Here is a 115,343-nt window from a genome sequence, read left to right on the forward strand (position 1 = left end):
GCCCCGCCGGGCGGCTCCCGCTGAGCGCCACCGTCCCGGCGGGCGCCGGCCGCGTGCTGATGAGCCCGGCAGACCGTGGAATCGACGTTCACCTCCCAGGTGATCAACCCCGCCGCATCGGCCCTGGCCTGCAACCCGGTCAGCACCGCCGCCCAGACACCACCGCGCTGCCAGCGCCGGAACAGCCCATAGACCGTCTGCCACGGCCCGTACTCCACCGGGAGATCCCGCCACGGCGCACCGGTCCGCACCCGCCAGCGGATCCCGTCAATCAGCCGCCGAGTCGCTGACGGCCTGCCGACCTGCGCGACAGGCAGCAGCGGTTCCAGCACTGACCACTGCTCATCCGAAAGATCCCCACGCCCCACACCGAGATCATCACGGCACAGAGCGCGGCACGAAGCCTCGTTCTAAAACACGCCCTAACCCCTGGGCCACCGGTCAAACGGACACTCCGGCCACGCCATCACTCGGCCTCTGGCCTCTGGCCTCTGGCCTCTGGCCTCTGGCCTCTGGCCCCCGGGTAGCCGGTCACCCCGTCACTCGGCCCCGGATCAAGCGGGCGCTCCGGCCGCCCCATCACTCGGCCCCCGACCTCTGGCACCTGGCCCCTGGGCCGCCGGTCGAACGGACGTCCCCGGCCAACTCAGCACTCGGCCACCGGCCCCGGCCCCGGCCCCGGCCCCCGGGTAACCGGCCACCCCGTCACTCGTCCCCCAAGCAACCGGTCACCGTCCCCCGCCCCGGTTCTCCCTCCGTCGTACGAACTTCAGGCCCGACCAGTCCTCCCCCAGCGCCGCGACCTTCACGTCGACGACGCCGAGCGGCAGGAACACGTCCCGCAGGCCGTTCTCGGTGATGTCGCTGACGTGGCCGGCGGCCCGGCGCGGCCAGGCGATCCACAGCACGGCGTCGTCCGCGAGGTTCGCGACCAGTCCGGCCGCCTCCGCCGCGAGCCGTGCGTACTCGCGGCGGAAGACGAGGGCGACATCCGCGCCACGCGGGCCGCCGGCGGCGAGGTCACAGTCGTCGGGCAGCCCCGGGATGTCCCAGCCGTCGACGGCACCGTCGAGCCGTACCCGGTGCCCCGGCTTGATCCCGAGTTTCTTGGCGAGGGGCGTACCGGAGTACCCGCCGCCGCCTGTCACCCCGGTTCCTGCCATGGGACACCTCCGCGCACTGGTCCGATCCCCCGCACTCCATCGTGACGGCGCGGACGCGGGATGTCCGCCGGACACGAGGGCGGGAGGCGCCGTTGCCCGGTACCGGCCCGCGGCCCCCTGACCGACCCCCGAACCTACCGAACCAACCGCGCAAGCAGCGTCGCGAGGTCCGCCAGGAACTGGAGCCACGGGCGCGCCTGTTCGGCCCGGCGTCCGAACCGTCTGTGCCAGGCGCCCGGCCGGATGTCTTCCCGGCGCTCCATCGCCCTGTCCCGCACGCGTCGTAAGGACCTGCTGCGGTTCGTTCCGCTGCGCTTGCGTCGCCTCATGTCCGGACGTTAACCGGGCCGGATGGGCGGCGCAGGGCAGCGGACCGCCAAAGCGGGGGGACGGTTATTGGCGGTAACGCGTAAGTCCACGAACCCCTACCGGCGCGTGGACGCCCGCACGTTCATCTCGACCGGAAGGTCGCGGACGGTGCCCCTCGGCGTCTCGCCGCAGAGGATCTCGTGGAGCAGGCGGGTGCAGGCGGCGCCCATGGTCCGCGGTCGCAGGTCGATCGCGGTGATCGGGGGCTCCGCCGTACGCATGGCGGAGCTGTCGACGCAGGAGGCGAGGAGGAGGTCCACACCCACCGTGCGTCCGGCGGCGCGGAGTTCGGGCAGGACGACGGCGGCCGCGCCGTCCGCGGCGCACACGACCGCGTCGATCCGCGGTGTACGCGCCAGGAGTTGCCGCACCGCGGCCCGGAGGACCTCGGGCGGGGCGCCGAACCGCGCCTTGCCGACGAGTCCGGGTAGGCCGCGCTCGGCGCACCAGCGGGCGTAGACGCGCTGCAGGGTCAGTGACCAGTCGCCGGTGGTGTCGGAGGCCACGAACGCCGGGCAGCGGGCGCCGGACGCGTGGAGGTGGTCGAGGAGTGCGGTCATCGAGGCGTCGTGGTCGGACCAGACGACGCCGGCCGGCTGACAGTCACCGGCGTACCGCTCGGCCGTCACCACCGGCAGTCCGCTGTTCATCAGCTGCTCCACCACCGGGTCCTCGGCCACGGGGTCGCACAGCACCAGCCCGTCCACCTGTGGGACCGCCCCGCGGCGGAGCGGGAGGTGCCCGGAGGACAGGAGGGTGACGTCGAGCCCGGCGCGGGCGGCCTGTTCGGCGACGCCGAAGACGAACGCCATGTAGTACTCGGCGCCGGTCAGGAACTCCGGGATGTGCAGCCCGATGGTCTCGGTCACCGACGTGCGCAGACTGCGGGCGCTGCGGTTGGGGGCGTAGCCGAGCCGTTCGGCCGCGTCCAGGACGGCCCGGCGGGTGGGCCCCGAGACCCGGCCGTGGCCGCGCAGGGCATCCGAGGCCGTGGTCTTGGAGACGGCGGCCGCCCGTGCCACGTCGGCGATGGTGGGCGGCACGGCGTGGTCCCCGGACGTCATGGCGGATCACCAGCCGTGGGTGAGGACGTCGTCGAGGGCGGTGACGAAGAAGTCCGCGCTGTCCCGGGTCAGGCACAGCGGCGGCTTGATCTTCAGCACGCACTGCCGGTCGGACGTCGGCTGCATGATCACGCCGAGTTCGCGCAGCCGCTCGCAGATCGCGGCCGTCTCCTCGGTCGCGGGCTCCAGGGTCGTACGGTCCCGTACGAACTCCACGCCCAGGTACAGGCCGGAGCCGTGGACCGCACCGATCAGCGGGTGGCGGTCGGCGAGTTCGACGAGCCGTCGCTTCAAGTGGCCGCCCACTTCGAGGGCGTTGGCCTGCAGACCCTCGTCGCGCAGCGCGTCGAGCACGGTCAGGCCGACCACCGAGCTGACGGGGCTGCCGCCGGCGGACGAGAAGAAGTAGCCCTGGGTGCGGTAGGCGTCGGCGATCTCCCGGCGGGTGATCACCGCGCCGAGGGGATGGCCGTTGCCCATGGCCTTGGCGACGGTCACGACGTCCGGCACGGCACCCTGCTGCTCGAACCCCCAGAAGTGGGTGCCGAGCCGTCCGTAGCCGACCTGCACCTCGTCCGCGATGCACAGCCCGCCGACGGCCCGGGTGGCCTCGTAGACCTGCTTCAGATAGCCGTCGGGGAGCGCCATGCCGCCGGCGTTGCCGTAGTACGGCTCGCACAGGAAGGCGGCGGGGGCGTGTCCGTCGGCGGCGAGCCGGGTGATGCGGGCGGCGGCCTCGGGGCCGTAGCGCCACGCCTCCTCGCCCCGGTACCGACCGCGGTAGGAGTTGGGCGCGGCGACGGTGTGCACCCAGGACGGGCGCGACGCGAGGGCGTTCGGGTTGTCGGCGACCGACGTGGAGACGGCGTCGCTCGCGTACGTCCAGCCGTGGTACGCCTCCTCTACGGCGACCACGTCCTGCCGTCCGGTCGTCGCCCAGGCGAGCCGCAGCGCCAGGTCCACCGCCTCGGACCCGCTGTTCACCAGGAACACGGTGTCCAGTTCGGCGGGCAGCAGCTCCGTGAGACGTTCGCAGAGTTCGACCACCGAGGCGTAGTGGAAGCGGGAGTTGGTGTTCAACCGCCGCCACTGCCGGTGGACGGCGTCGCTCAGGGCGGGGTGGCCGTGACCGAGAATGGTCACGTTGTTGAGCATGTCCAGGTAGCCGCGGGCCCGGGTGTCGACCAGGTACTGCCGCCAGCCGCGCTCGATCCGCGGAGGTTCCTCGTAGTAGTGCTCCTGGACGGTGGCGAAGGCCTGGTTACGGCGGTCCAGCAACTCCCTGTCGGAGGAGTCGGGTTCGGGCAGGTCGGGGAGCAGAAGTGGCGTCGGGTCGGGGGACACCCGCAGCCAGCCGTCGGCGAGGTCGGGGGTGACGAAGCGGGGTGGGTTTACGCCGGAGAGATGGCTGAGCCGGAAGCCCAGTACGCGCACGCCATCGAACTCGACGACAGTGCCCAGCAGTTGACCGGGCGCCACGGGGCCGGGTCCCAGGGGGCCGGTGTCGACGCCGTCGAGGATCAGGTCCGGGCCGCTGTCCTGGCTCAGCGTCAGCAGCCCGTCGGTGTCACGGGAGACCGTGCCCGCCCACGGGGACCGGACCTCCAGTGGCTCGGTGACGTACAGCTCGACGCCCAGCGCGCAGGTCTCGGCGGGGCCCTCGCCGTCGACCGTTGTGCGGGTCGTGCGGAACTCGCCGTGCCGGGTGCGGACGGCGAGGTTGGCACTCAACTTCCGGCGGACCAGGTCGAGTTCGGCGTTCGGCGACCGCCAGAAACCGGTGTGCAGTTCGTCGGCGAAGACCGAGAGGTCGAGGGCGTGGACGTTCTCGGGGAGGGCGGGCACCAGCCGCTCCCCGGTCACCTGGTCCTCCGGCGGGAAGACCCGCTCCACCGCGTGGCGAAGCTGCGCCGTCATCACCTGTGCCGGTACCGACGTCGCCACCTCGAACATCGTCCACTCGCGGTGGAGCGCGTCCGAGGCGTAGTCGTTGTCGGGGTCGAGTCGCACGTCGTACTGGCCGCTGACCACGAGGACGGCCGACCGCAGCACGACCAGTGGCCACAGTACGGCCAACTCGTCGTCGGTGAGCGGACGTTCGGCGTCAAAGGCCCGTACGGCGGGCATGACGGAGGCCGGCCCGCTCCATGGTGGTGGAGTACGGAGGCGCAGGTGACGGCCAGCTCCGCGACGGCCCAGCCGTGGCCCAGATCGCCGAAGTCGATCACGCCCACCGGCATCGGGCGCCCGTCGGGGGCCGTGTCGCAGACGACGTTGTTGTCGGTGAGGTCGCCGTGGATCAACTGGGTCGGAAGACGGCCGGCGTACGGCTCCACCAGGGCGGCGGCGGCGCGTGCCGCGCGCAGGACCCGCTGGGCGCGGATCTGGTCGGGCAGGTGCGGGGCGAGCGTCTCGACCACCGTGAGCGCGTTGCGGAGGTCCCACAGGCGGGGGCGGTCCGCAGCGGGCGCGTCCAGCCGACACAGCCCGGCGGCGATCCGGCCGGCGACCGAGCCCAGCCGGGCGACGACCGCGGGAGCGAGGTAGCGGCTGTCCATGATGGGCTCGCCGGGCACGAAGTCCAGGAGCAGACAGGCGAGCTGCGAACCGTCGACGCTGAGCCACTGCAACAGCTCACCGTCCACGCCCGACCGCGGCCTGGGCAGGCGCAACTCCGGGAGCGTGACCGCCAGTTCCTCGATCGCGGAGCACTGCAGGCGCGAGGCGGCCGGGTCCACCGCCGGGTTGATCACCTTGAGAACGTACTCCCCCGTGTCTGCGCGCACCCGGTAGTTGCGGTCCTGCTGGCTGCCCAGCGACCGGAGTGTGCCGCGCACCCCGAGACGCACCCCGAAGCGCTCGTCGAGCAGGGCGCGTACGTCGGCGTCGTCTACCTGGGCGATCGGTCGGACGAGCCAGTCGGCGGAGGGAAGTCCCATGGGTGGCACCGGTTCTCGTGCGTGTCTCTTGAATGCCGGATCTGTTGAATGCCGGAACGTTCCGGCAAACGTAGGGCCGACATTTCGGGTGCGTCAATGTGCACCGGTGACATTCACAGCTCGTCGGAGGCAGGCCCGCGCGGATCCTTCATGACGACCGGCAGCTCGTTGCCGCCGCCCGCCGAAGTGCGGTGGGCGGACTCCTCCGCGTCACGCAAGGCCGTACGCAAGGGGACGCGGGCGCGCCCACGAGACAGCCCACGCCGGTCAGGCAGACGGCGCCACCCGCGAGATCCTCAGTCCTACCGCCTGTTGATGCCGGGCAGGTACACGCCGTAGCCATCCAGCATCGTGAGGGTCCGTGCCCGCGTCCGCTCCTTCATGTACGGCCAGGCCGCCTCCACGAGGCCGTCGGCGTTCAGGAGCTGTTCGAGCACCTCGAAGTAGGCGGCGCCTCGGACGCTCTCCAGGGAATGCTCCGTCAGCCGCTCCACGAAGTCCCAGCAACGTTCGAGTAGTTCTGTGTCCGGAGTGTCGCTCTCCAGCTGCGGCATCAGGATGGGCGTCATGAAGCACTCGGCCAGCACCGGGTAAAGCTGAAATGGCACGTCTTCGGTCAAAACGGCTGCTTCCGCCGGCATCTCGTATTTCTCGGCGATGAACTCCGCGGTCTCGGGGACGGTGCGCAGCAGAAGGGAGGGAATCTCCTCGAAGGGAACGTCACTCATGTCTTTCCGGTTTCCTGTGCGGTGGTCGCTGGTGCCGGTACGGGGCCTCATGCGCTCCAAAGGGTCCACGATGTCCTTGAACATCTCCCAGGAACCTCGACCGACGCCGTAACGCGCAGGCGGGTGGGCCGACCAACGGGCTTCGGAGCCTTGTACGGTACCGGCTCGAACACCTGCCAGGTGAGATCCTTGACTGCGGGCGTCTTTGTCACGGTGGAGAAGCTCACCTTGATGTTCCCCGCCACCCCTTCTGCATGTGCAGTTCTTTCTTGCCGGGGAGCCGCTTCCCCGCGTGGAACTCGTAGATGATCGCCGTCGCTGTCTTGCCGTCACCCATGACCTTCTGCTCCAGCGCCCTGTCCATGTTGGGAATTCTGCTGAGGACCTTGTCGAGGCCTGACCGGATTTGCCGCCGTTCCCGGTTCGCCGGGGTGAGGTTTGCTTGCGGCCGTGTCGGGTGTGCCATCGGTAGGCCGCACCGAACTCGCCGAGCGGCGCCGCCCGAAGCCGCACACGCCGGGCCCGGCGTCCAACAGAGCAGCCACCTTCTCGTGATCTCGCGCGTCGAGGCCCCGCTGGTCCCATGAGAGCGAACGGACACCGACCCGGACGCAGCCTGTTCCGGCGAAATCCGCCGGCGAATCTGCCGGACGGATCACAGAACCGAACCGGAGAATCAAAGGCGTTGAAGGTCTCGCGCACTCTTCTCTGTCCCATAGGAACGAACCAGTGCGAGCATTGATTTCCAGGACCTGTTCCCCTTGAAGGGATTCTCGAAGATCCGGGCGAAAAGCCATGCACCGAACACCGAGACCGGCAGGGCCACCACAAGCGTGAACCCGAATGTGGGCAGCCCGGGCGATACGAAATGCGGGGCCACTCGGCGGATCACGGCCAGGACGATCGGCAGATGGATCAGGTAGAGGCTGTAGGAGAAGCCACCGAGACTCCGAACGGGCCGCGCGGTCAGGAGCCGCACGAGGACGGCGGGTCTGCCGGTGGCAACCGCGGCAATCAGCATCGTCATGGCGGGAGCGATGGCGAGATCCACCCAGAAGTAGTGGGTCACCGTCCAGACCGACCCCCGGACGACCCCGAGAGCCACGACCGGCACGGCGGCCAGGACGGCGAACCATCCCCAGGGCAGGCGCCGCACCCTGTCCGACGCAACGACCACTCCCGCTCCCACCATGCCGGCGACGAACACGGGGGCGAGATGCGGAGCGAGCCAGTTGTCGCCCTCCACGGGAGACGCGTCAACCGCCATCAGGCCACGCGCGATCACCGGAAGAGTCACGCACGCGACCAGCACCGCCGCGCCCCACCGCCGCCGGACGAACAGCAGAAGGGGAAAGAGGAGATAGAGCTCGGCCTCGACCCCGATCGACCAGAACGCGCCGTTCGGTGTCGGCGCGGCGAACATGTCCTGAGCGAGAAGGCCGTACACCAGAATCGACGAGCCCGTAGGCGGTCCGAAGTGCGACGCCGGCACCACGAACCAGGAAATGATCAGACTCATCACCAGCGCCGCCCAATACGGAGGCAGGATGCGCCAGGCGCGTCGGCGCAGGAACTGGGCGACACCACCCGACCCCCAGCCGTGACGCGCGGGAGAGATCGCCAGCGAAAACCCGGACAGCACCAGGAAGAAGACGACGGCAAGGCGCCCGAACATCAGCCCGTCCAGCCATGAGGGCGCCGAACTGTCCGGATATCCCGGGAACGTGTACAACCAGCAGTGGAACAGCACCACATACAGTGCCGCCAGGCCACGGAGACCATCCAGACCCAGCACCTGCCGACCGACGTCCGCCCCGCGCGCCCCCTCCTGCCCCGCCGGGACGACCACGTCGAGAGCGTTACCGACCGGACTGCTCGCATCCACTGAAATCGTTCAACCCTTTTCTGTGCAACCTACGACAGGCGCATGCCCACAGCGACTGATACGTGAAGTCCGGCTGAGCAGTTCAACCCTCTGTGCCGCACGGAGAACGACCAAGCCCTCGGCACGCACATTCCAAGGTCAGGAAAACGCCCGCTCAGCGGACCACGCGCTCCTCCACCTCGACGTCAACCGCCTCGGCCCCAACCGCCGCGTCCGGCGCCACGACCGGCCGTGGCGCCGGACGCGGCGCACCGTGCGCCGTGATGATCCCGGCGATGACCAGCACCGCCCCGACCGGCTGGTTCCACGTCAGCCGCTCACCCAGCAGGATCACGCCCGCCGTCACACCGACGACCGGGGTGAGGTAGGTGACCGCGGAGGCGTTCACCGCGCCCCACGCCTGGACGATGTTGTTGTTCCACAGGTAGGCCAGGCCGGTACTCAGGGCGCCCAGAGCCAGCATGCTGACCGCGATCGGCGCGTCGAGGCGGGGCGCGGGCCCCGCGAGCCAGGGTGTGGCCGCCAGCATGATGACCGCGCCGATGGTGACCTGTACGAAGGCGACGCTGACCGCCGGCAGTCCGCGCGGGGTGATGAAACGGCGCAGGTAGACGAAGGCGACGCCGTAGCAGGCGGTTGCGCCCAGACAGGCGAGCTCGGCCAGGAGATGGCCACCGCCGCCGGCCAGGCCCCCTGGGCCGATCAGCACCAGGACCCCGGCGAACCCCGCGAGCAGACCCGCCGTACGGCGCCGGTCGAGCCGCTCGTCCGCCAGGGCTGCCGTACTGACCGCGAGGGTCAGCAGCGGGGTGGTGGCGTTGAGGATGCTCGCCATGCCGGAGTCGAGGTGCTGCTCGGCCCAGGAGAAGAGCAGGAAGGGGACGACGCACAGCAGGACGGACACGACGGACAGCCGCAGCCAGAGCCCGGGATCCCGGGGAATCCTGCTGCGGGTCACCGCCATGACCGCGCAGAGCGCCAGCGCGCCCAGCACCAGTCGGCCCCAGACCACCTGAGCGGGTGTCAGCCCGTCCAGCGCGACCTTGATGAACAGGAAACTCGAGCCCCACGCGCACGCCAGCGCGACGAACTGTGCCCCGATCCGCACCCGCAAGTCGACGCACCCCCCTTTTTCTTGTGTCGGTCCTGCTCCGTGTCCGTCCCTACTCCGCTGAGACCGGAACCACCGGCGCCGCGATGGGCGCCACCGCCGGCGCCACGATCCGCACGTAGTCCTCCGTGGCCATGACCACCGACCGGTCCAGCCGCCCCGCGTTGAAGGCGATCTCCTCATGGGCCGCGAGGAACTCCGCGTCCACGACGACGGGCAGCGTGCCGGACAACGACAGCGGCGGGATGGCGCCGACCACACAGCCGGTGAGCTGCTCGGCCAGTTCCGACGGGGCGAACCCGCCCTTCTTGCCCTCGACCGCGGCGACGACCTTCTTCAGGTCCGCGCGCCGGTCACCCGCCAGCACGGCCAGCACCGCCGGGGACTCGATCCCCTTCACCCGGCATACGAGCGCCTTCGCACCCTGCGACACGGTCGTGCCGCGCACCGCGGACACCTCCTCGGAGCGTCCTTCGGCCGGGTGCTCGACCACGCGGTACCTGGCCTTCTCACGGTCGAGAAGGTCGACGATCTGCTCAAAGGGACTCAACTGCGGCCTCCCTGGGCCTCTGTGGGCGTACGGCCACGGAGCGGGGCCGCGTAGCACCGCTCCAACCGGCTGACGAAGGTGTCGACGAAGGACGGCGGCGCATCGGTCCATGAACGCCAGTCACGTGTCGCCTCCGCAAGGTACGACATGCGCCGGACATGCTTCCAAGTTCCCTCACCCGTCGGTGAGTTGAGGTCACCGGCGAGGTCGGCGGCGAGATCCACGGGCAGTTGGGCGCGCAGCGCCTCCAGATAGTCGGCGTAGACCCCGCTGCCGAAGTTCACCCGGGCGACCCCGTGCGCCGGCAGGGACACGAGGTCGACCCTGGAGAGCGAGCTGCCGCCGTGCACGACCAGAGCGCGGCCGGTGCCCTCCAGGACGCCGGTGAGGGCCTGGACGAGCCCGTGGTCGATCGCCGCATACCGGTGCCCGCGCGCCGGCTCGGTGGCGAAGACCTCGTCCCACAGTTCGGTCTTGCGCCGCGCCTTGGCCAGCCGCTGCTCCAGCCACTCCTTCTCCAAGGCGTCGAGCAGCGGCCGCTGGAACACGGGGACCCGGGTCCGCGCCTCGCGGAACACGGCGTCGAGCCGCGGCCCGGCGTCCGGCCCGTCCCCTTCCGTCGTGGCCCGGCGGGCCAGCGCCGCCACCAGCCGGTGCTCGGCCGAGTAGCCGGGCAGCCCGGCGTCGTTGAGGTCCTTCTCGACGCGCACGCAGGCCTCGGCGAAGGCGTGCAGGTCGTCGCCGGTGGCACAGTCGTCCAGCAGGCCGACCTTGGCCAGCGACCGGCGGGTGGCAGCGAAGCCGTAGTCGAAACTGTGGAACTGGCCCACGTGCGCCCCGACCAGATCGAGGTCCGTGTTCTCGACGAACCTGGTGAAGTCGCTCATGGTCGTCTTGTTCCATTTGCGTAGCCCGGCCCCGTCGATGGAGCCGATCTCGCCCTCGACGAGGACGCCGTAGCGCCGTGCCAGTTCCGTGGCCGCGTTGGTGAACAGCACGTTCTGGTGGAGCGTACGGCCGGACCCGTCGACCATGACCGAGTCGAACCCGGCCTCGCAGGCGGCCTGGACCACCTCGTAGTCGTCCGCGTGGTCGAGGTGCAGCCGCAGCCGCGAGCCGAGCGCGGTGTTGAGCCGGTCGATGTCCTGCCGGAGCGAGCCGAAGACCTCGGCGACGGCGGCGACCGGGCCCCGGCCCGCGCTGTCCGCGACGAACAGCAGGGCTTCCTGCGGAGAGATCTCGCAGTAGACCTCCCGCCGCGTGCGCGCCGAGAGCAGGGCGTACGGCAGCAGCATGGACGGGTGCTTCACGTTGAAGTTCGGTACGGTCCCCGTCCACCGGGCGGGGGGCGCCACCGCTTCCGCGACCGGCCGCGTGCCGGGCCGCCGGTTGCGCAGTTCCCAGTGGTATTCGCGCCGCACGCCCTGCACTTCGGCAAGGAAGTCGGGCAGGTCCGTGTCGCCGGGCGACAGGGTGCGCACCAGCGGGCCGAGGGCGCGGGGGTCCAGGGCGCGGGGGTCCTCGACCATGAAGACCACGCCGAGCAGCGGGTCGTCGCGGCGCAGCGCCTCGGTGCGGCGAGCCGCCCAGGTCATCGCGGCCAGGCCGCTGACCGGGAGTTCCTCGCACACGAACGCCACCGACTGGGCGGCGAGCGTGTCGAGCACCCGCTCGCACGACAGCCGCTCGTCGGCGATGACGGTCCGCAGTCCGAGCCGCTCGAGCAGCTGCCGGGCCCACTCGGTGTGCCAGACCTCCGCCCCGATCACGGCGTGCGGTGCGTCGGCGCGGCGCGGCCGTACGGCGGCGCCCAGCACGCCCGGCGGCAGGGGAGGCCGGGGGATCAGGCGGGTCATCGCGCTCGCCGGGGAGCCGGGGGCCGTGGCGCCCGGGGAGACCGCCGGCGCCACCTGGGCGGTGGCCGGGGGCGCCGTAACACTCGCCGGGGCGGTAGCGCTCGCCTGGGTCGCCGGGCCGGCCGTACTCGCCGGGGTGGCAGCGCTCGTACGGGCCACAGTGCCCTCCGCACTCGCCTGGGCGGTGGCCGGGGACGCCGTCGTACTCGCCGGGGCGGCAGCGCTCGCATGGATCACCGGGCCGACCGTACTCGCCCGGGTGGCAGCGCCCGTACGGGCCACAGTGCCCTCCGCACTCGCCTGGGCCGCAGCGCTCCTACGGGTCGCCGTACGCCCCGGGTCCGCAGCGCTCACCGTGGCCGACGCGTTCGGCGGAGTGACCGTGCTCACCGGAACACCTCCCCGAGGAGACGGGCCGCGGCCGGCGAGTCGACGGAGGCGTCGAAGGAGTAGGCGAGTCGGTCCAAGGGGTGGTCCTGGAGGAGGTCGGCGACCTCGGCACGGACCGCCGTGGGCTCGGCGCGGCGCAGCACCACCTTCGCCACCAGCCGGGCCACCTCGCGCATCTCTGCCTCGCGCAGCCCGCGCCTGGTCATCGCCTGGACGCCGAGCCTGAGGCCGTGCAGCCCATTGGCGCCCGGTACCTCGATGTTGGTGGTGCGGATGCCGGCGTGCGCCAGGTCCCCCAGGGACAGTCGCAGTGCGTCGGCGGCCGACCCGGTGATGATGTGCACCTGGTGGGTCTCGGTGAACCCGAAGGACTCCCCGGAGACCCGCACCCCCTCCTCGTGCAGGGCGTGCGCGAGGGCCTTGGCGTTGGCGAGGATCTGACGCGCGTAGTCGTGGCCGTAGAGGGCGATCTCGGACAGGGCCACGTACATGGGTGCGATCAGCTCGGCGTGCGAGTTGCTCTGCATCTGGGGGCAGACCCAGTCCGACACCGCCCTGAGCTTCGGGTGGTCCGCGTCTCGGAAGGCGACGTACGCCTTCTGCGGTCCGGCGATGGTCTTGTGGGTGTTGCCGTGCACGGCGTCCGCGCCGAGCAACGTCGGCTGCGGCAACGCCCCGCCGGCGATCAGGGCGCCGTCGTGGCTGGCGTCGTAGGCGAGGAAGACACCCTCGGGCAGCGCGGCCCTGATCTGGGCAAGCGGCTGCCAGCGCAGTTTGAACGACTGGTCGAGGATGACGAGCTTGATCTCCGGGTGCTCGGCGCACAGCGTGGCCAGCCGGTCCACGTCGACGAGCAGGGTCCGGTCGACCATCGGCAGGTGGTAGGTGTTGATGCCGGCGGCGGCGGCCAAGGACTCCAGGGCGAAGTGGCCACCGTCCTTGTGCGCGAAGTGCACGAAGCCGTCGCCGCGCCCGCAGGTACCCAGCAGCACTGCCTGCTCGGCGACCGAGCCGCCGTTGGGCCGCCAGTCGAAGGTGGCCGCCTCGAAGAGCTGTCTGCCGATTCCGGTCAGCTTCCCCACCAGGGACGCGTTCGCGCCGGAGTCCGGGAAGGCCCACTCGCCCGCCTCGGCCGGGTACGGCGGGGCGAACTCGTAGAAGCCGCCCTGCAGTCCGCTGCCGAGCATCCGTACCAGCTTGCTCGGGTAGTTCTCGCTGGCCGTGAGGCTCAGGTGCTGCTCACGGTAGGTGTTGTCGAGCACGAAGTCCGAGGCGAGCCGCTCCAGCAGGTCCGCCACCCGGTCGTCCGACCACACCGGGCCGAAGCCGCCACTGTCACCCCCCGAGGCCTCTTCGATGATCCCCTCGGCCGCCACGACCGCCGCCTGCGCTTCGTCGTCGACAAGGCCGATACCACTGTCTTGTTCTGCCGCACGCATGAATCAACCCCCGTTGAATGTCGGAAAGAACCGAAAAGAAAAAGAAAGAGACGCCAGAAAAGGGAAAAGCGAGGAGTCGACACCCGCACACGACCCGCTCTTCCACACGCCGATGGCGCCGAATGTACACGAGAAAGATCAACTCGGTCCATTGAAATCCGGCCACCCTTACCCTCACCTTATCGGCCGCCAGCAGGCTCGCCACGGAAGGCGCAATGCAGACAAGACACACCAACACACACCCGCCACACCGCCCGGATTGCGCCCACAGAACCCCGCAATCCAGTGCGCACGGGGCCCGCAGAACACCCGGCGCCCCACCCTCGATCTGACTCAAACCCGATGTACCGGGTACCGACTCCCGGCCTCCGACCTCCGCCCACCGCCGCGCGACCTGCACATCAGCCACCGCGGCGGTGCGGAAGGAGGTCGGAATTCAGCCCTGTTGCCTCACGATCACCTTCTTCAAACATCGAAATTCAGTCATTACTGGGCTCAAATCGATTCAGCCACCACCCACAAGCTCACCGAACGCACGACATACCCGACTCGCCCCTTTTCGAAATCCACCGGCTCGCATACTGAGATGTCATTGCGAATTCCCCTGTGTGTCTTGCAAGATCCATCAGCCGGGGGGCACGGAGACGCTCCTCGCCGGGCGTGATCACGTCCGTGCTTCGCAAGAGAAAGGTCATACGTGCTGCCTGAATATTCGTCGGCGGCAGGACCCGGGACCAAAGTCGCAGAAACCTTGCTGAACGCCTTCGTGACCCGCGGGCATTCACACTTCACCGGCGTACCGTGTTCCCTGTTGAAGGGCTTCTTCCGACTACTCGAGGACCCCGACTGTCCGGCGGCGTACATACCCGCGCCGCGTGAGGACAGCGCCCTGGGAGTGGCCTCCGGTCTCGCCGTGGCGGGGGCCAGGCCCGTGGTTCTCATGCAGAACTCCGGCCTCGGCTACTCGCTCAACGTCCTCACCTCGTTCAACCTCATCTACGACGTCCACCTGCCGATCGTGGTCAGCTGGCGCGGTCACGACGACAAGGACGCCGTCGAGCACGACGTCATCGGACGCGAACTCACCCGGCTGCTCGACGTGTTCGGGCTTCCCTGGACCGTGCTGGACAACGAGCACCCCGAGGACTCCGTGGAGGCGTTCCTCAAGCAGTACGACGCCGGCCGCAGCACCGCCGTTCTGATCGTCCGGGAGGGGATCTGACGTGCTGGACATCCGTGACGCCCTGGGCGCACTGCTGGAACGCGAGTCCGCCGCCCTGACGGTGAGCACCTGCGGCTTCATCACGCGCGACGTGTACAACATCCGCGATCGCGCCAACCACTTCTATCTCGTCGGCTCCATGGGCATGGCCGCGCCGATCGGGCTCGGTATCGCGCTGGCCCACCCGGACCGCCGGGTGCTGGTGCTGGACGGCGACGGCTCGTTCGCCATGAACCCGGGCTGTCTGCCGATGATCGCGGAGCACCGGCCGAACCTGCTCCACGTCGTCCTGGACAACGGCGCCCACGAGAGCACCGGCGGCCAGCGCACCGCCGCCCTCGGCGACCCGGCGGCCATGGCTCTCGCGGCCGGTTACGCCGCCGCCCACACCGTGGACGACCTCGACCAGTTGGCCGCCCTGGACCTGACCGGCACGCCCACGCTGGTGCGGATCCGCTGCCGGCTTCGCCGCCACCCCGCGGGAAAGCGCGTGGAGCAGACGCCTCAGGAGCTGGTGGAACGTTTCCGCGCCCAACTGGCCGATCCGGCCGCCCTGGTGGAAACCGATCCGGCGGCGCACCTGGAAGGAGCCGTGTGAAACCCACCCTGCTCGACTGCACCCTGCGCGACGGCGGGAACCAGAACGACTGGCAGTTCAGCACCACCGACGTCCACACCATCGTGAGCACCCTGGACGCCGCCCGCATCGACGTCATCGAGGTCGGTTACCGCGGCGGCTCCGGGAGCAGGGCCAGCGCCACCGCGGGGCCCTCGGCGCACTGCACGCGCGAATACCTCGCCGCGCTGCCCACCGTCTCGCACGCCGAGCTGGCCGTGATGGTCGTACCCACCGTCTGCCCGGTACGGGCCATGGACGACCTGCCCGACAGCCCGGTGTCCATGGTGCGCGTCGCCGCCTACCCGTGGAACATCGACGGGGTCCCGGAGTACGTCCGTGCCGTGCGGGCCCTCGGCCTCAAGGTCGGGGTCAACCTGATGGCCGTCAGCTACACCACCCAGGAGCAGTTGGCCGAGGTCGCCGCGGTCGTGGCGTCGGAAGCACCGGACGTCTTCTACATCGCCGACTCCTTCGGCGCGCTCACCCCGGACGACGTACGCCGGCGTGTCGAACTGCTGGCCGAGCGGCTGCCGACACCGCTCGGCATCCACGCCCACAACAACCTCGGCCTGGCCGCGGCCAACGCGGTCGCCGGCCTGGACGCGGGCGTGAGCTGGCTGGACGCCTCGCTCTGCGCCATGGCGCGGGGCGCCGGCAACCTCGCCACCGAACAGGCCGCGGCCTTCCTCACTGCGTGGCCCAAGTACGACACCCACGCCGATCTGCCCCTGGTCTGCGAAGCCGCCGAGTACGTGGCCGAGCAGGTGCTGCCACGCCCCATGACGGTGCGCCGGGCCGAGATCGCGGCCGGCATCAACGACCACCACTTCTACTTCCAGGACCGCATCGAAAAGATCAGCGCCCACCACGGACTCGATCCGTGGGAGGTCGGGCGCAGGATCGGTGCGGCACGGCCGCGCAAGGTCCTCGACGAGACAGTCGAGGACGCATGCCGAGAACTGGCCGGACAGACCGAACAGACAAACGGAGGGGACGCATGACCGGGAGCCGACCGCCCCAGCAGGAACCGAACGACGCGCCGACCGGCGCGGCACAGCGGCTGCGCGCGGCCCTCGCCGCACCGCGACTGACACGTGCCATGGGCTCGCACAGCCCGCTCAGCGCACGGCTCGCCGAGGAGGCCGGGTTCGACGTCGTCTGGTCCAGTGGGCTGGAGATCTCGGCGACGGCCGGCGTGCCCGACGCCAACATCCTCGCCATGGGCGAATGCCTCGACGCGGCCGCCGGCCTCGCGTCCGCCGTGGACATCCCGGTCCTCGCGGACTGCGACTCCGGGTTCGGCAACGTCAACAACGTCATCCACATGGTGCGCTCCTACGAGGCGCGCGGCGTGGCCGGCGTGTGCATCGAGGACAAGCAGTTCCCCAAGCTCAACAGCTTCATCGAGGGCAACCAGGACCTCGCCCCGCTGGACGACTTCGCGGGCAAGATCCGGGCCGCCACGGAGACTCGTACCGACATGGTCGTGGTCGCCCGTCTGGAGGCCCTGATCTCCGGGCAGGGCATGGCGGAGGCACTGCGCCGGGCCGACGTGTACGAGCGGGCCGGGGCGGACGCCCTGCTCATCCACTCCAAGCGCAAGGACCCCGAGGAGGTCTTCGCCTTCCGCGAGGCCTACCGCGGCGGACTCCCGGTGATCGTCGTGCCGACCACGTACAACCAGGTCACCGTCGAGGAACTGGAACAGCGCGGCTTCGCCATGGCGATCTACGCCAACCAGGCGCTGCGCAGCTCGATCCGGGCCATGCGGGAGACCCTCACCAAGATCATGCGGGACGGCACCACGCTGAACGTGGAGCCCGAACTCGCCCCGCTCAAGGAGATCTTCGACTTGCAGCGCATGCCCCAGATGCTTCAGCAGCAGGAGCGTTACGAGTCCCTGGGACGCGAACTCGCGGAGGCCGCACAGTGACCAGCCCGACCGACTCCACCGCCCTGCGGCTGGACTTCCACGGCACCCACCTCGACCTGGAGGTGGCGCCCGGCGCCGGCATCGACGACGCGCTCGCCTTCCTCGCCACCCATCTGGTCGCCGAGGAGGCCAAACCCGGCGAGAGCGACCGCGAGCCGGTCGCGACCCTGCGCGTCCACGCCCCGGACCCGGAACGCCTCGCACCTGTGGCCGGGACCGTGACGGAGGACATCTACCTCCGCAAGAGCGCCAGCGAATTCTTCACCGTGCCGGCCCGGCGGGCCGTCGTGGACGGCCGCGAGTACCTGGAGTGCACCAAGACGGGCAGCCGCTTCGTCTTAGACCGCGCCGCCCGGGTGATCGACGTGACGCTCGGGGCCGGCGGGCACATGGACCTCGTCGAGCTGGTGCGCGACCTGGTGCTGAAGCACCAGGAGAACAGCGGCGCCGCGGTGCTGCACGCCACCGCCGCCTACCGGGACGGCGAGGTCGTGCTCGTCACCGGCGCGAAAGGGGCCGGCAAGAGCACGGTGCTCCTGGAACTGGTGGAGCACTTCGGCTACCAGGTGCTCAGTGGCGACAAGACCGTGCTGCACGAGCTGCCGGACGGCTCGGTCGTCGCGGCCGGCTGGCCCGACTACCCGCACCTCGGCTACGGCACCGTCGCCAAGTACCCGGGCCTGAAGGAGATCGCGGGCATCGGGGACGACTACGTGCCCGCCGAGGGCCACGCGTTCTCGCCGGTGGGGAAGTTCGCGGTGGACCCGCTGCTGTTCCGGGACCGCTTCCCGAGCGCCCCGGTCGGGGTGCGCGTACCGGTCGCGGCGATCCTGCACCCGGCGATCGGCCCCGGCGAGCGCACGGCCGTCGAGCCGCTCACCGGCAGCCGTGAGGACCACGCGGAAGTCCTGCGCGCCAACGTGGAGTCGGCCTTCGACGGCGCCAACGCCGGCTGGCACCACTACCTCGACGACGGCCGCGCCGCCCACGCCGATCAGCTCGCCCGCATCGCCGATGTCCTGGCCGGGGTACCCGCCTGGACGCTGACCGGGCCGGGCGACCTGACGGCCGAGAACGTGCCGCCGACGATCAGCGGGCTCGCGGAGGGGGCCCGGTGATCGAACTGACGGTGGAGAGCACCGGCCTCAACTCCCACTACGACCTCACCGACCGGATCGCCGCCGCTCTCCAGGAGCACGGCACCGGCGACGGTCTGGCCGGGGTGTTCGCGCACGGCAGCACCATCGGGCTCACCGTGATGCGCTACGAGCCGGGCGCCGTGCAGGACCTGCTGCGGACCCTGGAGCGGATCGCACCGGAGTCCCCCGCCGACGGCAGCCGCTATCTGCACGAGCTGACCACCGCCGACCCCAACGGCTTCTCACACCTGAAGTCGTCGCTGCTCGGCACCAGTCTCCTCGTCCCCTTCCGGGACGGCCGCCTCGCCATGTCGCCGAGCCACCGCGTGGTGCTCTTCGACTTCGATCTGAAACCCGCCACCCGCCGCGTCTTCGTCGACGCTCCCCGGCCCGCGGCGACCACCCCCCACACCGACGAGATCAAGGAGGACAGCCGGTGAAGCTGCGGCTGGCCACACCCGGCCCCACCGAGGTACCGCAGCGCCTGCTGCTGGCCGGGGCCCGCGAGATCATCCACCACCGCTCCACCGAGATGGAGCAGCTGATCCACGAGATCAGCGGTGCTCTGCCCCCGCTGTTCGGCACCAGCGCGCCCGTGTACACCATCGCCTCCTCCGGGACCGGCGCGATGGAGGCCGCGGTCGCGGGCTGCTTCTCGGCCGGCGACGAGGTCCTGGTCGTCTCCAACGGCTACTTCGGCGAGCGCTTCCAGGCGATCTGCAAGTCCTACGGACTCGTCGTGCACATCGTCGAGAGCGACTGGGGCACCAGCGCCGACCCCGAGCGGGTGGCGGCCGCCTACCGCGAACACCCGGAGATCAAGGGCGCGTTCGTCGTCTACAGCGAGACGTCCACCGGGGCGCTCAACGACGTCGAGGCGATCGGGCGCATCTTCCGCGACACCGACGTGGTCGTGGTCGTCGACGCCATCAGCGGTCTGCTGGTGCACCCGCTGGAGATGGACGCGTGGGGCCTGGACGTGGTCCTCGCCGCGTCCCACAAGGGCTTCATGCTGCCGCCGGGGCTCGCCTTCGTCGCACTCTCCGACAAGGCGTGGACGGCCGTGGAGCGGTCCACCGGGCCGAACTACTACTGGTCGTTCAAGCGGCTGCGCCAGTTCTACCCGATGTCGTCCTCGTCCCCCGCGGTGTCCCTGCTGCTCGCACTGCACGAGTCGCTGAAGATGCTGGACGAGGAGGGCATGGAGGCCTTCCGCGGGCGCCACGCCCTCCTCGGCAAGGCGGCCGAACGCGGTCTGCTGAAACTCGGGTTCAGCACCTTCGTCCAGGCCCCGAACCGGCGCAGCCACGTCATCACCTCGGCCCTCGCACCCGAGGGCATCGACACCGGTCAGCTGCTGAAGACGCTGTCCACCTCGTACGGCGTCACGATGACCGGCGGCCAGGCACACCTCAAGGGCAAGCTCATCCGGGTCGGACACGTGGGCGCGGCCGACGCCCTCGACCTGAGCGGGATCTTCGGTGCCCTGGAGATGGCCCTGCTCGACCTGGGCCACACGTTCACGCCGGGCTCCGGCGTCGGCGAGATCATCCGTACGTTCCACGAGGAGGGCCGCTGATGCTCGTCCTGTTCCAGCGGGAGACCTGCCCCGACTGCAAGCCGGTGCGCGAGCTGCTCACCAAGCTCCAGGTCTCCTACATCAACATCAACGTGCCCAAGCCGCGCGAGGAGCGGCACGAGCTGATCCGCACCACGGGCAGCAAGTTCATCCCGGCCCTGGTCGACGGCGCCACCGTCATCCCGGGCAAGCTGCGGGAGAACGCCGACATCATCGCCTACCTCAAGGAGCGCTTCGGCGACCCGGAGGCGGTGACGCCGGCGGCGGGAACCACCGTGGACACCCGGCCGGAGCCCGTGGCATGACCTTTGGGCAGCAGGCGCCCGCGACACCGCGTATCGCGGTGCTCGCGGGCACCCCGCAACTTGTGCGCGCGGCCCGCGCGTTGGGCATCGACACCGTCTTCGTGCACGACGCCGCGCGGCCGGCGCCGCCAGTGGCCGCGGAGGCCGACACGGCCCTCGCCGAGGACCTGGCGGACACCGACGCGCTGCACGCGGCCCTGGCGCCGCTGCACGCCGAACGCCCCTTCGGGCGGGTTCTGTCGCTCACCGAGCGCGGCCTGCTGCCCACGGCCGCGCTCACCGAGCGGCTCGGCCTGCCCGGAAACTCGCTGCACACCGTGGGCCTGCTCCAGGACAAGCAGCGCATGCGGGACATGCTCAACGCCCGCGGCATCGGCCCGGTGCACACCGCCGCGCCGCGCGACGCGGCCGACCTCGCCGCGTTCTGCCGTACGACAGGCGGTCCGGTCATCCTCAAACCCGCGGCCGGCACCAGCAGTCAGGCCGTCTTCCGGGTGGCCGGACCGCAGGCGGCCGAGGACGTCTGGCGGGCGTTCGAAGCGGCGGGCGGCACGCAGCCGATCGCCGAGGAGTACCTCGACGGCCCCGAAATCAGCGTGGAGAGCTTCTCCTACGACGGGAAGCACACCGTGCTCGCGGTGACCGACAAGCTGGTCGGTCCCGCGTTCGTGGAGACCGGGCACACCCAGCCGAGCGCCCTGCCCGCGCCCGTCCTGGCGGAGGTCACCGCCCTGGTCCACGCCTTCCTGGACGCCGTGGGACTGACGGAGGGCCCCGCCCACACCGAGGTCAAGGTCACCGGGAAGGGCCCGCGCGTCCTGGAGTCGCACAACCGCATCGGCGGCGACAAGATCCGTGAACTGCTGCGCCGGGCCTACGGCCTGGACGTGGTGAGCCTCACCGCGGGCTGCCCGTTCGGTCTGCTGCGTCCGCCCGCCGACCCGCCCGTCGCCCGCCGGGGAGCGGCCATCCGCTTCCTCACCCCACCACCCGGAACGGTCCGGCACATCGCCCTGCCCGACACCGGGGGCACCACCGCCGAGATCCAGCTGGACGTCGCGGTCGGTGACCTGATCCGCCCGGTGCGCAGCTCGCAGGACCGCGCAGGACACATCATCACCGACGGCGCGGACCCGGCCGACGCCTCCCGTGTCTGCGAGGAGTTGGCGTCCCGGGTGCGGATCGAAACGAGCGGGTGAGAGCGGTGCGCCATGCCGTGGTGACCGACATTCACGGGGACACAGCGCGGCTGCGAGCCGTTCTCGAGGGGATACGTGAGCAGCGGGTGGACCGGGTGGTCTGCCTCGGCGACGTCTTCGAGTGCCGGGTCGGGAAACGGGAGGTGGCCGGGTACGAGTTCGGCGGCCGACTGGCCGACGTCTTCGACCCGGACCCCGAACTCGCCCGGCTCCTGGACGGGGTACGGCTGGTGCGGGGCAACCAGGAGGAGCGGATCCGCGCCCTGGTGCCCGAGCACCTCCTACCCGACTGGACCCGCCCGCTGCTGGACGCCCCCTTGGAGCACCGCACCGACTTCGCCCTGTACTGCCACGGCCACCCGTTGCCGTGGCGCGAACTGGAACCGGGGCTGTGGTGCCCCGCCGAGGCGGACTTTCCCGGCCGGGCCCTGGTGCACGGACACCATCACCGCAGTGCCCTGTACCGGCTGTGGCCCGGCCGCAACGGCCGCCCGGTGCGGGTGGAACGCCTGCCCGTACGGTTCGGGGAGCCGGTCCCGCTCGCGCCCGACGGCCGCTACGTCGTCAACGTGGGCTCCGTCACCCACTGCGCCCCGGACCGCGGCCCCTCCCCCGTCTGGGCCGTCGTCGACGAGGCCGCCGCCACCGTCACCTACCACCACGCCTCACCACCTACGGAGATCAAGTGACCCGGCAGGTACTCCTGCTCAACTCGGACAAGCCCGAGGTCCTCGAAGCCCTGGCCCGCCGCCGGGACATGAACGTCCGCTTCATGACCCGCAAGGTGTACGCCGACCTGTACCGGGACCACGAGGTAGCGTACGTCGACAACTTCGCCGACCTGACACAGGTCGAGCAGGCGGCGTACGAACTCGCCGTACACGGCCCCGTCGACCACGTCATCGCGGCCACCGAGAAAAGCGTGGTGGCGGCCGGGCTGGTCCGCGTTCTGCTCGGCGTGCCCGGCCCGGGCTTCGACCAGTCCCTGTGGGGCGCCCACAAGCGGGCCATGAAGGACAGGCTGCGCGCCGCCGGCCTCCCGGTGACGGACTACGCCCAGGCCGCCACGGTCGACGAAGTGCCCCGGGCGGCGGAGCGGACCGGCTGGCCCGTCATGATCAAGCCGGTGTTCGGCGCCGCCTCGAAATGCACCTACCGCGTCGACTCCCCCGAGGAGTTCGCCGAGCGGCACCGGGCCGGCGACTTCGCCGACCTCGCGGGCAAGCGGCTGCCGGTCCAGGTGGAGCGCCTGGTGCGGTTCACGCACGAGTACCACTGCGACGGCGTCGTACACGACGGCGAGGTGGCCCGCGCAGCCGTCTCCCGCTACTTCCTCCCGCCGCTTCGCACCTCGCCGAACCTGAACAGCGGGTACGTCTGCGACCAGACCGATCCGTTCTCGCGGGAGGTCCTGGACCTGCACCGCCGGGTGGTCGCCGCGCTCGGCCTGCCGGCCGGGGTCACGCACCTGGAGGTGTTCCGAACCCAGGCGGGACCGGTCATCGGCGAAGTGGCCGTACGGCCGGGCGGCATGGGCATCTCCCGGATGTGGTGGCACGCCTTCGGGCTGGACCTGTGGGAGGAGTTCGTCCGGGTCTCGGCCGGTGAACAGCCCAGCCGTCCGGCCCGCGAACCGCACCCCGAGACGATCGGCCGTACCCGGCTGCCCGCGCTGCCCGGCCTTCGCGAGCGCGTACTGGCCCTGCCCGGCGTGCTGGAGGTGCTGACGCCCGAGGAGTGCGCCAGCCCGGGGCATCTGGAGGCGTACTTCACGGCCGCGGACGAGACGGCCGCGGAGACGTTCATCTCGGGGCTGCACGAGTTGGCCGGGCCCTCGGCATGACGACCTCCGCTCCGGGTCGGGCGCGTGCCCTGCTCGACGCCGCTCTGCCCGCTCCCGGCGAACCCCGGCTGCTCGCCCTGTCATGGCTGATCAAGACGGTCGGCAGCGGGCTCTATCTGACCACCAGCACCCTGTTCTTCACGCGGGTCGTCGGACTGCCCGTGCACCAGGTCGCCTCCGGCCTGACCGTCGCCGGGATCGTGGCGCTGGCCGGTGCCGTACCGCTGGGGAAGCTGGCGGACCGGTTCGGCCCCCGGCCGACGTACACCGGCCTGCTCGGCGTCCAGTTCGCCACGATGGCCGCGCTGGCCTTCGCCCGTTCGTTCCCGGTGTTCCTGGCGCTGATCCTGGTCTTCCTCCTCGCCGAGCAGGGCAGCACCGCGGCCCGCGGCGCGCTGGTCGCCACGGTCGGGGAGGGCATCGAACGGGTGCGGCTGCGGGCCTACCTGCGGGTGGTGACCAACGTCGGCGTCACGATCGGCGCGGCGGCCTCGGCGCTGGTCATCCAGGCCGACACCGCGGCCGGGTACATGGCGTTGCTGTGGTGCACCGCGCTGACCTACCCGGGAGCGGCGGTGCCACTGCGGTGGCTGCGTGCACGGGAGACCCGGCCCGCCGAAGAGGTGCCACGCACCGGTTCCGGTTGGCAGGTCCTGCGCGACCGGCGCTACGCCGCCGTCACCCTGATCTGCGGTGTTCTGTCCCTCCAGGCACAGGTGCTGTCCTTCGCCGTACCGCTGTGGGTACTCCGGCACACCGAGGCACCCCCGGTCCTGGTATCGGGCATCGTCGCCGTCAACACGGTGATGGTGATCTGTCTGCAGATACGGTTCAGCCGTGGCGCCGAGGACGAGGGCCGGGCCGCCCGGATGTGCCGCGACTCGGGGATCGCCCTGTTCGCCGCGTGCGCGCTCGTGGCGTTCACCGGCGGGATGGGCGGCTGGCCGGCGACAGTTCTGCTGCTGCTGTTCGCGGCCGCCCTCACCTTCGGCGAACTGTGGCTGTCGGCGGGCTCGTTCGGGCTGAGCTTCTCACTCGCGCCGGAAGGCATGCACGGCCAGTACCAGGGCTTCTTCTCGCTGGGCCGCGGCGCCGCGACCGCAGTGGCACCGGTGCTGATCGCGGTGCTCTGCCTCGGTGACCGCCCGCGCGAGGGATGGCTCTTGCTGGGCGTCCTGTTCGCCGTGGCGGGAGCGGCGGCTCCGCTGGCGCTGCGGGTGCCCGCGCCGTCCCTGTCGACTGCCAACGAGTAGACGGCGCGCGGCCGCTGTGGAAGCCGCGCGGTGCCTCCGGCCATCGGCGCGGTCGTCCACATCACCGCGGACGAGGGAGTGGTCGACGAGACGGGCTACGTCCGAACCCGCGAGCACAACGTCGAATCAGAACTGCCGGTCGCCACAAACCCGCACGGCTGTGGCTCGGCCGGCCCGTCGTCGCAAGGGCCTGGCCGAGCTCAGCTCCTGCAAGTCTCAGACCCGGGCCAGTTCGGGAGAGAGCTGGCTGATGACGGCCTGAGTCACGTCCTCGGTGAGGACCGCGCCCTCCATCTCGCCGGTGCTCAGGTGCGGGGAGATGCCCGCCAGGCAGCGCAGCAGGGTGGACTTGCCGCAGCCGCAGGCCCCGATGAGCACCACGAACTCACCGGGGGCGAACTGGATGTCGAGGCCGCGCAGCGACGGCTGCTCGTCTCCGGCGTGAGTGAAGGTGAGGTTGCGGGTCTCGGCGATCGGCCGGTCGATGACTCGTCCCATGTCAGCTCGCCTGCCTCAGCTCGGATGTGAACGTCCCGCAGCCCTGCACGCGGAGGTAGACGGCGACCCCGAGGAGAGCGAGCAACGCGACAAGGACCACCCAGTCGGTCGTCCGGAAACGCACGTCGCGGTAGAAGTCGTGCCAGCGACCCGCACCGAACGCCTTCGTCTCGACGGCCAGCCCGGTGGCGCGCGCCCTGTTCAGCGAGCCTGCCAGCAGGGGGACCATCATCAGGCGCTGTCGGGGGTGACTCCCTCGCCTCGTCGCTCGACGACCGGGAGTACCGCGACACCTACCTGGACGACATGAGCTTCACCTCCGACGGAGGCCTGAAGATCAGCTTCGACCGGGGAACCGTGGCTGTTCCCCCGGCCGGCCGCATCTCCGTCACGCTCCCCAAGGCGACCGTCACCCCGTTCCTGTCCGACTTCGGCAGCCGCGCCCAGCACCAGACCACCCACCCGGGCGGCAAGCTGGACCTCGGTGCCACCGAGACGCCCGCCCAGACCGTCACCGCACAGCCGGACCCGGGCAAGGACACCACGAACTGCTCCAAGGTCAAGTGCATCGCCCTGACCTTCGACGACGGTCCTGCCGTCCCCTACACGGGAACGCTGCTGGAATACCTCGCCCAGTACAAGGCTCGCGCCACCTTCTTCGTCGTCGGCCAGAACGTCGCCACGCACCCGGAGGTCGTCCGCGCCGAGATGAAGTCCGGCCACGAGGTCGGCAACCACTCCTGGAACCACCCGGTTCTCACCAACCTCTCCTCCGCCCAGATCCGTTCCCAGCTGGAGCGCACCACAGCGGCGATCAAGGCCGCCACGGGCCAGGAGCCGACGCTGTTCCGCCCGCCGTACGGCGCGATCGACGGCAAGGTGCGGGCGGTCACCAGCCTCTCCCCCGTGCTGTGGACCGTGGACACCGAGGACTGGAAGTACCCGAACGCCGCGAAGGTCGCCCAGAGCGTCATCTCCCAGGCCAAGGCCGATGGCGTCGTACTGATCCACGACATCCACGCCACCTCGGTCGCTGCCGTCCCCGAGATCCTGCGCACCCTCACCGCCCAGGGCTACCACTTCGTCACGGTCAGCCACCTGCGCGCGACCCTCTGAGGGGGAACGGGGGCCCGGGCGGGGTGCCAATTCAACGGCTGATCCTGGTCGTTGACCGGTCAGTTGTTGCTCGGGGTCAGGCGGCCCTCGAAGGCGATCTCGAACGCGAAATCCTCGCACGGATCGCGGCCCGCAACGCCCTCGGCCTGGAGACGGGCGCTCTGGCCCCCGCCCGGCCGGATCGTGGCCGGCACGAAGGTTCCGACGCCGGCCCCACTGCCTGCGAGCCCCAGCCTCCTCGACATCACCGACTCCACCCCCGACGACTCCTGACCCCCGGCCGCCGTCGCCGATCCCGCGCGACGGCCCCGCCCGGCGCGCAACACAAGCCGAGCGGGCGCCGGTCCCCGGCCGCGGCCATGCCGGCCATCCCGCCCCCCTCCCGCTCAACTCCAGCCAGGGCACAGGTGAAAGCGGCCGCAACGAGGATGTCAGCCCTCCGGCTACTCGCCTGGTCCTTGAGGGTGACCGCGTCAACGCCGGTGTACCGTGGGCTGCACGGAAGCAAGGAGAGAGCATGGCGGCCGAGGTCGTGGCCCGCGGGGTGGACGAGCTCGTAGCGCAGCGTGCGCCCGCCGAGGTGGTCGGCCCGCTGATGCGTGGGATCGCCGTCCTCAGGGAGCTGACAGACGCAGGCGGGCGAGAGGACTTGCAGCAACTTGCCCATCGCACGAGCCTGCCCCGGGCCACTCTCGACCGCATCACGAGCACCTTGGACTCTCTGGGCTACCTCCGCATCGAGGGACGCGAGGTCATGCTGGCACCCCCGTTGATGGAAGTGGGCAATGCCTACCTGTCCGCCGTGAGAATTCCCGAGCTCCTTGGGCCCCACGCCGACGCTCTGGCCGAGGAACTGGACGAAGGCGTCACGTTGACCGTCCCGGACCAGCACGGCGCCCACTTCGTCCACGCGTCCAAGCGGGACCGCCGGATGAGCATCGTCTGCAGCATCGGCGACCGCCTGCCGCTCGACGCCTCGGCGCCCGGCGCTCTGCTGGCCGCTACCTGGAGCTCTGAGGAGTGGGAACGGCATCAGGCGGAGCACCACTGCGTGCGAGGGCCGGGGCACGCCCAGGCCTGCACGAATGACCTTCGCGAACGTGCCGCCGCCGCCGGATCCGACGGCTGGTCCCTCGACGACCAGTGGTTGGAACCGGGCCTGATCGCCTTCGGTGTCCCCGTCCACGGTCCCGACGGAGACCTCCTCTGCGTGGTGAACGTCGTCAGCCTCATCGGGCGCTATCCGAGCGCCGAAGCCCTGGCGCGGGCCGCACTGCCGGCCGCCCGCCGTGCCGCAGCTGACATGGAGCGCGAACTGGCCTCACAGCAACCGGTGTCACGTTCCGAACCCATGGGCAGGCGAGTGGAGAACACCAGGACTCTCACGACCCGCCGCGACTTCGTCGAATCCCTCGCCCGCGGCCTGAGAGTGCTGACAGCCTTCGGCGAGGGCCGCCACGCCCTCAAGAGCTCCGACGTCGCTCGCCTCACCGGTCTGCCGCGTGCCACCGCGCGGCGTGCACTCATCACCCTGGACCACCTCGGCTACATCACGAACCGGGGAGGGCTGTACCGTCCGGGCGCCGCGATCCTGTCCCTCGGCTACGCCCCCCTGTCGCGTCTGACGTTGCCGCAGCTGGCCCAGCCCCATCTGACGGAGCTGTCCCGTCGGCTCTCGGACTCCGTGTCGATGTCAGTGCTTTCCGGCTCGGAGATCGTCTACGTCGCCCGCGCCGCCAGCATCCGCTTGGTGACGGTCGACGCCTCCGTGGGCACCCGCCTGCCCGCTTACGCCACTTCCATGGGCCGGGTCCTGCTCGCCGACGTTCCCAGAGACGAATGTGCCGCACTGCTCGCCGCCTCGCCCCTCGCACGGCTCACCCCTAACACGGTGACGGAAGTCGACGAACTCCTCAGGCTTCTTGAGAGGACGGCCGACTGCGGCTACGCCCTGGTCGACGAGGAACTCGAAGTCGGCCTGCGCTCGATGGCCGTACCCGTACGCGGCAAGGACGGCGAGGTGCTGGCCGCGATCAACGTGGCCATGCACCCCAGTCGGCGCACCGTCGCCGAGTGTTTCGAGCAGGTCCTGCCCGCACTCCTTGCGACGGCTGATGCGGTCGAGGGTGATCTCTCCGCCGTACCCCACTCCGGCCGGCTCCAGCTGACCTGACGGACCACCGCGTCCTCACCATTGACACCGATGCGGGTCGGTCCCACACTCATGCCCACCGTACAGCGAAATCAATTTCGATAGGCGAACACATTGCGGTTGGGGGCCTTCCGAGGTCGCCCCCTTCAGCCCGCATGTCGCATTCGTACCGCTCGCCAGGCGAAACGTCTGTACGTCAGCCCGTCGTCAACCCTGCCGCTCCGCAGACTCCGACGACGGCATCTGCCGACTGCGCCCACTCGAAGAGGAGTGAACATGATGTTCCGGCGTCTACTACCAGCCGTGCCGAGGAGCCGCCTTCTGCTGGCCCTTGCAGGAGGGGTCATGGCGGTGGCGATGACCGCCGCGTCCGGATTCGCGACCCCGTCCGCGCCCGCGGCGGTGAATGTCACCAAGGACGTCGCCTACGCGCCTGCCCAGCCGGCCGACAGCCAGGGGCACCTGTTGGACCTCTATGTCCCGCGGTCACCGCGGCCGGTACCGCTGGTGATCTTCTCTGCCGGCTCGGCGTGGATGGCCGACAACGGTCGCCAAGGGGCCGACAAGGTCGCTGCCGAGCTCAACCCGTACGGGTTCGCGGTGGCGGGTGTGTCGATCCGCTCCAGCTCGCAGGCCAAGTTCCCGGCCCAGCTCTATGACATCAAGGGCGCCATCCGCTGGCTGCGCGCGAACGCGAAGACCTACAACCTCGACCCCCGGCGCTTCGCGATCATGGGTGACTCCTCTGGCGGCTGGACCACGGCGATGGCCGGGGTCACCGGGGACATCCCGGCGCTGGAGGGCGATGTCGGTGTACGCGGTCCCTCGAGTGCGGTTCAGGCGGCCCTGCCGTTCTATCCGCCGACCGACTTCTCGCAGATGGACGCGCACATGCTGGACAACTGCACGTTCTTCAACACCGTCCTGGGACTCACCGGTTGCCATGAAGACGCGCGTTCGCCCGAGTCGCTGTTGCTCGGCTGCCCCATCAACGACTGCCCGGACAAGGTCGCGGCCGCGAACCCGCTGACCTACGTCGGCGGTCGGCGCACACCGCCGTTCCTGATCTTCCACGGCGAGCAGGATCCTCTGGTGCCCTATCACCAGGGCCGACTGCTCCGCGACGCACTGGCCTCCGCAGGCGACGAGGTGGGCTTCGTTTCCTTCCCGCACGCCGGCCACGGCCCGCTCTTCGACATGCTGAGCGACCCCGACACCCGCAAGGACGCCTATGAGGAGATCACATGGGACGGTCACACCACACCGCCTCATCCGGTGACCCCGTCCTGGCGGACCGTCATCACCTTCCTTGAGGCCCAACTGCGCCCCAGCGCACGCTAGACGGCCGACGGCCGCCACCGATCATGTGGTCGGTGGCGGCCGCCGTGGTGACGCCCGTGCTCGTTCAGGCGATCGGAACCCGAACGAATCATCGTGCCGTATGCAGGTCGGCTTCGATGAGCGCAGCTGTTGCACGCAGTTCCGGAAGAGTCGTCGTGACGCACTCGTCAGCCGAGCCCCGGCTGCTGTGCATGGTGACGTTGATGGCTGCGAGACAGCTGCCGTCGCGGTCGCGCACCGGTACGGCGACGGAGCGAAGACCTTCGCCCAGTTCCCCGTCGACCAGGGCGTGTCCCTCCTCACGCACAAGGTCGAGGACGGCTGTGAGGTCGTGGGCAGTGGTGATGGTGAACGGGGTCAGCGCCCTCATCCGCGTACGTGCCAGCAGGGCCGAACGTTCCTCGTCCGGCAGGTTCGCGAGCAGGACGCGGCCCGTGGAGGTCGCGCGGGCGGGCAGGCGTGCGCCCACGGCGATGTCGGCGTCCATGACGCGTCCCGCTGCCACCGAGGCCGCGCACTGGACGTCGTTGCCGGTGAGCACCGCCAGAGATGTCGCCTCTTGGACAACGGAGGGAAACCGAGGGAGAGCACCCGTGGAGCGAGTCGGAACCCGCGTCGGTGGCGTGTGACATAGCCGAGGTGTTCCAGGGTGATCAGGGCGCGTCGCGCCGTGGCATGGGGCAGGCCGGTGGTTTCGGCGACTTCGGAGAGCGTCAGCTCGGCACGTCCCTCACCGAACGCGGTGACCACAGTCAGACCCCGGGCCAGGGAGGTGATGAACTCCCCGCCCAGTTCCTGTTTCGCGGTGCTCGCCCATGCGGCGAGGCCCCGGCGACCTCCGTAGCGGCTGAATGCCAGATGTCAGCACTCCAGTGGCGCCCCTCGGGCGGCTGTCCCGGCGCCACGGCTTCACCCCGCGGCGTCCCGCGTCTGTCCACTTGCGATGCGTAGGTCTGGGGTGTCCGATCAGCCCGGAATCCAAGGAAACCCGAACCAAGAAACAAGAAACCCCAGGTCAAAAGCCCGACCTGGGGTTCACCATAGAGCCGCCTTCGGGATTCGAACCCGAGACCACCTTGTGCCGCACCATCCGCTCACGCACCGCCCGTTGGATGACCAGCAGCTTCCCGAGGAACTGCAGTCGCCACAGCACGAGGTTCCCACCATGGTGGGAACCAGTCGTCTCGACGACGAATGACCCATTCCCAAGCCACTGGAGCCGCCCCTGGCCCTTGACGAAGCCCGCCCGCGCGCCGCATCGTGGCCCGCCACGACCCGCACATGTACCTGGGGACCTTCGTCACCTGCGTCTTCAACCCCGACCGCGCTCTGTGTGCCACACGCCCGATGCCCCGGGCGTCAGCCAGCCCGTCCTGGCCGACCGCCAACCCATGGCCTGCCGTAACACCGCCCTCACGCCTGCCAATCGCCGTGCGCTGAACGGCCACCTGACCCCGATGCACCAGGACATCCTCGGCGAACCGGAGTGGGCGGACCTCCGCATCCCCGCTGACCGGCGCGGCCTGGCCCCCCTGTTCTGGTCCCACGTCCGGCCCTACGGCGATGTGAACCTCGACATGGACACACGTCCTCAACCTCACCGCGGCGACCGTTGCGGGGCCGCGGACCACGGGCAGCGAGCCCGCCCGATCCGCCATGGAGAGTGCATGAACCTGCTCCGCTGCATGCCCGGGCCGCGCCGGCATCTCGCCTGGCGCGATACCGACACGCGGCTGCTCTCAAGCTGAGTACCGCGGACTCGACGCCGGCACTCTGGTGGGTCAGTCGGCCGGCTGCGCGGCGAGCTGCGCTTCGATGGCCGGGTACAGCAGGGCCTGGTCGTCGTGCAGCGTGGACTTCACGTTGCGGCTCAGCTCGTCGACGATGGCCTCGGGCCGGCCTGCCTCCAGCGCGTCCAGGGCGCTGCGGGCCACGTCGGCCGGCGGGGTCTTGGGGACGTCGAAGCCGGCCTGCATGTCGGTGTCGACCGGCCCTGCGTGGACGGCGACGACTTCGGTCCCCTGCGTCATGAGCTGCTGCCTGGCGGCGTTGGTGTAGCTCCACGCGGCTGCCTTCGACGCGCCGTACGTTGCGGCTACGGGGTACGCCGCCCACGAGGCGACCGAGAGCATGTTGACGAAGGCACCGCCGCCGTTGGCCTCCACGACCGGGGCGAACGCTTGCGTCATGGAGATGAGCCCGAAGTAGTTCACCTCAAGCTCGCCGCGCGCGACGTCGAGCGACGCGGAGAGGGGGAGGTTGCTGTTGGCGACACCGGCGTTGTTCACGACGATCGAGTTACGGTCCAGGGCGACATGCTTGCCCGTCCCGCCGGGCATCCGCCGCGGCGGCACGGCTCGTTGCCAGTGGGCCTCGGAAGGTGCGCCGGTAGGCCAGTGGTGTGACGCCGATAGCGGCGTGCAGGTGTTCGCGCAGCGAGGTGCCGCCGGCGAAGCCGACCTGGCCGGCGATCTCGTCGACCGGCAGGTCGGTGGATTCCAGCAACTGCCGGGCCCGGTCGACGCGTTGCTGGATGAGCCAGCGTCCGGGGCTCAAGCCGACTTCTTCTTTGAAGCGGCGGGCGAAGGTGCGCTGGCTCATGTTCGACTGCTCTGCAAGGTCGCTCAGCGTCAGCGGCTTGTGCAGGTTCTGCAGCGCCCACTGCCGGGCGGCGGACGTGTCGTTCGCCGTTGCGTCGGGGACCGGGTGTTCGATGTACTGCGCCTGGCCTCCGTCGCGCCACGGGGGGACGACGCAGGTGCGGGCCACACGGTTGGCGATCTCGCTGCCGTGGTCCTTGCGGACAAGGTGCAGGCAGACATCGATGCCGGCAGCGGCACCGGCCGAGGTCAGCACGTCGCCTTCGTCGACGAACAGGACGTTCGGGTCGAGTTCCACCTGCGGGTACCACTCCCGGAAGAGGCCCGTGGCGTGCCAGTGCGTGGTGGCCCGGTGCCCGTCGAGCAGCCCCGCCGCGGCCAGCACGAAGGCGCCGGTGCAGGTCGACACGATCCGGGTGCCGGGGGCCACGTACGCGAGGACTTGCGCCAGGTCGACCGACGTCTGACGGCGGGGGTTGCCGGTGTGGAACGGCGCGATGATGACGGTGTCGGCGGTGCGCAACGCCTCCGGGCCATGATCGACGCTGATGGAGAAGTCCGCGTTGGTGCGCACCGGGTGACCGTCGATGGTGCAGGTCACGACCTCGTAGCGGCCGTCCGCGGCGCCGAAGACGCGGTGGGGAATGCCCAGGTCGAACGGGTACACCCCGTGTGAGGCGAGGACAACGACGCGGTGCACCTTGATCACGGCAGGATCCCGTCGAAAATTGGCGATCACGCCATTGTAGGGGCCTGTGACGGCGGCCAGGCTGGGCCCATGACGGACACCGAAACCATGCGAGCCATCAGCCAGGACACCTACGGCGCCCCCGACGTGCTGCAGGAGACCCTGCTGCCCAAACCGGCGCCAGGGGTGAGCGAGATCCTGGTCGCCGTCCACGCGGCCGGGGTCAACCCGACCGACTGGGGGAACCGTGCCCGGTCCGCGACCATCGCCCGGATGCCGCTGGTGCTCGGCTGGGACGTCTCCGGCGTCGTCGAGGCCGTCGGCGTGGGCGTCACGCTGTTCAAGCCCGGCGACGAGGTCTTCGGCATGCTGCCCTACCCGGGCGGAGTCGGCTCGCACGCCGAGTACGTGACCGCGCCGGCCCGCGTCTTCACGCACAAGCCCGCCGGCATCGACCACGTCCAGGCCGGTGCGCTGCCGCTGGCCGCGCTGACCGCCTACCAGGCACTGGTCGACACCGCCGACGTCCGGGCCGGGCAGCGAGTCCTGATCCACGCGGCGGCCGGCGGCGTCGGTCACCTCGCCGTGCAGATCGCCAAGGCCCGCGGCGCGTACGTGATCGGCACCGCCAGCGCCGCCAAACACGACTTCCTGCGATCCCTCGGTGCCGACGAGGTCATCGACTACCACAGCGTCGATTTCACCGAGGTGCTCAGCGACATCGACGTGGTCCTCGACCCGGTCTCCTTCGACTCCGCCGCCCGCGCCCGATCCGTGGCCGTGCTGCGCCCGGGCGGCACCCTCGTCTCGATCCTTCCGGTACCCGTCGACGCCGGCGAACTGGCGGCGATCGCCGAGCGGGGGATCCGCTACGAGTCGCTGCTGGTCGAGGCCGACCACGCCGGCATGCAGGCCATCGCCGCCCTCGTCGAGACCGGCGCACTGCGCGCCCACATCGACGCCACCTTCCCGCTCGCCGAGGCCGCGAAGGCGCACACGCTCGGCGAGACCGGCCGCACCACCGGCAAGATCGTGCTGACCGTCCGAGACAGCAAGGCACACCTTGCCAGCCAACTGCTGCACGACGTGTTCGTCCTCGGCGACACGGCCATCGTCGATCGGGTCGTGCGGCCCGATTCCTACATCCAGCACAACCCCCTGGCGCCCGACGGAGCCGACGCCCTCAAGTACTTCAGCGGCGCCATGCGACAGCAGTTCCCGCAGGCCGCCTTCGAGCCCCGCCGGATCATCACCGACGGCGATCTGGTGCTGCTGCACTCCCGCTACGTCATGGTGCCGGGCACCGAGGGTCTGGCCGTGTTCGACCTGTTCCGCTTCCAGGACGGCAAGATCGCCGAGCACTGGGACGTCATTCAGGAAGTGCCCGCCACCACGGCCAGCGGCAACGACATGTTCGCCACGCTCAGCGAGCCGCGGACCGACGCGGTCGGGCAGCGGTGGTTCACCGCCTACCACAAGGAACTGGTCACCGCGTTCGTCGACCAGCTGCTGGTCCGCAAGGACCTGACCGCCATCGACGCCTACGTCGGCGCCGACTACCACGAACACAGCCCGAACATCTCCGACGGCGCGGCCGGCCTCAAGGCCGACCTGGGCAGCTACTTCGACAAGTTCCCGCAGTCGAGTGTCACACCGAAACGCGTCATCGCCGAAGGCGACCTGGTCGCCGTGCACAGCCACTACGTCGACACGCCGGGCGAGCGTGGCCGGTCGGTCATCGACCTCTTCCGGGTCCGCGATGCCAGGATCGTCGAACACTGGAGCTCCGAACAGGCCGTGCCCGAGACCGCCGCCAACGACAACACGATGTTCTGACAGCCGCCGGGGGCGGGGCGAATCTCGTCCAGCCCCCACAAGAGCGACCGGCATCAGGCCATCAGCGCGGCGACCCCCGAACCGTCGATCCCGTCGCTCTTGAACCGACGCCCAGCCGTCTCGATGATCCGCCGCCGCGTCTCCTGCTTGCGCTCCCGCCCGTATCGGGCCCCGCACTCTCCTTCACTCGTCCAGCTGGCCGCTGGCCGCCGCCTCCGGGCCCCCATTGAGCGTGCGACCATAATTTAATTCTCGCTGACCTCTTGCCGACCGGCTCGCCCCACCCTATTAACGTACGAATGCAATACAAAAGGCCGTGCGGCACGCCAGCACCTTGTCGCGTCACCGAACCGGCTGGGCACGACGAGCGTGACCAGCCTCGACCGCGGTGCCGCGAAGGTCTACGCCGCCGCCCGCGACCCTCGCCCGATCGCAGTAACGGCAGATCCGGTCGAGGATCTGGTCGGCAGTCTTGGTCCACTTGAACGGCCGGGCTTCGTCGTTCCAGACCTTGATCCAGTCCTCAAGTGCGGCCTTGAGGCTGTCAAGGGAGCAGAACACTCCGCGCTCCAGGCAGCGCCGTTCCAGCTCGGCGAACCACCGCTCGACCTGGTTGATCCACGACGAGTACGTCGGGGTGAAGTGCATGCGGAAGCGGGGGTGCGCGAGCAGCCACTTGTGCACCACCGGTGCCTTGTGGGCGCCCCTGGAGGTCACCCAACGCCAGCTGTTGGGTCCGAACACCTACGGGCCCAGCTCACGCCCCGCGTCACGGCGTCCGCTCGTGCGGACCGGTTCCCCCCTGTGGTGCGCGCACGCCACGGAAGTCCACCCGTGAGACGGCTCTGTCCGCCGTATCATGACGGCACACGGGAAGGAGCACCGTCCATGAGTGTCGACGCGATCACGCACACCGAGTTCCCCGCGGGATACGTGGTGTTCTTCGGCGTCGACGGAAAGATCATCATGACCCCGCAGAGCGAAGAGCACTCCAGCACGATCAGGTCGATGCAGATCGACTCTGTCGCCCTCGGCCGTCACGCGAAGGTCACCTCGGACGTCTACATCGACTTCCCCGCCGACGAGAACTCCGCCCCCGACCTGGCCATCCTGCGCGAGGACGCGCGCAAGGAAGGCAAGCGCTACAGCTTCGAGGACGTCCTGTTGATCTCGGAGGTCGTCTCCACGTCCTCGGCACGCAAGGATTACGACGACTGCACCGCGAAGTACGGCCGGTACGGCATCCCCGTCTACCTCGTCGTGGATCCCTACGCCCGGGAAGTCGTCCTGCACACCGAGCCCACCTCCAGCGGCTACAGCACCGCCCACACCCGCGCATACGGCACAGGCAAGCTCCCCATCCCCCTGGCCGACGGCCGCACCTTCACCCTCGACCTCGACGAACTCCCCCTGCCGGACCCGGAGCCCGACACTCACCGAGTCTGAGAAAACGCGCCCCGAAGCAGGAAGAGGCCCGGCAGCCGGTCGGCGAGGGCACGATCATCGAAACCGCGACTGAAGAGCTCCACACATTGGGGTGTCCGGGGTCTGGTGATCACGCCCGGGGTTTCCCTGTCCTTCCGGCCCCATTCTGGGCCCCAGGAAGGCCCGGCGGCGGGCTGGGCCCCGTCGGGCGGGACTCCAGTTCTGGACCCGGCGACAAAAGGGTGCCAGACGGCGGTGCCAGGGCTGGCGCGGCGACACCGCTGTCGACACCGCCCCCTTCCCGTCCTGGCACCGGCCGTCCAGCCGACGCCGCGACCTGGTATCGGTGAACATCACCGCTGGCTGACACCGCTGCGGCGGCTCCTGTCGATCGTGCCCCAGGTGGAGCGCGTTGATCGTGGGACTGTCCGGATGGCACAACCCTGCAGCCCCAAGCACGCCTGTGACTGCACAGCAGATCGGGGACCCATTTACACAATCGCTGCACGCTTGGCCACCACACCGAAACCGACAGACCCGAGCTGACCGGCAACACGGAACAAAATGCCAGGTCACAGCCCTGTGAACCCAAGCGCCCACTGCCAGTCGATCCCAGACCTACGCATTGCGATGCGTAGAACACAGGTGCTCGATTAACCCGGATTCCAAAGTCACTCGAAACAAGAAACCCCAGGTCAAAGCCCTGGCCTGAGGTTCACTATGCAGCCGCCTTCGGGATTCGAACCCGAGACCGTGTCACCCAATGACGTTCTTCCTGATCACAACACGTGCAACAGGATGACCTATGCCGCCCCGTGACCACTGTCCAAAGGCGTCTGTCCACCGGCTGTCCACCGGCGAGGAGGCGGAGCGGCTGAGCTACGCCGCGGCTCCGACTCGGATTCGATTCACCCACAGGTGCGGCCTCAGACAGTGGGCGCACCTATCGAGTTGCTACAAGGGGGCCACCACAGGCCCCGACGCTGTTGTCGGTCCGCTGCCGGGTCACCTGGGTGAATTCGGGGGCAGGCAGCAGTTCCTTGTCGGCTTCCCGGTCCGAGCGCCGGGACCAGTCCTTCTCCCGGTAGACGAGGTGGATCGGTGCCTTGACCTCGGGGTAGCGCGAACGGGCCGCCATGAGGCTGGGCAGGCTCTGGTACAGGGCCCGGGCAACGGTGGGGTGGCCGGGGCGGCTTCCCACCTGGAGGAGCTCGTCCACGTAGTCCGCCCGCAAAGCGGTCCTGTCGCCCAGGCCGCCGCAGTTCGTCGTGCCGGCCAGCACATGGTGGCTCGGCCGTCATGGGGAGCCGCCCAACCAACGCGTGCTCGCCGAGCACGCAGGCATGGACACCGTGACCGCCTCCCAGGCCGCCCGTCCCGTGGAAGCCAAGCAGCTCATCACCCGTGAGCAGGACCAGCACGACGCCCGGATCAAACGCCTGCACGTCGCGGACGAGGGAATCGATCTCGCCCAGCAGGCCATCGTGCGCGTCGAAGCCATCGGCCGTGAGTACTTCGGAGTGGTACCGGACGGGACCTCCTTCGGTGCGACGAGCGGCTGCCCGGCGTTCTCGAAGTCCTGTAGTTCTTGGGTATCGCGGTGTACCTCCCCCCGCACTCTCATCCCCGCGGGTACGAGTGGTCGCTCGACCCGCGACGCGCCGCAACCGTGACCGTGACCGTCGACAACGCGAACGGCACGCTGCACGCGGCTCAGATCGCCAACGAGGCGGCGTCGGGACTCGTCGCCGCCATCGCAACCGAGGATCCCGCTGCGGCCGCGGAATTCATCGACGCCCATGCCGGTGCCGGAGACTTCTGGAACTCCACCACGCGCCTGCTCAACGGCTTCAAACTGCTGCGGTTCCCGGAGACGGGAATCAACATCGACCGGGTTCCCGGCCCTCGTGGCCGGTGACCTTCCGCGACCCGTACCTGCGGCAGCACCTGCGGCAGCACCTGGTCGCACCCAGTGCGGGCTCCGTCGCCGAGCGTGATGCGGAGCGGGCCGAACCGGGCTGGAAGCCGAGCCTCGGCCGCCGCTTCGTCAAAGAGATCGGGCCTTCGGTCCCACACCCTCAAGGTGCTCATACGCACCGTTTGCCCGTAGATTTGGCTTGTGGGAACCGACGCCCATGCCTTCATTCGCGATCTCGCTCGAGGGCTCGCGCCCCGAACGGATGAATTCACCGCTGCGATGCTGCAGCGCTTGCGCCGCGAGCTTCCCGAACTGTGGCAGTACGAGGACATCGCCGCTCTGGTGCCAGGGGCCGTGTCCGAGCACGTCGCCGCCGTTCTGGATGTTCTCGAGCACCGCATTGACATGGCCGACGTGACGACGCCACCTGCCGGCATCGAGTTCGCTCGCCGACTCGCTGAGCACGGAGTGCAGATCAGCAACCTCCTACGGATCTATCGGCTCGTCCACGCCGGTCTGCTTCGTCTGTTCCTTGAGGAGACCGCCCCTCTCACCACTACCCCGGAGTCGATCACCAAGGCGACGATCGCATTCAGCATGATGGGTTTCGAGTACGTCGATCGCACCGCGGAAGGGGCTGTTGCGGCATACCAGAGGGAACGCGACCGTTGGCTGCAGCGGCGGCTGATCATGATCAATGAGGCCAGCACGCTGATCGGGACCACCCTGGACACGACCCGCACCGCCCAGGAACTGGCAGACGTAGGTACCGATGGGTTCGCCGATCTCGTCACCGTCGACCTACTCGACTCCGCGTTCCAGGAAGACGGCATGGAGCCGGCAGCCGCTCTTTCAGTAGTCCGTCGGGTCGCCCAGCGGTCTGTGTTGGATGGCTGCCCCGATTCAGCAGTCGACACAGGGCAGACGCATGTCTACCCCGAGGAGTCGGAGCCGGCCCGCGCACTGGCCACCGGAGAGCCCCTGCGATACCGCGTCACGGCCTCAGACCTTCCCGCATGGCTGGGGGCGCCTGCGGACCACAGAGGTGCCCTTCGTGGCATCCGCTCCGTGCTCCTGGTTCCGCTGCGGGCCCGCGGAATCCCATTGGGCCTCGCGCAATTCCTCCGCTACCAGGCTTCGGACCCCTTCGACGACGAAGATCTGTTCCTGGCCCAGGAGATCGCGTCCAGGGCGGCCGTCTACATCGACAACGCCCGTCGCTACACCCAGGAGCGTTCCACCGCGCTCACCCTCCAGCGCAGCTTGCTCCAGCATCAGATGCCCGAACAGGCGGCCGTCGAGACGGCCTGCCGTTATTTGCCCTGCGGATCCCGCGCGGGCGTGGGCGGCGACTGGTACGACGTGATCCCGCTCTCCGGAGCCCGCGTCGCCCTCGTCGTAGGCGACGTGGTCGGCCGCGGCCTCCACGCCTCCGCCACGATGGGCAGACTGCGGACGGCTGTCCGTGCTTTCGCGGACATCGACCTGATGCCCGACGATCTACTCACCCACCTCAATGACGTGGTCATCCGCCTGCAGCGTGAGGAGGAAGGGAATGCGGACGAGTTCAGCGCCACCTGCCTCTACGCGGTTTACGACCCCGTCTCCCGCCTGTGTTCCCTCGCCAGCGCCGGACACGTTCCACCGGCCGTCGTCACTCCCCTGACCTCCCGCAGCCGAGTCGGCTCAACCTCCCGTGCGGTTGACTTCCCGGAAGTGCCGATCGGCCCGCCGCTGGGCCTGGGAGGGCTGCCCTTCGAAACAGCCCAGTTCGAACTGCCACAAGGCAGTCTCCTGGCTCTGTACACCGACGGCCTCATCGAAAGTGGCACCCGCGACGTGGACACCGCCCTCGCGGTGATGGGTGACGTCCTCGCCCAGGCACCGGCCTCGCTGGAGGACACCTGCGACGCACTCCTCCACGCACTTTTGCCTACCCGGCCCGCCGATGACGTCGCACTGCTCGTGGCGCGCACCAAAGCACTGGACGCCGACCACGTCGCCACGCTGGGTCTCCCCTCCGATCCGTCCGTCGTCTCGGACGCGCGCAAGTTCGTATCCGCCCAGCTGGCGGCTTGGGAACTGGAAGGCATGGCCTTCACCACGGAACTCATGGTCAGCGAACTGGTGACGAACGCCATCCGTTATGGCAAAGCCCCCGTCCAGCTGCGGATGATCCTCCAGTCCACTCTGACGTGCGAGGTCTCCGACGCCAGCAGCACCGCCCCGCACCTGCGCCGCGCCCAGGTCTTCGACGAAGGCGGCCGCGGCCTGCAACTGGTCGCGGCGCTCGCCCACCGCTGGGGCTCACGGCACAACCGCGACGGAAAGGTCATCTGGGCCGAACAACCGCTCCCGGCCGGCGGGGACCCGATGGGCCTGTGATGAGCACGATTGCCCCGTGCTCAAGGCTTATGGCGTCCGGGCCGGCTGGAAGCGGGAAGACGTCCGGGCGGCGTCGCCCGAGTGAATCCTCGCCACGGCCGAGGAGGTCAGGCGCGAGGTCGAGTGGGCCAGTGGAGCCGGGAACGCCCCGGTGACGGTCGCGACGAACCGCCCCTTTCCGCTCCTTCTCATCAAGGCCTCCGTCATGCCCGGCTCTTCGGACCGGCACACTCTGATACGCCACCGGCCATTCCGGCACAGGAAGGGTGGGCCAAACGGACGGGACTGGTGCGAGCTGCCGCCTGGACGATTTGAGCGAGACACCCGCGCGCCCGCGCCGATAATCGACGCTGTCCAGCCGCGTGAACCGCATCCGACAACCCGTGCGGACCGCGCGGCCGCGGTCGGCCTGGATCACTCCGAGCGGGGATGTCCGGTCGTGTCCCTCTTCGTGGTGTAAGCGACCTTGCTCGACGAGTTCCGGTAACCGCGCGTCGGCCACGCCATGGGACATGGCTCCCGGGTCGCGCAGCGGCTGACCTGCCGTCAGCGCCATGCGCGGCCCCGAACCGCACCGATGCGGCGATGACCTGCGGATTCCGGCGCCTTGATCCGCTACACCACCTGGCGGGACGCCACCGGATGTCCAAGGAGCGGCTCAGCCACAGCAGCTCACCAGGTTCGCGCACAAGGGTTGCTCCGACACGCAGTCGGCCATCCACCGCATAGCCCAAGAAGCCCCCACCCAACACGTTCAAGCACGCGGGCAGCGACTCAACGGCCGCCGCAGTGACCGCAGCCGCGCATGCCAGCGGGGCGCGTACCGCGCGACAAAGCCGCAGAGCCGGAAGCCGCAGTCACCCGTTTCGCGGCGCCGTCAGCCGACCCTCTGTCACCCATCCCCGCATCGCGTGCGGTTCAGCCCGCAAACGGGTCGCAGCGGGGAGCCCGAGGGCATCCTGGAAGTACTCCAGCGCGCTACTCAGCAGCGACGACCAGTAAGGACCGGCAAGACTGATCTGATCCGGCGAGATCTGCCAGGTGTCGTGAAGTTTCCCCGTGATCCTTACTCCACCTGGCGGTCAGCATCCCGGCCCTGGGCTCGCGGGGCCGCGACCGCGGATCACCAGTCACTCGCCGTGGTAAAGGCGGGTCAGGTCGACCAGCTGGATGGTGGGGTCGTTCTTGGCGAGGTGGTGCAGTTCGTCGGTGAAGCCCGCGCCACTGAAGCAATGCAGCCGGGTTGCCTCGGTCGCGGTGCCACGTGCGGTGAGCAGAGCGCGGACGTGCCGGAGGCGTTCCAGGTGCCCGACGCCCATCACGTCGTTCCACTTCGCCTCGCCGATGGCGAGCAGCGCCTCGCGGCCGTCGCCGGTCTCGCCATGGACGGCCACGTCGACTTCGTGGCTGGTCCTCGCGGCCGGATCGTTGACGGTGCCGCTGGCGACCCGCGTGACCTGCCCGCCGTGAGTCTCGGACACCGCGTGCCAACGGGCCCACTCCCGGCAGATCTGCTCGAAGTGCGGGCCGACGACCTTGCTGCGGAAGGTGGACTGGGCGCGCTGCCATACAGCGGGCGCTCGCCCGGGGCGTTCCAGGTCGCCCCATGCCGGACGCATGACCGCGTGGTAGAAGGTGACGAGCGGCTCGGCGATGCGGTAGGCGGAGCGGTTGCGGCGGAAGGCGTCCGCCTCGTGTGTGATCATGCCGACGTCCTGGAGGACGCTGAGCGGATGGGCGAGGTCGGTGGACTTCCGGCCGAGGTAGTCGGCGATGCCGCCACGAGCGGCGTTGCCCGCGGCGATGGCCGCCAGTACGGAGTGGTACAGGGCGGTGTCGTGGAGTTCGGGCTCTTCGGCGAGCAGGTACCGGGCCTCCCTGAAGAGCGGGCGTGCCGGGTTGAGCACGGCACGGGTCACCCAGGCGTCGAAGTCGTCCGGCCCGGCCGGAGTGTCCCCTTGGGTGAACTCACGGCGGTAGGCAGGTGTGCCGCCGACGATGGCGTTGGTCAACAGCGCGGTACGCGGGTCGGTGATCTGCCAGAAGTCCGCCGCGAGGCGGAAGTCCAGGGTGGGAACGACCAGTTCGAGGCCGGCACGGCCGCGCAGCGGAGCATTCCCGGACAGCAGCCTGCCCATGAAGGACAGTGCGGAACCGCACAGCAGCAGGCGCACGGGAGTGTTGGTGTGCTGGGCCGCGGGGTCGAGCGCGCGCTGGATGATCGAGGGCAGGGACGGAGATGCCTTGGCTAGGAAGGGGAACTCGTCGATGACCGCCACGGTGGGCTCGCCGTCGTCGGCAATGCGCATGAGTTCGGTGACCGCCTCGTCCCAGTGCGCGAAGCGGAACGGGGTGGGCTGGCTCCGATACCGGGCCAGCGCCTCACCGAACTGGCGCAGGGCGTCCGCCTCGGTGGTCTCGGTGGCGGTGAACATGAAGCCGCCGCCGGCCCTGGCGACCGCGTCGAGCAGGAAGGTCTTTCCCTGGCGGCGGCGGCCGGAGACCACGCCGAGCGTGGCCCGAGGGCCGGGCAAGGCGGCGAACCGGGTCAGCTCGGCCCATTCGAAGTGCCGGTCGAACATCTCAGCGGGCTTGTCCACGGAACCTCTCTTGGATAGATGCATTTATTATATCTGAGCTTATTCAATGCCCCCCTGCAGGCGGGGTTACGACGGTGGCGGCGCTGGTGAGGGCGAGGGTGGTGCGGGGGCGCGGCGCGGGCACCGGGGGCCACCTCCGCCCTTGCCCCGCCGATAGTTCACTCATTGAACTTAGCCACGCGTGCCACCGCAGCATAGTGAGTTCGGTCATTGGACCTTTTTCGGACAGTTGAGTACAGCGGAGGTCCTGGCCCTGGGCAAGGTCTACGCGACGCAGGAATGCTCGATCGCCGGCGCGCTGGAGATCGTCGGCGAACGCTGGACCCTGCTCGTCGTCCGCGACGCCCTCTATGACTTTGGTGTCGAAGACGCTGGTGCACTCCTCCGGCAATCCGATGACGTAGGGGCCGTGGCCTTCGGTCCGGACGTAATAGGCGGGGCTCAGACGTGTGTCGGCAGCGCGCGTCGTGGAGCGGATGGATTCTGTGGGGTGCCCCAGGACCTCCCGATTTGCCGGATCGGCCCTCCTCCGGACCGCCCGCGCCCACAGTCGGCGCTGCCTGCCCGAGGATGGGGGGTGCGCTGTCTCGGCCTGCAAACCCGTTTGCGTCTCATGCAAACGGCCCGCCAGGCATGCAGTCCCAGAACGACGGTGGGAGCGGCGCAGCCTCGGCTACCAGCGAGAACGAGGTACAGATGCGGTCCACCTGCGGATCACGGCCACTCCCCCTCTCTCCGTCTTCCGCCTGTGAGCCCTCCTCCGCTCACACCTGATCGACCACGACGGGCTCCAAGAGCCTCTTCGGCCGGAGCAGGGCCCGGCTGACCAGGGCCGCGGGGTCGGGGTCCAGTCCTGGACCCGGGACCATGAGGACATCCTCGACCGGTACGACGGTCGCACACTTGGGACAGTCGCCGTAGAAGCCGAGTTCGGTGCCGCACTCGGCGTGCCGGAAGACGCGCAGCGCGGTCGCGCCGGCGTGCCCGCGGCCCCAGAGGTCGAGGGTGCGCAGGGTCGGCCACAGGGCGATGCCGCGGTCGGTGAGGACGTACTCGTCGCGTGGCGGCGACTCCTGGTACCGGCGCTTCTCGAGGATCCCCTCCGCGGTCAGCATCTGGAGACGGGCGGCGAGGACCGCGCGCGGGATTCCTAGGTGGACGAGGAAGTCGTTGTAGCGCCGGATGCCATAGAGGGCGTCGCGGACGAGGAGCAGGGTCCAGCGTTCGCCGACGATCTCCAGTGCGGCGGCGATCGAGCATTCCTGTGTCGCGTAGTCCTTGCCCAGGGCCATGGCATCCACTGTACTCAACTGTCCGAAACAGGTTCAATGACCGAACTCACTCTGCTGCGGTGGCACGCGTGGCTAAGTTCAATGAACGAACTGTTGATGTTCTGTGGAGGCAGTCATGACCGCGCTGAAGGGCGCGAGCGTCTCCGTCACCGGCGGCAGCCGCGGCATAGGCAAGGCCTTCATGGAGGAGCTCTGTCTCCGGGGGGCCCGGCAAGGTCTACACCACCGCCCGCGACCCGCGCACCGTGACCCATCCCGACGCCGTCCCGGTGGCCCCGGAGGTCACCGACTCTCCGGCCGACGACGTACGCCGGGAGACCACCTTCTTCGGCGCATCCCTCCTGGACTCCCCGGTCGAGGACGTACGCCGTGATTTCGAGACCAACTTCTACGGCCCGCTGCTGCTCACCCGCGCCTTCGCGCCGATCATCGAACGCAACGGCGGCGGCCACATCCTCACCATGCACTTCCGTCACCGGACTGCACGCGGGATACGTCAACACGGACCTGGCGGCCGGCCGAGACGCGCCCAAGTCCGACCCACGCACCATCACCGCACTCGCCCTCGACGGCGTCGAGACGGGAGCGTACGAGGTGCTCGGCGACGACATCACGCGGCAGGTCAAGACGCTCCTGGCCGGCGACCTGGCGGGGCTGTACTCCCAGCTGGCGAAGTAGGCCGCGGACAGAGTGAGGGCCGCCGGCGCCCCGCGACACGGCACTCCCGACTTCCCTGCCGGACCGCTGTCGCCACCGGCGAGCCGGCACTCGACGAGCCTGCGCGGCTCGCCGTTCTGAGTTAACGGCGCCAAGCCCGAACCACAGCAACCCACAAAAACCATCAGTCGACTGGAGAGATCCTGTGCCTGCCGTATTCGTTCATGGCATTCCGGACACCTACCACGTCTGGGACGACGTCTTCGACCACCTGACCCGGACCGATGTCGTCGCACTCGCGCTGCCCGGTTTCGAAAGCCCCGTGCCGGAGGGCTTCACCGCCACCAAGGAGGAGTACGTCGACTGGATCATCGCCCGGCTGGAGGAGATCGGCAGCCCGGTCGACCTCGTGGGCCATGACTGGGGCAGCGCCTTCACCGCGCCCGTCGCTTCGCTGCGGCCCGATCTGGTGAGGACCTGGGCCGGCGGAGACGTGGCGGTGAGCGCTGCGCTCGAGTGGAGTCCCCTCTCGAAGATCTGGCAGACCCACGGGGTCGGAGAGCGGTGGATGGCCGAACTCGACCTGCCGGCGTTCAGCGAGCAGATCAAGGGCGACGGCGTGCCCGCCCATCGCGCCGATGAGCTCGTGAGCCGGATGGACGCCACGATGAAGGACAGCCCGTCCCTCGTGTTCTGGGGCCGAGAGGACCAGTACCAGCCGGTGGAGCTCGCCGAGAGTTTCGCAAAGAACGTTAAGGCCACGAACCTTGTCCTGCTGGACAGCGGTCACTGGCCGCATCTCCAACAGCCGCGGGAACTCGCCGACGCACTGACACGGCACTGGGAAAGCGTCCCGCCAGGTGCAACCCCGTGACTCTGGCGGTGATCTTGTCTTGGTTGTGCGGTGGCTGCGCACAGCGCGTGGAAGCGGGTGGTGCGGCGGCGGGTTCTGGGGGGGTATTGGATATCCAGTCGGAGATCCGGGTGACGTTGCAGGCCAGGGCGGTGAGCTGCTTGGGCTATGGCCCGTACACCCTCGTGATGACCAAGCCCGAGGAGTTGTTCACCCGCGAGCGGACCGCCCGCCGCCAGGCCGAAGCCGACCTGACGTGGCTGCGCTCGACCTGGAACGCCTCGCCCGATGGGTCGTGTTGAACCCGTGGGAAGTTGTTGGCGAATGCGATGCAGCGTCAGCCATGGAAGAAGGGGCGCACTTTACGCGCCCCCTGCCAGACACCGGCCAGCGTCCGAGGCGACACCACCCGAACGAGGACAACACGCCTCGACCACTCCCATCAGCGCAACTAAGCCGACCAGAAAGGCCAGTTCAACTCCACGAAGGAGCAGGCCCCATGAGCATCATGGACACGAACTCCACAGCCGGTGAGTACCTCATCCCTCTCACCTCACGGCTCGCCCACGACACCGCGAAAGGCTCGGCCCGCGACGAGCAATCGGAGACGGACGCTGCCCGGATCATTCTCCAACTGGAGCAGAACCACGCCGAGGCCAACGCCGTCGGCCTCGGCAGCCCCGAGCTGGACGCCTTCCACAGCCTGATGGTCAGCCTCGTCGCTGAAGCGGACGACCCGAAGTCCGTCATCGCCTACATCGCCGAACTCCTCTCCGGCCACGCAGCGGGCCATGAAGGCGTACAAGAACGAGGACGGCATGTGGGAGGCACCTACCTTCACGCCGGCCGACCCGCTCACCGACATCGCCACCGTCCTCGGACACGAGCCGAAGATGCTCACGCAGCACGTGCTGAGCGGTCTTCAGGACCTCAACCCGGCCGAGTACGGCGCGTGGACGTTCCGCGACTTGCGGCGCGTCCTCGACGAGGCCGGGCACGGCGAGTACAAGACCGGCGGCCGCCAACACGTCGCCCTGGACCGCATCCTCGACGCCCTCGCGGCCCGCGCGGAGGACGACCTCGACGACGAGGGAGGCAGCGAAGACTGAGGGAGTTCTCCCTACCGCCTCCCAACCCCGCCTCCCTGTACATGACCTGCATAAATGGCCAGTCAGGGAGGCAAGGGAGGCAGCTTGCGACTCCGATCAGGAGCGCCGCAAACGGGGTGTTGGCCTCCCCTCGACCGCCTCCCTCCCTACACGCCACGGCCCCCGCCTCGCTCGTCGAGGACGGGGCCTTCGCATGCCGGGGACGCCAGCGCGCCTCAAGCGACCAGCGAGTTGTAGAGCTCGGTCACCTTGGTCTCGAAGGGGGGCGCATTGAGTTCCTGGGCAGCAGGCATGACCCGCTCCCGGATGAAGCGGTCGTGCTGCTCCGCGGACTCCCAGACGTCGACAACCTGCCAGCCGCCTCCGTCCCCGGGTGCTGCGTAGTGGGCGATCAACCCGCTCGGCAGGTCGTTGGGATCCGGGATGACCCGGTCGATGGTCGCCTGGTAGAGCTCCTGATTCCAGTCAGGGCCGTAGTGATATCCAAGGATGGGCATGTGACAGCGCTCCTTCCACGCTCATGGGGCATTCGTCACGACGCTAGGTTCCGGGCCTCAGGGCGGCGACCGGCAGTACTCCATCCGGCGTGCCACGCTGCCGACACCACTGCCGCATCATGGGCCCATGGAGTCGCTCATCATCCGGCCCGGCCATCTCACCGCCCACCAGACCGCACAGCAACTCGGCATCGGCCTCGACGGCGTCCGCCAACTCGTCCGCCGCGGCCAACTCCAGCGCTCAGGAGGCAGCCCCCGACAGCCCTGGTACGACGTCCAAGACGTCACCGCGCTCGTCGTCAAGAGGGCCACACGCGACGCTGCTTGACCGCAGGTCAGGCGCGTGTCACGATTTCGGTGAACAACTGTGCCCTCAAGCGGCACCACAGACGCACGACGAAGCCCCCGCGCCCCTTCACCGGCCGGGGGCTTCGCCGTGTCAGCCGTCCGCCGCCTGGCGTCGGGGAACACGGGCCCCGCGGGATGCGCAACGCCAGGCGGCGGGCCCAGCGTCACAACACGGCCACAGCGCCCCCGCAGCGGCTCCACGCAGCGCATGATGCCCCCTCAGCATCCAAGAGCCCCGGGGGAACCATGAACACCCGCACCGTCGCCTGCGCCGCCCTCCTCGCCCTCACCGCCACGCTCACCGCATGCAGCGGCGGGAGCGACGCCAAGGCCGACCCGGCCGCCTGCAAGAGCGCCATGCGCAAGCAGCTCCAGACCGCCATCGACTCCGGCGCCACAGCCACCCCCGGCACCCGCCCATCCCAGTGCGACGGCGTCGACACCAAGACCATCCAGAAGTACTCAGGCGAGCTCATGGCCGACCATGTCAGTGACGCCCTCAACAGCGCGCTACCCTCCGCCACCGACACCGCCATCGCGGACGTCAGCCCCGAGTGCCGAGCCTGGATCAAAGACGAACTCCTCAGCACCGGCGGCGGCATCGACGCCACCGAGGGCTACAAGCACTGCGGCAGCCTCCCCGAGGACGAACTGAACCAGGCCATCGAAGACGTCACCCAGGACCTGATCAACGCCACGCCCTGACCGTCAGTCGCGTTGCGCCGCCACCGCGCCCGTGTACGTCTCCCGCGTCAGATCCGCCGCCCCGATCCCCAACTCGGCGAGCACGGCACGGATGTCGTCGAGGGCCGCGGGCACCTCGTCCTCGTCTACGAGGGTCTCGACTTCCAGGAACGTCCCCTCGATCTCCGGCACCTTTACCAGCGTGGCCAGCATCTGCCGGCCGTACGCCTCAAACTCGTAGTTCCGACACCGCTTCTGGAAGGCAATGACCGGCACATACCCGAGGCCCTGCAAGATGGCGTGCGCAGCCTCCGAGTCCTCGACCCGCGTCTCATGCTCCGGCTTCGACCCCGACGCCTCATCAACCGCCGCCGCCTTGAAGGTGAGCACGGTCCGCCGCCCATCGGGCCCATGCACCGTACGCACCCGCAGCTCCTGGTCCGCTCTCTCAAGCGACCCGTCCGCCCTGTCGTAGTAGGCGTCCTGGTAGACCTCGACGCGTGCGGTCGCCAGCTTGTCCAGCTGCCGCATCACCGCCTCCGGTGCGTGCACGCGCGCCTTCAACTCCGCCTCGATCACGAACCGTTCCCCTCTCCTCAGACCGTGCGCTGAGCGCCGTCGATGACCGCCTCGAACATCCTGCGAAACCCGCGGTACAGCGGCCCGTGCGGGGTCGCCATCACCTTGTACGTGGCCGACTCGTGCCCTTCCCACCCCGAGTCAAAGGCGCCGACGAACATCGTCGAGTCCGTGCGGATGATCCGCCAGGTCGGCAGCATCCGGTAGCGCCACACCCCGATGTCGCACGAGTCGGCCAGCTCCCGCAGCCTCGCCTCGGCAAGGCGCACGCCACCGCTGAGGGACTCCGCAGACTCGCCGATCTCGGCCGCGCGCTGCGCCAGGGCGTCGCTGTCGGGGTCGAGGAGGGCGACCCGGACCCGGAGACCCTTGCCGCCCTGTTCGCGCGGCAGGCAGGCGCGTAGGAGGCTGTCGTTGAGGCCGATCAGACCGAGGCCGCGGACCGCGAGGACGTCCAACTCCTGCGCCTCGCGGGCCTTCTGCTGGATCTCCTCGGCCGCCCCGTTCTGCGCCGCGTACACGCGGACCACCTCGGGGAACGCGGCAAGGTCGAACGCGGCACCGCCCGCCCGCTTCTCGCGGCTCGCCGCCAGGCCGAGGAGGTGGCGAGCGTCGTCCGGCATGTGGAGCCCGTCCGCGATCCGCTCGTACACGTCGAGGCGGGATACCTCGCGGCGGCCGTTGATGATCTCGTTCACCCGGGCCTGAGTCATCCCGGCCGCCGTCGCGATACGGGCCTGGCTCGCGCCGGCGTACTGCTGCACGTGCCGGAACACGGCGCCCATGTCCCGCGCTCTCAGGGCCTGCCGGACCTCGGCGCGCTCCCATGCCCAGCCGGGCAGTTCGATCGGCTCCAGTGCGGTCGGCATAGCGCAGGCCCCCGGTATCCCCGTTCGGGATGGAAAGTCATCTCACGGTGAGATTGCCGGTGGGGTATCGAGCCGACACCATCTGTCACAAGAGGCTGGCCAGATCTTTCAACCCCGGCGGCCGCGCGAACGGCCCCGGGCGTGGACGACTGGTTGGAGTCGACATGCCGGAGAATACGCAGCCCCCCCCCCGCGAACAGCCCCACCGGCTACGGCTGGTGTGCGTGGCATCAGAACTACGCGCGGGGCGTGCGCCTCATCCAGGTCGTTGAGCAGGGCAGCAACGGGTGCGGGAACTGCTTCGCATGCCCGACCTGCCGCGACGTGTACGACCTGGTCCCCCTGGCCGATCGTCCGTGAGCGCCCCTGTGCACCCTGGCTTCGTCGACGCGCACCAGATGTTGGCCGTGCCCCGGATCTCCACCCGCACCGAGGCGCAGACCGAGGGCCGTCGCTGTGTCTGGTGCAGCGGTCCGGCGTCCGTCGACCTCGGTCCGCGGCTCAGCGCGCGCGACGGCATCCTCGAACGGTGGGAGCCGCGCGCCTGTCTCTCCTGCACCCGCCGTGAAGCCGGCCGCGTGTACGACGTCCACGTCGGCGCCTGCGCCCGCTGTGCCCCGGCGCTGTACTGTCCGGATGCCCGAGCCCTGCACTCCTTGTCGCAGCGCGCTCCCCGTATGAGGCAGACCGGTTGAACGCCCGCCCGTCCCCGCACCCCAGGCTTCAGGGGGCGGGCGGGTCCACTTGCGCCAGCCGATGGCTCATCATCTGGGGCATGGCCTTCACGACCTACGACACCGTGCGCGCCCAGACTCAACGCCTCCTCGTCGACGCCGACCAGCCCCTCACGCGGGCCGCTGTCGCCGCCGAACTCGACACCTCCACCAACCAGGCAGGGCGCGCTCTCCGCGAGTTGGAGCGCAGGGGCCAGGCCGTCCGGGACAAGCAGGCCGGACAGCCCAGCGAACGCGGCGGCCGAGCCCCAGACATGTGGAGCTCAGCCTCCCAATGAGCGGCATCAGGCGGCTCCCCTCAGGGCGCGCGGGAGCCGGTTGGTGCGGGCGAGAGTGTCGAGGCTCTTGGTGAGCCAGTCCTGCATCTGCGCCTGGGAGCCGATGAGTCCGTTGTTGACGACACCGAAGTGGTAGTGGACATCCCCGGTGGCGCGACCGCTGTCCTGCTCCTCGATGACAGGATGGTGCCGACGGCGACGGGGGATGTGATCTACCGCCCCGGCGGATGGATCCGCGCGCGGGGAACCGACGAAGACACCACGGTCTACCTGCGCCTACGCGACTCCGATGAAGGACCGTCGCGATTGAACGTGCACTACGCGGCCATGGCGAGCGAGAAGCCGATCAGCGTGCACGTCTGGCGGTTCGTGCCGTTCGAGCACATCGAGCAGCACGCCAACGAGAAGAATTACCGGCGCGCCCTGGAGCTTGACCCCGCCGAGTTCGGCGGCGGCCCAGCGCTCGACAACATGGACAGCTATTTCGTCGACGACAGCGGCGAGCCGTGGCAGCCGACGCACCTCGTCCAGCTACGGGACGGCATGGTCGTCCACGGGATGCGCTCGCGACGGAAGGCCGCCGCGCCGGCTCGACTGAATCACCCGGGGCGCAGGATCTCGGACGAGTTCCTCCGCGAACTGGCCGCTATGTACCGCTGGCTTGTTGACGAGGGACAACCACCTGCGCCAGAGATTGCCGAGCAGACCGGGGCCCCGGTCGCTACGGTCCGACGCTGGATCGCGCGGTCTCGAGAGCGTGGCTTCCTGCCGCCTGGCCGCGTAGGACGTGCGGGATGAGCGGCCGCCGCAGCAACGGGGAGAGCAGCGTCTACTTCTCGGAGTCGGACGGGAAGTGACATGGGTGGGTCACCGTCGGCGTCAAGCCGAACGGGGCCCCCGACCGTCGTCATCGCATGGGCTCGGACGAGACGGTCGTACGCGCGAAGGTGCGCCAGCTGGAGCGCGAGCGCGACGCGGGCAAGACGAAGAAGGCCGGCCGCCCACCGACCATCGAGCAGTGGCTCACCACATGGATGGACACGGCCTGCGCCCGCAAGGTGGCCGACGGGACGATGAGCCCGCGGACCCTGGACGACTACCGGTCGAAGTGCCGCCTGTACCTGTTCCCGGGGATCGGCAAGCACCGCGTCGACAAGCTTGAGGCGTCCCACCTTGACGCCCTGTACCTCAGCATGATCAAGCGGGAGTTGTCGTCGGGCACGGTGCTGAAGACGCACCGGATCATCTCCCGTGCACTGAAGGTGGCGTGGCAGCGGGAGATCGTCTCCCGCAACGTCGCCTTGATGGTCGAGCCGCCGTCCGCGGCCGAGGGGGAGATCGAGCCGTTCAACCAGGCCGAGGCGCGCGCCCTGCTCGCCGAGGCCTCCGACCGGCGTAACGGCGCCCGCTGGTCCGTCGCCCTCGCCGAAGGTCTCCGTCAGGGCGAGGCCCTCGGACTGCGCTGGAAGTACGTCGACTTGGACACCGGGGTCATGAAGATCTGGTGGCAGCTACAGCGCCTCACGTGGCAACACGGGTGCGAGGATCCGCACGCCTGCGGGACGAAGCATCACCGGAAGGCGTGCCGGAAGAACTGCACCACCCACAAGAACTACAAGCGCGGATGCCCGAAGCCGTGCCCGAAGGACTGCAAGGACCACGCCAAGACGTGCCCGGAGCGTGCGGGCGGGGGCCTGGTCTTCCGCGAACCGAAGGGGAAGAACAAGAGGTTGGCGCCCATCCCGCCGCCGCTGGTCCCGCTCCTGAAGGCGCACCGGAAGGACCAGGTGCGCGAGCGCCTGGCGGCCGGCGAGTTGTGGGAGGAGAACGACCTCGTGTTCTGCCAGCCCAACGGGAAGCCGATCGATCCGCGGATGGACTGGGAGGAGTTCAAGGACATTCTCACGGCTGCGGGCCTCCGGGATGCGCGGGTGCACGACAACCGGCATACCGCGGGCACGCTGCTGATCGAGTCGGGGGTTTCGCCGCGCGTCGTGATGGAGCTCCTCGGCCACAGCTCCATGCGGATGATGACGAGGTACACGCACGTCGCCTCGGTCCTCGCGAACGACGCGGCGAAGCGGATGGGAGACACGCTGTGGGGATGAACTTTGTACCGGCGTTCGTAGCAATGGCAACTAGCGCTGCAACCAGGCCGGAAACAGAACAGCGGCTCCCCGGAGGAAACCGCTGGTCAGAGATGGAGCCGCCTTCGGGATTCGAACCCGAGACCTACGCATTACGAGATCGTGAGCGATCATGCTGCCGTGTGACGCGTCATGCTGCCGGATGACGTTGTGCCTGATCGAGCACATGCGGCCGGTCAGGCCGTGATTCCTCATGCTGCGCCGTCCAAAGGCGTCCGGCCACCAAGCGGCCACCGAACCGGCTCCCGCAAGGACCGGACGATGATTTCCAGGGGTTATTGCTTCCCGACAAGCACCCGGCAGTCCGCGCCATCAGCTCAAGCGCCCCAAAACCAAGAGCCAGCTCTTCCTACGAAGTCCGCACCGCCATGTCAGCGTACCCAGTCCTTCAACGGCTCGGTGTCCAGAGTGATCCCCACCGGAGCAGGCAGTGCGACTATCTTACGGAAGGAGCGCCGGGCGATGTTGCTGTGCGCGCCATCATCAGGCTCGCTGCACACCAGCGTTTCACAGGAGTCCCGGTCGATCAGCAAGTACACCGGGATGCCGGTCTCCGCATACGCACGCGGCTTGTCCTCCCGGTCCCGCTTGTCAGTGTCAGTCTCGTACGACGTCACCTCGACCACTATCACCACCTGGTCAGCAACCGCCCCCTCCCCCTTGCCGGCGAAACTGCCCCTGGGTGCCAAGGCCCACCGGCGCCGCCTCCACGGCATACTCCGGCCACATCACCCCCGCCGAACACGAGGCCGCCCACTACCGCGAGGCCGAACCTCCTGCGACCACTCCAGTGGTTTCCCGCCTGCCGCGCTGTGACGGCGTTTGATGACCAGGGAGCATTGGCACCCGCCGACGGTTGATCTCCGGGCGCTCCAGCGGGAAGTGCTGAATCCTTGCTGGAGCGCAACGGGATCAGTGTGGTAATTCCACCGAGGACCGGTTTTCGAGCCGGATGACGATTTCGGCCACGGTCGTGACGATCAGCAACAGCACGCAGCATGCGAAGCCGAACAGCCCGGCCTCCAGCCAGGGAATCGGACGCCCATCCATGCACTGCACCTGTTCGCGGGTGCAGCCGCTGTCCGGGCTGAGGGGCGGCGACGACAAGTGGAACCCCGTGACGAAGACGAGCACGGACACGACAACGCCGGTGACCAGCAGGCTCCACCGGATCCACCGCGCTCCCCACCACGACAGGATCCAGCCGGCGGCGATCACCGCAGGCAGGATCCAGGCATAATCACTGATCATTCCCACACCGCATCGGTACGCGACATCGAGGTCTGGCCAGTCTGTCGTTGGGTGACGTGGTTGCCCATATCGATCAACCCCACCGAGGGGTGTTTGATCGTCGGCAGATCCCCCGTGGGCTTCCGAGTCCTGACCTCCACGCCGAGGTCGAGCCGGTCACCGGACTTGAGTTTCATCCGCGTACTCCAACGGGTCTCGAGCAGCGACGCGGTCCGTGTCTGCGACAGGAGCCGTACGCCCGCGTCATGTGTCTTGTGATTGAGCCGGGCGGTGGTGACGCTGACGTCCCGCACGACCTGAGGATCCAGTGAGATGGAGAAGGCCGCGACCGCGGGGACCGGGCCCGGTCCGACGCTCTGCAAGGTGATCTGCACGGGAAAGTAGTACCAGCGCTTGCCGTTCGCCCATTCGTAACGGCTCCACACACCGCTGACCTCCAGTCCCCAGGGCGTGGCGACACCGCCGAACGTGCCCGGCCGACGGGGCCGCAGCCTGAGTCGGCCGCTGGGCTTCACGTTCTTCCGGCCCACGGCGGCGGTCGCGTCCGCGGGCCCGACGACCAGGTCGCGCGGATAGAGCACCGGGTATGCGGTGCCCACGACGACCACCGGATCACTGCCCGCGGCGACCGGTTCGGCCACGGTCACCGTGCAGGTCGCGAGCGCCGTCTTGGGGTCAGTGGTGATGCTGCTCGTGGTGCGCAGCAGGCGGTCGCCGACCGTGGCCACCGCCGCGGGCAAGGGGGAGTACAGCCGGGGATCGTAGGTGAGAGCCACCTCGGTTCCGGCCGGGAGGTCCGCGCCCGCGTGCTTTACCTGCACTGCCAGCTGTCTCGGGAACGCGGCCGGCTGGACGCCGACACCCGGCAGGACCGCCACCGGGCTCGCGCCGACCGGAACCAGCACCACATCGGCGGCGGAGTCGGCCCATGCCGGGCCGCTCAGGCCGGTGACGGTGACGGCGCCCACGCCCAGGGTGAGACCTCCGAGGACCAGCACCTGCCGACGGGTGATCTTCGAGTCGTTCATGTCAAGTCCTCGCTTCGTCAGGAGCAGTACTGGATGATGGCGTCACGGAACGCCTTGCCCACACCGGTCACCGAGTCGCTGGACATGAACTCAGGGGACGGGCAACTCGCCGATCCGAAGTTCTCGAGCCAGAAGGCGGCTCGAATGCCGACCATTTCCGCCGCGGAGTCGCCGCCGATCATGGCGTTCACCAGAGCCGCGGCCAGGGTGTCGGTAGAACTGCCGAACCGGAGCGCGTAGAACGCCTGGCGCCGTGCGGAAGACGTGGCCGGCGAAGCGTAGTTCGCTTTGATACCCGTCGACAGAGCTTGACTGGAGCCTTGCCGGGTGACGTTGCCCAGGACCCATGCGTCGATGTCGGCGAGAAAGTCGCCGAGCGAGAAGTTCGTGTCGTCGCCCTTGCCGGCGATCTTCTGTGCGGCGAAGTCGTACGCCTGGTCGTCGGACAGCCCACTCTGGTGGAACTGTCCCAACACACTGACGAGATCGCCGCCCCAGCTGCCGAAGTCCGCCAGGTTGGCCGTGGTGAGATCGCCCGGGAGACCGGTGGTGAGCACAGCGCCGAAAGACGCGCCGAAATGATCGATGTCGGAGTCCCACAGCAGGTCGGGGTCGCGCAACGGGGCTGCGAACGGTTCGTCGGGATAGGTGTTCACGAAGTCGATGAAATCCTGGTCGAGCGAACCGAAGACCGTGTCGGAACCCGTGAACTTGTAGAGCCCGTCGCGCGCCCGGAGGTACTGGGCGACCAGTTCGGGTGCGGACCGGTCGGTGTGCCCTTGGTCGATCCACTGGCCGGCTCTGGCCTCCAGCCAGATCAGATAGGTGTAGAAGGCGTCGTTGGGATCACGCGGCCGGGTCACGCTGTTGATGCCCGGATCCCTGCCCGAGGCGATGTCGTTGTCGATCTCCACCGCGCCGCTGGTGCCGGAGGCCAGCGTGAAGTCCTTGATCTGGTCGAAGGCCCAGTTGTCGGGGAGCGGGTAACCGAGATTGCCGCTGTAGCCGGTCGACATGCCGCTGACGAAGCTCCGGGTGGTGAGCCCCTCGGCCGCGAGCCGGATGCAGGTGTTGCGGCATCCGTACACACCGATCGCGTACTGGCTGCCCATCGCGCTTATTCCGTCACGGACTCCTTGGAAGTGCGGAATGATCGCGCTGGTGATGTCGTCGTCGGTCGCGTCGAAATCGACCGAGAAATAGATGACGGTGCCGTACGGGATGCCGAAGGAGATCGCTGCTTCTGCCGCGTCATTTCCGGCTGCCACACCTTGCGGGTTACTGAAGTCGCTGAGCGCGTTTCCCTCGTCCTGATAGATCGGGAAGAGGGAGAGGCCGTTGTCGAAAATGAGCGCGATCTCGGAGTTGGTCAGAACCTTGTTCGTGCCGCCTATGAGATAGCGGCCGACGGTGGAGTACCCGTTGTCCTTCACCGTCTGGATCGTCGTCGCGTTGAGCGGATACATGCAGTCGAAGGCGGTGCCCTTGCGGTCCGGGTCCCCGGTCGAGACCAGCAGTGACATCCAGGTCTCGTAATCGGCGGCGCCGGTGGCGTCGAGCGAACAGAACTGCTGGAAGCGCGTCACCGTGAAGGCCAGATCGGAGGTGAACGTCCCGCCGCCGTCCCCCCAGTGGTTGTCGTAGTTGTTGAACGCGACGGCACACTGGAACAACCGGACCCATCCGGCGTCCCCCGGGTCCTGCGAGCCGTTGGACACGTACGCGGTCGTCTTGAGCGCCCCCTCGGTGGTCGGGCCGATGGAGCCCGTCACCTGGCTGTCCGTCAGGCCCATCTGGTACTGGATGGCCAGGACCAGGGTCTGTTGCACATTGCGGGAGAAGTGACCGTCGCACGGCCCGATGAAGAACTGGCCCTTCCCGTAGTACGCGTCGTTGAGCCACCGTTGGCACGTCTGGATCATGCTGGAGCCGCCGGACGTGAGCACGTACGCGTCCATGGTCAGCAGCGCCTTGAAGACCTTCGGCTCCACGTTGTAGATCTGGGAGTCGGGCGCCTCCGGGCCCGGCAGGCCCATGTCGGCCACCAGCGCGGTCAGGCCGGCGCCGGTGTCCACGTTGAAGCCACCGTCGATGTCGCCGCCGCTGTAGCCTTTGCAGTAGAGGGCCGCCTCCGCGATGGTCCGCATGTTGATGTTGTCGGAGTCCCGCCCGACCGGGCCGTAGGCCTTCAGGTCCGCCCACGTCGTCGGACCGAAGTTGTCGGACAGTGTGGTGATGCCGAGCTCGTGCTGGAGCGCCCGTGTGAGGCAGTAGATCGTCTCCCAGCCCGTCATTCCGTTCTCGGTGCACGGGTTGTACCCGGATACACCTGTGTATGTTGCATTGACCCATTGCTGTGCTTTGAGAACCATCTGATCCATAGGGGGGGTCCTTCTCCCTGCCGGTGAGCCGATGCGCACGAAGATGGCAGCTCGCTCCATCGCCGCCCCATCGCCAGGCCATCACTGGGGGGCGGGTGTCAAGAAAGTCCCAAAGAGTGCCAAAGAGTCATACTCGGGCGCAACGATGAACCCTGTGCCGCATATGCTTTCGAAGGCGCGGACGCGTGGCTTTTATCGATATTCGGCGCGCCTTTTGGCTCCGCTCCCTGTCGAAAGGATGGCCGATGCCCGATTTCGGGATTCTCGGGCAGCCCTACGCCGAGCCACTCGGGTCCAGTATCGGTGTTAATCGCAGGCGAGAGTGGGTCATTCTTTCCGCTCTGCTGACGCGACCGAACGCGTTCATTTCCACGAATACGCTCATCGACGCGATGTGGGGCGACGGCCCCCCGCGGACCGCACGTGAGCAGGTGATGAACTGCCTCGGCTCCATTCGGCGCGCGATCGCGTCCTCGTGCGCCGGAGATGTGCGTCTCGATCGGGTTCGCGACGGTTACGTGTTCGGCATTGAGGCCGAACGGATCGACCACGTCGTGTTCTCCCGGCTCTGCGCCGAGGCGGAGTCGGCGAAGGCGCTCGGCCGGCCGGAGTCAAGCCGCGGCCTGTACGAACGCGCGCTGGCGTTGTGGCGCGGTGGCGTGTACGACGGACTCGACGTGCCGAGCTTCGCCTCGCATGCGGCGGTGCTGGAGGAGCAGCGGGCGATCGCGGCCGAGGAATACTTCGCCCTGTCGATCGCGACCGGTCACGGCAGCAGAGTGATCCCGCACCTGCTACGGCACGTCGGGGAGCATCCGCTCCGGGAACGCGGAGTCGCCCTTCTGATGTCGGCGCTGCACGACGAGGGCCGCACTCATGACGCCCACGCGGTGTACGCGCGTCTCGTCCGCCGGCTGGGGGAGGGGCTCGCGGTCGGCCCCGGCCGCGAGGTCCGTCAGATCCTGGACATGATCCTCGACAGCACAGTGTCGGTCCCCGCTCCCAGGGCCGACGAGCTCTCAGGCGCCGAGATGAGCACTCGGACCTGAGATCCGCGCTGCCGAAAGGGGGCCACGCCCCGGAGATCGCCCCTGCGGCGGGCGCCGACGGCTGGACCGGTTGCTGTCCGGCGCCGGTGCCTAGGACTGGTTGCGGTCATGCCGCTTGTAGTGGTGTAGCCGTGCCGGGTTTGTAGTGGTGTAGCCGTGCCGGGTTGATCTTCCGGGGGATAGATCTTGTCCATGCTGTCTTCGTGGAGGTAGCGGCAGGGGAAGGCGATCCATTCGTCGTGCATCTCGATGAGGACGGCGGTCGTGACGCCCCAGCCCGCTGGAACGCCGGCGCCGCATCGCTGTACGCAGTGACTCCACCAGGCGGAGTAAGAGGTCCTTGCACTATGAGCGGCCGACCCGGACGGGCATAGTGCAAGGACCCCTAAGTCATGCTGGGACAAGCCCATCGCGCCACCTCTCACTTCAACGAGCATCTCTACTCGGAGAGTTACGCGATGGCCGCGCCATGACCAGGGGCTATGCGGAGATCGCTGTTACACCACTCGGCGGGACACCATCCTCGAACGCGCCCACGGCGCGAGTCAGGACAATCTCGATGGCGTGCATGGAGACTGTACTTCTCCTATCCCAACTCGAGTGAGACCAACCCGTCGGGCAGCCATCCCTCCCGCTAACCGTCGATGAGGTCGGGCAGCACGTGCGGTTCCACTTGCCCGCCCGCCTCCCGCAGTTCGCCCGTCGTCCACCACAGCGCCCCCGGCGGCAGCAGAGCGCGGGCGTCGCAGGGCCAGACGCCCGCCACAGGAGCCGCCAGCACGAAGTACTCCACGCACCAACGCTCCTCGGGGGCGGGAAGCCGTCCCGTGACGGGGGCGATCCGCCGTGCGGGCAGCCGCAGCCACGCCGCAGGTGGCGCGCCGCGGACCGCCGAAAGGACTCGCCCGGCCGTATCGAGGTGCCTGGCAACGCTCCTGTGACCGAGGGCACGGCGTGGTCGGGCACCAGCAGAAAGCTACGTGCGGCCGGGGTGGATGACGACACGTTCCGTCGGTGCAACAGGAGCACTTCCGTCGGTGCTCCCTTCTTCCGATTCGACACTGATCACGCGATTGTCCGGATGGCACAAACCTTATGCGCTGGCACACCTCTACCCGCAAGGTTGAACAGGGAGCCATCGGCACGGTCGCTGCACGCCTGGCCACCAAATGGCCACCACGTCGAACCGACCGGGCCAAAGCGGATCTACAGCAAAGATCAAAAGACCAGGTCGCAGCCCCATGTTCCGCAGCGGCCACCGAGTGTCAACTTCAGACCTACGCATTGCGATGCACAGGCCGCAGGTGTCCGATTAGCCCGGATCTCAAGGTCGACAGAAACAAGAAACCCCAGTTCAGATGCCTGACCTGGGGTTGACCATGGAGCCGCCTTCGGGATTCGAACCCGAGACCTACGCATTACGAGGCCGCCAGAGGTCGTGCCGGGCTGTGCCATGCTGTCGTACCAGATCCAGTTTTCCCAGATCAGAGCCCATGCCGCGGTCCGGCTGTCCGCATCCCGTGTTACACGGTCCAAAGGCGTCCGCGCTCCCCTTGCGCTCCCCGTTCCTCGGCGAAGCAATGCGAGCGCGTGGACAGCCCCTTGCCGACACCATGCCGTCACAGGTTGTCGAGACCGCACAGGCGAGGCGGCGCTCAGGACTCGCGAGCTCCTCGCCCCTTCACCTCGGTGAGCGCAGCGGCAAACGGTCGACTGCTTCGTGGGACCGGAGGTCCTCAGGCATCACACCTGGCGGGCCGCGCTGGACTTGCGCTCCGGGCCGGGGGACGCAATTGCCGGGCTGCGGCTGGTGAGGTATCCGGCGGCGCCGACGGTGTGCAGGATGCCGTGGCGGTCGAGGACCTCGCGTACTCGCGGCCAGTAGTCGGCCGGAGGCACGAGCATGCCCATGAGGAAGTCGGTCGGGTCCTGGCCGTCGTACAGCTTGGCGCGATACGGCCACGGCGGCATCAGGGACGCGCCACCACCCGGACCAGATCACCCTTGTCCGCCACACCCGATTGACCTCAAGCGTCCCTCGGCCCGGCCCGAGGTGATGTACAGCTGCCACCGATTACGGGACAGAGCCAGCGATACAGTATATGTAGGTCAATTGAGAGAATCTCCAATCTACGACAGCGGTGCCCGATGGTGGGGCATTCCACGGCGGGGCTTCACACGCGACCTTTCAGGAGATGCGGTGACGGCTGGGAACGCGAGGCCCATGAGCCGCATCGAGCAGCCGGAGGCGATGCGGCTACGGTTGCTGGCAGCCAGCGACCACGATCTGTCGATGGCCGAGGCACTGAACGTGGCCCTTCAGCAGGTGACCGCTGACCTGGGTGGCCTCGGCGGCTTGGTGCACTGGCGCGACACCGGTTCTGATCGGTTGCGCTTGGTGGCGGCCAGCGGACTTGCGCCGGAACTCGCCGGGGCATGGGCGAATCTCCGCGCGGACGAGGACGTGCCCCCCGCACGCGCCTTGCGCAGCGGCGCATTCGTCTGGGTGGCCGAGGACAGCCTGGGGATCGGGGCCTCCGGCACTGCGGCAGTGCCTCTGCTGGGTACCAGCGGGCGAGTCGGTGCGCTGTCCGTGCTCATGGCAGGGCCCGACGAGCCGGATCCCGCGCAGCGGTCCTTTCTCGGCTCCGTGGCGGTGTGGGCGGCCGGACACCTGGAAAAACGTCACGATACGCCGTCGGGTGTCGTCTCGGCGCCCGGGGAGCCGCCGGCGATCGACTGGCCCGGTAGGGAGATGCCCCGCGCGGTTGCGATCAGGCATTGGGAGTACGACGCCGCGACCGGTTCCGTAACGCTCACCCAGCCGGTCATCGACATGTCCGGCGAGTCGCTGCAAGCGTTCGACGAGAGCGCGGACCTCTGCCGGCACCTTCCGGGCATTGAGGATCTGCCGACGTTCACGGCCGACATCCGTGAGGCGTACGACAGCGGGACGGCGCACGACACCGAATACCGAGTGCACCACAGCGACGGCACATTCGGGTGGGTGCGAGCGCGCGGCCACATGGTGCCGGGTGAGGACGGCATCTCTGCCCATATGGTCGGCACGCTGTGGGGCCCGGCTCACCCACATGCCACGGGGGATCCGGCCGTCGCCGCCCTTCGTGACATGGACGAAGGATTCCTGGCGGTCGACGAGGACTGGCGGATCACCTTCGTCAACGAGGAGGCCGAGCGTCTCCTCGGCCCCGGCCGGACGATGCTGGGCAGCGCTCTCTGGGATATTCCCGTAGGCCGCGCACCCGGTCTCGAAGCCCAGTGCCGGCGCGCGTCCGCCGAAAGGAAGCCGATCGGTTTCGATCTCCACGGGCCGACCGACCAGCGCGTCCGCCGTGTCCGGCTGGTCCCCTTGCAGGGCGGCGGGCTGACGATCTACTTCGTCGGCGTCACCGACGAACGACCAGAGGGAGCCGATCGATCGGTCGGCGAGCGAAGCGAGATGGGGGTCCCCCCTGCCGGAGGCTGGGGGAGGGTCGCGGCTGGGCGAACCGCCCGGATGAGTGAACTGACGGCGGCGCTGGCCGAAGCCGTCACATCCAGCGACGTGGTAAAGGCCGTTGCGGAGCGTGTCCTGCCGCCCTTCGGCGCCGACGGGCTGGTGGTCAACGCGCTTGAGGGTGGCCGGCTGCACGTGGTCGGATCCGTCGGATACACAGAGGAATTCCTACGCCAGATCAGCGGGATCTCGCTCACGAGCCACATGGCGATCGCCGAAACGCTCCGCACCCGCACTCCCGGATTCGTCGAGTCGCCTGCCGAATATGTTCAGCTCTATCCCCAGTTCGAGGGCTTTGTGGCCGCGTCGACCAAGAGCGCATGGGCGTTCCTGCCTCTCATCGCCTCCGGGCACGCGATCGGTTGCTGTGTTGTCTCCTTCTCTCGGCCGCGCTCCTTCAGCGAGGAGGAACGCACCCTGCTGATAGCCCTGAGCGGGCTGATCGCGCAGGCACTGGATCGGGCCCGGCTGTACGACGTGGAGCACACCCGCGCCCAGGAACTCCAGCGCAGTCTGCTCCCCAGGACGCTGCCCTCCCTGCCGGCCGTCTGCGCCGCCGCTCGCTACATGCCCGCGGGGAAAGGCGAAGAGGTGGGCGGTGACTGGTACGACCTGATCCCGCTGTCCGGCGATCGGGTCGCCATCGTGATCGGCGACGTCATGGGGCACGGCATCGCCGAAGCAGCCGTCATGGGGCAGCTGCGTACGGCGGTCCGCGCCCTTGCCGACCTCGAACTGGGTCCGGACGAGCTGCTCAGCCACCTCAACGAACTCGTCTCCGACCTCGGCGACGACAAGTACGCCACCTGCTCCTACGCCGTGTTCGACCCTGTCACCTGTATCTGCTCGCTCTCCTTGGCCGGTCATCTCCCGCCTGTCATCGTCCATCCCGATGGGACGGTCCACTGCCCGGAGCTGGCCAGCGACCCGCCGCTGGGCGCCGCCGAACCTCCCTTCGAGACGCACGAGCTGCACCTGCCGGACGAGAGCCTTCTCGTGTTCTGCACGGACGGCCTCGTCGAATCCGCCACCCGGGACATCGACAAGGGACTGGCTCAGCTCAGGCAGACGCTGACGAAGGCTGTGGCCCGGCCCTCGTTCTTCCCGACCGGCACCCAGCACGGTGACACCAGGCGCCTCGATGACCTTTGCGACGTCATCGTCTCGGCTTTGCTGCCCGACCGGGAGCAGACCAACGACGACGCGGTCCTCCTCGTGGCCCACACCCGAGGCACACCTGTCGACAGCGTCGCCTCGTGCAGCCTTCCGGACGACCCGCGGGCAGCCGGCCAGGCCCGGGAATACGTCCGCAGCCAGCTGGCCGTCTGGGGTCTGGACGATCTCGCCATGACCACCGAGCTCCTGGTGAGCGAATTGGTCGGCAACGTGATCCGGCATGCCAGCGGCCCCATGCGCGTGCGCCTGCTGCGCAGCCGGTCGCTGATCTGTGAGGTCTATGACGGCAGCCTCACCAGCCCGCGCATCCGGCGCGCCGCATACACCGACGAAGGCGGCCGGGGCCTGCACCTGGTGGCCGCGCTCTCTCAGCGGTGGGGCACTCGCCATCTCGACGAGGGCAAATGCATCTGGACCGAGCAGGACCTTCCGCTCGCGCATTGATCTGCCGACCGGCGCCGGTGGCGGACATCAGCCCGCCTCCGCCCGGACGGTGCCGGCCTGTACCGCTGCCACGATGTCCGAGGGCTTGACCGGTAGCTGCCGAACCCGCATCCCGTACTCCCGCAGGGCGTCGTCGATGGCCGCCGACACGGCCGCCGGGGCCACCATGCGGCCGCCCTCGCCGCCGCCCTTGATGCCGTACTCGGTGAACGGCGAAGGCGTCTCGACGTGCCCGATGCGGAACGGCGGGACCTCGCCCGCGGTGGGGATCAGGTAGTCCCTGAAGGTCGAGGACAGGAACTGCCCGTCCTCGTCGTAGGCCAGCTCCTCGTAGAGCGTGGTCCCGATGCCCTGCGTGGCGCCGCCGGTGACGTGGCCGCCCAGGCTCTTGGGGTTCACGATCGTCCCGGCGTCGTGCACGGCCACGTAGTCGAGGAAGGAGGGGATCCCGGTGTCGGGGTCGATTTCCAGGACCGCGATGTGGCAGGCATGGCCCATGATCGGGTAGAAGACGCCGAAGTCCGAGCCGTCCGGTGCCGGCAGCGTCGTGTACGGATGGTCGTAGGTGTAGGACTCCTCCAGTCCGCTTGTCATGCCCTCGGGCAGGCTGAGCGCGAAGAAGTAGGCGGTGCCCGCGAGCTCCGCGAGGGTCAGCCCGGTCTCCGGGGCGTCTCTGACCTGCACGCGCGCGTCGACGAGTTCGAGGTCCTCCGCGGGCACTTCGAGGGTGTGCGCGGCGATGTGGATGAGTTTCTTCCGCAGCTTGCGCGACGCGCCCCGGATCGCACCGGCCACCATGACGGTGTAGCGGCTGCCGCCCGGGCCCGTGCTGGGAAGCGCGTGGGCGGAGTCGGCATACCGGACGTTGACGCTCTCCGGCGGGATCCCGAACTCCTCGGCGAGGACGGTGGCGCCCACCGTCTCGGGGCTGTTGCCCCACATCGACTGGCAGTGCAGCAGGAGTTGGAACTGCCCTGTGGGGTCGATTGTCACCGTCGCGCTCTCGGGGCTGGAGGTGACGGGCAGGACGGGCTTTTCCACCAGGGACCAGAACTCGGTGGAGCTGAAGACGCTGCGCTCCTGGGTGGTGGCCAGGCCGATGCCGACGCAGCGGCCCTCATCCGCCCGCAACCGCTTCTGTTCGGCGCGCCACCTGTCCAGGTCGATCATCGACAGTGCCTTGTCCAGCACGGCTGGGTAGTCACCGCTGTCGTAGACGTTGCCGCCGGGGATCGTGTACGGGAACTGGTCGGGCTGGATGAAGTTGCGGCGGCGGATCTCCTCCGGAGCGAGCCCGAGCCGGGCCGCCCCGCGGTCGACCAGCCGCTCCAGCACCCAGTTGTGCACCTCGGAGCCGAAGCCGCGGTAGGCGCCCTGCTGGCACTTGTTGCTGAGCACGGCCCGCAGTCGGTACCTCACGTCCCGGAACCGGTAAGGGCCGACCACCTGGGAGAAGGCGTTGCCGTGGTGGCCGACGCCGAACTGCATGTAGGCGCCGTAGTCGTCGACGACGTCGATGTCGAGACCGACGATCGTGCCATCGGCACGAAAGCCCATGCGGGCTTCGTAGAAGCGGTCGCACCCGTGGTGGTCCGAGTTCACCAGGTGGTCGATCCGGTCCTCGACGTACGACACCGGGCGACCCACCCGCAGGGCCAGGAAGCCGGCGAGGGTGGGTACCTTGTGCGCGGCGAGCTTGCTGCCGAAGCTGCCACCCGCCGGGACCGGCTTCATGGTCAGCTTGTTCGACGGAAGCCTCAGCGCGCCCGCGATCAGGAAGGCGAAGTAGCTGAAGTTGAGCGAGTTGCAGTAGATCTCCAGTACGCCGTTGAAGCCGGGCTGGGCCACCGCGCCCGCGGTCTCCATCGGTATTCCGGCGGAGCGGCCCCAGTGCAGGGTGTCCTCGACGACGAGGTCGGCCCCGGCGAACGCGGCGTTCACATCGCCGAACTCGAAGGTCCGCTCGCAGCCGATGTTGCTGCCGTGCTCCTCGTGCAGCACGGCGGACTGGGGCTCCATGGCCGCCATGGGATCGGTGACCGGCGGGAGGTCCTCGTAGTCGACCTCCAGCAGGTCCACGCCGTCCTCGGCGAGGTACCTGCTCTCCGCGACGACGGCCGCCACGGCCTCGCCGACGTAGCGGACCTTGTCCACGGCCAGCGGGTACTGCGCGATGGTGGCCGGGCCGAAGTTCATACAGGGGTTCATCTTCGCCTTGCAGTCCTCGCCGGTGAGCACGGCGACGACTCCCGGCAGCTTCAGTGCCTCGGTGGCGTCGATGGACCTGATCCACGCGTGCGGTACGGGGCTGCGCAGGATCGCGGCGTGCAGCATGCCCGGCAGTCTGAGGTCGGCGATGTACCCGCCGCGGCCGACCAGCAGCCGAGGGTCCTCGACCCGCTTGCGGTCCTTGCCGATGTACCTGTAGCCGGACTTCTGGGCGGTGTCCGTGTGCTCGGTGGTCATCAGGAACGACCTCCCGCGGCACCGTCGGCCGCCGCCTCGCCGCGGTCGGCCTCGACCTCCCCCACTCTCGAGTCCGCTCGAGCGGGGGGACCCCCATCGTCGCGGAGTCTGGCGCCGGCGGACTGGACCGCGTTGACGATGTTCTGGTAGCCGGTGCAGCGGCACAGGATCCCGGAGATCTCGTGACGCACCTCGGCATCGGTCATCTCACGACCGGTCTCGATGATCTCCTTGGTGCGCAGCACCATCGCGGGCGTGCAGAACCCGCACTGCAGCCCCTGCTCCTCGGCGAAGGACTCCTGGATGGGGTGCAGCTCCGTCGGGTCGACGGACAGGCTTTCGACGGTCTCGACCGCGTGCCCGTCCCCCTGGACGGCCAGCATCAGGCAGGAGCGCACGGAGTGGCCGTCGAAGAGGACGTTGCAGCATCCGCACTCGCCGTGCTCGCATCCGAGATGCACGCTGACCAGGTCGAGTTCGTCGCGCAGGAAGTCGGCGAGCGTGGTGCGCGTCGACACCTCGCGGGTCACGCCCCGCCCGTTGACGTGCATGGTCACGGTCCGGCGGGCAGTGCCGTACTTGGCGGCGGTCGAGGTCGTCACTTCCCGTTGCTCCTCTCGTGGGCGCGTGCCACGGCCGCGGTGATCGCGCGCGACACCACGACGGAGGCGAGGTGCCGGCGGTAGGCGCGCGTGGCGTGCAGGTCGTCCCCCGAGGTCACCGAGGGAACGATCTCCTTGGCGGCCCTGGCGATGTTCTCCTCGGTCGGGGCCTCACCGATCAGTGCGCTCTCCACCGCGGAGGCGCGGACCGGCGTGTCGGAGATACCCAGGACGCCGACGGAGACGGAGGTGAAGCGGCCGTCCTCGTCGAGGTTCACCACCGCGGTGGCGCCGGCGAGCGCGAGGTCGCCCACGCGCCGGGACACCTCCACGAAGCCGTGGCCCGCGGTCCACGGCGTCACCGGGTAGCGGATGGCGACGAGGACCTCCTCTGGCTCCAGGGCCGTGGTCATCCAGCCCTGGAAGAAGTCCTGGGCCGCGATGGTGCGGGTGCCCGACGGCCCGTGCACGACCACCGTCGCGTCGAGCGCCACCGCCGTGCACGGCAGTTCGGCAGCGGAGTCGGCGTGCGCCAGGCTGCCGCCGACCGTGCCGCGGTGGCGGTTCTCGATGTGGCCGATGTAGCCGGTGGCCTCCGGCAGCAGCGGAACCAGTTCGCCGACGAGCGGGTGGTCCTCCAGCTCGTACTGCCGAACCCCGGCGCCCACCTCCAGGATGTCGGCCCGGCGCTCGATCTTCTGCAGGTCACCGATCTTGTTGATGTCGATCAGTGCCTCCGGCCTGGCAAGCCGCATGTTGAGCATGGGGAGAAGGCTCTGTCCTCCCGCCAGGACGAGGGAGTCCTTGCCGTACTCGCTCTTGAGCGCGACGGCCTCATCGACGGATTCGGGATCGCAGTACGTGAATGGAGGCGGCTTCATCGCCTGTCCTTGGTTGCGGCTCCTGGGAAGGAGCAGGTGACCGGGCCCGGAGCCGAAGGCGGCTGCGGACGGTTACCCCGAGATTGCGTCGCGCGATTCGTCAGGTGATTGTGGGTGCCCCACAGGCTCCGAGGCGGTATACGCGGATGCCCATGGGCCCTCCGGCCCTGGGCGGGGTCCGAGCCATGCGCGGGTACGTAGGGGCAGTCATCGAGGTTCACGACGAATGGCCTCCTGTGTGCTGTGTGCTGTGTACGACACACATCCGCACCGGCCCGGTGTCACTGCCGTTCTCCTTCTAGTGCACCACACCTGGCGCAACGACGACGAAGTGTCCCGAAACGCTCGCGGGCCTGGTCCCAGCCTGTCGCCGACCTACCGACGGCCGACGCCGCCGAGCACGTACAGGGCCGTTTCGGACTCGCCGTGATGGTGACGCCTGTCTTCATACTCGCCGAGAGCACGACGGACAGTCCCTGGATCCCCGTCTTCTGCTTGTTCACAGCACCAGAAGTCGAGTGTGGCCTTGGCGCGGGAACAGCGACGCGCGATGGCCGCCGTGGCTGCCGCTTTGTCCACAAAACCCCAGGTCACAGACCTTGGCCATCGATCCTGAATGCGCTCCCCTTGCGCTCCCCTCCGCTCATGGGCATCCCACGAGCTGACCAACCATCAGGAGCGCAAGACAAAAGACCAGGCCAGAGGGCATCTGACCTGGTCTCAAGTGGAGCCGCCTTCGGGATTCGAACCCGAGACCTACGCATTACGAGTGCGTTGCTCTGGCCATCTGAGCTAAGGCGGCGCACTGTCCGCACCATGGTGCGGTCAGCAACGTCGGTAAGTCTACACAGTTTCGAGGGGTGCTCCGCACCAGCCCTCGGAGCCCCCGGGCAGCCCGGTCGGCAGGGCTACGAGCAGCGTTTCCCGTTCGTCGGAGGGGTTCCGCGGAGCAGGAACGCGTTGATCGCGGAGTCGATGCAGGAGCTGCCGCGGCCGTACGCCGTGTGGCCGTCGCCCTCGTAGGTGAGGAGGCGGGCCGAGGTGAGCTGGGCGGCCAGGGCTCGGGCCCAGCGGTAGGGGGTGGCCGGGTCGCGGGTGGTGCCGACCACGACGATCGGGGCCGCGCCCCGCGCCTCGATGCGGTGCGGCTCACCCGTGGCCCTGACCGGCCAGTACGCGCAGTTGAGGGAGGCCCAGGCAAGGCCCTCACCGAAGACCGGGGACGCCTTCTCGAAGGTCGGGAGCGCCTTTTCCACTTCCTCGGGGGTGTCGTACGCGGGCGGGAGGTCGAGGCAGTTCACGGCGGCGTTGGCGGCCATCAGGTTGCTGTAGCGGCCGTCGGCGTCCCGCTCGTAGTAGCTGTCGGACAGGACGAGCAGGCCCGCGCCGTCGTTCTCCCGCATCGCCGAGGTCAGCGCCTCACGCAGCTGCGCCCAGGAGCTCTCGTCGTACATCGCCGCGATCACACCGGTGGTGGCGAGGGCCTCGCCGAGCCTGCGGCCGTCCGCGTCGCCGGTGGGGATCGGGTGCGCGTCCAGCTTCCCGAAGAACGCCTTGAGGTTCCGGCCGACCTCCGCGGTCGTCGTGCCCCTTGTGCCGAGCGGGCAGTCCGGCTGCTGCACGCAGTCCTTCGCGAACGACTGGAACGCCGTCTCGAAGCCCGCCGTCTGGTCGAGGTTCAGCCGGCGCGCGGGCAGCGAGGGGTCCATCGCGCCGTCCAGCACCAGCCGTCCCGCCCGGCCGGGGAACAGCCCCGCATACGTCGCCCCGAGGAACGTCCCGTACGACGCCCCCACGTAGTTCAGCTTCGCGTCGCCCAGTGCCGCCCGCACGATGTCCATGTCCCGGGCCGTCTCGACGGTCGACACATGCCGCAGCAGACCGGGCGAGTGCGCACCGCAACTCTCCGCGAACCTCTTGTAGGCGTCGACGAGTTCGGTGGTCTCGTGCGCGTCGTCGGGGGTGCTGTCCGTCTGGGTGTACGTGTCCATGCCCCGCCCGTCGAGACATTCGACGGGCTCACTGCGGGCGACTCCCCGCGGGTCCACCGCGACCATGTCGTACCGGGCCCGGACCACCGCGGGGTAGCCGATACCGGCGTACGCCTGCAGGTAGCTGTTGGCCGAGCCGCCGGGGCCGCCCGGGTTCACGAACAGCGACCCGAGGCGCTCCCCCGGTCCGGTGGCCTTCTTGCGGGCGACGGCGAGCCGTACGTCCCCGTCGGCCGGCTTGTCGTAGTCGAGCGGCGCCTTCAGTGTGGCGCACTGGAAGCCCGGGGCCCCACAGCTGCGCCAACGCGGCTGCTGTCCGTAGTACGGCGCGAGGGCGGCCGGTGTCGCCTGCGGCAGAGCGGCCAGCGCCACCTCTGCGGCCGAGGTGGCCGACCTCGTCGAGGCGCCCGCGGAGCAGGCGGTGACGAGCAGCGCGGCGACCGCGAGGAGGGCACCACCGGTGCGGGCGGTGCGTGCCCGTGCCCGGCGGACGGGAAGCTTCCGGCTGGTGTGGCGGGCGTTTCGCCTGATGTGCATCCAGCGAGCGTAACTCTGCGCATTGGATCAGATGCCCTACGTGAACGATCCGGCCCGTACGAGTGACATCGTCAACCTGTGATCACTGGGCGGCTGCCCAGCCCGCTCTGAGCGCCATCGTCATCGCCTCCACCGCGAGCAGCGGGGCCACATTGCGGTCGAGGGCCTCGCGGCAGGCGCCGATCGCCTCGATACGGCGCAGCGTGGTCTCCGGGGAGCTCCCGCGCGCGAGCCGCTCCAGGGCGTCCTCGGCGTCCGCGTTGGCGATCGCCACCCGCGAGCCGAGCTGGAGGGCGAGGACGTCGCGGTAGAAGGCGGTGAGGTCGGTCAGGGCAACGTCGAGGCTGTCGCGCTGCGTACGCGTTCTGCGGCGCTTCTGCTTGTCCTCCAGGTCCTTCATCACGCCGGCCGTGCCGCGTGGCATCCGGCCGCCCTGGACGGCGCCCATGGCCGCCTTCAGCTCCTCGGTCTCCTTGCCGTCCATCTCCTCGGCGAGCTGCTTGGCGTCGTCGGCCGCCGCGTCGACGAGTTCCTGCGCCGCCTTGAGGCAGCCGCCGATGTCCTCGACGCGCAGGGGCAGCTTCAGCACGGCGGCGCGGCGCTCGCGCGCGGCCGGGTCGGTGGCGAGGCGGCGGGCCCGGTCGACATGGCCCTGGGTGGCGCGGGCGGCGGCCATGGCGGCGGCGGGCTCGATGCCCTCCCTGCGCACCAGCATGTCGGCGACCGCCTCGACGGAGGGGGTGGACAGGTTCAGGTGCCGGCAACGGGAGCGGATCGTCGGCAGGACATCCTCGATGGACGGGGCGCACAGCAGCCACACCGTCCGGGGGGCGGGCTCCTCCACGGCCTTGAGGACCGCGTTGGCCGACTTCTCGTTGAGCCGCTCGGCGTCCTCGACGAGGATGACCTGCCAGCGGCCGTTCGCCGGTGAGGTGAACGACTTCCGTACGGTGTCCCGCATGTCGTCGGCGAGGATCTGGGTGCCGACGGCGGCGACGGAGGTGACGTCGGCGTGGGTGCCGACGAGAGCGGTGTGGCAGCCGTCGCAGAACCCGCAGCCGGGTACTCCCCCGAGAGCCCGGTCCGGGCTGACGCACTGCAGCGCGGCGGCGAATGCCCTGGCCGCCTGGTTCCGTCCCGCCCCCGGCGGACCCGTGAACAACCAGGCGTGCGTCATCTTCGACGCCTCGGGCGGCGGCGCGTTGGTCGCGGCGGCGGTGACCAGGGCGTCGGCGTCCCGAGCGGCAGCGCCGAGCTGCTCACTCACCCTCTCCTGGCCGACCAGGTCGTCCCATACGGTCATGGGTCACGCCGCCCTTTCGTCATGCTTCGCGGTACGAGGCCCATTGTGCGGGCGAGCACTGACAACGGCCGACGGTCAGTTCCCGGCTGCGGCCGGGTGGGGGGCCAGCCACGACGCATCCGCACCCGCACCCGCACCCGCACACCGACCGCTACCGCCCCCGACGCCGCCCCCGACGATCGTCTCCGTACTCCTCGTCATGCGGCCCGAGCAACTCGTCGGCCAGCGAAGGCAGATCGTCCAACGGCGTCTCCTCGGCCCAGTCCGACCGAGCCCTCCGCCGAGGTGTCCCCTTCTCGTCGACCTGCGGCAGCTCCCGCGTCCGCTCCTCGTCCCGGAAGTACCCCGGCGGCACCCGATCCGAGGGCCCGTCCCCAGACACCGGAGGCAGCACAGCCGTCTCATCAGCCGAGCCCGGAGGAACAGGAGGCAGCACAGCGGTCTCGTCGGCCGCCCCCGGAGGAACAGCCGGCAACACCGCCGTCTCGTCCGCCGCCCCCGGAGGAACCGGCGGCTGTGGCAGCTCGGCCGTCACCTCGGAGTCGGCGTCACCAGAACCGGAACCGGAACTGGAACTGGAACTGGAACTGGAACCAGACTCACCGGAGCCCGACGCACCGCCGTCCTCCTCCCCCTTGTCCATCCGGATCCGAGGCAGCACAGCCGTCTCGTCCGCCGGCCCGCCCGACGCGTTCGTCGGCGTCACCACAGGGGTGGGAACGGTCGCCGCATCCAACCCCGCCGAAGGACTCGCGGCCTGCTTGGGCCCCGCTTCCGCCGCGGCGGCCGCGGACTCGGCGAGCCGTCGCGCCTCTTCCGCCCGCAGCAACGCCTCCTCGGCCTTGCGCTGCTTCTCCAGCCGCCGCGCCTCGGCCTCGGCACGCAACCGTGCCTCCTCCTCGGCCCGCTTGCGGGCGGCCTCTTCCTGGGCCTTGCGCCGTGCCTCTTCCTCGGCGCGCGCCTTCTCCTCGGCGAGCAGCCGCGCCCGCTCCTCCTCGGCCCGCCTGCGCGCTTCCTCGGCCCGCAGCCGGGCCTCCTCCGCCTGCCGCTCGGCCTCGCGCCGCTGAGCCTCCTCCAGCTCGCGCCGCTTGCGCTCCTCTTCCTCCGCCTTCAGCCGCGCGAGCTGCTCCTGGCGCTCACGCTCCAGGCGCTCCTCCTCGGCCTTGCGCGCGGCCTCTTCCTCGGCCTTGCGGCGCGCCTCCTCCTCGGCCTTGCGGCGAGCCTCTTCCTGCTCGCGGATCTCCTGCTCGGACAGCGGCAGCATCTGGTCGAGCCGATGCCGTACGACGGTGGTGACGGCCTCGGGCTCCTGCCCGGCGTCCACGACCAGGTACCGCCCGGGGTCGGCCGCCGCCAGGGTGAGGAACCCGGACCGCACGCGCGCGTGGAACTCCGCCGGCTCCGACTCCAGCCGGTCCGGCGCCTCGGTGAACCGCTCGCGGGCGATCTCGGGCGAGACGTCCAGGAGGACGGTGAGATGCGGCACCAGACCGTTGGTCGCCCAGCGGTTGATGCGGGCGATCTCCGTCGGGGACAGGTCACGCCCTGCGCCCTGGTAGGCCACCGAGGAGTCGATGTACCGGTCGGAGATCACCACCGCGCCGCGCTCAAGGGCGGGCCGGACCACGGTGTCCACGTGCTCCGCGCGGTCCGCCGCGTACAGCAGCGCCTCCGCGCGGTGCGAGAGGCCGGTGCTCGACACGTCCAGCAGGATCGACCGCAGCCGCTTGCCGACCGGGGTCGCCCCCGGCTCGCGCGTGACCACGACCTCGTGTCCCTTGGCCCGGATCCACTCGGCGAGCGCCTCGGCCTGGGTGGACTTCCCGGCCCCGTCCCCGCCCTCCAGAGCGATGAAGAAACCCGAGGAGGCGGGCACCGTCACCGGGTCGTCGCCGCCCAGCAGCGCGTCCCGCAGGTCGTGCCGCAGCGGTACGCCGGACCGGTCGTCGACCTTGGCGAGGACCAGCGCGGCCACCGGCAGCAGCAGCGCGCCGACCAGCATCAGGACGAACGCGGCGCCGCCGTGCGCGAACACGAACTTGCCGTTCTCCAGCCGGTGCGGCCCGATCGCCGCGGCGACCACGGGCGCGACCAGCGCGCCGAGCGCCACACTGACCCGTACGACCGCGTGCAGGTGCTCGGTGGTCCGCGCCCGCCGGTATTCCTCGGTCTCCTGGTCGAGCAGGGTGTGCCCGGTGTTGGCGGCCACACCGGCGCCGATCCCGGCCAGCACCTCGATCAGCAGCACGGTGGTGAGGTCCGGGACGAGCCCGGCGGCCAGCAGGGCGATGCCGGTGAAGGCGATCGCCAGCGCGAGCAGCCGGCGCCGCGAAAGCGAGACCAGCACCCTGGGCGCCGTACGGACACCGACCACGACTCCGCCGGTCAGCGCGCCCACCATCAAGCCGTACGTCACCGGCCCGCCGCCCAGGTCCTTGGCGTGCAGCACGGCGACGGCCACGGCGGCCGCGATCGCCCCGGCGACGGCCGCGCAGGCCGGCACCAGCAGCGGGATCGCGCCGGTACGGCCCTTGTCGACGCCGGTGGCCGTCTTGGGGCGGCGCAGCCCCTCCAGCGGCGAACGCGCGCGCGGGGTGCGGGTGTCGGGCAGTTCGAGGAAGGTCAGCACCGACAGAGAGGCGGCGAACAGGCCGGCCGCGACGTACGAGGCGAGGGCCGCCTGGTGCTGGCCGAACCAGTCGAGGCCGGCGCCCAGCACGTTGTTGAGCAGGCCCGCGGCGACGAGCGCGGCGGCGGCCAGCGGGATCACCACGAAGGTGGTGCGCAGCGACAGGCGGCGCAGGGCGTCCAAGTGGTCCGGCAGCGGTCGTACCGTCGCCCCCTCCGGAGGAGGAGCAGGGAGCAGGGCGGGCGCCGCGCTCTCGCGGCACACGGTCCAGAAGCGCTCGGCGACCCCGGTCACGAAGGCGGTCACCAGGAGCACCGCCAAGGCGTTCTCCGGCGTCCAGTCGATCCACAGCGGGGCGACGATGAGCAGGGCGACCCTGAGTCCGTCGGCGCCGACCATGGTCCAGCGGCGGTCGAGCGGACCCTCCTGCGAAGTGAGCGAAGTCAGTGGGCCGAGCAGGACGGCGCCGAAGAGCAGCGTCGCCAGGATGCGCGTACCGAAGACGGTCGCCACTGCGAACGCCACGCCTCGGTAACCGCCGCCGAACGAGCCCTGGGCGATCGCCGCCTGGAGGGCCAGCAGCACCAGCACGAAAAGCGCGAGGGTGTCGCCGATCCCGCCCACGAGTTGGGCGCTCCACAGGCGTTTGAGCTGGGGCCTGCGCAGCAGGGCGCGGACGGCACGCTCGCGGGAGTCCGCGACCAGGGCGTCGTCGGGGGCCGGGTGAGGGGCCGTAGGCTGCTCGGCACGGGTCATGCATTCAGCCTATCGGGAGCCACCGACAGCCCGGGGCGCCCGTCCTGACGTGCGCACGTCCCGACACCAAAGTGATGCCGGGACGTTCGCATTGCGAAGCCTCAGTGGACAGCGCCGGACTAGTCCTCGGCCGCCGTCTTCGAGGCCGCCGCCTTCTTCGCTGTGGCGGTGGTCTTCTTCGCAGCCGTCGTCGTCTTCTTCGCGGCGGTCTTCTTGGCCGCCGTCGCCTTCTTGGCAGGAGCCTTCTTGGCCGGGGCCTTCTTCGCGGGCGCCTTCTTCGCCGTCTTCTTGGCGGGGCCCTTGGCCCGCTTCTCGGCGAGCAGTTCGAAGCCGCGCTCGGGGGTGATCTCCTCGACGCTGTCGCCGGAGCGCAGGGTCGCGTTGGTCTCCCCGTCGGTCACATACGGCCCGAAGCGGCCGTCCTTGACCACGACCGGCTTCTCGCTGACCGGGTCGGTGCCCAGCTCCTTCAGCGGCGGCTTGGCGGCCGCGCGACCGCGCTGCTTGGGCTGCGCGTAGATCGCCAGCGCCTCTTCGAGGGTGATCGTGAAGAGCTGGTCCTCGGTCTGCAGCGAGCGCGAGTCCGTGCCCTTCTTCAGATACGGCCCGTAGCGGCCGTTCTGTGCGGTGATCTCCTGGCCCTCGGCGTCGGCGCCGACGACCCGCGGCAGCGACATCAGCTTGAGCGCGTCCGCGAGCGTCACCGTGTCCAGGGACATCGACTTGAACAGCGAGGCCGTCCGCGGCTTCACGGCGTTCTTGCCGGTCTTCGGGGTGCCCTCGGGGAGCACCTCGGTGACGTACGGGCCGTAGCGGCCGTCGCGGGCGATGATCTGACGACCCGTCTCCGGGTCGGCGCCGAGCTCGAAGTCACCGCTCGGCTTGGCGAGCAGCTCCTCCGCGAGCTCGATCGACAGCTCGTCCGGGGCCAGGTCCTCGGGCACGTCGGCCCGCTGGTGGTTCTCGGAGTCCTTCTCGCCGCGCTCGACGTACGGGCCGTAGCGGCCGACCCTGAGCACGATGTCGTTGCCCACCGGGAACGAGGAGACCTCGCGCGCGTCGATCGCGCCCAGATCGGTCACCAGTTCCTTGAGGCCGCCGAGGTGGTCCCCGTCGCCGTTGCCCGCGTCGGCCGCACCGCCCGCGGCAGCGCCTTCACCGAAGTAGAAGCGCTTCAGCCACGGCACGGACTGCGCCTGGCCGGCCGCGATGCGGTCGAGGTCGTCCTCCATGCGGGCCGTGAAGTCGTAGTCGACGAGCCGCCCGAAGTGCTTCTCCAGGAGGTTGACCACGGCGAAGGACAGGAAGGACGGCACGAGTGCCGTGCCCTTCTTGAAGACATAGCCGCGGTCGAGGATCGTGCCGATGATCGAGGCGTACGTCGACGGACGGCCGATCTCGCGCTCTTCGAGCTCCTTGACCAGGCTGGCCTCGGTGTAGCGGGCCGGGGGCTTGGTGGCGTGCCCGTCGACCGTGATCTCCTCGGCGCTCAGGGCGTCGCCCTCGGCGACCTGGGGCAGCCGGCGCTCGCGGTCGTCCAGCTCGGCGTTCGGGTCGTCGGCACCTTCGACATACGCCTTCAGGAAGCCGTGGAAGGTGATCGTCTTGCCGGAGGCGCTGAACTCGACGTCCCGGCCGTCGGCGGCGGTGCCGCCGATCTTCACGGTCACGCTGTTGCCGGTCGCGTCCTTCATCTGCGAGGCGACGGTGCGCTTCCAGATCAGCTCGTAGAGCCGGAACTGGTCGCCCGTCAGGCCGGTCTCGGCCGGGGTGCGGAAACGATCACCCGAGGGACGGATGGCCTCGTGCGCCTCCTGCGCGTTCTTGACCTTCCCGGCGTACGTCCGCGGGGACGAGGGCAGGTAGTCGGCGCCGTACAACTGCGTGACCTGGGCGCGGGCCGCGGTGATGGCGGTGTCGCTGAGGGTCGTGGAGTCCGTACGCATGTAGGTGATGAAGCCGTTCTCGTACAGCTTCTGGGCCACCTGCATGGTCGCCTTCGCGCCGAAGCCGAGCTTGCGCGAGGCTTCCTGCTGGAGGGTCGTCGTACGGAACGGGGCGTACGGCGAGCGGCGGTACGGCTTGGACTCGACCGAGCGGACCGCGAACCGCGTCTGCTCCAGGGCGGCGGCCAGGGCGCGGGCGTTGGCCTCGTCCAGGTGAAGGGTGTTGGCGCCCTTCAGCTGCCCCAGGGAGTCGAAGTCACGGCCTTGTGCGACCCGCTTGCCGTCCACGCTCTGCAGACGGGCCACGAGGGTCGACGGGTCGCTCGGGTCCCCCGCGCGGCCGGTCCCGAAGGTGCCGGTCAGGTCCCAGTACTCGGCGGAACGGAACGCGATGCGCTCACGCTCCCGCTCCACGACGAGCCGGGTGGCGACGGACTGGACACGGCCGGCCGACAGGCGCGGCATGACCTTCTTCCACAGGACCGGCGAGACCTCGTAGCCGTAGAGGCGGTCGAGGATGCGGCGGGTCTCCTGGGCGTCGACCAGCTTCTGGTTCAGCTCGCGCGGGTTGGCGACGGCGGCCTGGATCGCGGCCTTGGTGATCTCGTGGAAGACCATCCGCTTGACCGGGACCTTGGGCTTCAGGACCTCCTGGAGGTGCCACGCGATGGCCTCGCCCTCGCGGTCCTCATCGGTGGCGAGGAAGAGCTCGTCGGAGTCCTTCAGGAGGTCCTTGAGCTTCTTGACCTGGGCCCGCTTGTCGGCGTTGACGACATAGATGGGCTCGAAGTCGTGCTCGACGTCCACGCCGAGCCGGCGCACCTCGCCGGTGTACTTCTCCGGCACCTCCGCGGCGCCGTTGGGGAGGTCGCGGATGTGCCCGACGCTCGCCTCGACGACGTATCCGGGGCCGAGATAGCCCTTGATCGTCTTCGCCTTGGCAGGCGACTCGACGATGACGAGTCGGCGGCCGCCCTGTGCGGTCTCGCTGGTCGGGGACAACTTCGCTCTTCTCTCCGGTCGACGCTGGGCTCTCCCCAGGTCTTGGTTCCCGGGGTCGGGTCATGCTGACGCTGCGGAGTGTGACGGTACATCCCGCCCCCGTGTCAAACGGGAAAAGCCCGCAACGGCCACTCGAACGGTAACCCGACTACCGCCATTCCTGCCGCCCGGAGTACCCACCGGCCTTTTCGGGATCATCCGGAGGGCGATCTCCCCATTACTGGTCGACCGGTATGCGGAGGTGTCCCGGCAGGCGTTCTAGAGGCGGGCGAAGCACCAGGCGGCGAGAGCCAGCGTGAGGAGCGCGGCGAGGGTCGCGACGGCGGCGGATGCGACGGGACTCACACCGTGGGCGACGGGTTGGCGATGGCGTACCCGGGCCGCGGTCCACATCAGCAGCCCTCCTCCGAACAGGGCGAACACCACTCCCGCGAAGATCGCCGGTCCGCTCTCCATGGTTCCCGGTGCCCCTTTTCTCCCGTCCGTGCGTGCGTCTTCCATGGAGAGTGGCACGCGCGGACGGCGCACAGACGAACCCCGGGTGAACGCCGCGCCGACGGAGCTGTGGACTCCCCCGGACCGGCCCCCGGCCGGCCGCCCGGGCCCCGCCCCGGTCGCCCACGGATCCCGTCCGATTCTCGTCCGGTTCTCACCCCGATCCCCCGCATCCCGGCCGGGCGCGCGCCGGAATCGGCACGGAAACCGACCGGATTCAGACCGCGCCGGGCGGGGGTATCTTTCCGCTCGACTGCTTGTTGTCGGTCAGGCTCACCGTGCACACGATCTTGTTGAATCCCTTCTTCCAGTCGTCCTCGTCGGCCACCCAGCCGTACACGAGACGCTGCTGGCTGGGCGCCCACGTCGACTCGAATTTGTTGCCGCACAACTTGGTCGCGTTGTCGGTGCCCTTCTTGTAGCTCATTTCGGCCGGGGCCTGAACGGTGCCGATCACCTGGTCGGTGTGGGGTTTCCCGCAGTCGGTGAGCGGTGCCTTGTAGCCGTCGTCGAGCTGCTGGTAGACCCAGCAGTCGCCGACGCTCATCTGACCGACCCACAGGTCCGTGCCCAGATCGCGGAAGCGGCCGACCTCACCGCCTATCGCGGCATGGCGGCCGAGTACGAGACATGCCGTACCGCTGCCCGCCGCGCCGAAGCCCTCCTCGGTCGGCAGTACGGCGTACCCGGCGGCGTCCGGCAGTGCGTTCACGACGGGCCGGCTCAGGTCCGCGCAGCGTTTCGCGCCCTCGGCCTTGGCGTCGGCGAAGTCGGTGGCCGTGTCGACCGCCACCACCTGGCCGTCCGGCCAGTCGTCCGCGCAGTCCACGACACCCAGGTTCGGCGCCGACCGGAACGGCGTCCCCGACCACACCGCCTGCACACAGTCACCGGTCTCCAGAGGTTCGTCGAGCCCGACCACATCGCCGTACGGCAGCACGGGGCCGGTCGGCGACGGGGTGCCCCGGGAGCGGCTCGGACCGGGCGATGACGACGACTTGGTCGCGGTGTCCTTCTCGCCGTCGTCCCCGGTCAGCGACAGGGCCCCCCACACGCCGCCCGCGACGACGAGAAGCACGCCGACGACAAGAGCGACGAGCGCGAGGCGCTTGCTGGAGCCGGGGCGCTGCGAGGACGGCAAAGGAGCCTGGCCCCCGGGCCCGCCAGGCCCACCGACTCCGCCCGGACCACCGTAGGCAGTCGGCATGGCGGCGACGGTGGGCATACCGGGGGCGGTCGGGCCGCCATGCGCATACGGCGACTGCGGAGCCGTGGTGCCGTACGGACCGGCGGAACCCTCACCACCGCTCCCATGCGGTGAACCCCCGCTCTGCGCATAGGGGTTGCCCGGTTCCGGCGACTGTCCGGCGGGCGGCGGCCACCCGCTGTACGGCGGTGTACCGGGCGTCGCCCCCGGCGTCTGCGGAGTGCCGGGGGCCTGCGGAGTACCGGGTGTCTGCGGAGTGCCCGGTGCCGGGCCCCAGCTCCCGGCAGGCGGGCCGAACCCTCCCGGGGAGGAGCCGTACCCCGCCCCCGGCGCACCCGTGGCCGCGGCCGCGCCCCAGGCTCCCACCGCACCCTGCACAGCCCCCTCCAGCCCCCGCTTCGCCGCCTCCGGCGAGAACCTGCGCACGGGGTCCTTGACCAGCAGCCCCAGCAGCACCGGCGTCAGTTCAGCGGCCCGGACGGGCGGGGCGGGGTCCTCGCCCAGCAGGGCCGTGAACGTGGCGTACTCACCGTGGCGGTCGAAGGGGCCGTGGCCCTCGACGGTGGCGTACAGCGTGGCGCCCAGGGAGAACAGGTCGGCGGCCGGCGTCGGTGGTTCGCCCCGCGCGCGCTCCGGGGCGAGATAGCCCGGTGTGCCGAGGATGCCGGCGGTCGCGGTGAGCCGGGGCTCGCGGGACTCGGGCTGCAGGGCGATGCCGTAGTCGGTGAGCAGCACGCGCGCGTAGGGGTCGCCCGAAGCGTCCGGTGCCAGAAGGATGTTGGCCGGTTTCACATCCCGGTGCAGGATGCCGACGCGGTGTCCCGCGGTGAGGGCGTCGAGGACGGCGAGCCCGATGCGGGCCACCTGCGCGGGCGGCAGCGGCCCGGAACGCCGTACGACCGCCTGGAGGTCCACCGCGTCCGGCACGTACTCCATGACGATCCACGGAAGCCCCTCGTACATCACCACGTCGTGCACGGTCGCCACGTGCGGGTGGCCGCGCAGCCGGGCCGCGTGCCGGGCCTCGCTGCGGGCCCGGGCGATGCGCTGAGCCGTCTCGGTCGCGTCCATCGGCGCGTCCGGAAGCGCGATCTCCTTGATCGCGACCTCGCAGGCCAGCTCCTCGTCGTACGCGAGCCAGACGCGGCCCATGCCGCCCGCGCCGAGTGTCCGCAGCAGCCGGTACCGGCCGTTGATGATCCTGTCCTCGCCGTGATCCGGCGTCTCCCCCGCCATCACGCCTCCCCCCGAGACCCGAGACAGCGCGCCTCCCCCGAGAACGCGCGTAGTTCGTCCCTAGAAGGTAGCTTCGCACGCCCCACTGACAGGAGGCCTTTTCGGGGCCAATCCCGTCAGACCGGGCACAGGGGTCCCAGGGGTGCGGGGGTGCCTCAGCGGGCACGTCCCGCCGGATTTCACGCCGGCTCCAGGAACCCCTGCTCCACCAGCAGCCTGATCTGCGCGGGCGTTCGGTCGCGCAGCATGACCGGGTCCTCGCCCATGAGCTGGGCGATCGCGTCGAGGATGCGGCCCGCGCTCAGCGAGCCGTCGCACACACCGGCGAAGCCCGCGCCGACCGTGTCCACCTTGGTGGCCCGGCGCATCCCGCGGTGCTGGCGCAGCACGACGTGCTCCGGGTCCTCGGCGCCGGGCAGCCCGACCTGCTCCTGGACGATCTCGGGCACGAGCTTGAAGTGGGCCTCCAGCAGGGCCGCGTCGTCGTTGGCGCGCAGGTAGTCGAGGCGCTCGAAGTGGGCCAGGACGGTGTCGCCGAGCGGCTGCTCGACCGGGTGCGGCCACTCCTCCACGGTGATCGAGGGCACGGCGGAGCCCGTCCTGCGCAGCGTGATCCAGCCGAAGCCCACGGCCTTCACCTTGCGCGCCTCGAACTCGTCCAGCCAGGCGTCGTAGAGAGCCTGGTACTCGGCCGGGTCGCCCCGGTGGTCACCGGCGTCCCTGAGCCACAGCTCGGCGTACTGGGTGATGTCCTGGACCTCGCGCTGCACGATCCACGCGTCGCACCCGCGCGGCACCCACGACCTGAGCCGGTCCTGCCAGTCCTCCCCCTCGACGTGCTGCCAGTTGGCGAGGAACTGCGCGAACCCGCCCTCGTTCAGCAGCTCCCCCGCCCCCTGAACGACCGAGCGGCACAGATCGTCCCCGCCCATCCCGCCGTCGCGGTACTTCAGCCTCGCCCCCGGCGAGATCACGAAGGGCGGGTTCGACACGATCAGGTCGTACGTCTCCCCCTGCTTGAGCGGCTCGAACAGCGAGCCCTCCCGCAGGTCGGCCGCCGGGGCGCCGGACAGCGCCAGCGTGAGCGCGGTGATGTGCAGCGCGCGCGGGTTGAGGTCGGTCGCGCACACGCGTGTGGCGTGCTGCGCGGCATGCAGGGCCTGGATCCCGGACCCGGTCCCGAGGTCGAGGGCCGACGACACGGCCGTACGCACCGTGATGCCCGCGAGGGTGGTGGAGGCACCGCCGACCCCGAGGACGACACCCTCGTCACGGCTGCCGATGCCACCGGCTCCGCCGACCGCGCACCCCAGGTCCGACACGATGAACCAGTCCTCGCCGTCCGGCCCGCCGTACGGCCGTACGTCCACCGTCGCGGCCACCTCGTCGCTGCCGATCCGGATCAGCCAGCCGCTCTCCAGACACGCGTCCACGGGCAGGATGCCCTCCACGCGCGCGTGGGGCACCGGCTGCTGCAGGAGGAACAGGCGTACGAGCACCTCCAGCGGGGTGTCCCCGCGGGTCGCCCGGAGCGCGGGGACGGTCTCACTGCGTGCGAGCGCGGCGTACGCGGGCGCGCCGAGGAGTTCTAGCAGCCCGTCGGCGGTGAACGAGGCGCCGAGAAGGGCGTCCCGCAGCCGGGCGGTGACGTCGACGTCGGAGCCGCCGGGGACGGGCGTGGCGGGCAGCGTGGGCAGACTGGAGGTACTCACGCCACCATTGTGTCCCGCACCCGCCCGCGCGGAACGCTCCACAGGGCGAATCGCGGCCGCGGCACACGGCGAACCACGGGGCTACGCGCCGGTCGCCGGCGCTCAGCTGTCCGTGGACGACGCCGAGGGCGACGCCGAGACCTGCTTGCAGCCCGACTGCTCGGCCAGCGCCTGCTTGGTGTCGCCGGACTCCAGCTTCTTCAGCGCGTCGAGGGCGGTCTGGCGCTGTGTCTCCACCTTCTTCATCTGGGCGGAGACGTCCTTGAGGCCGCTCGCGAACTTCGCCTGGTCCTTGGTGTCGAGCCCGTCCACCTGGGTCTTCATGTCGGCGTAGGCCGCCGAGAGGGCCGTGAGCTGCTTGACGGCGTCCTGGAGGTTCTTCGCGCCGCCCTCGGCACCGGGAGGCGCGCCGGCGCTCTGGATCACCGTGGCGCGCGCCTTGTAGCCGTCGGACAGGTCCTGGAAGGCCTGGGAGTCGGCCTTCTGGAGCTCCGCCGGGGTGCTCTCGGTGTCCTCGGCCGCCTTGGTGATCGCGTCGTAGGCCGCCGTGATCTTCTTGTTCTGGGCCGGCACCAGGTCGCAGACCTTCTTGGCCCAGGCGTCGAGTTCCTTGTTGTCCTCGCTGCCACTGCATCCCGTCAGCGCCAGCACCAGTACCGCACCGCTGGACAGCGCGGCCGCGAGCTTCTTGTTCACCGGATCGGTCCCTTCCGTGGCCTCTCAGCCCCCGGACCTTACACAGCACACGCACCACAACCGCGCACCGAATATCCCAAATAAGACACTTTGATCGTGTTCGCGCCAGGAGAGAGAAGCCTCACGACCGAGGGGCGCGCACGCACAAGGAGGGCGGGCGGCGCATGAACACGCGCCGCCCGCCCACCCCTTGAGCTGGGGCTGCTTCGAAGGACCTACGAAACCACCGCGGGATCCACCGACTTGGCCGCCTCCTTCTCGTTGTCTTCGTCACCCACGGCGATACCACGCCGCTTGGAGACGAAGACCGCGCCGGCGATCACGAGGAACGCGAGCACGGCGATGAAGATCCGTACGCCGATGCTCTTGTCGTCGCCGTAACTGAATTTGATCACCGCGGGGGCGATCAGCAGCGCCACCAGGTTCATGACCTTCAGCAGCGGGTTGATCGCGGGGCCCGCGGTGTCCTTGAAGGGGTCGCCGACGGTGTCGCCGATCACCGTCGCGGCATGGGCCTCGCTGCCCTTGCCGCCGTGGTGACCGTCCTCGACGAGCTTCTTGGCGTTGTCCCAGGCACCGCCGGAGTTGGCCAGGAAGACCGCCATCAGGGTGCCCGCGCCGATCGCGCCGGCGAGGAACGCGCCGAGCGCGCCGACACCGAGGGTGAACCCGATGAAGATCGGCGCCAGCACGGCGAGCAGACCGGGTGTGGTGAGTTCGCGCAGGGCGTCCCTGGTGCAGATGTCGACTACCTTGCCGTATTCCGGCTCCTCGCTGTAGTCCATGATCCCGGGATGGTCGCGGAACTGCCGCCGCACCTCGTAGACCACCGAGCCCGCCGACCGCGACACCGCGTTGATCGCCAGCCCCGAGAAGAGGAAGACGACCGCCGCACCGGCGATGAGCCCGACGAGGTTGTTTGGCTGCGAGATGTCCATCATCAGGCTCATCGGCGCACCGGCCCCGCTGAGCTTCTCGCCGACGTCCTGCGCGCCGGTCGTGATCGCGTCACGGTACGACCCGAAGAGCGCCGACGCCGCGAGAACCGCGGTGGCGATCGCGATGCCCTTGGTGATGGCCTTGGTGGTGTTGCCGACGGCGTCCAGGTTGGTGAGCACCTGCGCGCCCGCGCCCTCGACGTCGCCGGACATCTCGGCGATGCCCTGCGCGTTGTCGGAGACCGGCCCGAAGGTGTCCATGGCGACGATCACACCGACCGTGGTGAGCAGACCGGTGCCGGCCAGCGCCACCGCGAACAGGGCCAGCATGATCGAGGTGCCGCCGAGCAGGAAGGCGCCGTAGACGCCGAGGCCGATCAGCAGGGCGGTGTAGACGGCCGACTCGAGACCGATCGAGATACCGGCGAGGACGACGGTGGCGGGCCCCGTGAGCGAGGTCTTGCCGATGTCCTGGACCGGGCGGCGGTTGGTCTCGGTGAAGTAGCCGGTCAGCTGCTGGATGACGGCGGCGAGCAGGATGCCGATCGCCACGGCGACGAGGGCGAGGATCCGCGGGTCGCCGTCCCTGCCGCTGATCGCCGTGTCGGTGACGCCGTCGAGGTCGGCGTACTTCCCCGGGAGGTAGACGAAGACGGCGATCGCCACCAGCACGAGCGAGATCACCGCGGAGATGAAGAACCCCCGGTTGATCGCGGACATGCCGCTGCGGTCGGAGCGGCGCGGGGCCACCGCGAAGATGCCGATCATCGCGGTGATCACGCCGATCGCCGGGACGAGCAGCGGGAAGGCGAGCCCGGAGTCGCCGAAGGCCGCCTTGCCGAGGATCAGCGCGGCGACCAGGGTCACGGCGTACGACTCGAAGAGGTCGGCCGCCATGCCCGCGCAGTCGCCGACGTTGTCGCCCACGTTGTCGGCGATGGTCGCGGCGTTGCGCGGGTCGTCCTCCGGGATGCCCTGCTCGACCTTGCCGACCAGGTCGGCGCCGACGTCTGCGGCCTTGGTGAAGATGCCGCCGCCGACCCTCATGAACATCGCGATGAGCGCCGCGCCGAGACCGAAGCCCTCCAGGACCTTCGGCGCGTCGGCCGCGTACACCAGCACCACGCAGGAGGCGCCCAGCAGACCGAGCCCCACCGTGAACATGCCGACCACGCCGCCCGTTCGGAATGCGATCTTCATGGCTTTGTGCGAGACGGCGGTGAGATCCTTTTCCGGCTCGCCTTCCGCCGGGGTGGCTTCTCGCGCGGCCGCGGCCACCCGCACATTGCTGCGCACGGCGAGCCACATGCCGATATAGCCGGTGGCCGCCGAGAACGCGGCACCGATCAAGAAGAACACGGATCGGCCTGCGCGCTGATTCCAGTCGTCCGCGGGCAGCAGCATGAGCAGGAAGAACACCACGACGGCGAATACGCCGAGCGTGCGCAACTGGCGTGCCAGATAGGCGTTCGCGCCTTCCTGGATGGCCTTCGCGATCTTTTTCATGCTCTCGGTGCCCTCGCCGGCGGCGAGCACCTGGCGTACCAGGACGCCTGCCACCACGAGCGCCGCCAGGGCAACGACCGCGATGACCGCGATCAGCACCCGGTTGTCGTCGGTGAGCACCGCGGCCGCGAAGGTTGTGGGCTGGTCCAACTGATCAGGGGTAGAAAGCCCCGCCATTCGTCCTCCTTGACGCTTGGGCTGAGCTCAAGATGTGGACGGATTGTAGGTACCCCGCCCTGATCAAAACAGGGCGCGGTAAACGGAATTCGCCTTTACAGAACCTGAAAGCAGTAATGCCCCGGAGGCATTCATGGGCGATATCTAGATCGTGAACCAATTCACGAAATGCATCGCACCAGACCACTGTAGGCACAGAAAGCCCACGCCGACATGCGGAAGGGCCCTACCGGTCGGTAGGGCCCTTCCGCATGTCGAACAGAAATCTGATTCGCGGAGCGAGAGATTCAGGGAAGTACTGCGGCCGGCGGCGTGGTCGGCCAGGTCATACGGATCTGACCGCCGTGCTCCCCTGCGGTGACCTCGACGTCGTCGACGAGGCCGCTGATGACCGCGAGGCCCATCTCGTCCTCCTCGGTCTCCACGTCCGGGTCCTCGCCCGCGGCGCCCGGAGCCCGGTCACCCGGGGCCGAACGCGGCGCCTCGTCGCCGACCTCGATGGAGAACTGCTTCTCCTCCTCGATCAGCAGCACCTTGACCGGCGCGATGATGCCGCCGCTCTGGTGCAGTCCGACGGCACGGGTGCAGGCCTCGCCGACAGCGAGTCTGACCTCGTCGAGGACGGCCTCGTCCACTCCGGACCTGCGCGCCACCGCTGCCGCCACCAGTCGGGCGGTCCTGACGTGCTCGGGCAGCGCGCTGAAACGGAGTTCAACGGTGGCCATGCGTCCCCCTCGGAACTACGGGCGTGCTGTCGAGGGACCGGGCCGCCGAAAGCCCGGACCCCCTCCTGGTACTTCTGCCGACGTCCTTCACCGATCCGGGCACAGGGGCCCGGAAACGGGTCAGTCCGTCGCCGCCACCGCTTCTTCGACCGAGGTGTGGATCGGGAACACCTTGGTCAGACCGGTGATACGGAAGATCTTGAGAATGCGCTCCTGGTTGCAGACCAGGCGCAGCGAGCCCTCATGGGCACGCACACGCTTCAGGCCGCCGACCAGCACGCCGAGACCGGTGGAGTCGAGGAAGTCCACGCCCTCCATGTCGACGACAAGGTGGAAACTGCCGTCGTTCACCAGCTCGACCAGCTGCTCGCGCAGCTTGGGCGCGGTATATACGTCGATTTCGCCACCGACCCTGACGATCGTGCGATCGCCGACGGTCTCGGTCGACAGGGACAGGTCCACGGATCCTCCAGCACCTTGCTATCGAGCGGTCGCCCCTCGGGACACCTCGGCAGAGCCCCCGGGACGGTTCGCCAGCCGCGATGGCATTCAATCACTTACCGGCAGGCGTGCACGACGCCTTGGTCCCATTGTCCGTCACGCCAGTGACACACTCGGTGCCGATGGCCAAGAATCTCCGATCCGATCGACCCTCGACGGACCCCGGCTCCCGCCCCACGCCGAGCACAGTCCTGGACCGGCTCGCCGCCGGGCCGAGCCGGGCTGCGCGCATCACTCATACGGAGCACTTGCCCCCACGGGCGGGTCGGCATGCCGTCTGGCCTGACCGGATTCGTTCGGAGGTCGTCGCGGCCGTCCAGGCGTGCGGCATCGAACATCCCTGGGCCCACCAGGCACAGGCCGCAGAGCACGCGCTGGACGGCGAGTCGGTCGTGGTCGCCACCGGCACCGCCTCCGGCAAGTCCCTGGCGTACCTCGTGCCGGTCCTCTCGGCCCTCCTGGACGGCTCCGAGGCCCCGAACGGCCGTGGCGCCACCACCCTCTACCTGGCCCCCACGAAGGCCCTGGCGGCGGACCAGTGCCGCTCGGTGAAGGAACTTTCACAACCGCTGGGCAATTCCGTGCGCCCCGCGGTCTACGACGGCGACACGCCGTTCGAGGAACGCGAGTGGATCCGCCAGTACGCCAACTACGTCCTCACCAACCCGGACATGCTGCACCGCGGGATACTCCCGTCCCACTCCCGCTGGTCCTCCTTCCTGAAGGCGCTCAAGTACGTCGTCATCGACGAGTGCCACACCTACCGGGGCGTGTTCGGCTCCCACGTCGCCCAGGTGCTGCGCCGCCTGCGCCGCCTCTGCGCCCGCTACGGCGCCTCCCCCGTGTTCCTGCTGGCCTCCGCGACCGCCGCCGAGCCCTCGGTCGCCGCCCGCCGCCTCACCGGCCTCCCGGTGGTCGAGGCCGCCGACGACGCCTCACCGCGGGGCGAACTGGTGTTTGCCCTTTGGGAGCCCCCGCTGACGGAGATGCAGGGCGAAAAGGGCGCGCCGATCCGCCGTACGGCCACCGCGGAGACGGCCGACCTGTTGACCGACCTTGCCGTGCAGGGCGTTCGCTCGGTCGCCTTCGTCCGCTCCCGGCGCGGCGCCGAGCTCATCTCCGTGATCGCCCAGGAGCGGCTGGCCGAGGTCGACCGCACCCTGGCCCGCCGCGTGGCGGCGTACCGCGGCGGCTACCTCCCCGAGGAGCGCCGCGCCCTGGAACAGGCCCTCCACTCGGGAGAGTTGCTGGGCCTGGCCGCCACGACCGCGCTAGAACTCGGCATCGACGTCTCCGGTCTGGACGCCGTGCTGATCTCCGGCTATCCCGGCACGCGCGCGTCCCTGTGGCAGCAGGCGGGCCGGGCCGGGCGAGCGGGCCAGGGCGCCCTGGCCGTCCTGGTCGCCCGCGACGACCCCCTGGACACCTTCCTCGTCCACCACCCCGAGGCCCTCTTCGACCAGCCCGTGGAGTCCACGGTCCTCGACCCCGACAACCCGTACGTCCTCGCCCCGCACCTGTGCGCGGCCGCGGCCGAACTACCGTTGACGGACGAGGACATGGCCCTCTTCGGCCCGGCCTGCGAGGACCTGCTGCCGCAGCTGGAGTCGGCGAAACTCCTGCGCCGCCGCACCAAGGCCTGGCACTGGACCCGCCGGGAACGCGCCGCCGACCTCACCGACATCCGCGGCGAGGGCGGCCCCCCGATCCAGATCGTCGAGTCCGGCACGGGCCGCCTCCTCGGCACGGTCGACGCGGGCGCCGCCCACACCGCCGTCCACGAGGGCGCGGTCCATCTCCACCAGGGCCGTACGTACCTGGTCCGGTCGCTGGACCTGGAGGACTCGGTGGCCCTGGTCGAGCAGGCGAGCCCGTCGTACTCGACGGTCGCCCGGGACACGACCTCCATCGCCGTCCTGGAGACGGACGTCGAAGTCCCCTGGGGCGAGGGCAGGTTGTGCTACGGCTCCGTCGAGGTCACCAACCAGGTGGTCTCCTTCCTCCGCAGACGTCTGATCACCGGCGAAGTGCTCGGCGAGACGAAACTCGCCCTCCCTCCTCGTACGCTGCGCACGCGCGCGGTGTGGTGGACGGTCACCGAGGACCAGCTCGACGAGGCCCGGATCAACCCGGAGATCCTCGGCGGCGCCCTGCACGCCGCCGAACACGCCTCGATCGGCCTGCTGCCCCTCTTCGCGACCTGCGACCGCTGGGACATCGGCGGGGTGTCGATCCCCCTGCACCCCGACACACTGCTGCCCACGGTCTTCGTCTACGACGGCCACCCGGGCGGCGCGGGCTTCGCGGAGCGCGCCTTCCACACTGCCCGCGCCTGGCTCACCGCCACCCGCCAGGCCATCGCCTCCTGCGAGTGCGACGCCGGCTGCCCGTCCTGCATCCAGTCCCCCAAGTGCGGCAACGGCAACGACCCACTGCACAAGAGGGGGGCGGTACGGCTGCTCACGGTGCTGTTGCGGGGAGCGCCGGAGGAGGGGGAGGTGGTGGCTCCAGAGCTCTCCGAAGCTGGTCTCGCCGATCCGAAGCCGGACCACCAGGAGTCACCGGACCACCAGGACGTGACGCCCGCTCGGAGCCCGGCGGCAACAGAGCCTCCGACGGAACCGGCCCCGCAGGTCCCGCCCTTGCCCTGACCTCCGCCGTGAACGGGCCCCTCCCCGAGGCCGCCGTCACGTCCGAGATCTCCCCGACCATCGCGCACCGCACCAGCCGCGCACCCTGAGCCCGCGCCACCCCCTCCGCCCGGGCGCAGGCCCCCGCGGAACCGTCGGCCCAGTGATCCGCCGCCGCAAGGGCCGCAAGATCCGCACTACCGGCCGCACGATGCCGTACGACGACGGCCTGCCCGAGCGAGAGCACGCCCCCGAACACCACGCACAGCACCGCGATGGCACCCACACTCCAGACGGTGGCGGAACCCCGGTCGGACCGAGCAGCGCTGAGGTGCACACCGACACACCGGCCAACGGCCCGGCGGACGTCGGCAGAGCAGTCGCCGACGCGCCGCAGGAACCATGCGCCGACGCGGCGAAGAGCGGCGGCCCGAAGGAGGGCGGCCCCCTCCTCGGCGCGACCCGGCGTGACGGACAGAGCGATGCCGGCTCCCTCTTCGACGAGACCCAGCGAGGCAACCTGAACGGTGACGGCCCCTTCCTCGACGCGCCCCAGCGTGGCCGCCGAAGCGATGGCGGCACCCTGCCCCGAGGCCCCACCCTCCGCCGGTCCGCCGCTCATCTCCCTCCCTCCACCGTCTCCTCCACCAATGCCACGGCCTCCTCCCGCACTTCGAACGGCAGGCCGTCCAGCGCGGGAGGCCTCGCCACGACCACCACCCGGACCCGGTCGCCCTCGCGGGCGACCGTCACCTCCGCGTCGTGCGGTGCCGTGTCCCGGGCCACCCGGACGACCGCGTCGGTGGGATCCTGGCGGGCCGCCGCGCGGGCGCCCGTCCTGGCCGCGTCCACGCACTGGATCTGCGCGGCCACCACGAGCAGCCCCCACACCAGTGCCGTCGCGAACATCACCAGCACGGGCAGCACCATGGCCGACTCAGCCGTCACGAACCCCTGGTCCGAACCCCGTTCACGCCTTCGCATCGAGCGCCCGCTTCACGATGGCCTGGAGCTCCGCGCTGACGGCCCCACTCGTCACCACCTTGTAGAGCACGACCGCGAACGCCACCGCCGCGACGATCCCCATCGCGTACTCCGAGGTGACCATCCCCGTGTCCCCACGCATCGACCGCGCCCTGCCCACTACCCCGCACACCACGGCACGCACCCGCGCCCAAACCGCCTTGTACATCTCAACCCCCGTAAGGAATCAGTCCTGTTGACCATCTGTCCGAACTACTCGTCCGCCGGATCACCGGCCGCCGCAAGTCACCGCCCACCTCCTCCCAGCACCCCACCCGCGAGCCCGATCACGATCGGCAGGACGCCGACGGCGATGAACGCGGGCAGGAAACACAGCCCCACCGGCGCGGTGACCAGCACGGCGGCCCGCCGGGCTCGTTCCGTCGCGGCACGTCCCCAGTCGGCGCGGGCGTCCGCCGCGAGTGCGGCGACCGGTCCGGCCGCGGGCAGTCCGGTCACATCGGCCCGTTCCAGCAGCCGCGCCAGCGCCCCGGCACCCGGTGTCGAGGCGAGCCTGCGCCAGGCCTCGCCCGGCTCCCCGCCGAGCCGCACCTCGGCCGCCCCACGCGCGAGCCCCTCTCCGACGGGACCGCCCAACGCCTCGCCGACCGCCTGCGCCGCGATGACGGGACCGGCGCCCGCCGCGATACAGGCGGCCAGCAGGTCGGCGGCGAGCGGCAGTTGCCGGGCCGCCTCGCGCGCATCGGCCTCCTGGACGCCCACCCCGGCCGACTGCCGAAGCCGCCACCGCCACAGCCCCGCCGCGACGACCAGCCCGACCACGACACCGGCGACCCCACCGACCAGAACCCACCCGGCCAAGCCCACCCCGGCCACGGGCAGCCACCGCCGCACGAGATCCCGCCTCCTGAACCACGGGATCTCGACCGTGACCTCCGCGGCGGCCAGCAACTCACCCAACCGCCGCCGCAGTCTCCGCTCGTGCCGCATCGTGGCGACCGACCGGGCCAGCCAGGCGACTGCCAAGGCCGCCCCCTCGACCACCCCCAGGCTGTGGACAACTTCCGAGCTCACGCCGTCTCAGCTCCCCGTACGATCCGCATCGCCCACCACATCCCGACGCCCTCCAGCACTCCGCCGACCAGCAGGCAGCCCAGTCCGGCACCGGTGTGCAGCAGGACGTGCAGCGGATCGGCGCCGAGGGCGGCACCCAGGCCCAGTCCGAGGGCCGGCAGCGCGGCGAGCATCCACGCCGTGGACCGCGCTCCCGCCAACTGGGCGCGCAGATCGGCTCGTTGGTCCCGCTCGGCCCGCAGCGCCCCTTCGAGCCGATCGAGCCCCGCCGCAAGCCCCGCGCCCTGGTCCACGGCCACTCGCCAACACGCGGCGAGCCCCGACAGCCCTTCGGCTCCCGGCCGCCGAGCCGCCACCGCGAGCGCCCCCGGAACATCCCCACCGAAGCGGGCCGCCGCGAGCACAGTCGCCTGCGCCTCCCCGAACCCGCCGGACTCCGACCCACCGGAACCGACCTGCCCACCTGCCCACAGCCTCCGAAAGCCGCGCCGCCCGGCCCCGGGCGCTCCGGAACCAGAGTCGCCACAACCGAGCCCACCCGAGCCGGCTCCACCGCCCCCCGCCCTCTCGAAGTCCCGCACGGCCCGCATCAGCGCCTCCCCCGGCTGCTGTCCCGTCCGCACCTCCCCGGCGACCGACGCGCACAGCGCGATCACCGCATCCGCCCGACGCTCACGCACCCGACGCGCCTCCCGGGTCAGCCGCACCCGTCGCAGCAACGGCACCCCGGCCGCCCCCGCGACGACCGGCAGCACCGAAGCTCCCAGCACGGCGAGCAGCAGCCCGGCCACCGCAGCCCACCACTCGAACCCGAGCCGCCCGCGAGCCCGCGACACCTCCACCACCAGCCACCGCCACGGCGGAGGCCCGACCCCCACACCCCCGCCGCCCGCCAACACCGCCTGCGCCCGCCGCGCCCCGGCCCGCCGCCCGCCCACCAGCCACACGGCCACCCCGAGGCACGCCACAGCCACACCCATCGCCCCCACCGACATCTCACCCATCCCGATCACCAAGTCCCTTCCGTCGTCCCAGCCGTCACGCCGCCACCGATGCCGCCTCGGCCGTCACCGATGCCACCTCAACCGCCACCCGTTGCGCCGAAGTCACCCCGCCTCCCCCAGCAGCCCCCGCAACCGCTCCCACCCCCGCTCGTACGCGAACGCCTCCGCACCCCACCGCAGCGCCGGCACCGTCCGCACCAGGCCCGAGGAGTCCCGCTCCAGCACCCGCACCTCAGCGATCCGCCGCCGCCCGGCCCGGTCGCGCACGAGATGCAGTACGACCGACAGCGCGGCCGCCAACTGGCTGTGCAGCGCGGCCCGGTCGAGCCCGGCGGCCGTCCCCAGCGCCTCGAGACGGGCCGGTACATCGGCCGCCGCATTCGCGTGCACGGTCCCGCAGCCGCCTTCGTGGCCCGTGTTCAACGCGGCCAGCAGATGCACTACTTCAGACCCTCGCACCTCACCCACGACCAGCCGGTCGGGCCGCATCCGCAGCGCCTGCCGTACGAGGTCCTCCAGCGTGACGAGCCCGGCGCCCTCCTGGTTGGCGGGTCGGGTCTCCAGTCGGACGACGTGCGGATGGTCCGGCCTGAGCTCCGCCGAGTCCTCCGCGAGCACGATCCGCTCGCCGGGCCCGACAAGGCCCAGCAACGCGCTGAGCAATGTCGTCTTGCCCGTACCGGTACCGCCGCTGATGAGGAAGGACAGCCGCGTGTCGAGCAGCGCCCGCAGCACCCGGTCCCCGCCCGGCGGCACCGTGCCGGCCGCGACCAGCTCGTCCAGCGTGAACGCACGCGGCCGTACGACCCGCAGCGACAGACAGGCACAGCCGACGGCGACCGGGGGAAGCACCGCGTGCAGCCGGGTCCCGTCCGGCAGCCGGGCGTCCACCCAGGGCCGCGCGTCGTCCAGGCGCCGCCCGGCGACCGCGGCCAGTCGCTGCGCGAGACGTCGTACGGCGGCCGCGTCCGGGAAGGAGACGGCGGTCAGCTCGAGTCCGCCGCCCCGGTCCACCCAGACCCGGTCCGGCGCCGAGACCAGGACATCGGTCACCGACGGGTCGGTGAGCAGCGGCTCCAGGGGCCCGCTGCCGACCAGCTCGGACCGCAACCGCTCCGCCGCGCCTAGGACTTCGGCATCCCCGAGGACCCGCCCCTGCTCCCGCAGCGCCTGCGCCACACGCGCGGGCGTCGGCTCGGCCCCGCTCTCGGCCAGCCACTGCCGTACGCCGTCCAGCAGTCCGGAAGCCATGTCCGCACCGTCCGCGGAGCCCACGGCCGACCCCCGTGAAGGCCGTGGCTCACCGGCCTCGCCCGAAGACCCACCCGGCCGTCCCCATCCGACGGACACGCCCGAAGAACCGCCCGGAGGCCCTTCCGAAGATCCCCCCGCCCCCCGCCGCTGATCAGCCCCGCCCACGGCCGTCTGCCGTTGAGCCTTTACCCCCGCCACCCGCCATCGCTCGTCCGAACGGTCCGAGACTCGCCCTTCCGTCCCCCGCTCGCCCACCCGCTCCGCAGCTGCCGCACCCGCTCCGCGCCGCCCGATTGCCCCGCCTGCCACGCCGTCCGTCCACGCATCCGCGTACCGCCCGCTCATGCCGCCCTCGCCTCGACCAACGCGCGCTCCCAGAACTCCTTGCAGAACCGGGCCAACGGCCCTCGTACGGCCGCGCCCGGCGGTGCCTCGCTCCCCTGGGGCCGTTGCAGTGCGGACTCGACCGGCACCTCGCCCACCAGGGGCAGTCCGAGCAACCGGGCCACCTCGCGGTCGTCGAGGCCGGGTGCGTACGGGCCGCGTACCGCCACCCTCAGATCCCGCAGGACCATGCCGACGGCGGAGGCCACGCGGCCGGCTGCGGCGACGGCCCGCAGTTCGGCGGGGACCACGAGAATCCCGACGTCGAGCTGGGCGAGCACCTCGGCGACGTCGTCGTCCAGGCGGCGCGGCAGGTCGACGACGACGGTGCCGCCCCGGCGCCGGGCCGCGGCGAGGACCGCCCGCACGGCCTGGGGCGGCACGGCGATCCGGTCGCCGCGATCCCAGCTCAGCACCCGCAGCGAGTGCAGCCGCGGCAGCGACTCCTCCAGGGCACCACCGCCGACCCGTCCGCGTGAGGCGGCGAACGCGGGCCAGCGCAGCCCTTCGGTGCTCTCGCCACCGAGGAGTACATCGAGTCCGCCGCCCAGCGGATCGGCGTCCACGAGGAGCGTGCGCAGGCCCTCACGCGCGGAGGTGACGGCGAGGGCGCACGCGAGCGTGGAGGCTCCGGCCCCGCCGCGGCCGCCGATGACTCCGACGGTGAGGGCGGGCCTGCCGACGCCCTCGGTGACGTCGGCGATGCGGTCGACCAGCCACTGCTCGCCGTCGGGCAGCATCAGGACGTGGTCGGCGCCGATCTCGACGGCCCGTTTCCACACCCCCGAGTCGTCCTGGTCCCGGCCCACGAGCACCACTCCGCGTCGACGCGCGGCCCCCCGCACACGGTGGGCGGCGTCGTCGCCGACCAGGACGAGCGGGGCCGCCTCCCAGTTGCCTCTGGGCTCCGGCACCCCGTGGTGCACCTCGGCTTTAGCTCCGGCCGCCGCGCACAGGCGCAGCAGATCGTCGAGCAGGTCCTCGTCCTCGGTGACGATCAACGGCTGCCCCGGCCGCCCTCCGGCGGTGGGCTGCGGATCGTGTGTGACGGCTGCGGTCACGTCTACATCCCCCTTCACTGCACCGCGCCAGGGCCGTGCAGCACCTCTCTCACGCGGCCCCTTCGGCCCCGCGATTCCCAAACCTGTGAAGAACCGGCAACCGGCCTCCATATGAACGGCCGATACGAACCGGCCAAACACACCCGACTAACCAGAACCGGCCATGAAGTCGGTCGGAGCGGGACGCGTTGGAATCACGGTGCAGCGATCCCGGAAATCGTGTGGATCTTGGTCGATAACTGTGGACAACTCAGCGGTTGTGAATATCGCCATCACCCATACCGGTGAGCCCAGTGCGGCCTGTGTACGACCTCCGCAGCGCAGCCCGACGGCTACACAACGTGACGGATCACGGGCATGTGGAAGAGGCGACCGAAGCCGCCTCGAAGCGGTCAGGGAACCGCGCAGGGAAGAGAGAAAACCCACCCGGACATGCGACGACCCCCACCGGGGGGGAGAGTGGGGGTCGTCTCCACGGCCGACTCGGGGGGGGAGGAGCCGGGCCGGGTTAGCACGGTCGCGAACGATCCGTGACTTCCATGGTGTACCCGAGAGCCCTCTCAGGCAAACCCATGCGTCCCACCTTACGCCGAATGGGCTGCGCCTATGCTCGGGTCGTGGAAAACCACTCCTTGCCCCGCACAGCTGCCTTCTTTGACCTGGACAAGACGGTCATTGCGAAGTCGAGCACGCTCACGTTCAGCAAGTCGTTCTACCAAGGCGGCCTGATCAACCGCAGGGCCGCCCTGCGGACCGCCTATGCCCAGTTCGTCTTCCTCGTCGGCGGTATGGACCACGACCAGATGGAGCGCACCCGCGAGTACCTCTCCGCACTCGTGCGCGGCTGGAACGTCCAGCAGGTCAAGGAGATCGTGGCCGAAACGCTCCACGACCTGATCGACCCGATCATCTACGACGAGGCCGCCTCGCTCATCGAGGAGCACCACACCGCCGGCCGGGACGTGGTCATCGTCTCCACGTCCGGCGCCGAGGTGGTCGAGCCGATCGGTGAACTGTTGGGCGCCGACCGGGTGGTGGCCACGCGCATGGTCGTGGGCGAGGACGGCTGCTTCACCGGCGAGGTGGAGTACTACGCGTACGGCCCGACGAAGGCCGAGGCGATCAAGGAACTGGCCGAGTCCGAGGGCTACGACCTGGAGCGCTGCTACGCCTACAGCGACTCGGCGACCGATCTGCCGATGCTCGAAGCCGTGGGTCATGCGCATGCGGTCAACCCGGACCGGGCGCTGCGTCGTGAGGCTCTCGCGCGCGGGTGGCCGATCCTCGATTTCCACCGGCCGGTCCGGCTCAAGCAGCGACTGCCGGGATTCGCCGTACCGCCTCGTCCGGCGCTTGTCGCGGTCGCCGCGATAGGAGCGGCGGCGGCCACGGCGGGTCTCGTCTGGTATGCGAATCGGCGCCGGGCGACGGTGGCCTGAGACAGCGACCCGAGGCGATTCAGCCCACTTCAAGCCTATTTGAGATAAAAGTAAAGAACGACGGCCAGGGGTTCCGCTTGCTCCGGTCCTGGAGTACAAAGGGGTTAACGGCCCGCGAGACCAAGGACATCCGAGAGGATCACCTTAATAACGCATTTGGCCCCACGGACCGAGCATGGACATCGAGCACCCACGCGACGTCGACCCGTCGATTACGGGCCAGCCGCACCAGGTGACGGGCAAAGTTCCCGGCCTGATGGGCAATATATCGAGGACGCTTGGTAACCCGGTGAACATGCCAGCGGCGGTACGAGGACTCGTACCGCCGCAACCCTGTTCAGGGAGCTTTACGCCGCCCCGCGCTGCAGCGCCTCGCACACCGCCGTCGACTCGCGCGCACCCAGTTCGATCGCGCTGCCGCAGTGGGCGATCCAGGCGGCCATGCCTTCGGGGGTGCCGGAGACGTAGCCGTCGAGCGCCGCCAGATAGGCCGCCCGCCCCAGTTCGGCGTGACCGACCTCCGCCGGGCAGACCGACTTGGGGTCGAGACCGCTGCCGACCAGGACGATCCGCGCGGCCGCGCGCGCGACCAGGCCGTTGTGGGAGACGAAGGGCCGCAGAGCGAGGAGTTCTCCCTGTACGACGGCGGCCGTGACCAGCGCGGGGGCGGAGCTGCCCGCGCTGATCAGCTCGGACAGGCCCTCGAGGCGACCCGAGACCTCGGCCGCGCTCGGCAGCGGCAGCTCGATGAGCGGCTCGTCGACGGTCTCGCCGGCCTGCCGCGGACGCCCGATCTCATCGCCCTTGTCGGCCGCGGCCACCAAGTGCAGCCGGGCCAGCACCCGCAGGGGCGACTGCCGCCAGATGGACAGCAGTTGACCGGCCTCGGCAGTCAGCCTGAGGGCCGCGCCCATGACCCGTGCCTCGTCGTCGACGCCGAAGTCCGAGCGTCGGCGCACCTCTTCGAGGGCCCAGTCGGCGCCGGACAGCGCGGCTGAGCCGCGGGCACCGCGCAGGGCCGCCTCGGAGGTGATCTCGTTGCTGCGGCGCCGCATGACGCGGTGTCCGTAGACCCGGTCCACGGACTTGCGCACGGACTCCACGGAATCGGCCACCCCGGGCAGCGAACCCAGGGCCGCGAGCGGATCGGCGGTCGCGCCTGTCGTACTCATGAGTACGACACTACGCAACCCGGCCCCGCACCCCTCGATGGAGTGGTCTTCTTCACGTACGCCTGCCACATACAGCTATCACCCCACTACGCTTCGTGAACATGAAAATTGCTTTCGTCGGGAAGGGCGGCAGCGGCAAGACCACACTGTCCTCCCTGTTCATCCGCCACCTCGCGGCCACCGGTGCGCCGGTGATCGCCGTCGACGCCGACATCAACCAGCACCTGGGCCCGGCGCTCGGCCTGGACGAGGCGGAGGCGGCAGCTCTGCCCGCCCTGGGTGATCGGCTGCCGCTGATCAAGGAGTACCTGCGCGGCACCAACGCGCGCATCACCTCCGCCACGGAAATGATCAAGACAACCCCGCCCGGCGAGGGGTCCCGGCTGCTGCGGGTGCGCGAGGACAACCCGGTCTACGACGCCTGCGCCCGGCCGGTGGAACTCGACGGCGACGTCGTCCGTTTGCTGGTCACCGGCCCCTTCACAGACGCCGATCTGGGGGTCGCCTGCTACCACTCCAAGACCGGAGCGGTGGAGCTGTGCCTGAACCACCTGGTGGACGGGCAGGGCGAGTACGTCGTGGTGGACATGACGGCGGGCTCGGACTCCTTCGCCTCCGGCATGTTCACCCGCTTCGACATCACGTTCCTCGTCGTCGAGCCGACCCGGAAGGGGGTCTCCGTCTATCGCCAGTACAAGGAGTACGCCCGCGACTTCGGTGTCGTCCTGAAGGTCGTCGGCAACAAGGTGCAGGGTCAGGACGACCTCGACTTCCTCCGCGCCGAAGTCGGGGACGACCTGCTGGTGACGGTCGGGCACTCCGACTGGGTGCGTGCCCTGGAGAAGGGCCGGCCGCCCCGGTTCGCGCTCCTGGAGGACATCAACCGGCGCGCCCTGCACCGGTTGCGGACCGCCGTGGACGCGACGTACGAGCTGCGGGACTGGGAGCGCTACACCCGGCAGATGGTGCACTTCCACCTGAAGAACGCCCAGTCCTGGGGCAACGAACGCACGGGGGCCGACCTGGCGGCGCAGATCGACCCCTCGTTCGTGCTCGGTGAGAGCGCGGTGGCGGCCGTCTGAGGACAACAGCCGGACAACCGCCGGAAAGTACCGGAAACAACCGCTGCACAAGCGCCGGACAACCGCCGGGCGCCTACTGCTTCTTGGCCGCCGGCGCCCCCGGTACGCCCTTCGGCGCCGGGGCCGGCCGGCCGGACAGGAAGGCCTGCCAGCCCTGCTTCGGCGCCTCGCCGACTCCCAGGGCGGCCAGCTTCTCCAGGGTCTTCGGGTCCTGGGCGTCCAGCCAGTCGGCCAGCTGCCGGAACGAGACACAGCGCACGTCGGACTTGTTGCACACCCGCTCGATGGTCTCCTTGACGGCGCGCATGTAGGTGCCGCCGTTCCAGGACTCGAAGTGGTTGCCGATGATCAGGGGCGCGCGGTTGCCGTCGTAGGCCCGGTGGAAGCCCTTGAGCAGCCCGTCGCGCATCTGGTCGCCCCAGAACTCGAACTTGCCGGGGTTGCCCTGGGTCGCGGTGCCGGACTGGTTGACCATGAAGTTGTAGTCCATGGTGAGCTGTTCGTAGGAGTGCCCGGGGAAGGGCACGAGCTGCATCGACAGGTCCCACAGGCCCTGCTTCTTCTTCGGCCAGAGCTGCTCGTTGACCCCGCTGGTGTCGTAGCGGAAGCCCAGCTCCCGGGCGGCCTTCATGAAGTTCTTCTGGCCTTCGAGACAGGGGGTGCGGGCGCCGATGAGCTCCTTGTCGTAGTCGAAGGGCAGCGGGGAGGCCTTCGTCATCCCGGTGTTGGTCTTCCAGGACTTCACGAACTTCTTCGCCTGGGCGGTCTCGTCCTTCCAGTCCTCGACCGACCACTGGCCGACCCCGCCGCGACTGCCGCAGAAGTGGCCGTTGAAGTGGGTGCCGATCTCGTTGCCCTCCAGCCACGCGAGGCGCAGCTGTTTCACGGTGTCGGCGATGCCCTGCTTGTCGTTGAAGCCGATGTCGGAGCGGCCCGGGGAGTGCTGCGGCGGCCTGTACTCGTCGCGCTTGTCCTCCGGCAGCATGTACACGCCGCTGAGGAAGTACGTCATCGTCGCGTGGTTCGCCCTGGCGACCTCGCGGAAGTGGGAGAACAGCTTCTGGCTGTCCTCGCCGGCCCCGTCCCAGGAGAACACCACGAACTGCGGGGGCTTCTCGCCGGGCTTGAGGCGTTCGGCTCTGGGCAGATGCGGCTGCGCTCCGGTGTACGCGGTGGAGCCGTCGCCGATCAGGCGGAACACCTTCTTGGGCGGGGCCTGGGCGGGCTTCGCCTTCTGCGGGCCGGCGGCTCCTCCCTCGGAGACGTCGGCGCCGGTCGCGCAACCGGCGAGCGAGGCGGCGCAGACCGCGGCGACCACGGCTCCCGCGGCAATCCTCTGGGTGGCGGCCATGTTCCGCCCACCTTCTTCCTTCTCTCGGGGCCAACGACAGCGCCGTCAAGTTCGCATGGGGCCGAGAAGGAATTAGTACGACAAGCCGATGAAATTGCCACTTCACCTGCGCAGGTGACTTATTAGCCCATTTGCACGGAAATTCTATGCCTGCCCTTTACTCTGCATTACGATTCATTTACCGAGCGTTGATTCATCCCGCCGCTGCACGCCGTGACCCACGGCCGCGACCCAACCCCCCGCCTCGACGGGGGACCACCTGTTCCGCGACCGCGCTGCCCCGGAGGAGACGGGAAAACATGTCAGCCTGCGTCCCCACCCGCCCCACCGACCCGAGCGACTCGAACCGCACGAGGCGCATCCACCGACCCCACAGTCCGCCGCCGACCCCGCCCCGCCGCTTCCGCATCGCGGGCGCCGACGTGTCGGCCTCGATCGCGGTCTTCCTGATCGCCCTGCCCCTGTCCCTCGGCATCGCCCTCGCCACCGGCGCGCCCCTGCAGGCCGGTCTGGTGGCCGCGGCCGTCGGGGGGATCGTCGCCGGCCGGCTCGGCGGTTCCCCGCTCCAGGTCAGCGGCCCCGCCGCCGGACTCACCGTGGTCACCGCCGACCTGATCCACCGCTACGGCTGGCGGACGACCTGCGCGATCACGGTCCTCGCCGGCCTTGCCCAACTGGGCCTCGGCTGCCTGCGCGTGGCCCGCACCGCGCTCGCCGTCAGCCCAGCCATCGTGCACGGCATGCTCGCCGGCATCGGCGTCACCATCGCCGTCGCCCAGCTGCACATCGTGCTCGGCGGCACCCCGCAGAGCTCCGTCCTCGCCAACCTCCGCGGTCTGCCCGCCCAGTTGGCGCAGGTCCAGCCGGCCGCGGTGTCCGTGAGCGCGCTGACCCTGGCACTGCTCTTCCTCTGGCCGCGCATCCCCGGCCGGGCCGGTCAGCTGCTGCGCCGGCTCCCGGCCGCGCTCGTCGCCGTCGCCGGAGCCACCGCCGCCGCCTCGCTGACCGGACTGACCCTGCCCAAGGTCGACCTGCCGTCCTGGAGCAGCCACGCCCTGGCCGGGCTCCCCGAGGGCCCGGTACTGGGCCTCGCCGCCGCCGTGCTCACCACCACGCTGGTGTGCAGCGTGCAGTCGCTGCTCGGCGCGGTCGCCGTGGACAAGCTGGTGGCCGGACGCCCCGACCTGATCGCCGCGAGCGGCGGCACCGGCCGCGGCGCCCGTGTCGGCCGCTCCGACCTGGACCGCGAACTGCTCGGACAGGGCGCCGCCAACATCGTCTCCGGCACGCTCGGCGGACTGCCCGTCGCCGGTGTGGCGGTGCGGAGTTCGGCGAATGTCCAGTCCGGTGCCGTCAGCCGGAACTCCACGATGCTGCACGGCGTTCTCGTAGTGATCGCCGCACTGCTGATGGTCCCCGTCCTGGAGTTCATCCCGCTCGCCTCGCTCGCCGCCCTGGTGATGGCCGTCGGCATCCAGATGGTGTCCCTGCACCACATCCGCACGGTGACCCGCCACCGGGAAGTTCTGGTCTACGCCGTCACCACCCTCGGCGTGATCCTGTTCGGCGTCCTGGAAGGCGTGATCCTGGGGATCGCCGTCGCCGTCGGGGTCGCCCTGCACCGCCTCACCCGCACCCGCATCACGCACGACGAGAGGGAAGGAGTCCATCACGTCCATGTGCGAGGACAGTTGACGTTCCTCGCGGTGCCCCGGCTCAGCCGGGCCCTGCATCTCGTACCCCAAGGGGCCGACGCCGTCGTGGAGTTGGACGGATCGTTCATGGACCACGCGGCGTACGAGGCCCTGCAGGACTGGCAGAGGACACACACCGCGCAGGGCGGTTCCGTCGAGCTGACCGGGCGCAGACCGGGCACACGCATCGCCGAGCCGTCCGATGCGGCCGACTGCCGCTGCCGCCCCTGGACGGCCTGGCGCAACCACCAGTGCGAGCGCCCGAACTTCGCGCCGCCCGCCGGAGAACCCGGTGCACCGAATGAACCGGGTGAGCCCGGTGCGGCACACGCGCCGAGCGCGTCGTCCCGCGAGTCGAGCGAACTGGCCCGTGGCATCAGCGCGTTCCAGCGCAACACCGCTCCCCTGGTGCGCGGGGAGCTTGCCCGGCTGGCTCGCGAGGGCCAGCAGCCGGCCCAGCTCTTCCTCACCTGCGCCGACTCACGGCTGGTCACCTCGATGATCACCTCCAGTGGTCCGGGCGACCTGTTCGTGGTGCGCAATGTGGGCAACCTCGTGCCGCTGCCCGGCGAGGAGAGCGGGGACGACTCGGTGGCGGCCGCGATCGAGTACGCGGTGGACGTGCTGAAGGTGCGGTCCATCACGGTGTGCGGGCACTCCGGCTGCGGGGCCATGCAGGCGCTCCTCAACTCCGAGCCGGGCGGGACCCGGACCCCGTTGAAGCGGTGGCTGCGGCACGGCCTGCCGAGTCTGGAGCGGATGGCCGACGACGGCCGACCGTGGGCGAAGCTGGCCGGGCGGGCCCCCGCCGACGCGGTCGAGCAGCTCAGCCTGACCAACGTGGTGCAGCAGTTGGAGCACCTCAGCGCCCACGACTCGGTCGCCCGGGCCCTGGGGGACGGGGAGTTGGAGCTGCACGGCATGTACTTCCATGTGGGCGAGGCGCAGTCGTATCTGCTCACCGAGGCGTCCGGCACAGCGGTGTTCGGCCATGTGAGCGATGCGGAGGGCCTGCACAGCCCTGCGTAGCCGAAGCCCCTGGGCGCGCTGAAGCAACAGCGCGCCCACCCCCTGCTCAGCGGAGACCGGACGTCTGAGCCGGGCTGGGCTCCGGGGCGGGAATCGGATGGCACGGGGTGACCTCACCGCGGACGAAGAGGTAGCCGGTGACCCGCTGAAAATTCCCGTCGGGCCGGCGCTGCCCCAGCTTTTCGAGGACCAGGGAGTCCCCGCGCCGCAGGTCGAACACCCAGCTGGGGCCCTCGCTCGGACCGGAGCGGTTCGGGACCCCCTTCCCCCGGGGCTCGGTGCACTCATAGCCGTTCGGGGGTTCATCCACGACCACGTGGATGCCGTTCTCCTTGAGCCGTTCGACGAGGCCGTCCGGCAGGGTGCCGCCGAGGCCGAAGTCATTCATGGTGACCGTCACGCTCCCGTCCGGGTGCGACACCACCGCGTAGGCCGGGCTTTCGGCGGGGGAGCCCGGCATCAGCACCCAGGCGCCCGCGACAGCGGCGCAGGCCAGGGCGACGAGGCCGAGCCTCGGCACGGTGAGGGCCGTGAGGCGGCGGCGCCACTGGGACGTCGGCGCCGCGTCCGTCGTACGGGCGTCCGCGCGCAGGTCGATCTCGCGGCGCAGTTCTGCCAGCAGCCGGTCCTCGAAGGTCGTCCTGGTGGTCATGCCTCTCCCCCGGTTCCTCCGGTGACGTATGACAGGGATGTGCCGAGGGGTCCGTCGGTGGGCCCACCCGCCGCCCCGCGCATTGACCTGCGCGCCCGGTGCAGCCGTACTCGGGCCGTGACCTGGGTGATGCCCAGTGCGCCGGCGGCCTCGGAAACCGTCAGCTGGTCGACCGCGATCAGTTCCAGGACGGCTCTCTCCCCCGCGGGGAGCCGTTCCAGCGCGGCCAGGGCGCGGCGGCCCGGGCTCTCGGCGTCGAGCTTGTCCTCCAGGCGGGCGATGTCGTCGGGCTCCAGCAGCCGTCGGCCGGAGATGCGCCGGTCACGCTCGGACTCGCGGGCGACCCGACGGCGCTCGGAAGAGACCACGTTGCGCGCGATGCCGTACAGCCAGGCCCGTTCGCTGCCCCGGGAGGGGCGGTAGGTGTGGGCCGAGTCCAGGACCGCCAGGAAGATCTCGGCGGTGAGGTCGGCCACGGTGTGCGGATCCGCGACACGCCGGGCCACGAAGGATGTCGTCGCGTCCACATGGCGCCGGTAGAAGTCCTCGAAGAGCTGTGGGTCGCGAGCCGCCTCCCGCGGCCCACCCCGTATGCCTTCCACGCAAGCTCCCTTCGCCGATGGCCCCTTCACCCGTACTTGGGCGGGAGTGTGAAAGGCGTTACAAGTGCTGAACTCTGCCTGGTCGGCGTACGTGGGTACGAATGACCTCGGCTGCCGGACTCGACATCCGACAGGTCTAAACCAATTACAGGTCGACCCTTGTCATCGCATCCCTGGTCTGATGAGCTGTGGCCTGGGACACAACGGACACCCTGGGAAAGGCAGATGCCGTGAGCAACGAGAGCCTGGCCAACCTGCTCAAGGAAGAGCGCAGGTTCGCGCCACCCGCCGACCTGGCGGCGAACGCCAACGTCACCGCGGAGGCGTATGAGCAGGCCAAGGCTGACCGGCTGGGTTTCTGGGCCGCGCAGGCCCGCCGACTGAGCTGGGCCAAGGAGCCGACCGAGACGCTGGACTGGTCGAACCCGCCGTTCGCCAAGTGGTTCAAGGACGGCGAGCTCAACGTGGCGTACAACTGCGTCGACCGGCATGTCGAGGCGGGCAACGGCGACCGGGTCGCCATCCACTTCGAGGGCGAGCCCGGCGACAGCCGCGCGATCACCTACGCCGAGCTCAAAGACGAGGTCTCCAAGGCCGCCAACGCCCTGCTGGAGCTGGGAGTCGAGAAGGGCGACCGGGTCGCCGTATACATGCCGATGATCCCCGAGACGGCGATCGCGATGCTCGCCTGCGCCCGGATCGGCGCCGCGCACTCCGTGGTCTTCGGCGGCTTCTCGGCGGACGCGCTCGCCACCCGCATCCAGGACGCGGACGCCAAGGTGGTCATCACCACCGACGGCGGCTACCGCCGCGGCAAGCCGTCCGCGCTCAAGCCCGCCGTCGACGAGGCCGCCGACAAGGCCGGCAATGTCGAGCACGTGCTCGTGGTGCGCCGTACCGGCCAGGAGGTCGCCTGGAACGACAGCCGGGACGTGTGGTGGCACGAGCTCGTGGACCGGCAGCCGAACGAGCACACCCCCGAGGCGTTCGACGCCGAGCAGCCGCTGTTCATCCTGTACACGTCCGGTACGACGGGTAAGCCGAAGGGCATCCTGCACACCTCCGGCGGTTACCTCACCCAGGCCGCGTACACCCACCACGCCGTCTTCGACCTCAAGCCGGAGACCGACGTCTACTGGTGCACCGCGGACGTCGGCTGGGTCACCGGGCACTCGTACATCGTCTACGGCCCGCTCGCCAACGGCGCCACCCAGGTCATGTACGAGGGCACCCCGGACACCCCGCACCAGGGCCGCTTCTGGGAGATCGTGCAGAAGTACGGGGTGACGATCCTGTACACGGCGCCCACGGCGATCCGTACGTTCATGAAGTGGGGCGACGACATCCCCGCGAAGTTCGACCTGTCCAGCCTGCGCGTCCTCGGCTCGGTCGGTGAACCCATCAACCCCGAGGCCTGGATCTGGTACCGCAAGCACATCGGTGCCGACACCACGCCGATCGTGGACACCTGGTGGCAGACCGAGACCGGCGCGATGATGATCTCGCCGCTGCCGGGCGTGACCGCGACCAAGCCCGGTTCCGCCCAGACCCCGCTGCCCGGTATCTCGGCCACCGTGGTGGACGACGAGGCTCAGGAAGTCCCCAACGGCGGTGGCGGCTACCTGGTCCTGACCGAGCCGTGGCCGTCGATGCTGCGCACCATCTGGGGCGACGACCAGCGCTTCCTCGACACGTACTGGTCACGCTTCGAGGGCAAGTACTTCGCGGGTGACGGCGCGAAGAAGGACGACGACGGCGACATCTGGCTGCTGGGCCGGGTCGACGACGTCATGCTCGTCTCCGGCCACAACATCTCCACGACGGAGGTGGAGTCGGCGCTGGTGTCCCACCCCTCGGTCGCCGAGGCCGCCGTCGTCGGTGCCGCCGACGAGACGACCGGGCAGGCCATCGTCGCCTTCGTGATCCTGCGCGGCACGGCGAACGCCGAGGACGAGAGCCTCGTCGCCGACCTGCGCAACCACGTCGGCGCCACCCTCGGCCCGATCGCCAAGCCAAAGCGGATCCTGCCGGTGCAGGAACTGCCGAAGACGCGCTCCGGCAAGATCATGCGCCGACTGCTGCGGGACGTCGCCGAGAACCGCCAGCTCGGTGACGTGACGACGCTGACGGACTCGACGGTCATGGACCTCATCCAGGCCAAGCTGCCGGCGGCGCCCAGCGAGGACTGACCCGTTCCAGAAGGGGGGTGCCCGGCACGGAAACGCGCCGGGCACCCCTTTTAGGTAAAGTAAACAAAACAACGTGATCCTCAAGGTGTGCCGGGAAGTCTGGTCGGCGAGTAGCCCCGCCCTGCCCACCGACCGGAGGTCACCCTCATGCCCGCGCCGACTCGCAAGGTCCTCGGACGGCTCTCCCTCCCCGAGCGGACCTTCGTCGCGGACGCGCTGCGCACCGAGACGGTCGGCGGTGTGCTGCTGCTCATCGCCGCGGTCACCGCGCTGGTCTGGGCGAACGTCCCCGCGCTGCACGACAGTTACGAGAGCGTCAGCCACTACCACCTGGGCCCCGCGGCCCTCGGACTCGACCTGTCGATCGAGCACTGGGCCGCCGACGGACTCCTCGCGATCTTCTTCTTCGTGGCCGGCATCGAACTCAAGCGCGAGCTCGTCGCCGGTGACCTGAAGGACCCCAGGGCGGCCGCGCTGCCCGTGGTCGCGGCCCTGTGCGGGATGGCCGTACCGGCGCTCGTCTACACGCTCACCAACGTCACCGGCGGCGGCTCGCCGGCCGGCTGGGCCGTGCCCACCGCCACCGACATCGCCTTCGCGCTCGCCGTGCTCGCGGTCATCGGCACCTGGCTGCCGAGCGCCCTGCGCGCCTTCCTGCTCACCCTCGCCGTCGTCGACGACCTCTTCGCGATCCTGATCATCGCGGTCTTCTTCACCGCGGACATCGACTTCGCCGCGCTCGGCGGCGCGGTGGTCGGCCTCGCGGTCTTCTGGCTGCTGCTGCGGAAGGGCGTACACGGCTGGTACGTCTACGTCCCGCTCGCGCTGGTGATCTGGGCGCTGATGTACAACAGCGGGGTCCACGCCACCATCGCGGGCGTCGCGATGGGCCTGATGCTGCGCTGCACCACCAGGGAGGACGAGAAGCACTCCCCGGGTGAGCACATCGAGCATCTCGTACGACCGCTCTCGGCGGGCCTGGCGGTCCCCCTGTTCGCCCTGTTCAGCGCGGGTGTCTCCGTCTCCGGCGGCGCGCTCGGCGAGGTGTTCACGCAGCCGGAGACGCTGGGCGTGGTGCTCGGGCTGGTCGTCGGCAAGGCGCTCGGCATCTTCGGCGGGACCTGGCTGACCGCCCGCTTCACCCGGGCCTCGCTCAGCGACGACCTGGCGTGGGCCGACGTGTTCGCGGTGGCCACCCTGGCCGGCATCGGGTTCACCGTCTCGCTGCTCATCGGGGAGCTCGCCTTCGACGGCGACGCCACGATGACCGACGAGGTCAAGGCCGCCGTACTGGTCGGCTCGCTCATCGCGGCGACCCTCGCGACCGTGCTGCTGAAGCTGCGCAACGCCAAGTACCGCAGGCTGTACGACACCGAGGAGCGCGACGACGACCTCGACGGCATCCCGGACGTCTACGAGGAGGACGATCCGGAGTATCACCTGCGGATGGCGGCGATCTACGACCGCAAGGCCGCCGAGCACCGCCGGATCGCCGAACTGAAGGCCGCGGAGCACGCGCGGCTTGCCGAAGTGGCGGGCGGGGCAGGCGAGGACGACGACCGTCCGGCATGATCTGACGGGACGGTACAAAAGGACGAGACCATACGCACTTGGTCGGAATGAGGGAGACCGCGATGAGCGCACCCGACGGCAGCCCGGTCGGCGCCGAACGCAGCATCGGCCAGCTGTTCGCCCAGGCGACGACCGAGATGTCGGCGCTGGTGCACGACGAGATCGCGCTGGCGAAAGCTCAGCTCAAGCAGGACGTCAAACGGGGCGCGATGAGCGGTGGCGCGTTCAGCGTGGCCGGCGCGGTCCTGCTGTTCTCCCTGCCGATGCTGAACTTCGCCCTGGCGTACGGCATCCGGACCTGGAGCGACTGGAACCTCGCGGTCTGCTTCCTGCTGTCCTTCGCCGCCAACGTGCTGGTCGCGCTGGTCCTCGCGCTGATCGGCGTCGTCTTCGCGAAGAAGGCACAGAAGAGCAAGGGCCCGCAGAAGGTCGCCGCGTCGATGAAGGAGACGGCGGGCGTGCTGCAGAACGCCAAGCCGCACCCGCGCCCCGGCAGCGACAACAAGGTCCTTGAGGAGCGGGTCCGAAACACGAAGGCCATCGAGGCTGTGGCACGCTCGTCGTCATGACCGATCCAGCCGGCCCCTCGGCGCAGCAGCCCGCTTCCCTCGTACGGCCCGACGGCCCCTGGACGCACCGGGACGTGGCCGCCAACGGGGCGCGCTTCCACATCGCCGAACTGGGTGACGGGCCGCTGGTGATGTTCCTGCACGGCTTCCCGCAGTTCTGGTGGACCTGGCGGCACCAGCTGGAGGCGCTCGCCGAGGCCGGCTTCCGGGCCGTGGCCATGGACCTGCGCGGGGTCGGCGGCAGCGACCGCACCCCGCGCGGCTACGACCCCGCCAACCTCGCCCTGGACGTCACCGGCGTGATCCGCTCGCTGGGTGAGCCGGACGCCGCCCTGGTCGGCCATGACCTGGGCGGCTATCTGGCGTGGACGGCGGCCGCGATGCGCCCCAAGCTGGTCCGGCGGCTCGCGGTCGCCTCGATGCCGCACCCCCGGCGCTGGCGCTCGGCGATGCTCTCGGACGTCAAGCAGACGCGTGCCGGTTCCTACATCTGGGGGTTCCAGCGGCCCTGGATCCCGGAGCGCCGGCTGACCGCGGACGACGGCGCGCTGGTGGCCGAGCTGATCCGGGACTGGTCGGGACCGCGCCTGCCGGACGACCAGGCGGTGGAGACGTACCGCGCGGCGATGTGCATCCCCTCCACGGCGCACTGCTCCGTCGAGCCGTACCGCTGGATGGTGCGCTCGCTGGCCCGCCCGGACGGCATCCAGTTCAACCGGCGCATGAAGCGGCCGGTGCGGGTGCCGACGCTGCATCTGCACGGCTCGCTCGACCCGGTGATGCGCACACGGAGCGCCGCGGGGTCCGGGGAGTACGTCGAAGCGCCGTACCGCTGGCGGCTGTTCGACGGTCTCGGGCACTTCCCGCACGAGGAGGATCCGGTCGCTTTCTCGACCGAACTGATCAACTGGCTGAAGGATCCCGAACCCGATCGGTGACCGTTCCGTCGCGAACGGTATCCGGACCTGAACACCTGTCCTACGAACGGCCACTTGCCCGGCGCATAGGCCAATTGGGGGGCGTGGGGGCGGTTATCGACCTTGGGGCAGGGGCAGACGTCGGGGTATGGGCTGGACGCACGACTACAGTGACGCAGCACGCAATCGGCGCTCGGGCGGTGGCCTGAGCTCCCATCATCAGGGCGGTGCCCCGCACATGCCGGGCGGCGCGGACCTGAGGGTGGGCATTCCGCGCATCCTGCGCCGCCGGGCCCGCTGGGTCTCGGTACGGCTGCGTCATCCCCGAGGCTGACGCGCCTCTCTTCCGACACCTCTCACAGCGCGCAGCTGTCGCTGTCCACCTGCTGGTTCGCGGTGCGCCCCTTGGCGATGTCCTCCTGGATCTCGTCCGCGGTGAGCGCGTACCCGGTGTCGGCGTCGTCGAGCGACTTCGCGAAGACCACGCCGTACACCTCGCCCTCCGGGGTGAGCAGCGGCCCGCCGGAGTTGCCCTGGCGGACGGTCGTGTAGAGGGAGTAGACATCACGGCTGACGGTGCCGCGGTGGTAGATGTCCGGTCCGTGGGCGTCGATGCGCCCGCGCACGCGCGCGGAGCGGACGTCGTACGAGCCGTTCTCCGGGAACCCCGCGACGATCGCGCTGTCCCCGCCGGCCGCGTCCTTCGACGTGAACCGCAGCGCGGGCGCCTTCAGATCGGGCACGTCCAGTACGGCGATGTCGCGCTCCCAGTCGTAGAGGACGACCGTGGCGTCGTACTTCCTGCCCTCGCCGCCTATCTGGACGGTGGGCTCGTCGACGCCGCCGACGACATGCGCGTTGGTCATGACGCGGCGGTCGCCGAACACGAAGCCGGTGCCCTCCAGGACCTTGCCGCAGCTCTGCGCGGTGCCCATGACCTTGACGATGGAGCGCTGGGCGCGGGTGGCCACGGCGCTGTTCGCGAGCTTGGGGTCGGGCGGCTGGACCTCTTTGATGGGCTCGTTGGAGAACGGGCTGAAGACCTGCGGGAAGCCGTTCTGCGCGAGGACCGAGGTGAAGTCCTTGAACCAGGTGTCGGCGTCGGAGGGCAGCGCCTCCTGCACGCCGAGCAGCACCTTGGAGCCGCGGACCTCCTTGCCGACCGTCGGCATCGTGGTCTGCGCGAGGGTGGCGCCGATCAGCCAGGCGACCAGGAGCATCGCGAGGACGTTGACGAGGGCGCCGCCGGTGGCGTCCAGGGCGCGGGCCGGGGACCAGGTGATGTACCGGCGCAGCTTGTTGCCCAGATGGGTGGTCAGAGCCTGGCCGACGGAGGCGCAGACGATGACGACGACCACGCCGACCACGGCGGCCACCGTGCCGACCTCCGCGTGGTCGGTCACCGCGTCCCAGATGACGGGGAGCGTGTAGACGGCGACGAGACCACCGCCCAGGAAGCCGATCACCGACAGGATGCCGACGACGAAGCCCTGGCGATAGCCGACGATCGCGAACCACACGGCGGCGACCAGCAACAGGATGTCCAGCACGTTCACGGACGCCACCCTGTCATGAGCGCCAGTCGAGCGGGACCCGCTTCTCGCGGTCCCACGGGCGCTCCCAGCCCGCGAAGTGCAGCAGCCGGTCGATGATTCCGGCGGTGAAGCCCCACACCAGGGCCGATTCGACCAGGAATGCCGGACCTCGGTGACCGCTGGGATGGATGGTCGTCACACGGTTGTCCGGATCCGTGAGATCCGCCACGGGTACGGTGAAGACGCGGGCCGTCTCGTTCGGATCGACGACCCCGACCGGGCTCGGCTCGCGCCACCAGCCGAGGACCGAGGTCACCACGAAGCCGCTGACCGGGATGTACAACTTCGGCAGCACGCCGAAGAGCTGGACACCGGCGGGGTCGAGGCCGGTCTCCTCCTCGGCCTCGCGCAGGGCGGCCCTGAGCAGTCCGTCGCCCTTCGGGTCGCCGTCCTCCGGGTCGAGCGCGCCGCCGGGGAACGAGGGCTGGCCCGCGTGCGACCGCAGCGAGCTCGCCCGCTCCATGAGCAGCAGCTCGGGGCCGCGCTCGCCCTCGCCGAACAGGATCAGGACGGCCGACTGCCGCCCCGCGCCGTCCTCCGGCGGCAGGAAGCGGCTCAGCTGCCGCGGCTCGACCGTCTCCACGGCGTGCACGACAGGGTCGAGCCAGCCGGGCAGCCCCTCCCGACTGACCGTCACCGGCCCACCCTGCGTATTGCTCGCCCGCGTCATCGCCACCCCCGTCGTCCTGCACTGCCCAACGCCCGACGGGCCCTAGATCGTTCCGGGCGCATCGAGCGCGCCGCACGAGTCACTGAGCACGAACGTCCCCACCGGCCCGGTTCTTCCGACCAGCGCAGGTCTTCCGCCCTACGGCGTCCGCCGCACCGGCCCGGCCATGGTGAGCCCACGGACGGCACCGTATGAGCACCCCTGGCGGTCGCCTGAACCGCCCACGCCACCCGCACCCTCACCCAGCGGCCCCCAACGGCGGCGCCGCCTTCCCGCCCGCGTCCAGGTAGGCCTGCGGCGGGTTCAGGCGCTGTCCGGGGAAGCCGCCCTTCTCGTACTTGAGGAGCTTTCGCGCCTTCTCCGGGTCCGTCTCGCCCTCGCCGTACGCCGGACAGAGAGGGGCGATGGGGCAGGCGCCGCAGGCGGGTTTGCGGGCGTGGCAGATGCGGCGGCCGTGCCAGATGACGTGGTGTGAGAGGTCCGTCCACTCGCTCTTCGGGAAGAGCGCGGAGACGGCGGTCTCGATCTTGTCGGGGTCGGTCTCGGCGGTCCACTGCCAGCGCCTGACCAGCCGCATGAAGTGCGTGTCGACGGTGATCCCGGGCCGTCCGAAGGCGTTGCCGAGCACGACGAAGGCGGTCTTGCGGCCCACACCGGGGAGCTCGACGAGGTCTTCGAGCCGCCCCGGGACCTCACCGCCGAAGTTCTCCACGAGGGACTTCGACAGCCCTATGACCGACTTGGTCTTGGCCCGGAAGAACCCGGTCGGCCGGAGAATCTCCTCGACCTCCTCGGGGTTGGCCGCGGCCAGGTCCTCGGGGGTGGGGTACTTGGCGAAGAGCGCGGGGGTCGTCTGATTGACCCTCAGGTCGGTGGTCTGCGCGGACAGGACCGTCGCCAGGATCAGCTGGAAGGGGTTCTCGAAGTCCAGCTCGGGGTGGGCGTACGGGAACACCTCGGCGAGCTCGCGGTTGATCCGGCGGGCGCGGCGGACGAGGGCGGTGCGCGACTCGTTCCGCGGTGGCTTCGGGACGACGGTCTTCGCCGGAGCGGCCTTCTTCACGGCGGCCTTCTTGGGAGCGACGACCGCCTTCTTGGCCGGGGCCTTCGCGACCGCCTCGACCGGAGCCTCGGCGGTCCTCTTCGCCGCAGCCTTCGTGGCTTTCTCAGCCGCAGCCTTCGTGGCTTTCTTAGCCGTACTCACCGGAACCTTCCCTGCCGCTTTTGCCGCTTTCTTTCCACCGCCGGCGTCCTGTTCGCCCACAGCGGAATCTCGACGGGCAACCACCCGCCCAGCCCCCTCGGCCTGTGCTCTCACCGGCGTTTTGGACACCCGGCCAGCCTAGAGCCCGGCACTGACATCCGCCCCGGACCCCGGAGACCGGCCCCCAATTGGACCCCTGCCGCTTACCCGGGGACATGTGTGCGGCATCCTTGTGACAGATCACACTGTTTGGACCGTCCGGCAAAATGGGCACCGGGTTCCCCTGGTACCAAGGGGGAACAAGATCCCCTGAGCAGGTCGACAAGGAGAGAACTCGTGGACGACGTTCTGCGGCGCAACCCGCTCTTCGCGGCACTCGACGACGAGCAGTCCGCGGAACTGCGCGCCTCCATGAGTGAGGTGACCCTCGCGCGAGGCGACTCCCTGTTCCACGAGGGCGACCCGGGCGACCGGCTCTACGTCGTCACCGAGGGCAAGGTCAAGCTCCACCGCACCTCCCCCGACGGCCGCGAGAACATGCTCGCCGTGGTCGGCCCCGGCGAACTCATCGGCGAACTGTCCCTGTTCGACCCGGGCCCGCGCACCGCGACCGCCACCGCGCTGACCGAGGTCAAGCTGCTGGGCCTCGGCCACGGCGACCTCCAGCCCTGGCTGAACGCCCGCCCCGAGGTGGCCACCGCGCTCCTGCGCGCCGTCGCCCGCCGGCTGCGCCGCACCAACGACGCCATGTCCGACCTGGTCTTCTCGGACGTCCCCGGCCGCGTGGCCCGCGCCCTGCTGGACCTCTCCCGCCGCTTCGGCGTGCAGTCCGAGGAGGGCATCCACGTCGTCCACGACCTCACGCAGGAGGAGCTGGCCCAGCTGGTCGGCGCCTCCCGCGAGACGGTCAACAAGGCCCTCGCCGACTTCGCCCAGCGCGGCTGGCTGCGCCTGGAGGCCCGCGCGGTCATCCTCCTGGACGTCGAGAGGCTCGCCAAGCGCTCGCGCTGAGCGCGGATCGTCGTACGACGTGGAAGGGCCCCGCCGCGCGGCGGGGCCCTTCATGCATCACCGGGTCACGGAAGGCCGGCCCCGACCGACCACGTTCGGCCCCACACGGCCCGCCCCGAGCCGTAAATGAGCTGTCCCCCGGCTCTCCCCCGGGCACAGTGATCCGCATGGCCGCCGAAACCGTTCCCCCCGTCTCCCCCAAGGGACTCGACGCCCAGGGCTACATCGAGCGCAAGGGCTCCCTGGGACGGATCCCGCACCCCTTCCGCCCTGTCGTCGCGGCCGCGCGCGACCGGGTGCTCGACCTGTTCGGGCCGAGGCTGCACAGCGCGTACCTCTACGGCTCGATCCCGCGCGGCACCGCGCGCGTGGGCCGCAGCGACCTCGACCTCCTGCTCGCCCTGCGCGACGAACCGACCGACGCGGACCGGGAAGCCGTACGGGCGCTCGGGGAGGCGCTCGACAAGGAGTTCCCGCAGATCGACGGCGTCGGAACGCTGCTGTACGGCCGCGATCTCCTGCTGAGCGAGCTGGAGCGCCACGACCTGGGCTGGTTCGTGGCCTGCCTCTGCACCCCGCTGCTCGGCGACGACCTGGCCGAGTACCTCCCCCGCTACCGCCCCGACTCCCTCCTGGCCCGCGAGACCAACGGTGACCTGGCCCTCCTGCTCCCGCGCTGGCGCGAACGGATCGAGACGGCGGACTCGGACGAGACCCGGGCCCGCCTCGTCCGCTTCATGTCCCGCCACCTGGTCCGCACCGCGTTCACCCTGGTCATGCCCCGCTGGAACGGCTGGACGAGCGACCTGCGCGAGATGGCGGAGATCTTCGGCGCGTACTACCCGGAACGCGCCGACCAG

97 protein-coding genes, 1 tRNA gene and 9 pseudogenes (1 of these 107 running past the window's edge) are annotated in these 115,343 nt (G+C 69.9%); 45 read left to right on the forward strand and 62 right to left on the reverse strand.

The genetic code is table 11. The features are described from left to right. From AB0D34_RS35345 to AB0D34_RS35400, 12 genes and pseudogenes are all read right to left on the reverse strand, one after another. Window positions 1–332 (reverse strand): transposase (locus AB0D34_RS35345; RefSeq protein ID WP_362669252.1); only part of this gene is annotated, 332 nt, incomplete at its 3' end. A gap of 396 nt (window positions 333–728) precedes the next feature. Next, the gene (locus AB0D34_RS35350; protein WP_362669255.1) at window positions 729–1,163 is read right to left on the reverse strand and encodes a DUF3052 domain-containing protein; all 435 of its coding nucleotides are present in this window, start codon (window positions 1,161–1,163) and stop codon (window positions 729–731) included. Window positions 1,164–1,588: 425 nt separating this feature from the next. Beyond that, window positions 1,589–2,596, reverse strand: coding sequence for a LacI family DNA-binding transcriptional regulator (locus AB0D34_RS35355; protein WP_362669258.1), 1,008 nt, complete (start codon window positions 2,594–2,596; stop codon window positions 1,589–1,591). 6 nt (window positions 2,597–2,602) lie between these two features. Continuing rightward, entirely contained in the window at window positions 2,603–4,723 is a 2,121-nt protein-coding gene (locus AB0D34_RS35360) for an aminotransferase (RefSeq protein WP_362669260.1), read from the reverse strand. Between the two features lie 95 nt (window positions 4,724–4,818). Next, window positions 4,819–5,535, reverse strand: a pseudogene (locus AB0D34_RS35365) (phosphotransferase); the annotation flags it as partial. Between the two features lie 302 nt (window positions 5,536–5,837). Next, a complete protein-coding gene (locus AB0D34_RS35370) occupies window positions 5,838–6,347 on the reverse strand; it encodes a hypothetical protein (RefSeq protein WP_362669261.1) in 510 nt (169 codons plus the stop codon). 139 nt (window positions 6,348–6,486) lie between these two features. Then, complete coding sequence (locus tag AB0D34_RS35375) at window positions 6,487–6,627, reverse strand: hypothetical protein (RefSeq protein WP_362669264.1); 141 nt, start codon at window positions 6,625–6,627, stop codon at window positions 6,487–6,489. Between the two features lie 312 nt (window positions 6,628–6,939). Then, the gene (locus tag AB0D34_RS35380; RefSeq protein WP_362669267.1) at window positions 6,940–8,112 is read right to left on the reverse strand and encodes an acyltransferase; all 1,173 of its coding nucleotides are present in this window, start codon (window positions 8,110–8,112) and stop codon (window positions 6,940–6,942) included. 190 nt (window positions 8,113–8,302) lie between these two features. Then, on the reverse strand, window positions 8,303–9,256 hold the full coding sequence (locus AB0D34_RS35385) for an EamA family transporter (RefSeq protein ID WP_362669524.1): 954 nt from the start codon (window positions 9,254–9,256) through the stop codon (window positions 8,303–8,305). Between the two features lie 55 nt (window positions 9,257–9,311). Continuing rightward, complete coding sequence (locus tag AB0D34_RS35390; protein ID WP_362669270.1) at window positions 9,312–9,809, reverse strand: YbaK/EbsC family protein; 498 nt, start codon at window positions 9,807–9,809, stop codon at window positions 9,312–9,314. Then, window positions 9,806–11,902: a class II fructose-bisphosphate aldolase gene (locus tag AB0D34_RS35395; RefSeq protein ID WP_362669272.1), complete on the reverse strand. Its 2,097-nt coding sequence runs from the start codon at window positions 11,900–11,902 to the stop codon at window positions 9,806–9,808. Before AB0D34_RS35395 ends, AB0D34_RS35390 begins: the two co-directional genes overlap by 4 nt. Window positions 11,903–12,051: 149 nt before the next feature. Continuing rightward, window positions 12,052–13,494: a hypothetical protein gene (locus AB0D34_RS35400; protein ID WP_362669275.1), complete on the reverse strand. Its 1,443-nt coding sequence runs from the start codon at window positions 13,492–13,494 to the stop codon at window positions 12,052–12,054. 697 nt (window positions 13,495–14,191) lie between these two features. On the opposite strand from AB0D34_RS35400, the gene AB0D34_RS35405 reads away from it, so the two are divergent. Genes AB0D34_RS35405 through AB0D34_RS35460 form a run of 12 tightly spaced genes read left to right on the forward strand, consistent with a single transcriptional unit; the run spans window position 14,192 to window position 24,586 of the window. Next, the gene (locus AB0D34_RS35405) at window positions 14,192–14,716 is read left to right on the forward strand and encodes a thiamine pyrophosphate-binding protein (RefSeq protein WP_362669277.1); all 525 of its coding nucleotides are present in this window, start codon (window positions 14,192–14,194) and stop codon (window positions 14,714–14,716) included. A gap of 1 nt (window position 14,717) precedes the next feature. After that, window positions 14,718–15,314, forward strand: coding sequence for a thiamine pyrophosphate-dependent enzyme (locus tag AB0D34_RS35410; RefSeq protein WP_362669280.1), 597 nt, complete (start codon window positions 14,718–14,720; stop codon window positions 15,312–15,314). Continuing rightward, window positions 15,311–16,336, forward strand: a complete 1,026-nt coding sequence (locus AB0D34_RS35415; protein ID WP_362669283.1) for a hypothetical protein — start codon at window positions 15,311–15,313, stop codon at window positions 16,334–16,336. Before AB0D34_RS35410 ends, AB0D34_RS35415 begins: the two co-directional genes overlap by 4 nt. Continuing rightward, complete coding sequence (locus AB0D34_RS35420; protein WP_362669285.1) at window positions 16,333–17,268, forward strand: isocitrate lyase/phosphoenolpyruvate mutase family protein; 936 nt, start codon at window positions 16,333–16,335, stop codon at window positions 17,266–17,268. The genes AB0D34_RS35415 and AB0D34_RS35420 overlap by 4 nt, the downstream gene beginning before the upstream one ends. Then, window positions 17,265–18,386 (forward strand): hypothetical protein, encoded by a 1,122-nt coding sequence (locus AB0D34_RS35425; RefSeq protein WP_362669288.1) that lies wholly within the window; start codon window positions 17,265–17,267, stop codon window positions 18,384–18,386. Before AB0D34_RS35420 ends, AB0D34_RS35425 begins: the two co-directional genes overlap by 4 nt. Continuing rightward, window positions 18,383–18,847, forward strand: coding sequence for a YjbQ family protein (locus tag AB0D34_RS35430; RefSeq protein WP_362669290.1), 465 nt, complete (start codon window positions 18,383–18,385; stop codon window positions 18,845–18,847). The genes AB0D34_RS35425 and AB0D34_RS35430 overlap by 4 nt, the downstream gene beginning before the upstream one ends. Beyond that, window positions 18,844–19,986, forward strand: a complete 1,143-nt coding sequence (locus AB0D34_RS35435; protein ID WP_362669292.1) for an alanine--glyoxylate aminotransferase family protein — start codon at window positions 18,844–18,846, stop codon at window positions 19,984–19,986. Before AB0D34_RS35430 ends, AB0D34_RS35435 begins: the two co-directional genes overlap by 4 nt. Beyond that, window positions 19,986–20,291, forward strand: a complete 306-nt coding sequence (locus AB0D34_RS35440) for a glutaredoxin domain-containing protein (RefSeq protein WP_362669294.1) — start codon at window positions 19,986–19,988, stop codon at window positions 20,289–20,291. Before AB0D34_RS35435 ends, AB0D34_RS35440 begins: the two co-directional genes overlap by 1 nt. After that, entirely contained in the window at window positions 20,288–21,490 is a 1,203-nt protein-coding gene (locus AB0D34_RS35445) for an ATP-grasp domain-containing protein (protein WP_362669296.1), read from the forward strand. The genes AB0D34_RS35440 and AB0D34_RS35445 overlap by 4 nt, the downstream gene beginning before the upstream one ends. 20 nt (window positions 21,491–21,510) lie before the next feature. Then, entirely contained in the window at window positions 21,511–22,179 is a 669-nt protein-coding gene (locus AB0D34_RS35450) for a metallophosphoesterase family protein (protein WP_362669298.1), read from the forward strand. Further along, a complete protein-coding gene (locus AB0D34_RS35455; RefSeq protein WP_362669300.1) occupies window positions 22,176–23,333 on the forward strand; it encodes an ATP-grasp domain-containing protein in 1,158 nt (385 codons plus the stop codon). The genes AB0D34_RS35450 and AB0D34_RS35455 overlap by 4 nt, the downstream gene beginning before the upstream one ends. Beyond that, window positions 23,330–24,586, forward strand: coding sequence for an MFS transporter (locus tag AB0D34_RS35460; protein ID WP_362669303.1), 1,257 nt, complete (start codon window positions 23,330–23,332; stop codon window positions 24,584–24,586). Before AB0D34_RS35455 ends, AB0D34_RS35460 begins: the two co-directional genes overlap by 4 nt. Before the next feature lie 216 nt (window positions 24,587–24,802). On the opposite strand, the gene AB0D34_RS35465 is transcribed toward AB0D34_RS35460, so the two are convergent. After that, window positions 24,803–25,084, reverse strand: coding sequence for an ATP-binding cassette domain-containing protein (locus AB0D34_RS35465; protein ID WP_362669305.1), 282 nt, complete (start codon window positions 25,082–25,084; stop codon window positions 24,803–24,805). A gap of 1 nt (window position 25,085) precedes the next feature. Beyond that, window positions 25,086–25,316 carry a hypothetical protein gene (locus AB0D34_RS35470; protein WP_362669307.1) on the reverse strand — a complete coding sequence of 77 codons (231 nt, stop codon included), beginning with the start codon at window positions 25,314–25,316 and terminating at the stop codon, window positions 25,086–25,088. Window positions 25,317–25,390: 74 nt separating this feature from the next. Between AB0D34_RS35470 and AB0D34_RS35475 the strand changes: the two genes are divergently transcribed. Further along, window positions 25,391–26,200, forward strand: coding sequence for a polysaccharide deacetylase family protein (locus AB0D34_RS35475; protein ID WP_362669310.1), 810 nt, complete (start codon window positions 25,391–25,393; stop codon window positions 26,198–26,200). 59 nt (window positions 26,201–26,259) lie between these two features. Here AB0D34_RS35475 and AB0D34_RS35480 read toward each other — a convergent pair whose 3' ends face one another. Next, window positions 26,260–26,445 carry a hypothetical protein gene (locus AB0D34_RS35480; RefSeq protein WP_362669312.1) on the reverse strand — a complete coding sequence of 62 codons (186 nt, stop codon included), beginning with the start codon at window positions 26,443–26,445 and terminating at the stop codon, window positions 26,260–26,262. A gap of 272 nt (window positions 26,446–26,717) precedes the next feature. Between AB0D34_RS35480 and AB0D34_RS35485 the strand changes: the two genes are divergently transcribed. Both AB0D34_RS35485 and AB0D34_RS35490 read left to right on the forward strand, forming a co-directional pair. Then, entirely contained in the window at window positions 26,718–28,373 is a 1,656-nt protein-coding gene (locus AB0D34_RS35485) for an IclR family transcriptional regulator C-terminal domain-containing protein (RefSeq protein ID WP_362669315.1), read from the forward strand. A gap of 324 nt (window positions 28,374–28,697) precedes the next feature. Beyond that, window positions 28,698–29,693, forward strand: coding sequence for an alpha/beta hydrolase (locus tag AB0D34_RS35490; RefSeq protein ID WP_362669318.1), 996 nt, complete (start codon window positions 28,698–28,700; stop codon window positions 29,691–29,693). A gap of 88 nt (window positions 29,694–29,781) precedes the next feature. Here AB0D34_RS35490 and AB0D34_RS35495 read toward each other — a convergent pair. The 3 genes and pseudogenes from AB0D34_RS35495 to AB0D34_RS35505 all read right to left on the reverse strand — a co-directional run. Beyond that, window positions 29,782–30,521, reverse strand: a pseudogene (locus AB0D34_RS35495) (IclR family transcriptional regulator C-terminal domain-containing protein); the annotation flags it as partial. Between the two features lie 953 nt (window positions 30,522–31,474). Then, a complete protein-coding gene (locus AB0D34_RS35500) occupies window positions 31,475–32,032 on the reverse strand; it encodes an SDR family NAD(P)-dependent oxidoreductase (RefSeq protein WP_362669320.1) in 558 nt (185 codons plus the stop codon). Beyond that, the gene (locus AB0D34_RS35505; protein WP_355937897.1) at window positions 31,992–33,002 is read right to left on the reverse strand and encodes a helix-turn-helix domain-containing protein; all 1,011 of its coding nucleotides are present in this window, start codon (window positions 33,000–33,002) and stop codon (window positions 31,992–31,994) included. The genes AB0D34_RS35500 and AB0D34_RS35505 overlap by 41 nt, the downstream gene beginning before the upstream one ends. A gap of 87 nt (window positions 33,003–33,089) precedes the next feature. On the opposite strand from AB0D34_RS35505, the pseudogene AB0D34_RS35510 reads away from it, so the two are divergent. Both AB0D34_RS35510 and AB0D34_RS35515 read left to right on the forward strand, forming a co-directional pair. Further along, window positions 33,090–34,025 (forward strand): annotated as a pseudogene (locus AB0D34_RS35510) (NADP-dependent oxidoreductase); the annotation flags it as partial. Between the two features lie 33 nt (window positions 34,026–34,058). Then, a pseudogene (locus AB0D34_RS35515) lies at window positions 34,059–34,817 on the forward strand (nuclear transport factor 2 family protein); the annotation flags it as partial. A gap of 34 nt (window positions 34,818–34,851) precedes the next feature. Here the strand turns inward: AB0D34_RS35515 and AB0D34_RS35520 are convergent. Together AB0D34_RS35520 and AB0D34_RS35525 are read right to left on the reverse strand one after the other, a co-directional pair. After that, a pseudogene (locus AB0D34_RS35520) lies at window positions 34,852–35,044 on the reverse strand (hypothetical protein); the annotation flags it as partial. 115 nt (window positions 35,045–35,159) lie between these two features. Further along, window positions 35,160–35,534: a transposase gene (locus AB0D34_RS35525; RefSeq protein ID WP_362669322.1), complete on the reverse strand. Its 375-nt coding sequence runs from the start codon at window positions 35,532–35,534 to the stop codon at window positions 35,160–35,162. Between the two features lie 171 nt (window positions 35,535–35,705). On the opposite strand from AB0D34_RS35525, the gene AB0D34_RS35530 reads away from it, so the two are divergent. After that, a complete protein-coding gene (locus tag AB0D34_RS35530; RefSeq protein ID WP_362669324.1) occupies window positions 35,706–36,263 on the forward strand; it encodes a Uma2 family endonuclease in 558 nt (185 codons plus the stop codon). Between the two features lie 985 nt (window positions 36,264–37,248). Here the strand turns inward: AB0D34_RS35530 and AB0D34_RS35535 are convergent. Beyond that, window positions 37,249–37,500: pseudogene (locus AB0D34_RS35535) on the reverse strand (alpha/beta hydrolase); the annotation flags it as partial. 85 nt (window positions 37,501–37,585) lie between these two features. Here AB0D34_RS35535 and AB0D34_RS35540 point away from each other — a divergent pair. From AB0D34_RS35540 to AB0D34_RS35550, 3 genes are all read left to right on the forward strand, one after another. Then, complete coding sequence (locus tag AB0D34_RS35540; protein ID WP_362669326.1) at window positions 37,586–37,915, forward strand: MarR family winged helix-turn-helix transcriptional regulator; 330 nt, start codon at window positions 37,586–37,588, stop codon at window positions 37,913–37,915. Further along, on the forward strand, window positions 37,912–38,160 hold the full coding sequence (locus AB0D34_RS35545; protein ID WP_362669329.1) for a hypothetical protein: 249 nt from the start codon (window positions 37,912–37,914) through the stop codon (window positions 38,158–38,160). Before AB0D34_RS35540 ends, AB0D34_RS35545 begins: the two co-directional genes overlap by 4 nt. A 279-nt stretch (window positions 38,161–38,439) precedes the next feature. Continuing rightward, window positions 38,440–40,545, forward strand: a complete 2,106-nt coding sequence (locus tag AB0D34_RS35550) for a SpoIIE family protein phosphatase (RefSeq protein ID WP_362669526.1) — start codon at window positions 38,440–38,442, stop codon at window positions 40,543–40,545. Window positions 40,546–41,675: 1,130 nt separating this feature from the next. Here AB0D34_RS35550 and AB0D34_RS35555 read toward each other — a convergent pair. After that, a complete protein-coding gene (locus AB0D34_RS35555; RefSeq protein ID WP_362669528.1) occupies window positions 41,676–43,127 on the reverse strand; it encodes an ATP-binding protein in 1,452 nt (483 codons plus the stop codon). A gap of 265 nt (window positions 43,128–43,392) precedes the next feature. Between AB0D34_RS35555 and AB0D34_RS35560 the strand changes: the two are divergent. Continuing rightward, a pseudogene (locus AB0D34_RS35560) lies at window positions 43,393–43,497 on the forward strand (transcriptional regulator); the annotation flags it as partial. A gap of 412 nt (window positions 43,498–43,909) precedes the next feature. On the opposite strand, the gene AB0D34_RS35565 reads toward AB0D34_RS35560, so the two are convergent. Beyond that, window positions 43,910–44,437, reverse strand: a complete 528-nt coding sequence (locus AB0D34_RS35565) for a helix-turn-helix domain-containing protein (RefSeq protein ID WP_362669332.1) — start codon at window positions 44,435–44,437, stop codon at window positions 43,910–43,912. A 115-nt stretch (window positions 44,438–44,552) separates the two neighbouring features. On the opposite strand from AB0D34_RS35565, the pseudogene AB0D34_RS35570 reads away from it, so the two are divergent. The 3 genes and pseudogenes from AB0D34_RS35570 to AB0D34_RS35580 all read left to right on the forward strand — a co-directional run bounded on the left by AB0D34_RS35570 (window position 44,553) and on the right by AB0D34_RS35580 (window position 46,249). Next, window positions 44,553–45,115: pseudogene (locus tag AB0D34_RS35570) on the forward strand (short-chain dehydrogenase). Window positions 45,116–45,299: 184 nt separating this feature from the next. Next, entirely contained in the window at window positions 45,300–45,968 is a 669-nt protein-coding gene (locus AB0D34_RS35575; protein ID WP_362669334.1) for an alpha/beta hydrolase, read from the forward strand. After that, window positions 45,965–46,249: a hypothetical protein gene (locus AB0D34_RS35580; RefSeq protein ID WP_362669336.1), complete on the forward strand. Its 285-nt coding sequence runs from the start codon at window positions 45,965–45,967 to the stop codon at window positions 46,247–46,249. Before AB0D34_RS35575 ends, AB0D34_RS35580 begins: the two co-directional genes overlap by 4 nt. A gap of 251 nt (window positions 46,250–46,500) precedes the next feature. Here AB0D34_RS35580 and AB0D34_RS35585 read toward each other — a convergent pair whose 3' ends face one another. Beyond that, window positions 46,501–46,728, reverse strand: coding sequence for a hypothetical protein (locus tag AB0D34_RS35585; protein ID WP_362669338.1), 228 nt, complete (start codon window positions 46,726–46,728; stop codon window positions 46,501–46,503). Between the two features lie 10 nt (window positions 46,729–46,738). Here AB0D34_RS35585 and AB0D34_RS35590 point away from each other — a divergent pair, with 10 nt between their 5' ends. Further along, window positions 46,739–47,056, forward strand: a complete 318-nt coding sequence (locus AB0D34_RS35590; protein WP_362669339.1) for a hypothetical protein — start codon at window positions 46,739–46,741, stop codon at window positions 47,054–47,056. Window positions 47,057–47,271: 215 nt separating this feature from the next. Here the strand turns inward: AB0D34_RS35590 and AB0D34_RS35595 are convergent, their stop codons facing one another. After that, complete coding sequence (locus AB0D34_RS35595; RefSeq protein WP_362669342.1) at window positions 47,272–47,553, reverse strand: hypothetical protein; 282 nt, start codon at window positions 47,551–47,553, stop codon at window positions 47,272–47,274. Window positions 47,554–47,680: 127 nt separating this feature from the next. Here AB0D34_RS35595 and AB0D34_RS35600 point away from each other — a divergent pair, with 127 nt between their 5' ends. After that, a complete protein-coding gene (locus AB0D34_RS35600; RefSeq protein ID WP_362669344.1) occupies window positions 47,681–47,881 on the forward strand; it encodes a hypothetical protein in 201 nt (66 codons plus the stop codon). A 266-nt stretch (window positions 47,882–48,147) separates the two neighbouring features. Further along, window positions 48,148–48,606: a hypothetical protein gene (locus tag AB0D34_RS35605; protein WP_362669346.1), complete on the forward strand. Its 459-nt coding sequence runs from the start codon at window positions 48,148–48,150 to the stop codon at window positions 48,604–48,606. Between the two features lie 3 nt (window positions 48,607–48,609). Here AB0D34_RS35605 and cyaB read toward each other — a convergent pair whose 3' ends face one another. After that, the gene (gene cyaB, locus AB0D34_RS35610; RefSeq protein WP_362669349.1) at window positions 48,610–49,164 is read right to left on the reverse strand and encodes a class IV adenylate cyclase; all 555 of its coding nucleotides are present in this window, start codon (window positions 49,162–49,164) and stop codon (window positions 48,610–48,612) included. Between the two features lie 17 nt (window positions 49,165–49,181). Continuing rightward, complete coding sequence (locus tag AB0D34_RS35615) at window positions 49,182–50,033, reverse strand: helix-turn-helix transcriptional regulator (RefSeq protein WP_362669351.1); 852 nt, start codon at window positions 50,031–50,033, stop codon at window positions 49,182–49,184. 356 nt (window positions 50,034–50,389) lie between these two features. Here AB0D34_RS35615 and AB0D34_RS35620 point away from each other — a divergent pair, with 356 nt between their 5' ends. The 4 genes from AB0D34_RS35620 (at window position 50,390) to AB0D34_RS35635 (ending at window position 53,153) form a co-directional block, all read left to right on the forward strand. Further along, window positions 50,390–50,728, forward strand: a complete 339-nt coding sequence (locus tag AB0D34_RS35620; RefSeq protein WP_362669353.1) for a hypothetical protein — start codon at window positions 50,390–50,392, stop codon at window positions 50,726–50,728. An 80-nt stretch (window positions 50,729–50,808) separates the two neighbouring features. Next, complete coding sequence (locus tag AB0D34_RS35625) at window positions 50,809–51,045, forward strand: hypothetical protein (RefSeq protein WP_362669355.1); 237 nt, start codon at window positions 50,809–50,811, stop codon at window positions 51,043–51,045. A gap of 135 nt (window positions 51,046–51,180) precedes the next feature. Beyond that, window positions 51,181–51,843 (forward strand): helix-turn-helix domain-containing protein, encoded by a 663-nt coding sequence (locus AB0D34_RS35630; protein WP_362669358.1) that lies wholly within the window; start codon window positions 51,181–51,183, stop codon window positions 51,841–51,843. 116 nt (window positions 51,844–51,959) lie between these two features. Continuing rightward, window positions 51,960–53,153, forward strand: coding sequence for a tyrosine-type recombinase/integrase (locus tag AB0D34_RS35635; RefSeq protein WP_362669360.1), 1,194 nt, complete (start codon window positions 51,960–51,962; stop codon window positions 53,151–53,153). Window positions 53,154–53,563: 410 nt separating this feature from the next. Here the strand turns inward: AB0D34_RS35635 and AB0D34_RS35640 are convergent, their stop codons facing one another. The 4 genes from AB0D34_RS35640 to AB0D34_RS35655 all read right to left on the reverse strand — a co-directional run bounded on the left by AB0D34_RS35640 (window position 53,564) and on the right by AB0D34_RS35655 (window position 57,765). Then, the gene (locus AB0D34_RS35640; RefSeq protein WP_362669362.1) at window positions 53,564–53,908 is read right to left on the reverse strand and encodes a Uma2 family endonuclease; all 345 of its coding nucleotides are present in this window, start codon (window positions 53,906–53,908) and stop codon (window positions 53,564–53,566) included. Between the two features lie 196 nt (window positions 53,909–54,104). Continuing rightward, the gene (locus tag AB0D34_RS35645) at window positions 54,105–54,449 is read right to left on the reverse strand and encodes a hypothetical protein (protein WP_355746556.1); all 345 of its coding nucleotides are present in this window, start codon (window positions 54,447–54,449) and stop codon (window positions 54,105–54,107) included. Then, window positions 54,440–55,471, reverse strand: a complete 1,032-nt coding sequence (locus AB0D34_RS35650) for a hypothetical protein (RefSeq protein WP_362669364.1) — start codon at window positions 55,469–55,471, stop codon at window positions 54,440–54,442. The genes AB0D34_RS35645 and AB0D34_RS35650 overlap by 10 nt, the downstream gene beginning before the upstream one ends. A 17-nt stretch (window positions 55,472–55,488) precedes the next feature. After that, a complete protein-coding gene (locus AB0D34_RS35655; protein WP_362669366.1) occupies window positions 55,489–57,765 on the reverse strand; it encodes a glycoside hydrolase domain-containing protein in 2,277 nt (758 codons plus the stop codon). 332 nt (window positions 57,766–58,097) lie between these two features. Here AB0D34_RS35655 and AB0D34_RS35660 point away from each other — a divergent pair, with 332 nt between their 5' ends. Continuing rightward, window positions 58,098–58,901: an AfsR/SARP family transcriptional regulator gene (locus AB0D34_RS35660; protein ID WP_362669367.1), complete on the forward strand. Its 804-nt coding sequence runs from the start codon at window positions 58,098–58,100 to the stop codon at window positions 58,899–58,901. 634 nt (window positions 58,902–59,535) lie between these two features. On the opposite strand, the gene AB0D34_RS35665 is transcribed toward AB0D34_RS35660, so the two are convergent. Together AB0D34_RS35665 and AB0D34_RS35670 are read right to left on the reverse strand one after the other, a co-directional pair. Beyond that, the gene (locus AB0D34_RS35665) at window positions 59,536–59,694 is read right to left on the reverse strand and encodes a hypothetical protein (protein WP_362669369.1); all 159 of its coding nucleotides are present in this window, start codon (window positions 59,692–59,694) and stop codon (window positions 59,536–59,538) included. A gap of 950 nt (window positions 59,695–60,644) precedes the next feature. After that, window positions 60,645–60,872, reverse strand: coding sequence for a hypothetical protein (locus AB0D34_RS35670; protein WP_328976073.1), 228 nt, complete (start codon window positions 60,870–60,872; stop codon window positions 60,645–60,647). A 253-nt stretch (window positions 60,873–61,125) separates the two neighbouring features. Here AB0D34_RS35670 and AB0D34_RS35675 point away from each other — a divergent pair, with 253 nt between their 5' ends. Next, window positions 61,126–64,038 carry a SpoIIE family protein phosphatase gene (locus AB0D34_RS35675; RefSeq protein ID WP_362669371.1) on the forward strand — a complete coding sequence of 971 codons (2,913 nt, stop codon included), beginning with the start codon at window positions 61,126–61,128 and terminating at the stop codon, window positions 64,036–64,038. Window positions 64,039–64,065: 27 nt separating this feature from the next. Here the strand turns inward: AB0D34_RS35675 and AB0D34_RS35680 are convergent, their stop codons facing one another. From AB0D34_RS35680 to bldG, 15 genes are all read right to left on the reverse strand, one after another. Then, window positions 64,066–66,504, reverse strand: coding sequence for a xanthine dehydrogenase family protein molybdopterin-binding subunit (locus tag AB0D34_RS35680; RefSeq protein ID WP_362669373.1), 2,439 nt, complete (start codon window positions 66,502–66,504; stop codon window positions 64,066–64,068). After that, window positions 66,504–67,106 carry a (2Fe-2S)-binding protein gene (locus AB0D34_RS35685; RefSeq protein ID WP_362669376.1) on the reverse strand — a complete coding sequence of 201 codons (603 nt, stop codon included), beginning with the start codon at window positions 67,104–67,106 and terminating at the stop codon, window positions 66,504–66,506. The genes AB0D34_RS35680 and AB0D34_RS35685 overlap by 1 nt, the downstream gene beginning before the upstream one ends. After that, window positions 67,103–67,987, reverse strand: coding sequence for a xanthine dehydrogenase family protein subunit M (locus tag AB0D34_RS35690; RefSeq protein ID WP_362669378.1), 885 nt, complete (start codon window positions 67,985–67,987; stop codon window positions 67,103–67,105). Before AB0D34_RS35690 ends, AB0D34_RS35685 begins: the two co-directional genes overlap by 4 nt. Before the next feature lie 725 nt (window positions 67,988–68,712). Beyond that, window positions 68,713–68,789 (reverse strand) — tRNA-Thr (locus tag AB0D34_RS35695). Between the two features lie 106 nt (window positions 68,790–68,895). Next, window positions 68,896–70,515: an alpha/beta hydrolase gene (locus tag AB0D34_RS35700; RefSeq protein ID WP_362669380.1), complete on the reverse strand. Its 1,620-nt coding sequence runs from the start codon at window positions 70,513–70,515 to the stop codon at window positions 68,896–68,898. Window positions 70,516–70,597: 82 nt separating this feature from the next. Beyond that, complete coding sequence (locus tag AB0D34_RS35705; RefSeq protein WP_362669383.1) at window positions 70,598–71,818, reverse strand: DNA polymerase III subunit delta'; 1,221 nt, start codon at window positions 71,816–71,818, stop codon at window positions 70,598–70,600. A 151-nt stretch (window positions 71,819–71,969) separates the two neighbouring features. After that, window positions 71,970–75,203, reverse strand: coding sequence for a dTMP kinase (gene tmk, locus AB0D34_RS35710; protein WP_362669386.1), 3,234 nt, complete (start codon window positions 75,201–75,203; stop codon window positions 71,970–71,972). A 119-nt stretch (window positions 75,204–75,322) separates the two neighbouring features. Beyond that, window positions 75,323–78,151: a type I DNA topoisomerase gene (gene topA, locus AB0D34_RS35715; RefSeq protein WP_362669388.1), complete on the reverse strand. Its 2,829-nt coding sequence runs from the start codon at window positions 78,149–78,151 to the stop codon at window positions 75,323–75,325. A gap of 258 nt (window positions 78,152–78,409) precedes the next feature. Further along, window positions 78,410–78,607, reverse strand: coding sequence for a hypothetical protein (locus AB0D34_RS35720; RefSeq protein WP_362669390.1), 198 nt, complete (start codon window positions 78,605–78,607; stop codon window positions 78,410–78,412). Between the two features lie 256 nt (window positions 78,608–78,863). Continuing rightward, a complete protein-coding gene (locus AB0D34_RS35725; RefSeq protein WP_362669392.1) occupies window positions 78,864–81,089 on the reverse strand; it encodes a protein kinase in 2,226 nt (741 codons plus the stop codon). 179 nt (window positions 81,090–81,268) lie between these two features. After that, on the reverse strand, window positions 81,269–82,801 hold the full coding sequence (locus AB0D34_RS35730; RefSeq protein ID WP_362669395.1) for a methyltransferase: 1,533 nt from the start codon (window positions 82,799–82,801) through the stop codon (window positions 81,269–81,271). Window positions 82,802–82,903: 102 nt separating this feature from the next. Further along, window positions 82,904–83,497, reverse strand: coding sequence for a small secreted protein (locus tag AB0D34_RS35735; protein WP_362669397.1), 594 nt, complete (start codon window positions 83,495–83,497; stop codon window positions 82,904–82,906). Window positions 83,498–83,712: 215 nt separating this feature from the next. Next, window positions 83,713–86,118 carry a sodium-translocating pyrophosphatase gene (locus AB0D34_RS35740; RefSeq protein WP_362669399.1) on the reverse strand — a complete coding sequence of 802 codons (2,406 nt, stop codon included), beginning with the start codon at window positions 86,116–86,118 and terminating at the stop codon, window positions 83,713–83,715. A 287-nt stretch (window positions 86,119–86,405) separates the two neighbouring features. Beyond that, complete coding sequence (locus AB0D34_RS35745; protein WP_362669401.1) at window positions 86,406–86,843, reverse strand: ATP-binding protein; 438 nt, start codon at window positions 86,841–86,843, stop codon at window positions 86,406–86,408. Window positions 86,844–86,963: 120 nt separating this feature from the next. Next, window positions 86,964–87,305, reverse strand: a complete 342-nt coding sequence (bldG, locus tag AB0D34_RS35750; RefSeq protein WP_006132569.1) for an anti-sigma factor antagonist BldG — start codon at window positions 87,303–87,305, stop codon at window positions 86,964–86,966. 80 nt (window positions 87,306–87,385) lie between these two features. Between bldG and AB0D34_RS35755 the strand changes: the two genes are divergently transcribed. After that, window positions 87,386–89,995: a DEAD/DEAH box helicase gene (locus AB0D34_RS35755; RefSeq protein WP_362669403.1), complete on the forward strand. Its 2,610-nt coding sequence runs from the start codon at window positions 87,386–87,388 to the stop codon at window positions 89,993–89,995. Here AB0D34_RS35755 and AB0D34_RS35760 read toward each other — a convergent pair. The 7 genes and pseudogenes from AB0D34_RS35760 to ssd form a co-directional block, all read right to left on the reverse strand. Further along, window positions 89,961–90,311, reverse strand: a pseudogene (locus AB0D34_RS35760) (Rv3654c family TadE-like protein); the annotation flags it as partial. The gene AB0D34_RS35755 and the pseudogene AB0D34_RS35760 sit on opposite strands and share 35 nt — an antisense overlap. A 281-nt stretch (window positions 90,312–90,592) precedes the next feature. After that, a complete protein-coding gene (locus AB0D34_RS35765) occupies window positions 90,593–90,958 on the reverse strand; it encodes a TadE family type IV pilus minor pilin (protein ID WP_362669404.1) in 366 nt (121 codons plus the stop codon). Beyond that, on the reverse strand, window positions 90,945–91,166 hold the full coding sequence (locus AB0D34_RS35770; protein ID WP_362669406.1) for a DUF4244 domain-containing protein: 222 nt from the start codon (window positions 91,164–91,166) through the stop codon (window positions 90,945–90,947). Before AB0D34_RS35770 ends, AB0D34_RS35765 begins: the two co-directional genes overlap by 14 nt. A 77-nt stretch (window positions 91,167–91,243) precedes the next feature. After that, entirely contained in the window at window positions 91,244–92,032 is a 789-nt protein-coding gene (locus tag AB0D34_RS35775) for a type II secretion system F family protein (RefSeq protein ID WP_362669409.1), read from the reverse strand. Continuing rightward, on the reverse strand, window positions 92,029–93,036 hold the full coding sequence (locus tag AB0D34_RS35780; protein ID WP_362669411.1) for a type II secretion system F family protein: 1,008 nt from the start codon (window positions 93,034–93,036) through the stop codon (window positions 92,029–92,031). The genes AB0D34_RS35775 and AB0D34_RS35780 overlap by 4 nt, the downstream gene beginning before the upstream one ends. A 102-nt stretch (window positions 93,037–93,138) precedes the next feature. Further along, on the reverse strand, window positions 93,139–94,287 hold the full coding sequence (locus AB0D34_RS35785; RefSeq protein ID WP_362669412.1) for a TadA family conjugal transfer-associated ATPase: 1,149 nt from the start codon (window positions 94,285–94,287) through the stop codon (window positions 93,139–93,141). Window positions 94,288–94,631: 344 nt separating this feature from the next. Beyond that, entirely contained in the window at window positions 94,632–95,735 is a 1,104-nt protein-coding gene (gene ssd, locus AB0D34_RS35790) for a septum site-determining protein Ssd (protein ID WP_362669414.1), read from the reverse strand. A gap of 593 nt (window positions 95,736–96,328) precedes the next feature. Here ssd and AB0D34_RS35795 point away from each other — a divergent pair. Beyond that, a complete protein-coding gene (locus tag AB0D34_RS35795) occupies window positions 96,329–97,174 on the forward strand; it encodes an HAD family hydrolase (RefSeq protein ID WP_362669416.1) in 846 nt (281 codons plus the stop codon). Between the two features lie 347 nt (window positions 97,175–97,521). On the opposite strand, the gene AB0D34_RS35800 is transcribed toward AB0D34_RS35795, so the two are convergent. Next, window positions 97,522–98,346, reverse strand: a complete 825-nt coding sequence (locus AB0D34_RS35800) for an oxidoreductase (RefSeq protein WP_362669418.1) — start codon at window positions 98,344–98,346, stop codon at window positions 97,522–97,524. 101 nt (window positions 98,347–98,447) lie between these two features. On the opposite strand from AB0D34_RS35800, the gene AB0D34_RS35805 reads away from it, so the two are divergent. Further along, complete coding sequence (locus AB0D34_RS35805) at window positions 98,448–99,428, forward strand: ATP-binding protein (protein WP_362669419.1); 981 nt, start codon at window positions 98,448–98,450, stop codon at window positions 99,426–99,428. A gap of 73 nt (window positions 99,429–99,501) precedes the next feature. Here AB0D34_RS35805 and AB0D34_RS35810 read toward each other — a convergent pair whose 3' ends face one another. Next, the gene (locus AB0D34_RS35810) at window positions 99,502–100,779 is read right to left on the reverse strand and encodes a hypothetical protein (protein ID WP_362669421.1); all 1,278 of its coding nucleotides are present in this window, start codon (window positions 100,777–100,779) and stop codon (window positions 99,502–99,504) included. A 299-nt stretch (window positions 100,780–101,078) separates the two neighbouring features. On the opposite strand from AB0D34_RS35810, the gene AB0D34_RS35815 reads away from it, so the two are divergent. Then, window positions 101,079–103,502 carry a SulP family inorganic anion transporter gene (locus tag AB0D34_RS35815; protein ID WP_362669423.1) on the forward strand — a complete coding sequence of 808 codons (2,424 nt, stop codon included), beginning with the start codon at window positions 101,079–101,081 and terminating at the stop codon, window positions 103,500–103,502. Window positions 103,503–103,548: 46 nt separating this feature from the next. On the opposite strand, the gene AB0D34_RS35820 is transcribed toward AB0D34_RS35815, so the two are convergent. Together AB0D34_RS35820 and AB0D34_RS35825 are read right to left on the reverse strand one after the other, a co-directional pair. Continuing rightward, window positions 103,549–104,154: a hypothetical protein gene (locus tag AB0D34_RS35820; protein ID WP_362669425.1), complete on the reverse strand. Its 606-nt coding sequence runs from the start codon at window positions 104,152–104,154 to the stop codon at window positions 103,549–103,551. Then, complete coding sequence (locus AB0D34_RS35825) at window positions 104,151–104,756, reverse strand: RNA polymerase sigma factor (protein WP_362669427.1); 606 nt, start codon at window positions 104,754–104,756, stop codon at window positions 104,151–104,153. Before AB0D34_RS35825 ends, AB0D34_RS35820 begins: the two co-directional genes overlap by 4 nt. Window positions 104,757–104,986: 230 nt before the next feature. On the opposite strand from AB0D34_RS35825, the gene acs reads away from it, so the two are divergent. From acs to AB0D34_RS35850, 5 genes are all read left to right on the forward strand, one after another. After that, on the forward strand, window positions 104,987–106,945 hold the full coding sequence (gene acs, locus AB0D34_RS35830) for an acetate--CoA ligase (RefSeq protein ID WP_362669429.1): 1,959 nt from the start codon (window positions 104,987–104,989) through the stop codon (window positions 106,943–106,945). Between the two features lie 147 nt (window positions 106,946–107,092). Then, the gene (nhaA, locus tag AB0D34_RS35835; RefSeq protein WP_362669431.1) at window positions 107,093–108,517 is read left to right on the forward strand and encodes a Na+/H+ antiporter NhaA; all 1,425 of its coding nucleotides are present in this window, start codon (window positions 107,093–107,095) and stop codon (window positions 108,515–108,517) included. A 62-nt stretch (window positions 108,518–108,579) separates the two neighbouring features. Continuing rightward, entirely contained in the window at window positions 108,580–109,086 is a 507-nt protein-coding gene (locus tag AB0D34_RS35840) for a phage holin family protein (RefSeq protein ID WP_362669433.1), read from the forward strand. Next, window positions 109,083–110,024: an alpha/beta hydrolase gene (locus tag AB0D34_RS35845; RefSeq protein ID WP_362669436.1), complete on the forward strand. Its 942-nt coding sequence runs from the start codon at window positions 109,083–109,085 to the stop codon at window positions 110,022–110,024. Before AB0D34_RS35840 ends, AB0D34_RS35845 begins: the two co-directional genes overlap by 4 nt. Window positions 110,025–110,151: 127 nt before the next feature. Continuing rightward, on the forward strand, window positions 110,152–110,337 hold the full coding sequence (locus AB0D34_RS35850) for a hypothetical protein (protein ID WP_362669438.1): 186 nt from the start codon (window positions 110,152–110,154) through the stop codon (window positions 110,335–110,337). A gap of 22 nt (window positions 110,338–110,359) precedes the next feature. Here AB0D34_RS35850 and AB0D34_RS35855 read toward each other — a convergent pair whose 3' ends face one another. From AB0D34_RS35855 to nth, 3 genes are all read right to left on the reverse strand, one after another. After that, window positions 110,360–111,559, reverse strand: a complete 1,200-nt coding sequence (locus tag AB0D34_RS35855; RefSeq protein WP_362669440.1) for a MarP family serine protease — start codon at window positions 111,557–111,559, stop codon at window positions 110,360–110,362. 13 nt (window positions 111,560–111,572) lie between these two features. Then, the gene (locus AB0D34_RS35860; RefSeq protein WP_362669531.1) at window positions 111,573–112,268 is read right to left on the reverse strand and encodes a CoA pyrophosphatase; all 696 of its coding nucleotides are present in this window, start codon (window positions 112,266–112,268) and stop codon (window positions 111,573–111,575) included. A 238-nt stretch (window positions 112,269–112,506) separates the two neighbouring features. Then, a complete protein-coding gene (gene nth, locus AB0D34_RS35865) occupies window positions 112,507–113,472 on the reverse strand; it encodes an endonuclease III (RefSeq protein WP_362669442.1) in 966 nt (321 codons plus the stop codon). A 336-nt stretch (window positions 113,473–113,808) separates the two neighbouring features. On the opposite strand from nth, the gene AB0D34_RS35870 reads away from it, so the two are divergent. Both AB0D34_RS35870 and AB0D34_RS35875 read left to right on the forward strand, forming a co-directional pair. Then, complete coding sequence (locus AB0D34_RS35870; RefSeq protein WP_015658871.1) at window positions 113,809–114,483, forward strand: Crp/Fnr family transcriptional regulator; 675 nt, start codon at window positions 113,809–113,811, stop codon at window positions 114,481–114,483. 167 nt (window positions 114,484–114,650) lie between these two features. Further along, window positions 114,651–115,343, forward strand: the 5' portion of a protein-coding gene (locus AB0D34_RS35875) for a nucleotidyltransferase domain-containing protein (RefSeq protein WP_362669444.1). 132 nt of this gene lie beyond the right edge of the window; 693 of the gene's 825 nt are visible here — the first part of the coding sequence; it begins with the start codon at window positions 114,651–114,653; its stop codon lies off the right edge, out of view.

It is taken from the genome of Streptomyces sp. NPDC048420, from assembly GCF_040651535.1.
Classification (GTDB): domain Bacteria; phylum Actinomycetota; class Actinomycetes; order Streptomycetales; family Streptomycetaceae; genus Streptomyces.

What these genes read in the sequence shown, in the direction of transcription:
- AB0D34_RS35660 (WP_362669367.1), top strand. Translation starts at nt 58,098, where the DNA reads ATGCCCGATTTCGGGATTCTCGGGCAGCCCTACGCCGAGCCACTCGGG.
- AB0D34_RS35700 (WP_362669380.1), bottom strand. Translation starts at nt 70,515, where the DNA reads ATGCACATCAGGCGAAACGCCCGCCACACCAGCCGGAAGCTTCCCGTC.
- AB0D34_RS35375 (WP_362669264.1), bottom strand. Translation starts at nt 6,627, where the DNA reads ATGGACAGGGCGCTGGAGCAGAAGGTCATGGGTGACGGCAAGACAGCG.
- AB0D34_RS35650 (WP_362669364.1), bottom strand. Translation starts at nt 55,471, where the DNA reads ATGAACGACTCGAAGATCACCCGTCGGCAGGTGCTGGTCCTCGGAGGT.
- AB0D34_RS35485 (WP_362669315.1), top strand. Translation starts at nt 26,718, where the DNA reads ATGGCGGCCGAGGTCGTGGCCCGCGGGGTGGACGAGCTCGTAGCGCAG.
- AB0D34_RS35765 (WP_362669404.1), bottom strand. Translation starts at nt 90,958, where the DNA reads ATGCGAAGGCGTGAACGGGGTTCGGACCAGGGGTTCGTGACGGCTGAG.
- AB0D34_RS35465 (WP_362669305.1), bottom strand. Translation starts at nt 25,084, where the DNA reads ATGGGACGAGTCATCGACCGGCCGATCGCCGAGACCCGCAACCTCACC.
- AB0D34_RS35820 (WP_362669425.1), bottom strand. Translation starts at nt 104,154, where the DNA reads ATGACCACCAGGACGACCTTCGAGGACCGGCTGCTGGCAGAACTGCGC.
- AB0D34_RS35605 (WP_362669346.1), top strand. Translation starts at nt 48,148, where the DNA reads ATGAACACCCGCACCGTCGCCTGCGCCGCCCTCCTCGCCCTCACCGCC.
- AB0D34_RS35720 (WP_362669390.1), bottom strand. Translation starts at nt 78,607, where the DNA reads ATGGAGAGCGGACCGGCGATCTTCGCGGGAGTGGTGTTCGCCCTGTTC.
- AB0D34_RS35370 (WP_362669261.1), bottom strand. Translation starts at nt 6,347, where the DNA reads ATGTTCAAGGACATCGTGGACCCTTTGGAGCGCATGAGGCCCCGTACC.
- AB0D34_RS35550 (WP_362669526.1), top strand. Translation starts at nt 38,440, where the DNA reads ATGCTGCAGCGCTTGCGCCGCGAGCTTCCCGAACTGTGGCAGTACGAG.
- AB0D34_RS35600 (WP_362669344.1), top strand. Translation starts at nt 47,681, where the DNA reads ATGGAGTCGCTCATCATCCGGCCCGGCCATCTCACCGCCCACCAGACC.
- AB0D34_RS35470 (WP_362669307.1), bottom strand. Translation starts at nt 25,316, where the DNA reads ATGATGGTCCCCCTGCTGGCAGGCTCGCTGAACAGGGCGCGCGCCACC.
- AB0D34_RS35350 (WP_362669255.1), bottom strand. Translation starts at nt 1,163, where the DNA reads ATGGCAGGAACCGGGGTGACAGGCGGCGGCGGGTACTCCGGTACGCCC.
- AB0D34_RS35745 (WP_362669401.1), bottom strand. Translation starts at nt 86,843, where the DNA reads ATGGCCACCGTTGAACTCCGTTTCAGCGCGCTGCCCGAGCACGTCAGG.
- AB0D34_RS35460 (WP_362669303.1), top strand. Translation starts at nt 23,330, where the DNA reads ATGACGACCTCCGCTCCGGGTCGGGCGCGTGCCCTGCTCGACGCCGCT.
- AB0D34_RS35555 (WP_362669528.1), bottom strand. Translation starts at nt 43,127, where the DNA reads ATGTTCGACCGGCACTTCGAATGGGCCGAGCTGACCCGGTTCGCCGCC.
- AB0D34_RS35490 (WP_362669318.1), top strand. Translation starts at nt 28,698, where the DNA reads ATGGCGGTGGCGATGACCGCCGCGTCCGGATTCGCGACCCCGTCCGCG.
- AB0D34_RS35500 (WP_362669320.1), bottom strand. Translation starts at nt 32,032, where the DNA reads ATGCCCGGCGGGACGGGCAAGCATGTCGCCCTGGACCGTAACTCGATC.
- AB0D34_RS35625 (WP_362669355.1), top strand. Translation starts at nt 50,809, where the DNA reads ATGGCCTTCACGACCTACGACACCGTGCGCGCCCAGACTCAACGCCTC.
- AB0D34_RS35815 (WP_362669423.1), top strand. Translation starts at nt 101,079, where the DNA reads ATGTCAGCCTGCGTCCCCACCCGCCCCACCGACCCGAGCGACTCGAAC.
- AB0D34_RS35800 (WP_362669418.1), bottom strand. Translation starts at nt 98,346, where the DNA reads ATGAGTACGACAGGCGCGACCGCCGATCCGCTCGCGGCCCTGGGTTCG.
- AB0D34_RS35795 (WP_362669416.1), top strand. Translation starts at nt 96,329, where the DNA reads ATGGGCTGCGCCTATGCTCGGGTCGTGGAAAACCACTCCTTGCCCCGC.
- AB0D34_RS35400 (WP_362669275.1), bottom strand. Translation starts at nt 13,494, where the DNA reads ATGCGTGCGGCAGAACAAGACAGTGGTATCGGCCTTGTCGACGACGAA.
- AB0D34_RS35355 (WP_362669258.1), bottom strand. Translation starts at nt 2,596, where the DNA reads ATGACGTCCGGGGACCACGCCGTGCCGCCCACCATCGCCGACGTGGCA.
- nhaA (WP_362669431.1), top strand. Translation starts at nt 107,093, where the DNA reads ATGCCCGCGCCGACTCGCAAGGTCCTCGGACGGCTCTCCCTCCCCGAG.
- AB0D34_RS35805 (WP_362669419.1), top strand. Translation starts at nt 98,448, where the DNA reads ATGAAAATTGCTTTCGTCGGGAAGGGCGGCAGCGGCAAGACCACACTG.
- AB0D34_RS35655 (WP_362669366.1), bottom strand. Translation starts at nt 57,765, where the DNA reads ATGACGGGCTGGGAGACGATCTACTGCCTCACACGGGCGCTCCAGCAC.
- AB0D34_RS35845 (WP_362669436.1), top strand. Translation starts at nt 109,083, where the DNA reads ATGACCGATCCAGCCGGCCCCTCGGCGCAGCAGCCCGCTTCCCTCGTA.
- AB0D34_RS35445 (WP_362669296.1), top strand. Translation starts at nt 20,288, where the DNA reads ATGACCTTTGGGCAGCAGGCGCCCGCGACACCGCGTATCGCGGTGCTC.
- AB0D34_RS35595 (WP_362669342.1), bottom strand. Translation starts at nt 47,553, where the DNA reads ATGCCCATCCTTGGATATCACTACGGCCCTGACTGGAATCAGGAGCTC.
- AB0D34_RS35860 (WP_362669531.1), bottom strand. Translation starts at nt 112,268, where the DNA reads ATGACGCGGGCGAGCAATACGCAGGGTGGGCCGGTGACGGTCAGTCGG.
- tmk (WP_362669386.1), bottom strand. Translation starts at nt 75,203, where the DNA reads ATGACCCGTGCCGAGCAGCCTACGGCCCCTCACCCGGCCCCCGACGAC.
- AB0D34_RS35725 (WP_362669392.1), bottom strand. Translation starts at nt 81,089, where the DNA reads ATGGCGGGGGAGACGCCGGATCACGGCGAGGACAGGATCATCAACGGC.
- AB0D34_RS35615 (WP_362669351.1), bottom strand. Translation starts at nt 50,033, where the DNA reads ATGCCGACCGCACTGGAGCCGATCGAACTGCCCGGCTGGGCATGGGAG.
- AB0D34_RS35755 (WP_362669403.1), top strand. Translation starts at nt 87,386, where the DNA reads ATGGCATTCAATCACTTACCGGCAGGCGTGCACGACGCCTTGGTCCCA.
- AB0D34_RS35530 (WP_362669324.1), top strand. Translation starts at nt 35,706, where the DNA reads ATGAGTGTCGACGCGATCACGCACACCGAGTTCCCCGCGGGATACGTG.
- AB0D34_RS35740 (WP_362669399.1), bottom strand. Translation starts at nt 86,118, where the DNA reads ATGGCGGGGCTTTCTACCCCTGATCAGTTGGACCAGCCCACAACCTTC.
- AB0D34_RS35770 (WP_362669406.1), bottom strand. Translation starts at nt 91,166, where the DNA reads ATGTACAAGGCGGTTTGGGCGCGGGTGCGTGCCGTGGTGTGCGGGGTA.
- AB0D34_RS35675 (WP_362669371.1), top strand. Translation starts at nt 61,126, where the DNA reads ATGAGCCGCATCGAGCAGCCGGAGGCGATGCGGCTACGGTTGCTGGCA.
- AB0D34_RS35840 (WP_362669433.1), top strand. Translation starts at nt 108,580, where the DNA reads ATGAGCGCACCCGACGGCAGCCCGGTCGGCGCCGAACGCAGCATCGGC.
- AB0D34_RS35540 (WP_362669326.1), top strand. Translation starts at nt 37,586, where the DNA reads ATGGACACCGTGACCGCCTCCCAGGCCGCCCGTCCCGTGGAAGCCAAG.
- AB0D34_RS35785 (WP_362669412.1), bottom strand. Translation starts at nt 94,287, where the DNA reads ATGGCTTCCGGACTGCTGGACGGCGTACGGCAGTGGCTGGCCGAGAGC.
- AB0D34_RS35635 (WP_362669360.1), top strand. Translation starts at nt 51,960, where the DNA reads ATGGGCTCGGACGAGACGGTCGTACGCGCGAAGGTGCGCCAGCTGGAG.
- AB0D34_RS35360 (WP_362669260.1), bottom strand. Translation starts at nt 4,723, where the DNA reads ATGCCCGCCGTACGGGCCTTTGACGCCGAACGTCCGCTCACCGACGAC.
- AB0D34_RS35640 (WP_362669362.1), bottom strand. Translation starts at nt 53,908, where the DNA reads ATGCCGTGGAGGCGGCGCCGGTGGGCCTTGGCACCCAGGGGCAGTTTC.
- AB0D34_RS35780 (WP_362669411.1), bottom strand. Translation starts at nt 93,036, where the DNA reads ATGGGTGAGATGTCGGTGGGGGCGATGGGTGTGGCTGTGGCGTGCCTC.
- AB0D34_RS35590 (WP_362669339.1), top strand. Translation starts at nt 46,739, where the DNA reads ATGAAGGCGTACAAGAACGAGGACGGCATGTGGGAGGCACCTACCTTC.
- AB0D34_RS35690 (WP_362669378.1), bottom strand. Translation starts at nt 67,987, where the DNA reads ATGAAGCCGCCTCCATTCACGTACTGCGATCCCGAATCCGTCGATGAG.
- AB0D34_RS35420 (WP_362669285.1), top strand. Translation starts at nt 16,333, where the DNA reads ATGACCGGGAGCCGACCGCCCCAGCAGGAACCGAACGACGCGCCGACC.
- AB0D34_RS35440 (WP_362669294.1), top strand. Translation starts at nt 19,986, where the DNA reads ATGCTCGTCCTGTTCCAGCGGGAGACCTGCCCCGACTGCAAGCCGGTG.
- AB0D34_RS35705 (WP_362669383.1), bottom strand. Translation starts at nt 71,818, where the DNA reads ATGACCGTATGGGACGACCTGGTCGGCCAGGAGAGGGTGAGTGAGCAG.
- AB0D34_RS35565 (WP_362669332.1), bottom strand. Translation starts at nt 44,437, where the DNA reads ATGGCCCTGGGCAAGGACTACGCGACACAGGAATGCTCGATCGCCGCC.
- AB0D34_RS35850 (WP_362669438.1), top strand. Translation starts at nt 110,152, where the DNA reads ATGGGCTGGACGCACGACTACAGTGACGCAGCACGCAATCGGCGCTCG.
- AB0D34_RS35475 (WP_362669310.1), top strand. Translation starts at nt 25,391, where the DNA reads ATGAGCTTCACCTCCGACGGAGGCCTGAAGATCAGCTTCGACCGGGGA.
- AB0D34_RS35670 (WP_328976073.1), bottom strand. Translation starts at nt 60,872, where the DNA reads ATGCCGCCGTGGCCGTATCGCGCCAAGCTGTACGACGGCCAGGACCCG.
- AB0D34_RS35810 (WP_362669421.1), bottom strand. Translation starts at nt 100,779, where the DNA reads ATGGCCGCCACCCAGAGGATTGCCGCGGGAGCCGTGGTCGCCGCGGTC.
- AB0D34_RS35680 (WP_362669373.1), bottom strand. Translation starts at nt 66,504, where the DNA reads ATGACCACCGAGCACACGGACACCGCCCAGAAGTCCGGCTACAGGTAC.
- AB0D34_RS35480 (WP_362669312.1), bottom strand. Translation starts at nt 26,445, where the DNA reads ATGTCGAGGAGGCTGGGGCTCGCAGGCAGTGGGGCCGGCGTCGGAACC.